This is a genomic window from Shinella sp. GW821-FHT11G07 (assembly GCF_058808115.1).
This window is the reverse complement of record NZ_JBXARJ010000016.1, coordinates 1-115,343: the sequence shown is the minus strand read 5'-3', so window position 1 is coordinate 115,343 and position 115,343 is coordinate 1. Positions and strand designations below refer to the sequence as shown.

Below are 115,343 nucleotides of genomic sequence, written 5' to 3'. Positions count from 1 at the left end.
GATGAAGGAACCGGCTACGGCGCCCTGCTGGTCGTCACGACCGCAGGTACGGAAGGTGTTCCAAAGGCCACGCTCGGTGTAGGTCGGGTTGGTCGAGGCAGGCGAAATCTGCAGGATACCGTTTTCGGCGTAGATTTCAGAAGCCGGGATGGAAACGCCCGAGTTGAAGTGACCGACAACGAACTTCACACCGTCAGCAACGAACTTGTTGGCGACCGAAACGCCCTGCTTCGGGTCGGAAACGTCGTCGCCGAGCACGACCTTGATCTGCTCGCCATTGATGCCGCCGGCTGCGTTGATGTCGGCAGCAGCCTGCTCGGCACCCTTCTGCAGCTGCGCGCCAAAGGCAGCATTCGGACCGGTCAGCGGGCCGCCGACGCCGATCAGGATATCGGCCCAGGCGCTGCCGCTGAATGCGACCATTGCAGCCAAAGCAACGGCCGACATGAGAGACTTCTTCATATTATTACTCCCAAATTTTAGCGGGTTCGTTTCAACCGGTCGCAACACCCGCATTCATTGCGCCGATATCGCTATGCCGCAGCCGAGAACCGGCTGCGGAGTTCCCTCTGATTATTTCGACTTCCAGGAGAAAGGCGATGCCTTTTCATAGAGCCAATAGTAGTTGTTGGTCATTTGCCGCGTGCGGTAGTAGCGGTAACCGAGCGTAGCAAACAACAAAAGCACGGCGGTGTCCACGACATAGTACTGCACTGTCAGCATGCTGCCGTGGAACAGCGCGTGATGGATGAAACGGATCGCGCCGCCCAAAAGCAGGACGTAAATTAGCAACGTCGTGTAGTTCTGCCAGTTCTCAGCGACGCTCTTGCCCGTGCGCCAAGCGGTCCAGCCGCCCATGATGACGGTGATGAACAGGAACTGCCAGATGGATGGTTCTTCGTAGAGAATTCCCTGCATTTTCTTATCTCCCCTACAGCGTTGCACATCATGCCATGACGCACAGGTCGCTGTAACTTCTTACATCTGCACAGGCTCCCCGCGGGGATCCCGTGCGACCGCCTTAGTGGCGTCCGCCTTCGAGATAGGCGGCGCGCACTTCCGGGTTGGCCAGAAGTTCCTTGCCCGAACCGCTCATCGTCACCTGACCGTTGACCATCACATAGGCCCGATTGGAGAGTTTGAGGGCGGCGAACGCGTTCTGCTCGACGAGGAACACGGTCAGTCCCTGCTCCTGGTTCAAGACTTTGATGGCGTCGAAGATCTGCTTGATGATCAGCGGCGCAAGCCCGAGCGACGGTTCGTCGAGCAGAAGCAGTTTTGGACGCGCCATCAGCGCACGGCCGATGGACAGCATCTGCTGCTCGCCGCCCGAAAGCGTGCCGCCGCGCTGGGACTGGCGTTCCTTGAGGCGCGGAAAGAGCGTGAAGATCTTCTCCACGTCCTCGTTGAAGAACTTCAGATTATCAAGGCTTGCGCCCATCTGAAGGTTTTCAAACACGGTCATGCGCGGAAAAATACGGCGACCTTCCGGCGACTGGGCAACGCGGCGTCGTGCGATGAGATGCGTCGGCAGGCGCGTGATATCCTCGCCATCGAAGGTGATGGTACCGGTGCGGGCCTGCGGGCTGCCGCAGATCGTCATCATCAGGGTCGACTTGCCGGCGCCGTTCGCGCCGATCAGGCTGACGATCTCGCCCTTCTTCACATCGACATTGACGCCGGCGAGTGCGCGGATATTGCCGTAATAGGTTTCCACGCCCTGAACGCTGAGAAGCGTATCGCTCATGAGTGCGACCCTCCCTGCGGGCCTTCGCTCTCTGCGATAACCTCGATTTCCTCGATCACCTCTTCGACCTCATCATCTTCAACACCGAGATAGGCCGCGATAACCCTCGGATCGTTCTTCACATGGTCCGGCGTGCCGTCGGAAATCTTCTGCCCGTATTCGAGCACGACCACATGGTCGGAAATTTCCATGACGACCGACATGTCGTGCTCGATGAGCAGGATCGACGTGCCGCTGTCCTTGCGGATGGAGCGCAGGAGTTCGTTGAGCGCCAGCGATTCACGCGGATTGAGGCCGGCTGCCGGTTCGTCGAGGCAGAGGAATTCCGGCCCCGTGCACATGGCGCGGGCAATTTCCAAACGGCGCTGCGCGCCGTAAGGCAGGTCGCCGGCCGGATCGTCGGCACGCTCGGTGAGGTTTGCCTTGTCCAGCCAGTACTTGGCGAGCTCGATCGATTCCGCCGAAGCCTTCTTGTAGGTCGGGAAACCGAGCAGGCCGAGGATGGTGTAGCCCGACGCCTTCATCAGCTTGTTGTGCTGGGCGACGAGCAGGTTTTCGAGAACCGTCAGACCCGAGAAGAGCCGGATGTTCTGGAAGGTGCGCGCCACCTTGGCATCACGGGTGATCTCGAAGTCGGTCATGCGCTCGAGCAGGAAGTCCTTGCCTGCTTTCTGGCGCATGGTGATCATGCCCATGGTCGGCTTGTAGAAGCCGGTGACGCAGTTGAAGACCGTGGTCTTGCCGGCGCCGTTCGGGCCGATCAGCGCCGTGATCTCGCCGCGCTCGGCCTCGAAGGAGAGGTCATTGATGGCCATGAGGCCACCAAAGCGCATCGAGAGGTGCTCGACCGTGAGGATGGGATCTTTCGTCATCGTGTTCGTCGCTACCGTATTCGTCGCCGTCACATTCGTCATGGGGGCCATCAGCCGTGCCCTTCCTTGGTGAAGCTTCCGGAGACGTTCTTGCGTTCCTTCAGGAAGGCCGTCGGTTCACGGCTTCCGACGAAGCCGCGCGGCTTCAGGACCATGACGACGACCATCGCCAGACCGAAGATCAGCATGCGGTAGAGTTCCGGCGTGAAGTCCGGCCCGAAGATGCTCTTCAGGAACGTCATTTCACGCAGAAGCTCGGTGCCGCCGACCATGACCACCGCCGCAACGGCGATGCCGATCAGCGAGCCCATGCCGCCGAGAACCACGATGGCGAGGATGATCGCCGATTCGAGGAAGACGAAGCTTTCCGGCGAAACGAAGCCCTGGCGCACGGCGAAGAAAGAGCCGGCGAAGCCGCCGAACATCGCACCGATGGAAAAGGCCGTCAGCTTGGTCGTCACCGTGTTGATGCCGAGCGAACGGCAGGCGATCTCGTCTTCGCGCAGCGCTTCCCAGGCACGGCCGATCGGCATGCGGCGCAGGCGGATCGTCACGTAGGCGGTCAGGAGAGCCAGCGCCAGGATGAGATAGAACAGGAAGATCTTGTAGTAGGCCGACGACATCGGCAGTTCGAAGACCTTGGCGAAGTTGTTCGGTGCACTTACGTCGAAGGACCAGATGCCAAAGACCGAAGCCTTCGGAATGCCGGAGACGCCGAACGTGCCCTTGGTCACTTCCGTCCAGTTTATCAGGACGAGACGGATGATTTCCCCGAAGGCAAGCGTGACGATGGCGAGGTAGTCGCCCTTGAGACGCAGCACCGGGAAGCCGAGGATCATGCCCCAGAAGGCGGCGAGGATACCGGCGAGCGGCAGCAACACCCAGAAGGACAGGCCGAAATACTGCGACAGCAGCGCGTAGGAATAGGCGCCGACCGCATAGAAGGCGACATAGCCGAGATCGAGCAGACCGGCGAGGCCGACCACGATGTTCAGACCCCAGGCCAGCATCACGTAGATGAGGATCTGGATGCCGAAATTGTCGACCCACTTCAGCGAACCCTGCACGCCGAAGAGCATGACCATGAGCGGCGGATAGAAGATCAGTGCAACGATGGCGATCTTGCTGAAGTTGCGCTTGAAGAAGCTTTCTTCCGTGTCTGTGGAAGCCTTTGCGGACGCGGTGGCCTTGCGGGCCGCCAGCCAGGGGCGCAGATAGGCCACCGACAGGAAGCGGCCGACGGCGGCCACGATCACGAAGATCGCGAGCAGACCCCAGCGCTGGTTCAGCACAAGCTCGTTGCGGATGTTCTGCGTGGTCTCGAGACCGACGAAGAGGACGAAGAGGCCAAGCGAGATGACGCCGGCATAAAAGCCCTCGCGCAGAGCCCGCGCCGTCAGGTTACCGCCGGCGCTCTCATGAGTGTTCGAAATGTTGGCCATGTAATCAAACCTTCTCGACTTCCGGTCGTCCGAGAATACCGGACGGCTTGAAGATCAGGACGATGGCGAGGATGGAGAACGTCGCAACGTCCTTGTAGTCGATGGTGAAGTAGGCGGACCACAGGCTCTCGATGAGACCGATGAGCATACCGCCGAGAACGGCGCCCGGCAGCGAGCCGATACCGCCCAGAACGGCAGCTGTGAAGGCCTTGACGCCCGGTACGAAGCCGTCGGTGAAGACGGTCACGCCGTAATACATCAGGTACATCGTACCGGCGACGGCCGCGAGCGAGGCGCCCATGATGAAGGTCACCGAGATCGTGCGATCGACATCGATACCGAGCAGTGCCGCCATCTTGCGGTCCTGTTCGGTTGCGCGCTGGGCGCGGCCGAGTGCCGTCTTGTTGACGATGTACCAGAAGATCGTCAGCAGGCTGACCGTCAGGATCATGATGATGATCTGCTTCAGCGAGATCGAGATGCCGAAGACGTTGTAGACCGACGAGACCAGCGGCGGGATCGGCTTGTTGCGCGGACCCTGCGTGACCTGAATGAAGTTCGACAGCGCGATCGACATGCCGATTGCGGTGATCAGCGGCGCAAGGCGGAACGAACCGCGCAGCGGCCGGTAGGCCACCTTCTCGATCGTCCAGTTCCACAGGGACGCCGTCAGCATGGCCGCGGCGATCATCACCAGCAGCAGAAGCACGACCGGGAGGCCGGCAAAGATGCTGGTGAGGAGAAGGAAGACGATGAGAGCGGCAAATCCACCCAGCATGAAGATATCGCCATGGGCGAAATTGATCATGCCGATGATGCCGTAAACCATGGTGTAGCCGATGGCTATCAAACCATAAATAGATCCAAGCGTCAGCCCGTTGACGAGCTGCTGGACGAAGTACTCCATATATATAATCCCCCGGATGCGGTTCCTGATAGGCCACATCTCTTGTTCTTGACGCTCATTTTTGAGCTTGTTTAGACAAGGAGATTCCATACCGCTTTCGAGACAAAAGGGAAGCCAAAAAAGTCCCGATCGACAATTTCTTTAGCAAGAAGCGTTAAATGACGTAATTAACGCCAGCGAAACCAAAAAAACGGCAGGAAAATCTGCACTTTTGCGCAAAATAATGCACGAAAGCTGCAAAACGCGGTGTACCGATTTGATCCACTGCGTTGCGTGATGTGGATCAGGTCACCCGCGCATTTTCGCGCCGGACGGATCGAAGAGCGGTTCGGGCTGCAAGCGGGCCGCCAGCACCTCGCCAAGGAGCTCGATCGACCAGCCCGTCTCGACGTCCGCAATCTCCTTCGGCACGTAGCCGACGGCAACCGAAACGCCGGCCGCGTGGGCATAACCGCCCGACGTCACCCAGCCACGCACCGCGCCGTCCAGATAGATCGGCTCGTCGCCGATGACGTCGGCATCCTTCGCCTCGAGGATGAAGGTGCGCAGCCGCAAAACACCACCTGATTCGCGTTCGGCCTTGGCCGCAGCCTTGCCGATGAAGTCCGCGCCCTTGCCAACCGCAACGAAACGCTCCAGCCCCGCCTCGAGCGGGCCATAAAGCGGACGGTACTCCCGCGACCAGCTGCCATAGGATTTTTCGAGGCGCAGCGCATTGAGCGCCCGGAGACCGAAGAGCTTGATGCCGAATTCGGCGCCGGCCTCCAGGATCAGGTCGTAGAGATAGCGCTGGTATTGCGGCTTCATCCAGATCTCGTAGCCGAGATCACCCGTGTAGCTGACGCGCCCGACGATCGCCGGCGCCATTCCGAGATCCATCTTCCGCACGGCCATGAAGGGAAAGACCGCGGTCGAAAGGTCCTGATGCGTCAGCTTTTGCAGCACGTCGCGCGCCTTCGGGCCGGCAATCGCCAGGCCGACGAGCCCGAGGTTCAGCGCTTCGAGCGAAACCGAGCCATCCTTCGGCAGGTGCGTCTCGAACCAGCGCATATGATAGTCTTCGGCGATGCCGGAGCCGATGAGCAGGAAATCCCCCTCGCCGAGCTTCGCCAGCGTGAAATCGCCGATGAGCTTGCCGTCATCCTTCAGCATCGGCGCCAGCGTCATGCGACCCGTCGCCGGGATGCGGCAGGTCAGCAGCCTGTCGAGCCAGGCTTCGGCGCCCTCCCCCTTCAACGCATATTTGGCAAAGCCGGAGGTCTCCATCAGGCCGACCCCGTCGCGAACCGCCCGCGCTTCCGCGCCCACCGTCTCGAAGTCCGTCGAGCGGCGCCACGAGAAATGATCCTCCACACCCTTTGGCGCAAACCACAGCGGCGCCTCCAGACCATAGGACGCCCCGAAGACGGCACCGGCCTCCTTCAGCTTGTCATAGATCGGCGTCGTGAGCAGCGGACGGCCGCCGGGCAGTTCCTCGTTGGGATAGCGGATCGAGAAACGGCGGGAATAGTTTTCGCGCACCTTGGCATTGGTGTAGCCGAGCGTCGCGAAATCGCCATAGCGCGAGACGTCCATGGCGAAGACGTCGAAGCCCGGATCACCGTGGATCATCCAGTTGGCGAGCGCGAGACCCACGCCGCCGCCCTGGCTGAAGCCGGCCATGACCGCGCAGGCCGACCAGTAATTCGTCATGCCGCGCACCGGGCCGACGAGCGGGTTACCGTCCGGCGAGAAGGTAAAGGGGCCGTTGATGACCTTCTTGATGCCGGCCTTGTTGAAGGCCGGAAAATGGCGGAAGCCGACTTCCAGCTCCGGCGTAATGCGTTCGATATCCTCTTCGAGCAGCTCATGGCCGAAATCCCACGGCGTGTTCAGCGGCGACCACGGGCGGCAGGCCTTTTCATAAGTGCCCATCAGCATGCCATTGCGCTCCTGGCGGAGATAGATTTCCCCATCGAAGTCGACGCAGTGCATCAGCTCCTTGCCGCGCGTCTGGTTGAACTCGATGACCTCGGGCATGTCTTCGGTGATGAGGTACATGTGCTCCATGGCCAGCACCGGCAACTCAAGGCCAACCATGCGGCCGACCTCGCGCGCCCACAGGCCGCCGCAGTTGACGACATGCTCGGCGATGATCTCGCCCTTGTTGGTAATGACGCGCCAGCTGTCGTCCTCGCGCTGCACGAGGTCTTCCACCTTGGTGTGCAGGTAGATGTCGGCGCCGTTCTTCTTGGCCGATTTCGCATAGGCATGCGTCGTGCCGTAAGGATCGAGATGGCCCTCGACCGGATCGAACACCGCGCCGACGAACTGGTCGGGATCGAGCAGCGGCATCAGGTCGTGCGCCTCCTTAGGCGTCAGGAGATGCGCGTCGAGACCCATGTAACGGCCCTTGGCGAGGATCGACTTCATCCAGTCGAACCGGTCCTTGGTCGATGCCAGCATCATGCCGGAGGTCATGTGCAGGCCGATATCCTGGCCGGAATAGTCCTCAATCTCCTTGTAGAGCTCCACCGTGTATTTCTGCAGCTTGGCGACGTTGGGATCACCATTGATCGTGTGCATCCCCCCGGCGGCATGCCAGGTCGAGCCGGAGGTCAGCTCCGAGCGCTCGACGAGCACGACATCGGTCCAGCCGAATTTCGTAAGATGATACAGGACGGAACAGCCGACGACGCCGCCCCCGATGACGACGACCCTTGCATGGCTCTTCATGAAAAACTCCGGCTTTCGGCGGGTTGAAGGGAACTGTGTGCTGCGGACGAAATACAGCCTATTTTGTCCCCCGGAGGCCCGACAAGCCCGTGGTGCGAAACCTCATGTCGCTTTGCCGATTTCGGGTGTCGGCATTGAGGCCGCAGCACGATGAAAAGCCGGATCGGGATCCGGCATACCCTGTCAGCGCGTCGCGAAGTCCACCGACAGCTCATGGCTGCGTGCCATGGTCTTGAGGTCACCGACCAGGGCTTCGGCGAAGCTGCGCATCACGACGAGATCGAAGCTGTCCGCAGCGGTGCGGGCAAGATTGACCGACAGATGATTGCACAGCACGTTCGCCGCCCGGCCGACCGGGAACGCGTCCCGATGAAGATCGATGGCAATGCCGTTGGCCAGGATGCGCGCGGCATCGAGGCCAGAGAGCGTCAGGGCGACGCGGCCATGGCTCTGGTCGATGATGAAGGCGAAATCGCCCAGTCGGACGGACAATTCGGCACAAAGCGTTTCCGGTGCATGCACCTCGGACAGGACCAGCCATTCGCCCGGCCCCGAAAATCGGGCCTCGAACTCCCCGTTCGCGACAAGGATGCCCGCCGCTTCCGCGGTGTGGCCAGGTGCTGCCAGCACCATGGCGATGGCCGTTGCGCGGTGGACGGCGAGATGATTGGCCCGCCGTTCGGAAATTGCGCCGATCGTGCCGTCCAGCGCGTGCACCGCTTGATAATCGTAAGCCATCGTTGTCACCTCACGCCATCAGCTTGCGGTTTTCCGGATCGACGAAGGCCGGATCGCAGACCTCCGCCATGGTCTCGACCCCACGCAGCTGATCCCAGACCACGATCTTTTCACCGTAGCGCTCGCGCCCGGACTTCAGGAAGGCGAGTGCGATATGGCCGCCGAGGGTCGGCGAGAAGCAGGTGGAGCTGACCCAGCCCTGGTCGTTCAGCGTCGAAGGTTTGGCGCCATCCTTCAGCAGATGCGCACCGGCGCGAAAATCCTTGTCCGCCTCCAGCGCCTTGAGGCCGACAAGCTGCGCGCGGTCGGCCGCCGTCAGGCCGAAGCGGGTGGAAAGCCGCTTGCCGATGAAATCCGGCTTGCCGTTGCCCATCATGCGCCCGAGGCCGGCATCGTCCGGCGTCACGCGGCCGTCAAGTTCGGCATGGGTGACTTGCCCCTTCTCGATACGCAGCACATTCAGTGCCTCTACGCCATAGGCGCAAAGACCGTGCGGCTGGCCCGCCCGCATCAATGCATCCGCCGCCGCCTCGCCATGGCCGGCCGGCACCGCCAGTTCATAGGCCAGCTCACCGGAGAAGGAGATGCGGAAAAGCCGCGCCTTCAGATTGCCCTTCAAACGCACCTCGCGGGCCGCAAGAAACGGGAAGGCCGCGTTGGAAAGGTCGTCTTCGACAACGGTCTGCAGAATGGTGCGCGCCTTCGGCCCGGCAATCGACATCTGCGCCCACTGATCCGAAACGGAGAGGAAGCGGACGCGCAGATCCGGCCAAAGCACCTGCACGGCAAATTCCATATGCGAAAGCACACCGCCCGCCATGGCTGTCGTCGTGGTCACGAGGAAATGCTCCTCGCCAAGTCGGCTCACCGTGCCGTCGTCATAGACCATGCCGTCCTCGCGCAGCATCAGGCCGTAGCGGGCCTTGCCGACCGGCAGCTTCAGCACGGGATTGCAGTAGAGCCGGTTGAGGAACTCGGCGGCATCCGGTCCGAAGACCTCGATCTTGCCGAGCGTCGAGACATCGCAGAGGCCGGCGTTTTCACGCACGGTGCGCACTTCACGGTCGACGCTTTCGCGCCAGGTCTTTTCCCCCGCTATAGGAAACCAGGAGGAACGGTACCAGAGCCCGGCGTCGATGAAGACTGCGCCATTGCGCGCCGCCCAGCCATGCAGCGGCGAACGGCGCGTCGGCATGGCGTGTTCGTCGACGGACGTGCCGGCGAGAGCGCCGAAGGAGACCGGCGTATAGAACGGCCGAAAGGTCGTGGTGCCGACATCGGCGGGGCTGACGCCGCGCATCGCGGCGAGAATGCCTATGGCATTAATATTGCCGAGCTTGCCCTGGTCCGTCGCCATGCCGCTCGTCGTATAGCGCTTGGCATGTTCGACATGGCCAAAGCCCTCGCGCACGGCAAGACCCAGATCCTTGGTATGCACGTCGTTCTGGAAATCGACGAAGGCCTTCGATTTTGCACCCGGCACATGCCATAGCACCGTGAAAGAGGGATCGATTTCCTCGCCGACAGCCGGACGGTCGAAACCGGCAACCGGGTGTCCAAGCGCCTCGACGGCCGCCGAAGCCTTGCGCGCACCGTCCTCGAAACATTCGGACAGGCGATAATGCCCCGCCGCGGCACCGGCCATCACCAGGCCCGCCCCCGCCTCGGGTGCCATAAAGGCCTGAAGGGCTTCCGACCAGACAGGTTTTCCGCCGCGCTGGCAGGCAAGATGGATAACAGGGCTCCAGCCACCGGACATGGCGACGGCGTCGCAGGCGATCAGCTCTTCAAAGCCGCCCCGATCCGTGACGATCGCGCGAAGACGCTGACGTCCTTTCGTGTCGATGACAGTTCCACCGCGAATGAGCCGGACACCGTCCGGCACCGTATCGGCAGCATTCGTCCGCGTATCGATGACCGCGGCGATCTCGATGCCCTGCGATGTAAGGTCCCGCACCGTGCGATAACCGGAAGAGCCGCTGGTGAAAACGGCAACCGACTTGCCCGCGGCGACGCCGAAGCGATTGGCATAGGTGCTGACGGCGCTGGCCATCATCACGCCCGGCCGGTCGTTACCGCCGAAGACCAGCGGCCGCTCCTCCGCGCCTGTCGCGAGAACAGCGTGTTTCGCCACGATGCGCCATAGCCGTTCGACGGGCTTTGCCGCATCGATGGTCGCGTTGTGCTTCTGCACCCGTTCGACGGCGCCGAAGACATTGTCATCGTACCAGCCGAAGACCGTCGTGCGCGCCAAGAGCGTGACGTTCGGGCTGCCTTGCAATTCATCGATCGCACGGCGGGCAAAAACGAAGGGTGCCTCCCCATCGAGCCGCGTCGTCTCGGACAGCAGCGCACCACCGAGAACAAAATCCTGCTCGGCGAGGATGACGCGCAGGCCCGAACGGGCGGCGACCAGGGCAGCAGCAAGACCGGCCGGACCGGAACCGACGACAAGCAGGTCGCAATGCGCCCAGCTCTTTTCGTAGCTATCGGGATCGCGCGGCAAATCCGTGCGGCCGAGGCCGGCGGCGCGGCGGATCAGTGGCTCATAGACCTTCTCCCAGAAGGCGGCAGGCCACATGAAGGTCTTGTAGTAGAAGCCGGCCGAGAGAAAGCGCGACATTAGGTTGTTCACCGCGCCGATATCCCAGGACAGGCTCGGCCAGCGGTTCTGGCTCGTCGCGACAAGACCGTCGTAAAGTTCGGCGACAGTTGCCTTGGTGTTGGGGTCGCGGCGCGCACCGCTGCCAACGGTGACGAGCGCATTCGGCTCCGACGGGCCGGCGGTCACGATGCCGCGCGGGCGATGATACTTGAAACTGCGGCCGACGAGCAGCCTGTCATTGGCAAGCAGCGCCGAGGCGAGCGTATCGCCGGCATGTCCCGAAAGGCTCGCACCATCAAACGAGAACTGCACCGTATGGCTGCGATCGACGAGGCCGCCGGAGGCGAGACGGGAAGCCGTCATTGGGCGCCTCCCCGCTCGAGGGACGCATCGGTTACCGAAAACACCTCGTGGGTGAAATTGTCCCGTTCCACCACCAGCCAGCGCCGGCATCCGGCGATATGCTGCCAGTGCTCACGGATGCGCCCGCGGGGATTGGCGCGGACATGCATGTAGTCGTTCCAGACCTCATCGGCGGCCATCGGCGCGGGGCGCACGGGCGTCGCATCGCCGCGGATCGAAAACTCTTCCTTGGGGCGCGTGCCACAATGCGGGCAGGAAATCAGGCTTGCCATCGCTCACTCAATGCAGGTTGGGCTGGGTGCCGGCACCCGCCTCGTCGATCGGGAAACCACGCTCGAAACGATCGAGCCTGAGCGCGCGCGCCACATGATGGCTCTCGCCCTTGGCGATCAGATGGGCGAAACAGAAGCCGGAGGCCGGCGTAGCCTTGAAGCCGCCATAACACCAGCCACAGTTCAGAAAGAGGTTATCAATCGATGTGCGGTCGATGATCGGCGAGCCGTCCATCGACATGTCCATGACGCCACCCCAGGCGCGCAGCACCCGCACGCGGGAAAGACCGGGGATCATCGTCACCCCCTCCTCCATGACATGCTCGGCCGTCGCGAGATTGCCGCGCTGCGCATAGGAGGAATAGCCGTCGATCTCCGCACCGAAGACAAGGCCGCCCTTGTCCGACTGCGAGATATAGAAGTGGCCCGCGCCATAGGTGATGACGTGGTCGATGCAGGGTTTCAGCCCTTCCGTCACGAAGGCTTGGAGCACATGGCTCTCGATCGGCAGTTTCAGCCCGGCCATCTCGCCGACGCGCGAGGTATTGCCGGCGGCCGCCAGCGCCAGCTTGTTGCAGCCGATGAAGCCCTTCGTCGTTTCGACGCCGGTGACCACACCGTTGTCACGGCGAATGCCGGTAACCTCGCAATTCTGGATGAGATCGACGCCAAGCCTGTCGGCGCCACGCGCAAACCCCCAGGCGACGGCATCGTGCCGCGCCGTGCCGGCACGCTTTTGCAACAGCCCGCCGATAATGGGGAAACGCGCGTGGTCGAAATTGAGGAAGGGCAACATCTTCTTCAGCGTCTCGCGATCGAGCTGCTCGGCCGCCACCCCTTCCATCATCATCGCATTGCCGCGCCGTGTATAATGATCGCGCTGGCTGTCGTTGTGATAGAGGCTGATGATGCCGCGCTGCGACAGCATGACGTTGTAGTTCAGCTCCTGCTCCAGTCCTTCCCATAGCTTCAGCGAGAACTCGTAGAAGGGTTCATTGCCGGGCAGCATGTAGTTGGAGCGCACGATCGTGGTGTTGCGGCCGACATTGCCGGAGCCGAGATACCCCTTCTCCACCACCGCGATATTGCGGACGCCGAATTCCTTGGCAAGATAGTAGGCTGTCGCGAGGCCATGCCCGCCGCCACCGACAATGATCACGTCGTAGTGCGGCTTCGGCTGCGGCTCCCGCCAGGCGGGCTTCCAGCCGAGGTTTCCGGCAAGGGCTTGTTTGAAGATCGAAAAAGCGGAGTAGCGCATGCGGGTTCCCAGATCAGTCGCCCCACATTCGCATATGCAGCACAAACGGCAAGACGGAAGAGCGTCGCAGCCCGCCGCATGCCGAACTCTTTCCACACCGCTATGGTTCGCCCGCCCTGGCAATTGCTTTCAAGACGCTCCGCGGCTAAGCCATGAGGCCATGCAGATAGACCTCGCAGAGCTGACACAGGTGATGGAAAGCGCCGCGCTCGCCGCTGGCCGCGCCATCATGGCCATCCACAGCGGCCGCCCGGCCGTACAGTACAAGCCCGACAGTTCGCCGGTCACCGAAGCGGACGAAGAGGCCGAGCGGCTGATTCTCTCCGCCTTGAAACAGCATTTCCAGGCCGTACCGATCGTCGCGGAAGAAGCGGTCGCCGCGGGCGACGTCCCCGACATTTCCGGCGGACTGTTCTTCCTCGTCGATCCGCTCGACGGAACGAAGGAGTTCGTCGCCGGCCGCAACGAGTTCACCGTCAATATCGCCCTCATCCGCGACGGAGTACCGGTTGCCGGCATCGTTCTCGCCCCGGCCTTGTCCATCGGCTTCCTGGCCGTAGAAAACCACGCCGAGCGCTTCTTGGTGACGGACGGCTTCACGATCGGCGAGCGCAAAGCGATCGGCTGTCGCGGGCGGGGCACACCGCCGACCGCCGTCGCCAGCCGCTCGCATGACACGCCGGAGACAGCGCGCTTCCTCGAGAACCACGGCATCGACGCCTGCACCGCCATCGGCTCCTCATTGAAGTTCTGCCTCGTCGCCGAGGGCCTTGCCGATGTCTATCCCCGCTTCAGCCGCACGATGGAATGGGACACGGCGGCAGGCGATGCCGTGCTGCGCGCCGCAGGTGGGCAAACGCGCACACTGGATGAAAAACCTCTGCGCTACGGTAAGCGTAACCAGGAGCATGACGCGGATTTCGCAAATCCGAACTTCATCGCCGCAAGCCAGGGCTGGAGCGCGACTTCAGAAATGATCACAAAATAACCAGATTGCTGGCTGATGAGTGCCGGCAACAAAAGGACCGCTTCAACCGGATCGACAACCATGCTACGGCTAGACACGATCGTTCGGCCTTGTTCATGCACGGCATTTTAGTTGTTTGTAAGGGTAAAGTCGAATAATCTGCCGCCACAAATGACTTGGCGACCAATCAGTTTGCTTTTGAGAGAGTAGCCACGTGGAAGACGAAAAAACGCCCGCTGCGGCAGAAACCCCTGACGCCAAGGCAAGCAGCCTGATGGATATCGCCAAGCAGCGCGCCAAGCAGCGCGCCGCACAGCAGAAGGTTGTCGCGATCAAGCAGGCCGCCGCTGCACGGCACCGCTCCGATCCGGAGCTCGATGACGAGGAAAATCTTGGCAAGCGCGCCGACTCGCGGCCGGCCTTGCCGAAGGACATCGTCAAGACCATTATGACGCTGCCTGAAATGCCGAAGCGGAAGCGGAAGCTCCCCTGGCCCAAAATCTCTTTCCTTGCAGCTGCGATTCTCCCGGCCTTCTTGACGGGCCTGTATTACCTCTTCATCGCCAGCCCCCAATATGTTGTCGAGACACAGTTCTCGGTCCGCGGCTCCAACCAGAATTCCTTCAACACCTTGGGTCTTTCTGCTCTGGTCGGAAACTCGGCGCAGTCCGGCGATTCCTATATCGTTGCCGACTATATTCATTCGGCGCAGATCCTGCCCGACATGTTGGAACAGACAAACGTCGACATCCGGGAAATCTATTCGCGCCCGTCGATCGACTTCCTGTATCGCGAAAACAAAGACGGAGCGCTGGACGAATTCCGCAACTATTGGCGGGACATGATCAACGTCAGCTTCAATTCGACGACGGGCAACGTGACCATGCAGGTCTATGCGTTTTCCCCGTCAGACGCCAAGCAGGTCGCAGATTCCATTCTCGCCGTTTCCGAGAATTTGGTGAATACGCTCTCCGAGAAATCGCGCAGGCAGTTCATCGAGGTGGTCAACCAACAGGTTGCCCGCTCGGAGGAACGCCTGCGCAACGTTCGCAAGCAGATTACCGATCTACGCATAACGGAACAGGCCGTCGATCCGACGGCCGTCGCAACGATGGAAGCCGCAATCATCAGCACGCTTGAGCAGGAACTTGCGTCGCTCAGGACACGATATAAGGCGCTTGTTGATTCGATCAGTTCCGATGCACCCTCAGCCCGCGTCATCGAGCGGCAGATCAGCGCGCTCGAAGAACAGCTTATCGAGCAGAAGAGACGGATTACCGGCGAAGCCGCTCCGACCGATTCCAGCAACAAGACCACCCGCAACGGAACGGAAGGCGGGCGTGCATTGCCCGAAATGCTCGATCGTTTCACGGAGCTCGGCGTTGAGCAGGAATTTGCGGTCAAGGCTTACACCGCTTCGCTCGCCTCGCTTGAAACGGCGATGCAGGAAGCGCAGAAGCAGGAGCGCTATTTCGCAGTTTACGTGGCGCCCCGGGAACCGGAAATCGCGCTATATCCGCTGGGCATGCTGAACACCTTCATCGTATTGATCGCATCCGTCGGGCTCTGGCTCATCGGATACTTCACGCTCCGGTCCGTCAAGGACCACTCAATTTGATCGTGGCGCCATGAGCATCTTCGATGAAAAACCACTGAGTTACGCGCTAAAGGAAAATGCCAGGGTCATTTCGGCTCTTGTCGTGAGAAATGCCGTTACCCGGTTCAGCAAGAGCCGTTTCGGCTTCATCTGGATCCTGGCGGAGCCGGCCGCCTATGTAGGGATCTTTTTGGCCATGCATACATTCATGAAGGCGCAGATCCCGTTTGGCGACAATGCGGCACTGTTCATTCTGGCCGGTGTGTTCGGATTCCGGATGACGCGCGGTATCTCCCGCAAAACCGAGCGCGCCATCATCAGCAATCAGCCGATGCTGACCTACCCTCTCATTCGGCCTCTCGATACGATCGTCGCAAGTTTTCTGCTCGAATCGACAATCTGGATCATGATCTGCGGCCTGTTCATGGGCGGCCTCTCCTACACCATGGACCGGCCGATCATCGTGTACCCGGGCGATTTTATGGAATGCCTGCTGGCAATTCTTTTCTTTGCGTTTTCCTTCGCGACGTTCAATGCCGCGGTGGGGGCCTTGATTCCCCGCTACGACACGTTCCTGAACATGATGAGCATGCCTCTAATGCTGCTTTCGGGCGTGTTCTACATGCCAACGCAGCTTTCGCCGGAAGTCCAGGCTATTTTGTGGTGGAATCCGTTCCTGCATTGCGTGGAATGGTTCCGCACCTCCACCTATATCGACTACACACCACTGCTCGACAAAGGTTACCTTCTTGGAATGGCGACCGGGCTACTGGCTCTCGGCCTCACGATGGAGCGCATCTTCAGGCCGCGGATCATGAACGCATGATAATATTCGATAATGTCAGCAAAGCTTTTCCGCGCCCTGGTGGGGGAAAGAAGATCATTCTGGACAAGTTCAGTGCAGCGTTTCGCCCGGGTATCAATGTGGGCATCCTCGGACGGAACGGTGCCGGCAAATCCACGCTCATGAACCTCATATCCGGTGGCGACCTGCCGGATACCGGCCGTATCATCCGCGAGGGGAAAATCTCCTGGCCGCTCGGCTTCAACGGTGGCGTGCACGGCAAACTAACGGGTGCTCAAAACACACGATTCATCGCCGACATTTATGGCAAGAGCCGCCACAAGGTGCTCGACTTCGTCAGCGAATTCTCCGAACTAGGCCCATATCTCGACATGCCGGTGCGAACCTATTCAGCCGGCATGAAAGCGCGTCTCGCCTTCGGTATCTGCATGGCGATCGAGTTTGAATACTATCTTATCGATGAAGTGATCGCCGTCGGCGATTCGACCTTCAAGAAAAAGTGCAAGGAAGTCTTCGATCAGCGCCGCGAAAATGCGACCCTTCTTCTCGTTTCGCACTCTCCCGGCTTGCTGCGCTCATTCTGCGATATCGGTGGCGTCATGAATGAAGGCCAACTGACGTTCTACAACAATATCGAGGAAGCAATTCAGGTTCACGAGGAAATCCTGCGGACCTCCCGGCCCGCGCCGAAGCAGCGCCGGTCAGCCTGACACGGCTCTGCGTCCGCGACAGCACGTTGCGCAAAAGTGTATGCTATTTGCGCGAACAGCATGTGAAAAATCAACAAAGTAAAACGCAAGGAGCAAATCTGAAAGATTGCGATTCGCTTTGGGCAATCAAAAAAGAAATGCGGGCTGGTCAGCCGGCAGATGCTTCGCCGGAACGCTGTACCCAGACCTGTGAATCGATGGAATCGGACAGAGGCAGCAAAACGCCCGTTGTACGGCCGATCGTCTCCATGGAGCGCAGCTTCCCTAGAAGCGAATTGGTAGCAACCTCCATCCCTTCATAGGCATAGAAGTCACCAGGCTCGAGACATTGCTCGGCGACCCAGTTCAGATAGTCTCGCCGCAGCCCCGCCGAGGCCACATGGCCACTCGACCAGAAGCTGTCCAGATCGATGCCCTTGGCGACGCAGAAAGCAAGCGACGGATGACGATAGAATGACTTTCCAAGAACGGCGAGCGGAACGCCATGCACCAGCGCCGACAGGCCGGAAGTGCTGTTGATCGTCACCATGCCTGCGGAATGCCGCGTCAGAAGGCCTAGCGAACCATTGTCGAGAATGTGCACACGGTCGGCCACATTGTTCAGTACGCCCACCTGGCGGATGAACTGCTTGTCCTGGCTATGCCCACGTTCCATGGGGTGAATCTTGAAAACCAACTGATGCGTCGGCGGCGCGTTTCGCGCAAAGGAAACGATCGCCTTCAGAATGAGTTTCTGGTTGTTCCAGCCACCGGCCGCGGCGGCCAACTGGCTATCGTCGTGCACCTGCAGGGGAACGAGAAAATACTTCTTGTCGTGATGTTCGAGCAGTCGCTCCATGCTGCGGTAATTGCGGCCGAGATTTCGGAACTTCAGATAGTAGTTCTTGATCCAGTAGAACATCTCGGTCACGAGCGACCGCTTTGGCTTATGGAAAAGCTTGCGTTCGCTCAAGGTCGAAAAGACGCCGCGCACGGCAAAATAGGTGAAGGCATAGGTCGCCATCGCGCCGAAAGAAGACGGATAGGTGGTGCTTTTCGGGCGTTCCCGCCGCTGCTTGGCCTCATCCTCCGGCGGCAAGAGCCCGGCAATCGGCGAAAGCCAATTGTTGCCGCCAAGCTCCATCGTCACGAATCCAGGGCGAATGTAGCCTTCTTCGAGGCTCAGCACGGGGATGGCATTCAAGGCGCATTGCTCAATCGCTATCTTGTGCACATCACGTTCGCACCCGAACAGGATGACATAGTCGAAGCCATGCTCCGTTACGATCCCGGTGAACCAGTCACGCCAAGCATCTGCCGTTCCGGAAAAATGAAGAATATTACTTCCGCGGGCAAAAAGCCGGTCGCCCGCATTGAAGCTGACACGCCAGGCATCAAAACCACTGTCGTTAAGGAGAGTCTGCACCTTACGAAAGAAAGGACCGACCGGCCCTTGCAGCAACAGCACGCGCGGCGCGCTCTTGGAAGGGAATCGTTTGGAGAGTTTGCGGCGCAACGCCAGATTGACGAGTCGCGCACCCTTTGCCGAGGCATTCACATCGGCGTCCGCGCTCAGATGTTTTTCATGCTGTTCGATCATGATAGGCTGGCTTAACCTAAAGAATAGCGCTGACGCTGAATGCGCTTGGTATTCGCACAAAGCAGCAATTTTAGCAACGGCATCTACAACGCTCCCCCCCAGAAATTGCCAATCTTGCAACCGAAATTCGAAAAGTGCAGCAGCTATGCAACGCAACCACGGCACCTGTTCGCCTGCCAGCTACCGCAACCGCGAGTCGCGAAGCAACACACCGACCCGGTTTATCTGCTGCGCCGCACCCAAAGTCACCTTTTGCAGCAGGCCTGGCTTTTTCAAGGCACCAACGGAAATCTCTTCGACGAGGTCTTCCGGGCGGCAGGGCAGGCCACTGAGAGGATGGACATAGAATGGGTAGAGAATGAGGCTTGCGGCAACAAGCGTGTCGAGATCGATCCGGCGCGTGCGGCGCGGTATCATCAGACGATCATCGGTGAGACCCCACCCCGCATAGAAGGGCGCGCCATGCACGCCGACGATCTTGCCTCTGAGAAGCGCCTCGAAACCGGCAAGCGAGGTCATCGTCTCGATACGGTCGGCCCAGGCAATCCATTGCAGGATGTCCCCGCTTTTGACGATTAAATCCGCCGCAGCCGGCACCGCCCCACCGTCCCGCACGCCGGAAACCACATCAGGGTGCGCCTTGTAGACGATGAAGGCATCTGGAAAGAGCGCCCGCACCGCTGCAACGAGCGTCGCGTTCGAACGCACGGCGGGCGAGCCGTAGCGGATCGACGCGTCCTTTTCGACCTGCCCCGGCACGAGGATTTTCAACTGTCCCGCTGTCCCAGTCGGCAAGCTTGCTTCCGTGCCCAGATTATATTTGGAAACACCGCGCTGAACCAGCAGCCGCGCGAGTGCCCGTGCGCGAGCGCGCAACGGTTCATCGAATGTCCCGCCTGAAAGAATCGTCTCCAGCCGGCTTTCGCCCCGGGCATCGTAATAGACATGCTCGTCATCCATGGCGATAGAGGACGGCATGGTCAGGGCAACACCCAGCCCGCGCGATCGGATGAAGCCGTCTTCGAGCCTGATGGCCGGCACGTCGACGGGAAGTGTCCGGTCACTGCCCCAGATGGCGACGACACCGTCCTCGGCCTGAGCGGCAGCAACCGCCGCATCAAGCGAGCGCTTGTGGACCGGGTCACCGGCAACCCCTTTGAGGAAGGGGGTCATCGCTCTGCGCTTCCACGGGGAGAACCCGGCGGTAAACACCTTCCGATCTACGCGCATGCGTTGATCCCGCACGGCGATCGCCTGATCTACCGCCCGTTCGAGGCTGCACGCCTCCCGGCTGTGCAAATCCAGATAGTGCGAATAGTCGAGGAATGCGGCATGAAAAACCTGCTCCAGCGATGCCGGTGACCGGTTCGTAGGCTGGACGCTATAGTCATTGGTCAGTCCGCGCCCGGAATAATAGGTCGTTCCGAAGCAATGAACCTGTCCGCCCGCCATGAGCGCCTCGAAGCCGAGCTGGCTAGAGACCGTGTAGACGCTGTCGGCCGCCTCCAGAAGCGGCCAGGGGTTCATGCGCGCCGGAACCACGATATCTGCACCGATCGCCGACGCAGCCTGCCGTAGAAGGCTCCGGTCGCCCGCTGCAGGGTGCGTACGCACGACCATTGCCTTGCCCGGATTGTCTGCGATGGCCTGCACCAGCATGGCCCGAAAGCTCGCCGGCCCCGCACCCGCGCCGGCAATGGATGCATCGCCGGCAACTTGATCGACGAGCAGCACAAAAGGACGCCCGGAAGGCACGCCGGCGTGAGCGGGGCTCAGCAGCGGGCTGTTGTTGTATTTGGAAAGGCGCTCATGGCGCAGTCGCACGATCAGTAGACGGGCGCGCTCAAGCGCTGCAGCATCGGTCACAGGCCGCGAGAGCAACCGCTCCAGTCCGTTCGTCGCCTGCGCATCGAAATAGATGCCGTCCCGATCAATGACATAGGAATGGCTGGGCTCCCCCTGCCCCGGCGCGAAGCCACGCAGAAAGCCATCCTCCAGGGTAATTACTTCTTTACCGAAACGCGCCGCAAGCCGCATTGCCCGGATGCCGGACGAACGCCGGCCCCAACCGACAAACCCATCGACCCGACCGGGAAAGACAAGCGGCCACGCCACGACATCGGCGTCGAGCAGCCGGGCAATGTCAACGCGCTGCCGCCAGAGACCGGGAGAAAGAAGCGCGTAGGTTTTCCGTGTCTGTCCGGCCATTCAGCCCTCTACGACAAAATGCAAAAATCCGGAACGCCGCAAGGACATTCCGGATGAATGCAGCGAACCCGCCGAAAGCGCTCGGCGACTAGAACGCCCGTCCTGTGCGCTGGATATTGTAGGCCGCACTTGAGCCACTGGAAACGATGCTCATGAACTTCGCAAAATCCGTTGCGACATGGCGTGCCAGATAGATGACGTCCTTGTTCCGCACAGGGAAGTTCTGGGCGATGATATAGCTCTGCGTCTCCGCCAGGTCGAGGCGGTAGACGATCGGATAGCGACCTTCGGTATCCGGCACCATGCCGCGCGAAATCAGATCGCGGAAGCGATCGTCACCCACAACGCTGCGATAGACGTTTTCCTCTTCGTAACGGAAGACGAAATAGCCCTTCGGATCGGCCGTGGCTGTGTTACCGCCGCCGGCGAGTGCCGCCGCCTCGACGAGGCTGAGCTTGGCGGCGTTGAACGCAACCTTGCCGCTCTTCTCCGTCTGCCCGAGCGCCGAGAAGGTCTGCGGATCGTAGCTGACGTAGATCTGGTCTTCCGGCTTGACGTAGATATCGTCCTTCGGATTGTCGATAATCGCCTGCAACAGCACGGACCGCGTGCGCCCTGCGCGCTTCAGGCTGACATAGGTGTCATAGGGCGGCTTGCTGGCACCGCCGGCCATCGCAAGAACTTCGCTGATGTGCAGGCCGTTCAACCCGAGGGGCACGATGGAGGATTTGTTCACGTCGCCCTGAACGGACACCGTCCGCGAGGCATTGTCGGCCATCGCCACGATGACATCAGGCTCGACAGCCTTTGCCTTCAGCGCATCGACGATCGTCGAACGCGCCGAATCGATGGTCATGCCGGCAAAACGTACCGAGCCAACGTAGGGGATCTGGCCGTGCCCGTCCGGCTGCACGATGACGGGAATCGACGTCGATTTGCGCTCGGCGGTGGAGAACAGGCCGTCCGGCCCCGCTTCGAAAATTGTCACCTCAAGACGGTCACCGACCCCGATAACCGGCGTGCCACCGCCGCCGCCAATACCGAAGGTCTTGGCAAAGCTGGCGCGTGGCGAGGCGTTCACGCTGTTGGCAATGCGCTGGTCGATCGTGACGACATCAAAAATCAGCTTGGTCTGCGGGATCTCGTAGGCCTTGCCGTCCGCACCAGACGAAATAACCTGGTTGGTCAGCGGGCCATCGCTCGGAACGATACAGCCAGCCAGAGCCAGCAGGGTTCCTGCCGCGAGAATACGCACGAATGCGTCCAAACCCTTACGCGGCCTGCTCACGTCTTCAATTCCGATCATCACACTGCAATTCCCTTCGACCGCGCCCGAGAGGGCACGAGGCAAGAGCCGACCGCTTGCCACGATTGGGCGGCATAGACATGCAGTTTCAACGTTTCGTCAAGTCCCATGACCAAACCTTGTTCCGCTCCGGTACATCCGCCCTGTCCCGCCGATACCATGGAGAAAATCCCTTGCACATTCGTTACTGCGTGGAAAGCGGCTTTGCCATTCGGCATTGAAAATCAACTTTTTCCACCAGCTTTTTCAAAAAGAGTGCGGCAAAAAGAACGCATCTTCACCCGCAAAAGCCAAGGCATATAAAGGGCGTAGCCGTGCCTGAGGCTTGCCACGAGAATCATCGCCCCTCCCCACGCCTACCCGCCCATAGCTGCGATTTCTCGCAGCTATGGTGCCGGACATGGGCGAAATTGAGAGGCCCTAGGCCGCCTCCACGGGCTCTGGCGGTGGAGCCAACGGCTCTTCCTTGTCTTGGGGCTTGATCCGGAACCAGGCGATGTAAAGGGCTGGCAGGAAGAGCAGCGTCAGCACCGTGCCGACAATGATGCCGCCCATCATGGCATAGGCCATCGGCCCCCAGAACACTTCGCGCGATATGGGGATGAGCGCGAGGCTCGCCGCCGCCGCCGTCAGCATGATGGGGCGCATACGATGTTCCGTCGCCTCGCGCACGGCGTTCCAGGCATGCATGCCCTCTCGTCGCAGGTCCTCGATCTGCACGACGAGAATCACCGAATTGCGGATCAGGATGCCGATCAGCGCCAGCACGCCGAGGATGGCGACGAAACCGAGTGGCGCACCACTGCCGAGCAGCGCGATGACCACACCGATCAGCGCCAGCGGCGCCACCGCGAAGACGAGGAACAACCGCGAAAAACTCTGCAGCTGCAGCATCAGGATCGTTGCCATGGCAAACAGCATCAGCGGCACGACGGCGATGATCGGCGCCTGGCTGTTGGCGCTTTCTTCAACCGTACCGCCGACCACGACATTGTAGCCGGAGGGCAGGTTTTCCTGGAAGGCCGCGACGTCCTTCGCGACCTGCGAAACGATCGTTGCCGGCTGCACGCCACCTGTAATGCTCGCCTTGACGGTGATTGTGGGCTCGCGCGAACGGCGCCAGACGACCGGCTGCTCCATTTCGTAGCGGAAATTGGCCACCGCGGCGAGCGGCACCGAGGTGCCACTGGCCGTCGGCAGCTGGAGCTGGCGCAACGTCTCGATCGATTCGCGCTCGCTTGCCCGCGCCCGGCCTATGACGTCGATCAGATAAACGTCATCGCGGATCTGGGTGACAGTCGTGCCGCCGACGACACCGTTGAGCGCCGAGGCGATATCCTGCGAGGTGACGCCCAGCTGGCGGGCCTTGTCCTGCAATACATCGACCTTCACGACGCGTGCCGGCTCGTTCCAGTCATAGACGATGTCGCCCAGCAGCGTGTTCTTGCCGAGCAGTTCGCCGAATTCGAGCGCGTGTTTGCGCACCTCCTCGATATCCGGGCCGCTGACGCGGTACTGGATCGGCCGGCCGACCGGCGGGCCGATGTCGAGCAGCTTCACCAGCGCATCCGTGCCGACGAAGGTTTCGCGCAGATAGGCCTGGAGATCGGCGCGCAGGCGATCGCGCGCTTCGAGATCCTTGGTGACGATGACCGTCTGGCCGAAGGCCGGCGACGGCGGCTGCACGTCGAAGGACAGCAGGAAGCGCACAGCGCCCTCACCTACATAGGAGGACCACCGCTCGACATCCGGATTGCCCTTGAGCTTCTCCTCCTCGAACTTGGCGATCTGCGCATTGGTTTCAGCAATCGAGGCATTCTGCGGCAGCGACCAGTCGATGATGAGCTCCGGCCGGTCGGACGACGGGAAGAACTGCTCCTGTACGTACCGCATGCCGAAAACGGAAACGCAGAACACCAGCACGGTGGCGACGATGGTCGTCCACTTCCAGTGCATGCAGGTATCGAGCAGGCGCACGAAGGCGCGGGTGAACCAGCCCTTCTGCTCGTGATGTTTCTTCATCGTCTTGGGCAGGATCGTCACGCCGAGCAGCGGCGCGAAGACCACCGCGACAACCCAGGAGACGAGCAGCGAAATGGCGATGACGACGAAGAGGCTGAAGGTGAACTCGCCGGCCGCACTGTTGTTGAGCCCGATCGGAATGAAACCCGCCACCGTCACCAGCGTGCCGGTAAGCATCGGGAAAGCGGTGGAGGTGTAGACATAGGTCGCGGCTTTCCGCCGCGAATCGCCCATCTCCAGCCGCGCCACCATCATTTCCACCGCGATCATCGCATCGTCGACAAGCAGGCCGAGCGAGATGATGAGTGCGCCCAGCGAAATACGCTGCAGCGATATGTCGTCGTAGTACATGAAGACGAAGGTGATCGCGAGCGTCAGCGGGATCGACAGCGCCACGACAAGCCCGGCACGCACGCCAAGGCTGACGAAGCTGACTGCGAGAACGATGATGACCGCCTCGAACAGCGCCCGCGTGAAGCCGGAAACCGCCTCTTCGACCACCTTCGGCTGGTCGGACACGAGATGTACGTCGACGCCGACGGGTAGCTCATGCGACAGAAGCTCGATCTGCTTCTCCACGGCCGCGCCAAATTCCAGCAGGTTCGAGCCCTGTTTCATGCCGATGGCAAGACCGATGGCCGGCTCGCCGTTGAAGCGAAAGAGCGCCGATGGCGGATCAAGGTAGCCGCGCGTGATCGTGGCGATATCGCTCAGCCGGAAGAAGCGGTTGTTGACCCGGAGATTGACATCGCGAAGGTTCTCTTCCGAAGCGAACTGCCCGCCGACACGCACGCTGACGCGCTCGCCGCCCGCCTGCACGACGCCGGAAGGCGTGACGGCGTTCTGCGCCTGGAGGGTCGACACGACCTGCTGCGTGGAAATGCCGAGCGCGGCGAGCTGGCGTGTCGAGAATTCGAGATAGATCACCTCGTCCTGCGCGCCGACGAGATCGACCTTGCCGATATTGGGAACCGTGAGGATACGCCGACGGGCGTCTTCCACATAATCGCGCAACTGGCGCGGCGAAAGTCCGTCCGCGGTGAAGGCATAGATATTGCCGAAGACGTCGCCGAATCGATCGTTGAAGGCAGGACCTACGACGCCGGACGGGAAATCGCCACGGATGTCGTTGATCATGTTGCGCACGGTCACCCAGGTCGGCGCGACATCGCGGGCACGGGTCGTCGGCTTGAGGTTGACGAAGATCAGCGTCTGACCGGGCGTGGTGATGCTGCGGGTGAAATCGAGCGATTCCAGCTCTTCCAGCTTGCGCTCGATGCGCTCCGTCACCTGCAATGTGGTTTCTTCGACCGAGGCGCCTGGCCAGGCGGCGCTGATCGTCATCGTCTTGATCGTGAAGGACGGATCCTCCTCGCGACCGAGATTCTGGTAAGTGAAGAAGCCGAGCAGCGCGAAGACGATCATGAAGTACCAGACGAGCGATGCGTGATCGAGCGCCCAGTCCGAAAGGTTGAATTTCTTCATAGGCTTGCCTCGTCTTCAACCTTGATTTTCTGGCCTTCTTCGAGGCTGTGCACCCCGGCGGTGACAACGCGGTCACCGGCTTTCAGCCCGCTGGATACCGGGAGGTACCGACCGACCGCAGCACCCGTTTCGATCGGTGCCAGACGCACCTCGCCCTTCTGCGCATCGACCAGCCAGACATTCGGCTTGCCGTCCTTCTGCAGAACCGCCGTTTCCGGGATCATGATGGCGGTGACGTCCGGCCCTTCGAGTTCGGCCGTGATGGTGGTGCCGAGACGCACCGTATCCGGCGGGTTTTCCAGCGCGATCTTGACGCGCCGCGTGCGGGTCACGGCATCGGCGGAGGGCGCCACCTCCCGCACCACGCCCTTGACGGTGATGGCGGGATTGATCTGCAACGACACGGTGAACCGGCTGCCGATAGCGATGGCTTCCGCCGTCTCCGGGATATCGACGACAGCATCCCGCTCGTCCGGGCGGGCAACCGTGACGATCGCCTCGCCGGGCGAAACGGTCTGCCCCACCTCGGCGCCCGTCGCAACGACAACGCCGTCGAACTCCGCCAGGATACTCGTGTAGGAAAGCTGCTCCTCCGCCTTTACGAGCGCCGTGCGCGCCCGCGTCACTCCGGCATCGGCGGCCTCGCGCGATTGCTCCGCACTCTCGACGGCGGCCTTCGCCGCGGCGTTCGATTGCAGCAATGTCTTCTGCCGCTCTTCGATCGAAACCGCGCTGGCAAGCGTTGCCTCCGCGCTTGAAAGTTCTGCACGCGCCGAACGCACGGCCAGTTCATAGGCCGTCGCGTCGAGCACAGCGAGCACGTCACCCTTCTTCACGAGATCACCGACATGCACCGCGCGCGAGACGAGGCGCCCTGCAACTCGCGAGCCGAGCGTGGCCTGCACCTTCGCCTGGACCGTACCGGCAAAGCGCGTGCCCGGAAGCGCCGTGGGCGTGACGACCATGGACAGGACCGGCCGGGGTGGGACGACGGCCTCTTCTTCCTTCTTGCAGCCGGCAAGCGCCAACGGGACGACGATCACCGTGGCGAGCAGAATGGATATCCTCATTGGGTCGCTCCCTCGATCACGGTAACGGTCTGGCCGGGTCGAAGCAGCTTTGTGCCGTCGGCGACATAGGCCTCGCCTTCTTCGATACCGCCCGAGATAAGCGCCACACCGGTCTCGAAGGATGCAACCTCGACCGGGCGCAGGCTCACCGTATTGTCCGCCTTGTCGACGATCCACAGAGCCGGCTTGCCATCAGTGCCGGAAAGGGCTTGCCAGGGCACCACCGCGACCCGACGCGGCGCCAGCGCGCCGACACCGACGACGGAGGCGCCGAGTGTCATTTCCGGTGGTGTCCGGTCCATGGCGATCTTCACGCGCACGGTCCCCTTGTCCGCATCGATCGTCGGTGAAATCTCGCGCACCGTGCCCGTCGTGCGGATCCTGTCATCGCTGAGCAGGGTCACGACGACGCCGTCCCTCGCCGGCTGCGCAAAGAACAGGGATTCGTAGACATCGAAGACGGCATCACGCGGGCCGGTGTCGGCAATGGTGAACATGGTCTGCGCCGCCTGCGCCACCTGGCCGCTCTCGGCGAGGCGCGCCGTGACGATACCATCGGTGGGCGCGCGCAGCTCCGTATAGGAAAGCAGTTCCTTCGCGGTACCGCGCTGGGCGATTGCTGCCTCCCGCGAACTTTCCGCCGTGCGCAACGCCGTTTCGGCGTCGTCGAAATCGCGGCGTGTGCTGATGCCGTCATTGAGAAGTGATTTCTGGCGGTCGAAATTGGTGCGGGCGAGCCGCAACTGCGCATCGGCCGCGCGAACACCCGCTTCCGCGGCCTCCACGTCGGCTCGCTGCTCCTCGGGGTCGAGCCGCGCGAGGACCTGGTCCTTCTTGACGGCGTCGCCGACATCGACGAACCAGCCGGTGATGCGCCCGCTGACGCGGAAGGAGAGATCCGTCTCCACACGCGCAATCACCTCGCCCGTGATGGTGACCGTCTGTTCGCGCTGCTCGAACTGCACCGGCGCGACGCGCACCGGACGTGCCAAACCGTCAGCCCAGACTGGTGAAGCAATGGCGCAGACCGCCACCGCCGCCAGCAACATTCTCCCCCATCGGGTCATTGTCGACTCCACCGTTGCAGAACCCCCATTTAATATGGGTCCTCATTATATCGAGAAGATCAGACTGGCAAGTTTCGACACCAAAGCTGTTTCATTTGCCGGAGATGAAGTGTGGCGGAGTCCGCGGGAAAAGCCAATCGGGGCAAAGCTGTGATAGGAAAATATAATAAATCATATTTTTCAGCCGCCTAACGCCTCCGCGTGTAAGGGCCGGAAACAACAAAGCCGCTGGCAGCTTCGAAACCTTTGCGGTTCCCACAGAGCTGCCAGCGGCTTTCCCGGAGCGCCATTCGTTGGACGCTTCTATCTCGGTCCCCTCTGGACCTATCCCCAAGAAAGCAGGAAGCATGCCAAGCCGAGAGAATTATCAATAGCCATTCGATTTCAAAACGATAAAGCCATTCCTAACATAGAGGGCGCGCAGCGTTAGCCGCCAACCTGGTTAAATGCTGTGCACGGCGCAAAAGTTGTGCGCTTTTCTGACGCACAGCAAAAAGGCGGCCGGATGGGCCGCCTTTTCCTGAAAGCCATCGAAACCGGCTCAGAACTCTTGCCAGTCCTGCGCCGCAGCACTGGCCGCCGCCTGCCCGCCGCCAAAGGCACGGGTAAGCTTGCTGCCGAGCGCCCGCGCACCGGATGCCGCCGGGCGATGTTCGGCGGACGATGCAGCGACCGGGCGGGAATTAGCCCCTCCCATGCCGAGACGGAACTGCGCAATGAGCGCATCGAGTGCCGTCGCCTCGTTTGCCAGCGCATGGCTTGCCGCAGTTTGCTCTTCCACCATGGCGGCGTTCTTCTGCGTGCCCTGATCGATGGAATTCACGGCTGCGCTGATCTCGTTGAGGCCCGTGGACTGTTCGCGCGCAGAACGCACGATCGCCGCGACATTGACGTCGATTTCCTGGACCTGGTTGACGATTTCGCTGAGCGCCGAGCCCGTCTCACCGACGAGCGTAACACCAAGATGGACCTGTTCGCCCGATTTGGTGATGAGGGCCTTGATTTCCTTGGCTGCATTGGCCGAACGCTGTGCGAGCTCGCGAACCTCCTGCGCCACCACGGCAAAACCCTTGCCGGCCTCACCGGCACGCGCCGCCTCGACGCCGGCATTCAGCGCCAGAAGGTTGGTCTGGAAGGCGATCTCGTCGATCACGCCGATGATGTTGGAGATTTCGCGCGAGGAATTTTCGATGCCGCTCATCGCCGAGACGGCGCGGCGCACCACCTCACCCGACTTTTCCGCGCCGGCGCGGGTGCGTTCGACGAGCTGGCCGGCATCCTCGGCACGGCGCGTCGCATCCTTCAGCGACGTGGTGATCTCCTCCAGCGCGGCGGCAGTCTCCTCGACGGAGGCCGCCTGCTGCTCGGTGCGCTTGGCAAGATCGTCGGAGGCAGAGCGGATTTCGGCAGAGCCGGCCTGGATGGCATTGGCATTGCCGCCGACTGAGCGCAGCGCCGACTGCAGCTTCTCGACGGAGGCGTTGAAATCGTGGCGGACCTGGTCGAGCGAGCCGGCAAAGGTATGCTCGATCCGGTGCGTCATGTCGCCGTCGGCCAGTTTCTGCAGGCCATCGGCCAGTGCCTCGACGGCGATGCGCGTCTGGCGTTCACGCTCGGCCGCCTCGTCGGCGCGCTGGCGACGCTCGTCTTCGGAAAGCGCCCGGTTTTCTTCCGCCTCGCTTTCGAGACGCAGCTTGGCGAGTGTCGCATCGCGCAGCACGGCAAGCGATCGGGCCATTTCGCCGATTTCATCCTGACGCGTAGATTCGGAAAGATCGACATCCGTGCGACCACTGGCAATCTCGCTCGTAGCCGTAATCACGGTGGCCAGGCGTTTGCGGAAGCGCGCGGCAAGCAGCCAGCCGATCGAAATCAACAGGCCTGCAGCAATAGCGATGACGATGATGGATGTGATGGCCAGCGTGGAAAGGCTGGCAAAGAGGACGCGCTTCGGCACGGAGACGACGGCGTACCAAGTGGTGCCCGGCTGCAGCGGCACCGGCACGGCGACGGCCATCGAGGCAACGCCCGAGGCATCGGTCATCTCGAAAGCCTTGTGCGGATTGTCGATGAGCTGCTGCCAGGCGGCAACGTCGAGACCGGAATCCTTCAGCGTCTTGCCAAGTGCCGCGGTATCCGGGTGGCTGACGATGCTGCCGCCCTGGCTGAGCAGCGTGACGTAACCCTCGCCGAGTGGTTTCAGCTTGGCCATGTCGGCCGCCAGCGCATCGAGCGCAACATCGACGCCGGACACCGCCTTGAAGGTACCGTCGTACATCAACGGCACCATGAACGACGTCATCAGCGTGTCCTTGCCGCCGACATTGTAGGTATAGGGCTCCGTCAGCAGATCTTTCCCGGTCTTCTTCGGGATCTGGTAGTAGTCGCCGGCACCGTCCTTGTCGTAATCGACCAGCGCCTCGATCACCGCCACGCCGTTCGAACGAATGGCATAGGGAACATAGCGGCCGCTCGCATCGTGGCCGGGCTTGTCCTTGTATTCGGCGTCCTTGCCGTCGAAGGCGTCGGGCTCCCAGCCGGTGCTGAGGCCGACGGCAAACGGGTTGTCGGTCAACAAACGCTTCAACGTCGCATCGACCATCTCGCGGCTTGGCGTAGCACTGTCCTTCATCGCAAAAATCGCAGACCGCAGGTTCCAGCTCAGCGTCTTCACCTGCGCGAACGTGGTTTCCACCTTGCCGGCACTCGCCTCCGCCGCATTCACCATTTCCGAAATCGAGCGCTCCTCGACCGCACGGTAGGAGAGCCACAGCAGAACGCCCGCCGTCGCCACGGTCGTGGCAACACCGGTCGCAACGATGGCGAACATGTTTCGGGCAGTCGCAGTCTTCGGCAGCATCGAACGTCTCCTCGCGCGGGGCGGAAATTCCGGACCGGCAGTTCATCGGAAGGGTGGACATGCCGACGGGCGCGGCGAAGCAGAGACGAAGTCATTTCGCAACCGGCAGCGTACGGAGGGTTGGTTTATGAAACGATAAGTTTCGGAGGCGCTAACATTGGAACAGAATGGGTGAGAACGCCGGGAGGAAGAACGGCGGCTACGTGCCAGAAGATCCAGCATTCTGAGGGCAACAAGGTCGTTCAACAAAAGTGAACAATCCGTTCGCCCGACCCGGTCTTTCGGCAGCGCATGCGAGGGGCGATATTCGCTTCAACGCAAGGCCCCGACAGCGGGGTACGTACCAGAACGCCCCGGATAGATCCGGAGAGGAGTTTATCATGACCCTACAGCTGACAGGCATCCACCATCTGACCGCGATCACCGCGAATGCGGCGGAAAACCTGCGCTTCTACACGCAGGTGCTCGGCCTGCGCCTCGTCAAGAAAACCGTCAACCAGGACGATACGAGCGCCTACCATCTGTTCTACGCCGATGGTCTCGCATCTCCCGGCACGGATCTCACCTTCTTCGACTGGCCGGTCGGCCACGAACGGCGCGGCACCCACAGCGTTTCCCGCACCGGCTTGCGCGTCGCAACCCTTGCCACCCTCGAATGGTGGAAGGCTCGCTTTGCCGAGTTGAAGGTCAAGGCCGGTGAGATCCATGATATCGGCGGCCGCGCTTCACTCGATTTCGAAGATGGCGAAGGCCAGCGCTTCCGCCTTGTCGTCGACAATGCCGGCGCGCCGGCCAACCCGTGGGACAGAAGCCCGGTTCCGGCCGAACACCAGATCAAGGGCCTTGGCCCGATCACGCTCAGCGTGCCCGACATCCGCAACACGCAGACCGTGCTTGTCCAGATCATGAACATGACGGAGACGTCGACCTATCCGAACCCGGACGGGGCAGGTGACGTTCATGTCTTCTCGATGGGTGACGGCGGCCCTGCCGCCGAACTGCATGTCGCCGTCGAGCCGGATCTGCCGGTCGCCCACCAGGGTGCCGGCGCCGTGCACCACGTCGCCTTCCGTGCACCGGATGAAGAGGCGCTGCATGCGTGGACGGAACGTTTGCGCGGCTTCCGCCTGCCCTCCAGCGGCGAGGTCGAGCGTTTCTACTTCCGCTCGCTCTACTTCCGCGAGCCGAACGGTATTCTGTTCGAGATCGCCACGGATGGCCCCGGCTTTGCGGTGGACGAACCGCTTGAAACGCTCGGCGAAAGCCTGTCGCTGCCGCCCTTCCTCGAACCGCGCCGTGCGCAAATCGAGGCCCGGCTGAAGCCGCTCGTCTAAACCAGATAAAACCCCGGCGTGACAAACAGTCCGCCGGGGTTTTTTATGCCGTCTGCAAAGAGGAGAACCCAAATGACGAAACTGGTGGCAATCTCGGGCAGCCTGCGCAAGGGCTCCTTCAACACGGCGCTGCTCCGCGCCGCCCTAGCCATGGCGCCGGAGGGCGTCGAGATCGTCGAGGGCTCGATCCATGGCATTCCGCTCTATGACGGCGACGCGGAGGCCGAAAGCGGCATCCCGGATGCCGTCACCCGTCTCAAGGACCGCGTTGCGGACGCGGACGGTGTCCTTCTCTTCACTCCGGAATACAACAACGGCATTCCCGGCGTCTTCAAGAACGCCATCGACTGGATGAGCCGCCCCTCATCCGACATTGACCGCGTCTTCGCCGGCAAACCCTTCGCGATCACCGGCGCCTCGCCCGGCAATTTCGGCACGCTCCTGTCGCAGGAAGCCTGGCTGCCCGTCATGCGCACGCTCGGCACCGTGCCGTGGTTCGGCGCCAAGCTGATGGTCTCGCGCGCCGGCACGGTTTTCCAGGATGGAAAAATCGTCGACGAGGCGACGGAGAAGAAACTTCGGGCCTTCATTGCGGGCTTTGCGGCTTTCGTTGCCGAGCACAGGCGTTAAGGCTGGCCGCTCAATGGATCGACCGAATCAAAAAGGGGCATGCCAGCCGGCATGCCCCTTTTCTGTCTTACGGCGACGGTCCCGTCAGCCGATCATCCGCTCCCTATAGGCCTTTGCCAGATCCAGATCGGCAGCGGCGAGTTCATGACCAGCGTCGAGCAACCGGTTTTCGACGGATGCACCCGCCGCAGTCAGACGCGTTTCGAGCGCCGTCGCATAGGAGCCGTAAGGATCCGACTTGCCCGTCAGTATCAGCACGTTGGTGCCGGAAAGATCAGCCTGCGGGGCGCTTTCCAGAACGTTCATGCCGCGCAGCAGCACCGCATTGCGGATGAGGCCCGGATGAAGCTGCATGACCGCGCCGATCATGTTGGCACCATTCGAATATCCGACGAAGAGCGTCTTCTGCGGATCCAGTCCATAGGCCGCATTCGCGCCCTCCAGGAAGGCGGCAAAGGCTTCCGCCTCGCCGACAAGATCCTTCTGGTCGAAAGTCGTCGCCGTCAACCGGCGAAAGAAGCGCGGATAGCCTTCGTCCACGCTGCGCCCGCGCGGGCTGAGCAGGACCGATTGCGGCGCCAACCGCACGCCGAAAGGCAGCAGGCTCGTCTCGTTGCCCCCGGTACCGTGCAACAGCACCACGGCCGTACCATCCGGGCTTTCCGGACGGTACACGCGGTGGATGAAGGGCAGGTCGCGCTCCGTGATGTGCTCCTCGCCCGGGAGAGCGAACTGCGGAAGCCGGGCACGGACCTCCTCGGGATCGGCCCGGAAATGCCGCGGCACGAACAGTTTGCTGCCGAGGCTTTCCAGCGGCTCATCCACCGTCATGCCCGGTGCATCCGTCGCGTATTCGATGAGCGACCCACCCGGCTCACGCACATAGAGCGAGTAGAAATAGGTGCGGTCGTGCATGTTCGTATCACCCGCATCCTCATCGGCAAGCCGCTTGGCCATGGCCTCGACAGCAGTCCGGTCCGGCGCGCGCAACGCGATATGATCGATCGTCCCCGTGCCGGGCGCCGATGTCCAGAAGCCGCTGGCATTGCGGATGTCGAGCACATCGCCCGTATCGCCGGCGAGCCTGGTGACGCCGTTCGCCTCGGCGACCGTGCGGTAGCCGAAATGCCCGGTGATGAAGGCCGCAGTCTCCACCGGCTTTTCGGAGAAGATCGTCGCGCCGCGAATACGCTGGATGGCATCCGCCACCGCGATGTCCTTCGTGACATGGGGGGCCGGCCCTTCCACGTCCGCCTCGCCGACGAGCTTGACGATGATGCCGTCCGGATCCTTCAGACGCAGCACTGGTTCACCAAACTCCTGCGCCGGGCCGGTGAGCGCAATGTTGTGCGTCAGCGCCCGCGTCAGCCAGAAGCCGATCGCCTCCGGTTTGATGGCGAGGGCGATCTCCGCCGGCTGGCCGAGCCCGACACGGCCAGGCGATCCGTCCTCCCAGGCAAGGAAGGTGATCAGCGAGCCGGGGTTTGCCGCCGCATCGCCATACAGGAGGTGGAGCTGATCGGCGTCTTCGTAGCCCGCCGTTCGCTTGACGAGGCGCAGGCCGAGAAAGCCGACGTAGAAATCGACATTCGCCTGGATTTTCCGGGTGATCGCCGTGATGTGATGGATGCCGCTGGTCATGGGGCACCTCCTTTCAGGCGGTAAACAATCAGGATTTCACAGTCCGCGCCAGCCGGCGCCCGGTGAATGCACTGTCCACAAAACATGACCGGCCCCGTTGATTGGCGGGGCCGGTCGATATCCGGCCTGGAAATGCCGGATCGTCAGAATTTCGGTTCAGGCGGCCGCGCTTTGGGCCGGGGGCAACGCCCGTGTGGCGGCAGCCGGGTCATTCAGGAGGCGACGGATTGCCATGCGCACTTCGTCTGCCGACGAGAAACGCTGCGAATCCAGGTCCCAAACGGAATATTTAACGGCTACGAACTTCAGCCGATCCTCATCAGGAACGACAACGCCGACGGCTTCACCACCGATTTCGATAACTTGCTTTTGCATAACAACTCCTGCCGCACCGAAGGTGCAGCCAATTCAATCTTGCGCTTAATTCGAAGAGGGAAGTGCGGTTACATTCGGCGGAGTGCCGTATGCGCTTTCCCTGTAATCGTTTCACGACAGGAGTACGCCACACACACGGAGGCGATGCAGTTGATGTCGTACATGGGCACTCCCTCTTGTTGGCGCCGACGCTCTAAAATGGATGCGTCAGGGGGACCGGGGTTAAAACGCATGCGGTCCTCATGCGATGCTCCAACACATAAGCGAGCCTCCTTTCCTTGTCAATGGAATCGGCAGAATTTTGGAAAAAATTGCTGCCGAATTTGTGTGACAATTCGAATCACAAAATTCTGTTCGCTCATGCAGCATTTTTCAGAAAAATATGTCGCAAAGACGGGCAATCCGAGGAAATGCCGTGACGCAACCTTGCGGGGTGTTTTCGAAGGGGGACTTTCGCCGACCGAGCGAAAATGCGACATTCGGGCAAATGCCCCAGTTGCACGACGGACACACCCTCCCAGGTAAGCGGGGAAAAAACGCTGTGGGACCATTCTTTCTTGGGTGGGGGCTCGATCTTCCGCCCAAACATGAATAAAGAGTGAATCGCACATTTGTTCCGTTAAGTATGCCATGATGGCCGGCAGGGTAGACCCATGAATTTTTCCAGGACGCTTTTTCCGCTCACCATGCTTCTCTTGTCCGGCTGCGTCGTCGGACCCGATTACCAGAAGCCCGACACCGCGTTGCCGGCCAAGTTTTCCGAAAGCAAGGCCACGAGCAGCGAAAGCGTCGCGCTCAATCCGTGGTGGGAGTCCTTCCGCGACAAGCGCCTCAACGGGCTCGTGCATCAGGGCATGGCTGAAAACCTGACCGTCCAGCAGGCGCTGGAGCGCATCACAGCAGCCGAAGCGAACGTCATCATCGCTGGCGCAGGCGCCCTGCCGAATGTCGGCTTGTCCGCAGAAGGTAATGTCAGCGGCCAGGACGGCAACTATCTGCGCCGGACGAGCACCACCGGCGCGAGCCATTCCGAATCGAAATCTCTGAACGCCGGTTTGAGCGCCTCGTGGCTGATCGACTTCTTCGGCCAGTACCGCCGGCAGAGAGAAGTGGCGAACGCCTCGCTCGACGCAGCTTACGATGACGTCGGCGTTGCACGCCTCGCCTATCTGTCCGACCTCGTGTCGAGCTATGTCAGCGCGCGCTACTTCCAGGAAGCGCTCGCGCTCAACCGCAAGAACCTGGTCTCGCGCCGTGAGACGCTAAAGCTCACCAACGAAATCAAGGAAGCGGGTGCTGCCTCCAGCCTCGACGTGCTGCAGGCCGAAGGTCTCGTCAATCAGACGCTCGCCAACCTGCCGGCACTCGAAACTGGCTTCCACCAGTCGGCAAACCACATTGCGACCTTGCTCGGCGTGCCGGCAGCGACGATCACCTCCAGCCTGATCAAGGGTTCTTCCCAGCCAATGCCGCGTTATTCCACGCGCACCGGCATTCCGGCCGACCTCATTCGCAACCGTCCGGACATCCGCGCGGCCGAACGTCGCCTGCAGGCCGCAACGGCGCAGATCGGCGTCGCGGAAGCCGATCTCTATCCGAGCATCGAACTCGGTGGCTCGATCGGGGCGGCGCGCAACTTCAACACTAGGGTGGGCAACCTGACGAGCTGGTCGTTTGGCCCGACGCTCTCCCTGCCGATCTTCAACGGCGGCGCGCTCAAGGCGCAGGTCAAGGTCGCCCGTTCGGACGCCGAGCAGCAGTATCTGACCTGGAAATCGACAGTGCTCAACGCCGTCGAGGAAGTGGAAAACGCCCAGACCGCGCTGATCCGCGATTACCAGACGGTCGCCGCCCAGCGTAAGGTCGTCGAAACCTTCGACCAGACCCTGGTCCTCGCCCGCGAAAGCTATCGCGGCGGCGCCAGCACCATCCTCGACGTGCTCGATGCTGAACGCAACGTCGCCGAATCCCGCCTGGCGCTCGCCACCGCGATCCGCCAGCTGGCGCGCGACTATGTCTCGCTCAACGTAGCGATCGGCGGTGGTGCCGAGATCGGCGGAGCGACGGTCGTCGTCAGCAAGTAGGCGTCACGCTTTGAAAAAGCCCTCGAGCGCTGCGGCCGTCCGGCCGTAGTGCTCGCGGAGCGCCTCGGCCGCTCCGTCTGCATCGCGCGCCAGCGCGCGGTCCATCAGCCGACGATGCTCTCCCGTCGCATCCCGCGCCGCACCCTCGAGGCTGACGGACAGGCGCCGATAGCGATCCGCGCGGGAAAACAGCTTTCCACAGATCTCCAGAAGTGTCGGCGAGCCGCAGGCCGAAATGAGGGCGGCATGGAAGGTGGTATGGCGCGCCTCCCAATCCTCCCGCATCGCTGACGGAATGTCCTCGCGCGCCTGCGGTATGCGCGCCATCAGGTGGTGGGCGGCAATCACCCTGCCCTCCCAGTCCGCATCTCCCTTCAGCACCGATAGCCGCAGCGCCTCGCCCTCGCAAAGCTGGCGCGTCGCCGTGACGTCGCGTAGCTCCTCCAGCGACAGGCCCGCGACGCTGTATCCGCGGTGGTCGTCCAGCACGGTAAAACCTTCCGCCGTCAGCCGCGCGAGCGCTTCGCGCACCGGCGTCACGCTCATGCCGCACAGCGCCTGGAGGTCGGCAAAGCGCAGCCGGTCGCCCGGCTTGACCGCGCCCGTGCGGATGGATTGGCGGATTGCCGCATAGGCTTCCGCCGCAAGGGTACGTCCACTTCCCTTCTTCTGTTCCATGCGTCACACCGAATTTATAAAATCAGAAGATTTTCGAAAATCATTGACTTGATGTAAAACCAGATGGAAGGTGCGCGCAACCGAAATCATAACTGGCATTCAATGGAGGTTCACATGAAGCTGGTGCGCTTTGGCGCGGCGGGCGCGGAAAAGCCCGGGATCATCGACGCGGACGGCAAGATTCGCGACCTGTCCGGCGTGGTACCGGATATTGCCGGCGACGTGCTTGGCCGGGAAGGCCTCAAGCGCCTTGCCGCGATCGACCCGAAGAGCCTGCCGCTTGCGCCGGAAGACAGCCGCTTCGGCGCCTGCGTCGGCCGCGTCGGCAATTTCATCGCCGTCGGCCTCAACTATGCCGACCACGCGGCCGAAAGCGGCATGGCCGTGCCGAGCGAGCCGGTGCTCTTCAACAAGGCACCCTCCTGCATCGTCGGCCCGGACGACACGATCCTCATTCCGCGCGGCTCGGAGAAGACCGACTGGGAAGTGGAACTCGCCGTCGTCATCGGCGAGCGCGCCTCCTACGTCTCGGAAGCCGATGCGCTGAACTACGTCGCCGGCTATTGCGTGTGCAACGATGTTTCCGAGCGCGCCTACCAGATCGAGCGCGGCGGCCAGTGGACCAAGGGCAAGGGCTGCCCGACCTTCGGGCCGATCGGCCCCTGGCTTGTGACGACGGACGAGGTGGACACAGGCGATCTCGCCATGAAGCTCAGCGTCAACGGCGAGCAGGTGCAGAACGGCTCAACGAGCACCATGGTCTTCAACGTGCCGTTCCTCGTGCACTATATTTCGCAGTTCATGATTCTCGAACCCGGCGACGTCATCACGACAGGCACGCCGCCCGGCGTCGGCATGGGCATGAAGCCGCCGCGTTACCTGAAGCCGGGCGATCGCATGGAAGTCTCCATCGCCGGTCTCGGCGTGCAGCGCCAGATCGTTGCCGCCGGTTGATTTAAAACATATCACGCAAAAGTGTGCAGCGCTTTGGGTGAGACAAAACCCAAAAAGCAAGAGGGGCCTTAACGGCCCCTCTTTCGTTTCTGCGATCAAAGCGTCTCGCGCAAAATGTGCCGCGGCTTCGCCTGAAAGCGATACGTAGAATTAGTGGAATGTCGCAGGTGACAGTTCGTCTCCGAGAATGCGGAAGGCTTCGTTGAGCGCGGCCACTAGAATGTCCGTCAGTTCGTCCGCGTCATTTTCGAGGAGGAAGAGCGCAACCGTTGCATTGTCCGGGTCGCTGTAGCGCTCGAGATCGTTCGACATGTCATTGTCCCTTTCCAGCCGGCACCATCCCGGTTAACGGAAAGCATAGGAACGCTGGCTTGCGTCGGGCTTGTGCCGGAAAGACACAGGTTGCGCAAGATTTAATGCCTCAACCGCACCAGGATTGATGGCGCCCCGTCCAGGGTTTTGCGAGCCCTTCCTGCACGAGCCGATGGCCCACCGATTGACCGTTTCGCAGCACGAAATGTGGTGTGGCCCCTGCCCGTGCGCCGTCCTTCGCCGCGACCAGAGTCACATCGCCCTCGTTGAGGATTTCGCGCAGCCGCAGCTTGGCATCACCGCCGCGCAGGCGCTCCGCGTCGCAGCGTGCGTTCGCAACCGCCGGCGCATCGATATCGGCAAGCCGCACCTTGCGGCCGGCATAGAGGATCGTGCTGCCATCGAGCACGCAGTAGTCGGACTGCGTCGTGCAGATGAACCATTTGCCGGAAAAAGCCGGCAGTGCCTGCTCGAGCGGGAGCTTTTCCACTTTTCCAGTGAGCTCCTGCCTCGGCCGCGGCAGCGGCACCTCACGCTCGACCTTCTTCTCCTTGCGCTCGATGGAGGCCGTGCGGATCGCCGTCGCCGGCGTTTCCGGCCCCGGAACCCGGTTGTCCATATAGAGAACGCCACCGATCACGGCCGCGCCCAGCACATACCAATGCGCCATGCCGCCTCGCCCCGCCGCAGCAGAACGCTTCGTGCCCGTCGTCTTCTTTCGCCTGGTAGTCTTCTTCGCCATCACCGGTCTCCTGCGCGAGACAGTGCGATGATCTCTTGAAGATATGGTTACCGAGACATGATGCCGGCGTTATCGTTCTCTGCACGGCGATCGGATTCCATCGATGGGTCGATAACAAAAGCGGAAAGGCAGCACTACCGAAAAATCCCTCCACCTGCCGCGTGCCTCCGGGAACCTTGCGGCAGGACCGGCATCCAATATTGTCCCGAAAGGAGCACGCCGATGCCAGCTTTGCAGAACAGTCCCCTTCACCCCCTCGCCACGCAGGAAGCCGACCTGATCCGCCGCGCAGTGGCGGGCGACGTCGAGGCCATCCGACAGATCATCACGATCCACAACCAGCGCCTCTATCGGCTGGTGCGGGCCGTCGTTCGCAGCAATGCGGACGCGGAAGAGGTGTTACAAGACGCATATCTGCGCGCTTTCGCCGGCCTTGGAACCTTCAAGGGCGGCTCGTCCCTGTCGACCTGGCTTTCACGCATTGCTCTCAACGCCGCCTTGATGCGGCTTCGCGCGCAGAAACGATTGAAGCGCTCCGCCGTCACCCTACCGACAGATGCGCAGATCATCCCCTTCCCGCTTGTCTCCCCCACCGCCGATCCGGAGCGCGTCATGGCGCAGCGACAGCTTCTCCACCTCGTCGAGGAGGCAACCGACGCGCTCCCCGATACCTTTCGCCTGGTCTTCGTCGCCCGCATCATCGAGGGATTGAGCGTGGAGGAAACGGCGATGCTTCTCGACCTGCCACCCGCTACCGTGAAGACACGCCTGCATCGCGCCCGCAAGCAGATCCGCACCCGGCTGGAAGAACAGATCGGCCCGGTACTCATCGACGCCTTTCCCTTCGCCGGCGCGCGCTGCAGCCGGCTGACGGACGCCGTCATCGCCAGGCTGGGCCTCGAAAAATAACGGGAACCTCCTCAACGGGCGGGCATCCAATGCTACGTCAACACAAATCGGCGCCGGCCAGTCGCCGCGCCAAGGAGACCCCGATGAAGACCCTGATGTCCACGCTCGGTGCGGCCTGCCTCGCCTTTGCCGCCACCTGCGCCATGGCCGCCGAAAAGCCGACCGATCCCCAGATCGCGCATATCGCCTACAGCGCCGGCGTCATCGATGTGGAGGCCGCCAAGCTCGCCCTCGCAAAGACGACGAACGCCGACGTCAAGGCCTTCGCCGAGTCGATGCAGAAGGACCACACCGCCGTCAACGACATGGCGCTGGCGCTTGTCAAGAAACTGAACGTGACGGCGGAGGACAACGCGACCAGCCAGGCACTCGCCAAGGCTGCGGAGGAGAAACGCGCCGCACTCGGCAAGCTTGATGGCGCGGCCTTCGACAAGGCCTATGTCGACAGCGAGATTGCCTATCACAAGCAGGTGAACGGTGCGCTCGAGACGCTGCTCATCCCTTCCGCCGAGAACGGAGAGCTGAAAAGCCTGCTGGAGACCGGCCTGAAGCTGTTCCAGGGCCACCAGCAGCATGCCGAGCGCGTTGCGGCAGGCCTCAAATGACGCCGGGCCTGCTCAACCGACGGCAGATCCTGATAACCGGCGCGGCCGTTATGACGGGCAGCGCGCTCGCCCGCGCGCATAACGGAACGGTCCATGTCACGATCGAAAAGCTGGCCTTCCTGCCCGCTGAAATCGAAATCAGGGCCGGCGAGACCATCGAATGGGCCAACAAAGACCCTTTCGCCCACACCGCGACCGTGAAGGGCGGTTGGGAGGTCCTGATCCCGCCAGGCAAGGTGGCAACGCATGTGGCAACCGCCGACGATACCGTCGACTACTACTGCCGCTTCCACCCCAACATGAGGGGCAGGATCACGGTCAAGGCCTGAACAACGCCGGTTGTTGGACCTTGCCATCGCCGTCGATGTCAGCCCCACAAATGCATAAGCCCTCCGCGAAGAGGGCTTATGCTTAGTGCTGGAGATCACGACCAACGCATCGTCCAGACGCGGGTGTGGGGCGTTTTAGTGCCGTCGCATTTGCTCACAACGGCAAAGTAGCCTTCAGCGCTTCGGCGGCGGCTCGTCCGCTGTCATGCGAGCGATGAACCGAACTGGTGCTGATGCCGGCCCAGAACAACACGCCCATTGCAGGAGCATACAGGTCCTTTCCTGCTCCCCGACCATATGCACCCAATGAATACGGATCATTGGCCCAATCGTGAAGGACGGCATTCTTGAATGTCAGGCTGTCGTCGCCTGCCGCTGACCGCACCTGGTCGAGCGAAGCTGCAAGGCGGTCGTCTTGGCTCAGGCTCCAAAGCCGTGCCGCCGCGTCGCCGGTGGACCAGTTCACCCATATCTCTCCCTCGAAACCAGGCGTTCCCAATGAAGCGTTCCACATGCTCTTGGGGTCGTGCATGTAGGCCGCCGCCTGATCCGTCGGCTTTCCGTCGAACTCCAGGACTTGCCGATCGAATTCGAGGACCGACTTGTAGACCGGCAGATATCGATAGGATCGCAAGCTAGCGAGGTTCATTTCAGGAAGTGGAGGGTCAAACCTCACGTTGCCGCTTTGAAGAACGCCCGCCGGCAAGGTGATCACGGCGCGCTTTGCCTTGAACGCCCCTTTTGTCGTCTCGATCTCAACACCCTTTGACGTGTATGCGACAATTGTGACCTGGGTGTCGAGCTGGATCGTCAACGGCGCCGCAAGCGGACGCAGGATCTGATCGTAGCCGCCAATGACCCGATAATCCCCGTCATTGGTTTCGGGATTGTTCGGATCGGGACGGGGGATGGTCGTGAAGCTGGCAGGGTCGTCGCTGATCTCTATACATTGGCGGAGGGTGTCCAGCAGTTCCTCGCCCGCTTCCTGATTGTACAGCGGTTCGGTATCGATCGCCAGACGATGTATATTCACCGGCCAATTCTCGGGTGGCAGGCCGATCTGCTCTAGATAGGCCTGGGCCTTCTGGCCGGACGCGGCTTCCGGCAGCGGCAGCTTCAATCCATCCGGCTTGCCTGACGGGAAGAAGAAATGCTCGACCGCGTCGCGCGCCTGCCACGGATCGCCTTTGTTCACTCGGCGATAGTATCGGGTAAACATGTGCGTCTGAAGCTTCTCCTGTTGTACGATCGCCCATGTCGATACGTGCGGCCCGCCATGCACAAGCTCGCAGCCTCTTTCGATTGGAATCGACATCGAGGTGCGGTCCGTCCACATCCTTCCGCCGATTCGACCCCGCGCCTCCAGAACGAGGACCTTGTAGCCGTCTCTGACGAGATCATGAGCAGCGGTAAGACCGCTCACGCCCGCGCCAACAACGATGACATCCCATTCCCGCTGTTGAAACGATGGATCAATCGCCAGGGCTGTCGCAAACGGGTTCGCAATAGCCGCGGCGCCTATCGCAGCCACCGAATTCGTAAGAAAGACACGACGCGTAACCTTGTTCATCACTAGCTGTTCTCCTTTTTATCGTTGAGGGAAAGACAACAGAATTCCCTCGCGTACTCCTGGTGGAGCGCGCGCCCGTTCGATTTCTGTTGTGATGTGTCGGCGCTAGGCGTGTCCGCCTGCGCCGATTTTCAGGCCATGCTCAGGCGCTGAAATGTAAACTATTGGCCGTAGCCAACGATGCTCTTGATCTCGAGGAAATCGTGGATGCCGAAATCGGCGTATTCGCGACCGTTGCCCGACTGCTTGTATCCGCCGAAGGATGCCATCGTGTCCCAGGCCGGATAATTCAGATAGACCGATCCGGCACGCATGCGCGAAGCGACCCGGCGGGCACGCTCGATATCCGTCGACTGAATATAGGCAGCAAGGCCATACACGGTGTCGTTAGCGATCCGGATGGCGTCCTCCTCATCCTCGTAGGGAATGATGGAAAGGACGGGGCCGAAGATTTCTTCACGGGCGACCGTCATGGTCGGGGTGACATTCCCGAATATGGTTGGCCGGATGTAATAGCCGCGGTTCAGCCCATCCGGCCGCCCGGGGCCACCGGCCACGAGCGTTGCGCCCTCGCTGATACCCGCTTCGATCAGCCGCTGGATCTTGTCGAACTGGAGTTGGCTCACCACGGGACCGAGGTTCGTCTCCGCGGAGTTCGGATCACCCGTGCGAAAAGCCGCAGCCGCGGTCTTCGCGATGGCCAGCGCCTCGTCGTGGCGGTCTTTCGGTACGAGCATACGTGTGGGCGCGTCACAGGACTGCCCGGTGTTGCTGAAGCAGCCGCCAACGCCTTTCGTCACCGCCATCTCGAAATCGGCGTCGGGAAGGATGATGTTCGCCGACTTGCCGCCAAGCTCCTGGGCGACGCGTTTGACCGTGTCGGCCGCCGCTTTAGCAACGATGATGCCCGCCCTGGTCGACCCGGTGAAGGAGACCATATCGACATCCGGATGAGACGCCATGACCTGCCCGACGTCCGGCCCAGTACCGTTGACGAGGTTGAACACGCCTTTCGGCACGCCGGCCGCATGCATCACCTCTGCAAAGACGATGCCGGAGATCGGCGCAATTTCCGACGGCTTGAGGACGACCGTGCAGCCGGCGGCAATCGCCGGAGCGACCTTGCAGACGATCTGGTTGAGCGGCCAGTTCCACGGCGTGATCAGGGCGCAGACACCGATGGGTTCCTTGACCACTGTCGTCGTGCCGCGCTTTTCACTGAACGAATAGGCCTCGAACGCCTTTATCGTGGACTCGAGATGACCTCGTCCCGCCCACGCCTGAGCGTCGCGGGCGAATGCGAGCGGCGCCCCCATTTCGGCAGACACTGCCTGTGCAATGTCCTCAAATCGCTCAAGATACACCTCATGGATGCGCTTCAGGAGGGCAAGCCGCTCGGCTGGCGTCGTACGCGAGAACGTTTCGAAAGCGGCCTTCGCCGCCGCGACTGCCTTGTCGACATCGGCCCCGGTACCGACGGAGATCCGGGTGAATGCCTCTTCTGTCGCCGGATTGATGACATCGAGCGTCTGCGGCTTCACGGGCGAAACCCAAGCGCCATCGATGTAGAAATTCTGGTGATTGCTCATCGGAGCTGTCCTTTGTGTTTGTATGACAATCTTGTATCTGACGATCATGCGAGCACGATCCCGCCCTCGACGATCGGTCCTGTCTTTTCGAAGCGGTCGAGCGCGAAGGGCTTCATCCTGTGATCGATCCGGCCTTTTACGATCGCTTCCGCCAAAAGCTTTCCAGCAGCCGGCGCACCCGCGAAACCGTAGGACCACCCCGCCGAAAACCAGAAGTCCTTCAGGTCCGGATGTTCACCCAGGAGGGGGGCATAGTCGGAGGATGCGTGAAGCTGCCCGGCCCAATGGCGCAGGATGCGGACCTCGCCGAGCTGCGGGAACATTTCGAGGTAGACTTTCGCCATGTTCGCCATGACGGGAAGATCGACCTTCAACGACATGCGAGGCCGCTCCGGCACCTCAGTCCCGCCGACCACTTCACCGCGCGAAGTCTGGTGGAAATAGGCAAGGCTATCGATCAGCGCGATGGCGGGTTTGATAAGAGGGCGGGTGGGTTCGAGGGCCATGGCCTCGATGCGCATCCCGAAGCCATTCAGCGGCACGCGGGCCATCGCAGCAATTTCCGGGTTGTTGGGCCCTGCGCATGAAACAACGCAATCTGCCTCGATGCGATCGTCGCCGACCAGAACGGCGGTCACACGCGAAGCTGTCCGCTCCAGCCCCGTGATGGCCGTCCGGTAGCGCACATCGACATCGTTTCGCAGGCAGAACGCCAAAAGCCCCTTCATCACCGCATGATGCGGCGCCACGCCGCCATCCGGCTGATGCTGTACCGCCCTGACGCGAGACTTGTTGATTGCCGGAAGGAGCGTGTCAATTTCCCGGCGCGACAGCATCCAGCTATTGACCCCAAGGCGCTTCTGAACCTTTAGGCCTTCGAGAAGCATTGCCTCGCTCTTTTCCGCCTCGGACACCACGGAATATCCGCGCTGCGTGAACATGACGTTCTCGCCGAGACGCTTTGACCAGCTCTCCCACTCCCTCACCGTGAGCACGAACAGTTCCGTCCAGGCCTCAGAGGCAAAACCCGGCCGAATCAATGTTCCGTTGCGGCCGGAAGCGCCGCCCTGCCAGTAGCCGGCATCGAGAACGACAATGTCGCGCTGCCCCTGCTCGACCAGATTGAACGCAACGGACAGACCCTGGATCCCGCCACCGATGATCACCACGGATGCCCGCTTGGGAAGAGGCTTGCTCATCGGTCAGGCTCCACGAGTCCGGCAAGCCCCGCGGCCTGTGCCACCGTTATCGAACGACGCGGGGGCCTATGGGTTGGGCGAGCGAATATCTCCGGTTCGGTTCCCATGCGCGCCGCAAGCATCGCCAGCATGTGCTCCCAGCATGGAAACCCCTGGCAAGTCCCCATGCCACAGGATGTCAGCCGTTTCAGAACTTCCGGGTCCGTCTCGCCATCGTCGATGTGGCAGTAGAGTTCGCCAGCGGTCACATCCATGCAGGGGCAAATCAAGGTGTCGGGGTGAAGATGCCTGCGCGCAGAAATGCGTTCGTCCCCCAACGCTGCTGCGCCGACGACGGACATCGAGCCCGGCAACGGATGCGCCTGCATCTGGAAAATCCCCTCGCCCGATGCCTGGAAGCCAAGGCTTGGATCGATCCTCCACGGACCGGCGTGAACGACGGCATCGCACCGGATTTGCGCGGCGGCACGAATTACCGTGACACGGTTCCGCCCTTCGATCTCGACGAGTTCTTCGACCCGTCCTTGGTGAACCACCTTCGCGCCGAGAGCAGCAAGTCTTTCCGCGACTGCGTTCTCGGCTCCCGTCCCCACCACCGCAACGCGGCTTCCCGGTATGACGTTATGAATGGCGGCGAGCTGAAGCGCGGAATGCGCATCCAGTACGCCGGGCAACTGATTGCCCTTGACCAAGGGGGGTATGGATCGCCGACCGGTCGCCAACACGGCCGTGCGGGGCTCGAACACGACAGCACCCCGCGTATTGTCGTGCGGGGATCCGACCATGATCGCGCCTTCGCGATACACACCAAAAAGCTCCATGCCCGCAAACAACCGGACCTGCGGATGAAGCGGCTCGACGGCCATTCCCAGAGAACCCGCAAAACGGGCGAGGCTTTCCCCTCTCGTGACAAGCGCTACCGTTTCACCCAACGCAGTCCGTTGGTTTGCCTCCGAAATCCCGGCGGGGCCTCCGCCGACAACAAGGCAATCCACTGCAACACATTCACCGGGCACCGCCAGGGCTTGAATGGTGACGTCGGCAGGTCGGGCCACGCCCGCAAGGTTTGCCATTGCCCGTTCAGCCAAACGATAGGCCAGCCCGGACCTCGGCATCCAGGCGCCATGTTCAAAGCCGCCATAGACAGCCTTCGATGGCAGGAACTGAGCCAAACTGAGAAGATCGAAACGCGGGGACGGCCAGGTATTCTGCATTTCGACGACGAGGCCGTCTTGCGCACGAATCTGGTCGAGCCGGACGTTCGGGCGCCCGTTCACCCGGGCCAGCACGCCCGTCGGATACGACCCGCTGTAACCGAGCGGACGGTGAAGTTTGCGCGAGCGCGCAAGGGTGGTGATCCCGGCTCGCCAAAGGGCAGCGGCAACGCTGTCGCCCTGCTCTGCCCGGATCCTGGAGCCGTTCCAAAAGAACACCACTCCAGCCTGCTGCTCGTCATGGCTCACAGTCCGCCTCCCCCGTATCGCCTGATCACCCGCACCCGCCGATGACCACGATGTCATCGACGGCCCAGGCCAGGCCGATCCGCTCACCGGGGTTCATCGCCGCGATCGAAGCGACATCCCGGCTGCAAAGATTGATCTTGCCGCCATCGGCCATCCGGACGACGAGCCTGTATTCCACGCCAAGGTAGATCTTGTCCTCGATCACCCCCTCGCCGGCATTTTCGAATGCGGAACCCACCGGAACCGCATGGATGCGCTCGGGACGAAGCACCACGCAGGCCTTCTGCGCACCCGCTAGAGACTGCGCCCGGGGATCATCTTTGGGGAGGTTCGCCTTCCAGGTCTCACCTTCGATGACAACGCCATCACCTGTCGATCGGACAGCGCCGCGCAACAGGTTGGCTTCTCCGATGAAGTCGGCGACGAATTCGGATCGCGGCTGGAGATAAAGCTCATGCGGCGTGCCGATTTGCTCGAGGCGACCATCCTTGAAGACGGCGATGCGATCGCTCATGACAAGCGCCTCCTCCTGATCGTGCGTGACCGAGACCACGGTCGCGCCGACCTGCCGGGTGATGTGCATGATCTCGATCTGCATCTGACCGCGCAGCTTCTTGTCGAGTGCGGCCATCGGTTCGTCCAGAAGGACGATGTCGGGCTTGAACACGAGCGCACGGGCGAGCGCCACTCGCTGCTGCTGGCCGCCGGACATTTCCTTCGGATAGCGGTTCGCACAATGGGCAAGGCCGACGATTTCAAGCATCTCCATGCTTCGCTTTTCCCGCTCGACCCGCTTGATGCCGCGCGTCTCGAGCGGATAGCCGACGTTCTCCAGAACGGACATGTGCGGGAAAAGCGCATAGTCCTGGAACATCATTCCGATGTTTCGCTTCTGCGGCGGGACCACCGTCATATCCCGGCCGTCGATGAACAGCCTTCCCGATGTTGGCTGGATGAAGCCGGCGATGGCGCGAAGCGAGGTCGTCTTTCCAGATCCCGAAGGGCCGAGCATGGTCAGGAATTCGCCTTTTCTAAGCTCGAACGACACGTTGTCGAGAGCCTTGACGGCTCCATAGAGTTTCGAAACCCCGTCGAGCTTCATTGCCGGTCCCGCAGTGTTCTCAAGGGCGGCGTTCATCATCTGGATTCCCTGAATTTGTAGGAAAGAAGGACGCCAAGCGCCGACAGCACGATGAGTATCGCAGCAACGGCGGCCGTGGCAGGGTCGAGATTGGTTCGCACCTGGTTCCAGATCATGATCGGAACCGTGCGGGTCTGGGCGTCGGCGAGAAACAGCGCGATGACGACTTCGTCCCAAGATGTGATGAAAGCAAAGATCGCTCCCGACAAAACGCCGGGCATGATCAGCGGCAGCGTAACCCTGCGGAAGGTGAACCAATGGCCCGCTCCCAGACCCAGGCTGGCAGGCGCCAGGGAGGGATTCACCATTTTCGAACTTGCCAGCACGGACACCACAACAAAGGGTATCGCAAGGACCGTGTGGGCGAAGATCAATCCAAGCCGGGTCGCGACCAGCCCCCATCCGGAGAAGACCATATACATCCCCACCGCAAGAACGATGACGGGCGTGACCATCGGGCTAAGGAGCAGCCCCATGACGAGGGTCTTTCCGGGGAACCGATGCGCGTGCAATGCGAGTGCGGCCGCGGTTCCAATGACGGTCGCGAGGACCGATGCGGCCACGGCGACGACCAGACTGTTCACGAGCGCCCCTTGCCAGTCGGATGCTCCGATAACCTTGCCGTACCATTCGAGGGTGAAGCCCACGGGGGGGAATTCGAGCGATGGCGTTGTCGTGAACGACATCGGCACGATGATCAGCGTTGGCAACAGCAGGAACAACGCCGTCAGGGCGACCACGAGCCAGAAGAGAATGCGTCTCAGCTTGTCCATGTCACGCCTCCCCCCTGCGCCGGCCACGCAGTTGCAGGGCGGCCCACACACTGCCGAACACTCCAAAGGCGACGGCCGTCAAGACCATGAGGACGACCGCGAGCGCGGCGCCCAGACCAAAATTCAGCTGTTCATTGAATTGCCCCGCGATCATCTGGGCGATCATCATGTCACGCGGGCTGCCGAGCAAAGCCGGGGTAATGTAGAAGCCGAGCGCCAGCGTGAACGCCAGGATTGCCGACGCCACGACACCGGGCAAGGACAATGGAAAGTAGATCCGCGCGAACCCGCGCAGCCAACTCGCACCGCAGATGGACGAAGCCTCCATCAGACGAAGATCTATCTTCTTCATGACAGTGTAGAGCGGGAGCACCGCGTAGGGCAGAAGGATATGCACCATGCCGATCGTCACGCCCAGCGGAGTTCGGATGAGGCGAAGCGGTTTGTCGATCAGACCCATTGCGATCAGGAAGTCGTTGATCAGACCGCTGTTCTGAAGCAGCACGATCCACGAGAAACTGCGCAGCAGAAGGCTCACCCAGAAAGGGATGAGCAGTGCAATGGTGAGAAGCAGAAGGACAGAACGCCCACCATGCGCCATGGCATAGGCATACGGATAGGCGACGACGACCGTGACAACGGTCACGATGAGCGAAACCCGGAAAGTCTCGCCAATGACCCGCAGGAAGATCGGGGTCGTGAAAATCTGCTGGTAGTACTCGACACTGCCACCGGGCAGCGAGATCGCCACGAGCTTTAGCAGGGGAAACACAAAGAACAGTGCAAGGAAGAGGATCGAGGGGACGATCAGCCAAAGCACCGGCGGCAGCCGGACGCTCCGCTGCGGCCCCGCCTTCATCGGCAAGCTGCGATCGTTGATTGATGCGGTCATTGTGTTTCCGAACAGAACGTTGGGAGAAGACCCGCCCGAGATCGGCGGGTCTCCGGCCGAAAGCCTTACTGAAGCAGCCATTCCTGGAAGCGGAGATCGATCTTCGCACCGTTCTCTGCCCACCAGTCGGCGTTCATGAGGACGCGCGTGTCGAGATGATCCGTCGGCAGGCTACCCTTGAACGTGCTGTCGACAGAGCCGACGGCGTTCTTGTTGGAGGGACCATAGGGCATGTACTTGGTGAATTCGATCTGCTGGGCGGGCTCGGTAAAGAAGCTGATTGCCTTCATGGCAGCTTCCTTGTTCTTCGTACCCTTCGGAACCACCCAGTAGCCCGTCTGCGACGTCCAGTTGGTCCAGTCGATCTTGATGCCCTTGTTGGCGACGCTGACGGCTCGCCCGACCCAGACGAGAGCCATGCTCGCCTCGCCGCTCGACAGCAGCTGCTCGGACTGCGAGCCGCTTTCCCACCACACGATATCGGACTTGATCGTATCAAGCTTCTTCAGGGCCCGTTCCACGTCGATTGGGTAGAGGTCCTCTGCCTTGACGCCATCGGCAATGAGGGCAGCTTCGAAAATACCTGAAGCCGCATATTTCCAGACAGCGCGCGAGCCGGGAAATTTCGTGGAGTCGAAGAAATCAGAGAAACCCTTCGGCGCCTCTCCCGAAAACTCCTCGGAATTGTAAGCCAGCACCGTGCCTTCGATGTCGGCGGCGACGCGATACGTGCCAGCGGCGCCTTCGATGAACTTCGACTTGTCGACGATCGCGTAGTCGATCGGCTCGAGCCACTTGCCATCCGCTTCGAGCCCGAAGCTGTCGTCGGTCACCAGGATGTCAAGCGTGACATTGCCTGTCTCGACCATGGCCTTGAGCTTTGCGTTGCTCGAAGAGCTGTCTTCCACGATCTTGACAGTCGGGTTCTGCGCCATGAAGGGCTGGAAATACGACTTTGACTGAGCCTCCTGGTAACCACCACCGTAACTGGAAATCGTCAACGTCGTGTCGGCGGCACTGACAGCCGTGCCGGCAAGCAGTGTCGCCACGGCCGTGATTGCTAAGGTCCTACGCATTTTGTTCCCCATCCTTTTGCTTGGAGTTGGTCTGCTTTTTGGTTTCGGTGTTTTCAGGATTCGACAGCGGCCTGGACCGCGATCTCGACCAGGATGTTCTCGGCTGCGAGGTTTGCTTCTACCGTCGCTCTCGCGGGGAGCGCATCTTCGGGAATCCAGTCTTCCCAAGCCTTGTTCATGGCTGCGAAATCCGAGACGACATGCTTTAGCCAGACCTGTGCGAAAAGGATTTTGGACTTGTCCGTACCCGCCTTTGCGAGGAGTTCGTCGATCCGCGCAAGAACCTGGACCGTCTGCCCGGAAACATCCTGGTTACGGTCGGATGGAACCTGGCCTGTGACGTAGGCGATCCCATTGTGGACCAGCACGTGGCTGAGACGTTTTCCGTTTGGTTCAAAACGTTGGATTGGCATGTTCTGTCCTCGAAGTAGGCTGTTACTGGGATTTGCTTCTGGCAGCGCCTGGGGGTTTCAGCCCTTTGGCCGCGCTCGATATCGCTCGGGCAGCATTGACCACCTGCGGAGCAAGCTCCGAAGCTACGTCCTCCGGTCGCCAGCGACTGAAGGGCACGGATATGTTGATCGAACCGAGAGGATGCCCTTCGGCGTTGACGATGCAGGCGCCGACGGCGATGTCGCCGACGTAGATTTCCTCGGCAACGAGCGCAAAACCCTCTCTGCGCGTGCGGCCCAGCGTGTCAAGGATTTGAGCCGGATCGACGATGGTCCTGGGCGTAAAAGCGATCAGCCGGGACTGCGCGACAGTCTCCGCGGCCTCTTCTGCGGGCAATGCCGCGAGATAGGCGCGCCCAGCCGCCGTGCAGTACATCGGCAGCCTGTGTCCGATGGGAACGTGAATCGTAATCTGCTTGTGGCTGGTGAACCGCGAGACGTAGACCATCTCCGTTCCGGACGGCTCAAGCAGATTGCAGCTTTCCTGGCATTGGCGGTTCAACTCATGAAGATAAGGAGACGCCCGCTCAATCAGTTCGCTTGTCTGAAGGTAACCCGTCCCGAACTCCAGGGATTTCACCGTCAGGCGGTATCGTTTGGAATTACCCTCGCGCGCGAGGTAGCCCATCGCCTCAAGCGTGAACACCGAACGTTGAATCGTGCTCTTGTTCAAGCCCGTGGCTTCGGCGAGTTCGAGCAGGTTCATGGCGGGTTGAGAAGGGCCGAATGCCGTCAACACGGAAAGGCCCTTGGCAAGTGCGGTAACGTAGAGAGGTGAATCTTCAGCGTCTGTCATTGTACTCGATCGCAGCAGGTTGAAGGGGACCACTGTCATAGCATCCGCTTTCTTGCTGTCACTCTGGCAAGTTTGCCCGCCCGCCCCGATGGAAGTTCACCAAAAGCCAGCAGGGAAGATCGTGAGAAAAGTTGCAGGGCTTGCCGCATATGCGTCACCCCGCCCTGCGCGCTTCGCGAGCATCCTTGGCATGAAGCCAGCGGTATGCCATCCACTGCCCGAGCCGGATGAAAGAGGCGAACGGGTAGCGCTCCGGTTGGCGTGTGAGGAATGATGCGCCCGTCTCGAACCGCCGGCCCGTCGCCATCATCGCAAGCTTCGTGCCGAGGTGGATCGAGAAGGAAACACCGCTGCCTGCATAGCCGCCGGCCGTGAACACATCACCCATTCCGGGCACCTGATAGCAGAAAGGAAGGGAATTTCGCGTGACGGCCACCCAACCGCCCCACCAGTGCTCGATGCCGATTCCAGCGAGCGCTGGAAATTTGCGTGTCATCGCATCGTGGAGATATTGACGATGGCGAGGCGCCTCCGCGTCCTTGCCGGTGATGGCACTTCGCCCGCCGAACAGCATTCGATTGTCCGGTAGACGGCGATAGTAGAACAGCAATTCGCGGGTATCGAACATGCACTTTCCCGATGGAAGGCTTGCCGCCACCTGAGAATCGCTCATCGGGGCCGTCACGATGATTTGCGAGTGGACTGGCAGCACACGCGCTGCCAAACGCGCGTGCAGTTGCGACGACGTGTATCCGTTGGTCGCGACAATGACGCGCTTTGCCCGGATCGTCCCGGTCGGCGTCACGAGGCGATGCGCACCGCCTTCGGTAATCCAATCCGTCACAGGCGAATTCGTGTGGATACAAGCGCCATGTTCACGCGCCATGCGATGGAGGCCGCGCGCCAACAATAAGGGGTTCAGCGAGAACCCGTCGGGCAGGTAAAGGGCGCCGTGGCTTTCGGGACCTTCGTGCACGCCGCGCAGCCCGCTCGCCTCTTCATACCGGGCCGGATAGCCGAGAACGTTGTTGTAGAGTTCCTCTTCTCGACGGAGCGAGTGGGCATGGCTGGCGAAGGTGGCGACTTTGTAGACCCCATCAGGCTGCTTGTCGCACGCGATGTTGCCGACGGAGATCAAGTCGCGAACCGTATCCAGGCCTTGCTTGAGCTCCTTGAAATATGCCCGGGCAACATCTGGCCCGTGAGTCTTGACAAGTTCCGCCCACGAAACTCGTCCGCCCGAGATCCGGGCGAAGCTTCCGTTCCGTCCGCTGCAGCCCCATGCGGAAGAGCGGGCCTCCAGAACGGTCGCCTTGACCCCATAATCGCGGGCTAGAGCGAGTGCCGCGGAAAGGCCGGTATACCCCCCACCGATGATCGCGACATCAACGTCGGCATCCCCCGCCACGGGGCCATCGTCGCGAGCTTCTCCTTCACTGACCTTCAGCCAGTAAGACTCTGGATTCGGGTGGCTACGGGCGGGGAACGGATGGACAAGAGGGTCGTACATGCAATGCCTGCTATCGCTATGCGATATTTATATATCGATATAGCAATAAGACATTCTGAATCACGATTTGTCAATATCGCATAAAGCCATAAAGACGCTGACGCCCGAATCCTCTCGGATGGGAGCCGCCGATGATTGGAAACAGGAAAATTCGGCCATGAGCGATTTCATTGGCCGAATGGTGTTTGGTACACCTCTCCCAAGTGGGACCCTTCTAAAGGAGAACGCAAACCAGCTAGCGGATCTCATCGAGAGGCGAGAAGGGTGGCATAACCGATCGGGATGCGTTCAATCCCACAGAAGCGAAGCTTCACGCTCTCGTGTGGTCACCGAGAACCGCGAAGGGCCCACTTCTCGGAAGAACCGCCGAAAGATTTCGATGAAGAGTCGTACGAACAGCGGTTTCGAGCCACCGTAGGGATCGAGGATGATGACCGAGGGCGGCGGCAGTTCGTCGAGGATCGGCAGGCGGACGATGGCGTGGCCATCGGCCGTCGCCCGGCCGATCGGGCGCATGTTGAGGATGGACATGCCGAAGCCGGAGGCGACGGCGGAGCGCACGGTCTCGTAGGACCGGGTGTGGAAGCGTACCTCGGGGCGTTTTGCGAGAATGTCGAAAAGGGTGAGCAGGTAGGCCGCCGTCTGCGGCATGTCGAGCAGCACGAAGGGCCGCGTTGCGATGTCGGAAAGCCAGACGGCGTCCCGCGTCGCGAGCGGGTCGTCGACATGCAGCACCGCATGGGCCGGCACCTTGCAGATCTTCGTCATCGTGCCGGTGGTAATCGCGCCGATGTCGTAGAGGATCGCGAGATCGATGATGCCCTCCGCCAGCCAGGCTTGCAGCCGCACCTGGTCGCCCTCGAGAAGGTCGATCTCGACGTCGCCGACATTGTCGACATACATGCGCAGCATTTCCGGCATGAAGAGCGCGCCGAACGGCTCGAAACAGCCGATACGCAGCACCTTCGGCACGCGGTCCGCAAGGTCGCCGATCGCTCGGTCGAATTCGGTCGCCGCCGACAGCATGATGCGCGCCGCGCTGATGAAGCGCTCGCCGGCAGGCGTGATCTGAACGCCGCGCGCCGGCCGCCGCTCGAAGATCCGCGCACCCATCTCCCCTTCGGCAAGCGTGATCGCGGCAAGGATCGACGACTGCGAAATGTGCAGCGCCTTCGAGGCTGCCTGCACGCTGCCGAGGCTCGCCACTTCGCAAACATAACGCAACTGCCGGGTTGTCAGGTTCATCGCGTCTTGTTCCATAAAATGTAGAAACTTACGCGAAAGAATACATTTTGTGAAAGCAAAGGAAAGGTTCATTCTGCCCCCAACAGAAAGCCTGCCGCAGATGCAGGTAAGACCAGGGGAACGACCGCATGCCTTTTCAAAACCCTCTCGAAGGAGCGGGCGAGTTGTGCCGTATGGATGCTGCCGGACTGGCAGGGGCCTATCGCACGCGCTCCCTTTCGCCGGTCGAGGTCGCCAAGGCCACGATGGACCGCGCGGAAGAGGTCAATGCCGATCTCAACGCCTTTACCCATATAGACCGTGAGGGCGCGTTTGCGGCAGCGAGCGCCTCCGAGCAGCGCTGGAAGGATGGTGCGCCGCTTTCCGAGATCGATGGTGTGCCGACCACGCTGAAGGATATCGTCTGGGTGGAAGGCTGGAGCGTGCGCTACGGCAGCACCACCACGCCGGCACACCCGCAAGCGGAAGATGCGCCATCCGTCGCTCGCCTGCGCCAGGCGGGTGCCGTCTTCATCGCGCAGACCACCACGCCGGAATTCGGCTGGAAGGCGATCACCGACAGCGCGCTCTTCGGCGTCACCCGCAACCCCTGGAACAGGGCGAAGACCCCCGGCGGTTCGTCGGGTGGAGCGGCCGTTGCGGCAGCCGTCGGCGCCGGTGTCTTCCATCTCGGCACCGATGGCGGCGGCTCGATCCGCATTCCGGCGTCGTTTACCGGCATTGTCGGGCACAAGCCGACCTTCGGCCGGGTGCCGGCCCATCCGCCGAGCGCCTTCGGCACCGTCGCCCATATCGGACCGATGGCGCGAAGCGCTGCCGACACCGCCGCCATGCTGAAGGCGATGTCCGGCCGGGACTTGCGCGACTGGACGCAGGGCGCCGGAAAACTCGTTGCCCTCGCCGATGACGCTCCGGTCGACCTCTCGGGCAAGCGTATCGGCTACTGGTCGAAACCGGCCTCGGGAACGCTCGACCCGGAAGTTGCCGGGTTGGTCGATGCCACGGTTGCGAAACTCTCGGCTGCCGGCGCCATCGTGGAGCCGGTCGACCTGCCGGCGAACAATCTTCTCGACCTCTTTCACCATCACTGGTTCACGGGCGCCGCGGCACGCCTCTCCTCGATCCCCGAGGCCGACCGCCAGGCCATCGACCCCGGCTTTCTGGAGATCGCCCGCGCCGGTGCTGCCTACAGCTCGACGGAGCTTGTCCTCGCGCAGGTGCGCCGCGGTGAATACGGAGCGGCGATGGATCTGCTGCTGGCCGACTACGACTTCCTCGTCTCGCCCGCAACGGCGCTGCCGGCCTTCGACGCCGGGCTCGAGGTTCCGGCGGCAAGCGCTTACGGCCGCTGGACGGAATGGGCGGGTTTCGCCTTTCCGATCAACCTCAGTCAACAGCCGGCCTGCGTGGTGCCCTGCGGCTTTACCGCGGCAGGCCTGCCGGTCGGGTTCCAGATCATCGGCGCGCGGGGCGATGACGCCCGCGTTCTTTCCGCCGCCGCCCACCTGGAGGTGATCTTCTCCACGTAAGCACCCATTGACGCATGACGAACACAACCAACCATAAAAGGGGTAACCGTTATGATGAATAGACGTGCAATGCTTCAGGGAGCTCTGGGAGCCGGCGCAGCCGGCGGGATGCTTCTTGCCGACATGAACAAGTCCGCAAGCGCCCAGGAAACGTCGCCGATCGCGATCGGCTCGGCGCTGCCGATGTCCGGCATCGCGGCCGCAGACGGTATCGAGTTCAAGAACGGGCTCGACCTTGCGGCCGAAGAGATCAACGCCGCCGGCGGCATTCTCGGCCGTCCGGTCGAGATCCACATCGAAGACACCAAGGAAATGGGTGCCGACCTCGTTTCGCAGGCCATGCAGCGCCTGGTCGACCGCTACAACGCGCCGGTGATCATCAACGGCTACAATCTCGGCACCAACATGATCGAGATGGACATCGCCGCCGACAACGATGTCATCATGATGCATTACAACACGCTCATCTCGCACAATGAGAAGTTCAAGACCGATCCGGAACGCTACTACGGCTCCTTCCAGGGTGATCCGCCGGAGTTCTGGTACGGCCCGGGCTGCCTCAACTTCCTGAAGACGCTTTCGGAAGGCGGCAAGTGGACGGCGCCGAACAAGAAGATCGCCATCATCCCCTCGGCCAACGAATATTCGATCGTTATCGCCAACGCGATCCGCGATCAGGCCAAGGATTTCGGCTTCGAGGTCAGCCTGTTCGAGACCGTGCCCTTCCCGACGAACCAGTGGGGCCCGACACTCGCGAAGCTGCGCCAGGATCCGCCGGCCGCGATTATCGTCACCCACTTCCTGCCGCAGGATCTTGCCCAGTTCATGGTGCAGTTCCTCGCGCAACCGATCAACAGCCTCATCTACATGCAGTATGGCCCGTCGCTTCCGGCCTTCCGCGAGATCGGCGGAGAGAGCATCAACGGCGTCATCTATTCGACGGTCGTCGGCTGCCTGCCGGATGACTTCTCAAAACCCTTCCGCGAATCCTATCGCGCGAAATTCGGCCCGAACTCGGCCTATATCACGGGCTCCCAGACCTATGACGGCCTGTGGATGTGGGCGATCGCCGCGGCGATTGCGGGGGGACCAGGCGAGCCTTTCAACAAGGAACAGGTGAGCAAGGTCGCCGCCGTGATGCGTCGCAATGTCTATCGCGGCGTCAACGGCACCTACCGCGCCGACCCGGCGGGCCAATCGGCCTATTGCTACCCGACGCAGGTTGCCGACCCCTCGCTCGGCATGCCGCACCAGTTCCTGCAGCATCAGGACTACAAGACCGATCCCAAGCTCATCGCGCCGGTGCTCTACGCGACCGATGAATTCCTGCTGCCGCCCTGGATCAAATAGACGGCTCGTCAGGACGGCGCTGGATCTGCGCATCGGCCGGGCAACCGGCCGGTGCCGATGAGGCCAAGGAGCGGAACATGGAAAACGGCAGGACACCCTTGCTGGAATGCGAAAACGTCGTGAAGCGCTTCGGCTCGCTTTCGGCGGTCGACGGCATGTCGCTGACGGTGCACCCGGGCGAGATCGTCGGCATAGGCGGCCCGAACGGCGCCGGCAAGACGACCTTCTTCGATGTGGTGACGGGCGTGACGCCAGCGACGGACGGCCGGATCGTCTTCGACGGTCACGATATTTCCGGGCTCGGGGCGGACCGGATATGCCAGTACGGCATCGCCCGCACCTTCCAGCTCAACGCGGCCTTCGAAAGCCTGACGGTGCGCGAGAACATCGACATCGCCGCCTATTTCGGCCGCGCCCGCCGCGCGATTCCCGGCCTGAAACTCGGCAAGGACGTGCGCGAGCAGACGGACGCCGCACTCGCATTCGTTGGCCTTGCCGACAAGGCGGATGCACCGGTGGCGCAACTGCCGGTGCTCGACCGCAAGCTGCTGATGATCGCCGGCGCGATCGCCACCAAGCCGAAGCTGCTTTTCCTCGACGAGCCCGTCGGCGGCCTCAACACCACCGAGATCGACCATATCATCCGCCTTGTGGAGCGGCTGAAGGCGGACGGTCTCACCGTCGTGCTCATCGAGCACGTCATGCGCTTCCTGCTGGCGCTGTCCAGCCGCGTCCTCATCATGCACCACGGCAAGAAGATTTTTGAAGGCCTGCCGAAAGAGGTTGCGGAGGACCCGGTCGTCGTCGAGACCTATCTCGGCGAGGGCACCCGCAAGCGCCTCAAGACGTTCTTCGCGGAAGGTGAGGTGCAGGCATGAGCAATGTTGCTAAAGCTCCCCTTCTGAGGCTCTCCAACGTGGTCTCCGGCTACCGCGAGCTGGAAGTCATCAAGGGCATCTCCTTCGATATCGCGGCCGGTGACTTCGTCACCGTGGTCGGCCCCAACGGCCATGGCAAGTCGACGCTGCTCAAGACGATTTCCGGTCTCGTGCCGCTGACCTCGGGCGCAATCAGCATCAACGGCGGGCCGACGCTTTCCAAGCCGCACGCGATCGCAGCACTTGGCATTGCCCATGTGCCGCAGGGCGACATGCTGTTTCCCGAGATGAGCGTGCTAGAAAACCTGCTGATGGGCGCCTATCTCGCGCCCTCCAAGGCGGAGATCGACCGCCGGCTCGACGAAGTCTTCACGCTGCTTCCCAAACTCTCCGACCGGCGCAACCAGGTCGCCTCGTCGCTGTCCGGCGGCGAGCGCCGCATGGTCGGCATCGGGCGCGGCCTCATGATGGGCGGACAGATCCTGCTCATCGACGAACCCTCGCTTGGTCTTGCGCCGCTCATCATCGAGCAGATCTACGGCGTTATTGCGGAACTCTCGAAAAGCGGGCGCACCATCCTGCTCGTCGAGGAAAACCCGGCCCGCGTCGCCGATCTCGCAAACCACCTCCACCTGCTCGACGACGGCGTCATCGTCTGGTCCGGCCCGCCCGCCGAGCTTCTCGCCCGCGACGAGCTCCTCGCAACCTATCTCGGAGGCTGACGCTGATGTTCGACATCCTGACCGCCATCCTCATCGCGGGCCTTACGACGGGCGCCCTCTATGCGCTCGCCACCGTCGGCCTCTCCCTCGTCTGGGGCTCAATGGGCATGCTGAACATGGCACATGCCGCCATGCTGACGCTCGGGGGCTATTCGGCCTACACGTTCTCGACGGCGCTCGGCTTGCCGGCCTTCGTCGGCTTCATCGGCGCCATCGTCGTCGGCGCCGTCGCTGGAGGGCTGCTCTACATCCTGATCGTGCGCAACCTCTTGAAGAACGACAAGGCGACGTTCGAATCCAACGTCATGATCGCCACCGTCGGCATCGGCATCGCGCTCGAAAACACCATCCTGCTCACCTATGGCGGCCAACCGCTGAAGCAGCCGATCTCGGCCACCGGATCGCTCATCCTCGGGCCAGTCAGCCTGCCCTACCAGAACATGCTGATCGTCTTCGTCGTGATCGCGCTGATGGCCGTCATCGCGCTGCTGCTCGGCAAGACCCGCATGGGCCGTGCCATCCGCGCGACGGCGCAGAACCGCGATGCCGCGCAGCTGATGGGGGTCGCCGTCAACCGCGTCTATTTCCAGGTGCTGGTGCTGTCCGGCGCCATTGCCGGGGTCTGCGGTGTGATGGTGAGCTCCATGACGCAGCTGTCGCCGCCGCTCGGCAACGACCCGATGCTGAAGGCCTTCATCATGTGCGTCGTCGCCGGCCTCGGCAATCTGCCGGGTGCTGTCGCCGCGGCCTTCGGCCTCGCCCTGCTCGAAGCCTTCGTCCAGTATGTCGCGGGTGCGCGCTGGGGTTTCCCGACGCTGCTCTTCGTCGTCATCGCCGTCCTGATCTGGCGGCCCGCCGGCCTCTTCGGCCGGGTCCAGATCCGTCGCATGTGAGGCCGCCATGATCCAGATTTCAAGATCCAAAGGCATTTCCGGTTCCGCCCGCCTCGACCTCCTCGTCAGCCTGCTGCTGATCGCGGCCGCGGTGGCGCTGCCCTTCATGGTCGATAGCCGCTACGTGCTCGGCCAGATCGTGCTGGCATTGTTTTATGCCACCATCGCCTCGCAGTGGAACCTGCTGTTCGGCTTTGCCGGCGTGTTCTCGCTGGCCCAGATGGCGATGTTCGCCTTCGGCGGTTACGTCACCGCGATGATCTGCTTCTATTTCGGCTGGAACGTCTGGGCAGCACTGCTGCCCGGCGCGCTTGCCGCCGCCGTCTTCTCGCTCATTGTCGGTCTCGCCTGCCTTCGCCTCACCGGCGTCTATGTCGCGCTGCTGACGCTGGCGATCGCGCAGACCATGTATCTGCTGATCGTCACGGATACCGAGTGCTTCGTCATGGTCGGCTCGATCTGCCGGCAGTTCACCGGCGGTGCTGTCGGCTTCGCGCGCTTCGGCGATCTCGGCACGCGGGCGCTGCTGAAAGGCCAATGGCTGGTCGGCAACTACGCGATCATCGCCACCCTCTTCGCCATCACGATGATCGTTACCTACATCATCGTCAAAAGCCCGATCGGCCTTGCCTTCAGGGCGCTGAAGGACAATCCGGGTTACGCGGTGGCGCGCGGCGTCAACCGTTTCCAGGCACAGCTGCTGGTGTTCGGCATCTCCGCCTTCTTCACCGGCCTTGCCGGCGGCTTTTACGCCGCGCATTTCCAGGCGATCGGCCCGGGCATCCTGTCGATGTCGCAGCTGATGTTCATCATTGCGATCACGGTGGTCGGCGGCGTGGGCACCTTCTGGGGACCGCTCGTCGGCACCATCGTTCTGGTCGCGGCGGATGAGCTGATGCGCGAGGCGGGCGAGTTCCGCACGCTCGGCCTCGGTCTCATCATCACGCTGTCGATCCTGCTCATGCCGAAGGGCCTTGTCGGCCGGATCAGCGATCTCGTGCACTGGCTGCGGCATCGAAATGGTGCCGCCCCCAGGACCAAGCTTCAGGAAAAGCCGGCCGCGGCCGGGGAATGAGGAGTATCATGTACGACACGATCATCATCGGCGCCGGTTCGGCCGGCTGCGTGCTCGCAAACCGTCTGAGCGCCGACCCCAACCGCAAGGTCCTCGTGCTCGAGGCCGGTCGCGCTGCCCCCATCGCCTCCGACATCCCGTCCGACTGGGTGACCATGTTCAACACCGGCTCGGACTGGGGCTATTACACCGAGCCGCAAGCCGGCTGCCGCGGACGCCGCATCTTCTGGCCGCGCGGCAAGATGATCGGCGGCTCGGGCGCGCTCAACGCCATGATCTATATCCGCGGCCTTCCATCCGACTATGACGCCTGGGAAACCATGGGCTGCGCCGGCTGGGGCTGGAAGGACGTTTTCCCGGTCTTCCTCCAGTCGGAAGCCAATGCCGATATCAAGGACAGCCCCTATCACGGCAATGACGGCCTGCTGCATATCGGCAACGTGCCCTATGTCGATCAATACGAGCGCATGTGGATCGAGGCCGCGGAAGCCGCAGGCTATGCCTACAATGCCGACTATAACGGCGAAACGCAGGAAGGCGTCGGCCTCTTCCAGTTCACCATCAAGGACGGCGAACGCTGGGGCACCGGCAAGGCCTATCTGCGCCCGGCGCTGGAACGGCCCAACCTGACGGTCAAGTCCGGCGTGCTCGTCACCGGGCTCATCATCGAGAACGGCCGCGTCAAGGGCGTCAAATATCTGGTCGATGGCGTGCCGGAGACGGCCCATGCCGACAGCGAGGTCGTGCTCTCCTCCGGCGCCGTCGGCTCGTGCCAGCTCCTCATGCTATCCGGTATCGGCCCGGCCGACGAGCTGAAGGCCGTTGGCGTCAATCCGGTTCACGACCTGCCCGGCGTCGGCAAGGATTTGCAGGACCACCTCAACATCCCGATCACCTTCTATACGAAGGAGGCGCTCGGCATCGGCGCCTGGACGGATGAGATCATCGCCGACAGTTTTACGGAATGGCGCGACCGGCGCACCGGCATCCGCACCTCGCCCTGGGTCGCCTCAGGCGGTCATGTGTGCAGCCGCCCCGGCGTCGAGCCCGACCTCCAGCTCTACGGCGCAATCAGCCCGCACCGCGACTATGCCCGCTTCCTCGGCGGCCAATCAGGCATCACCACGCATTCCACCCTCCAGCGGCCGAACAGCCGTGGCGAGATCAAATTGCGCTCGTCAAACCCGATCGAGTATCCGTCGATCGACCCGAAATACTTCGTCAGCGACCCGGAAGGCCTCGACCTCGCCACCATGGTGGAAGGCATCAAGATCAACCGCCGCATCATGGAGCAGTCGCCGATCAGGGACCTGGTCGACTACGAGGTGAGCCCGAGCGCGGAGTGCAAGACGGACGCCGAGATCGCCAACTATATCCGCGGCCACATGACCACACTCTACCACCCATCCTCCTCCTGCCGCATGGGCACGGATGCGATGGCCGTCACCGATCCCGCGACGCTCAAGGTCCACGGTCTCGAAGGCCTTCGCATCGCCGACGCCTCCGTCATCCCGAAGATGGTGTCCGGCAACCTCAACGCACCGACGATCATGGTCGCCGAACGCGCCGCTCAGATGATCCTCGCCGGCTAAGGAGAGACACTTATGAACATCGCCGCATCCACCGGCCGGTGGCACGACAAGGCCGCAAAGCTCTCGTTCGAGGGCCGGCTCTTCATTGACGGGGATTTCCGCGAGGCAATCTCCGGCGCCAAGTTCGAGACGATCAATCCGGCAAACGACAGCGTCATCGCCGCCATTTCGCGCGGCGATGCGGCCGATATCGATCTTGCGGTGGCTTCGGCGCGCAAGGCCTTCAAGTCCGGCGCCTGGTCACGCCTGGCGCCGCGAACCCGCATGGCCGTGATGCTGCGCTTTGCCGATCTCATCGAGAAACACGCCGAGGAATTCGCGCTGCTCGACACGATCGACATGGGCAAGCCGATCCAGGAAATGCTCACCGTCGATATCCCGCTGGCGCTGACCTGCATCCGCTTCACCGCCGAATGCATCGACAAGATCGAGGGCAGTGTCGGCTCCACGGCAAACGATGTGCTCTCCTATGTCATCCGCCAGCCGCTCGGTGTCGTCGGTTGCATCGTGCCGTGGAATTATCCGCTGCTCATGACGGCCTGGAAGATCGCGCCCGCCCTCGCAGCGGGTAATTCGGTGGTGCTGAAGCCCGCCGAACAGTCGCCGCTGTCCGCCCTCCTGCTCGCACGCCTCTTCGTGGAAGCAGGCGGCCCTGCCGGGGTGCTCAATGTGGTCAACGGCTTCGGCGCGGAGGCCGGCAAGGCGCTGGCGCTGCACGGCGGCGTCGACAAGATCGCCTTCACCGGCTCGGCCGAGGTCGGCAAACTGATGCTGATCTACGCCGGCCAGTCGAACATGAAGAAGGTCGCCACCGAATGCGGCGGCAAGTCACCACATATCGTGCTCGCAGATGCGCAAAACCTCGAAACGGCCGCCTGGTGGGCCGCCATGGGCATCTTCGGAAACCAGGGCGAAGTGTGCTGCGCCGGCTCCCGCATCATCGTGGAACAGTCGATCGTGCCGGATTTCACCGATGCGCTCATCACGCAGGCGAAAAGCGGCTACGTGCCCGGCGACCCGCTGGACGACAAGACGACGATGGGTCCGCTCGTCACCCGTGAACAGCAGCAGCGCGTGCTGAACTACATTGCTATCGGCCGGCAGGCGGGCGCGGACTGCATTCTCGGCGGCGGTGTGCCGGAGGGGCTGGAGCACGGCGCCTATGTCGCGCCGACAATCTTCACCGGCGTCGACAACGGCATGACGATCGCACGGGAGGAAATCTTCGGCCCGGTCGCCAGCATCATTCCGGTGTCGGGCTACGACGAGGCGGTCACGATCGCCAATGACAGTCCCTTCGGCCTTGCGGCCGGCATCTGGACCAGCGACCTCGGCAAGGCGCACCGCTTCGCCCGCGATGTCGAAGCCGGCATGGTCTACGTCAACAGCTATATGAATGGCGACATGCAGCTGCCCTTCGGCGGCTGGAAGGAAAGCGGCAACGGCCGCGACAAGTGCATGGATGCGATCCTCTCCTACACGCAGAGCAAGGGCGTGTGGGTAACCATCGGCAATTGAACGGGAGCGAGCAATGAAGACGGGCTGGAACTTTCACGAACTCTATCTCTGGCACGATACAGGCGCTGCCGCGCAATTCTTTCCGGCGGGACTTACCGTCGAGCCGGGAGAGCATGCGGAAAACGCCGAGACGAAGCGGCGCTTCCGCAACCTCATGGAGGTTTCCGGCCTCACCGAGCAGCTCGTCAGCGTCAAGTCGACGCCGGTGGACGAGGATGACCTCGCACTCTTCCACACGCGCGACTACATCCGCCGCATCAAGGCGCTGAGCGACGATCGTGGCGGTGATGCGAGCTACCTTACGCCCTTCGGCCGTGGCAGCTACGAGATCGCCTGCCTTGCCGCCGGCGGGACCTATGCGCTGATGGACAAGGTTCTCTCGGGCGAACTCGACAACGGTTATGCGCTCGTGCGCCCGCCGGGCCACCATGCCGAAAGCGACAAGGGCATGGGTTTCTGCCTCTTCGGCAACGTCCCGGTGGCAATCCTGAAGAACCGCAAGAAACACGGCTTCGAGCGCGTCGCGACCGTCGACTGGGACGTGCACCACGGCAACGGCACGCAGGCCGCCTTCTGGACGGATCCCGGCGTCCTGACGATCTCGCTGCACCAGGAGCGGCTCTATCCGCACGACAGCGGCGACCGCGAGGAACGCGGTGCGGATGCCGGCTACGGCTACAATCTCAACATCCCACTACCGGCCGGAAGCGGCCACGGCGCCTATATCGCAGCCTTCCAGCAGGTGGTTCTGCCGGCGCTCAAGGCCTACAAGCCTGACCTTATCGTCGTGCCCTCCGGCTTCGACGGATCTGGCGCCGATCCGCTCGGCCGCATGATGCTGCACAGCGATACCTATCGCGAGATGACGCGCATGCTGATGGAAACCGCCGACGACCTGTGCGGCGGGCGGCTGGTGATGTCGCATGAAGGTGGCTATTCCGCAGCCTACGTACCCTATTGCGGCCTCGCCGTCATGGAACAGCTCTCCGGCATCAGAACCCACATCGACGATCCCTTCCTGCCGGTTTTCCAGAGCTACTACGGGCAGGAGCTGCGGCCGTGGCAGCAGGATGCAATCTCGGCGGCTGCGGCTCTCGTCGCCTCCATCCACGCGTAGAAGGCCGGCAAGCGCCTGTTGTGTTGGTAGCGAAGATCCGGTCCGGCCAGAACAGCCGACTTTCAACCGTTTCGCGCCACACAGCACAGACAAGCGTGACATGGAACGCAACATGTGCCCCGGCTTAGGGGACTGGCTAAGCCACCGAATTCTCCGCACGCTCGGCGATCCGCTCATAGAGCCGTCGAGCGTGATTGCATGTCGGGGAAAATCGTGGTGCCGCCAGACGGACCAAGGCCTTCAGATGTTCGCGTCCGCCATAGTTGACGGTTGGCGCAAACGGCACCATCGCGGGCTGCGGGTCGTCCGGATAGAGGCGGGCATAGTCCGCGAAATTCGCAAATATCTCATGATTGCCATCCGTGAGCAGCAGCGACTCGGCTGCGGCCCCTTCGGCGAATATGCCTTCGTGCGCCGTGAAGGCGATATGAAAGTAGGCGAGCGTCTCGACACCTTCCGGCACCGCTTGCGTGATCGAGGTTCCGTTGACGAGATCGGCCGCCTGGATCAGGACGCCGTCGATGTACAGCGCATGGCCCGGCGAGACATAAAGATCCCGCTGCGGCGATTTCTCGTCAAGGGCATGGCGAGCGATGCGAACAGGCATCACGCTCTTGCTCCAGTGACGGCCGCTACGCCGGAAGGCGTGATATCCGATCCACTTGATGGGCTTGGCCTCGCCATCCACCGTTTCGACCAGATCACCGATGCGAAGGTCTTCGACACATACCTCGCCGGCCGCCGCCCTGATCGAGGTTCCGGCCAGGAAGCACATGCCGCCCTGACCACCCCCGCCTTTTTGCCACCATTTGGTTCCCAATGCCTGGGCGACGGAAGGAAGCAACGTTGCCGCCAGGGAGCCCACCGCTACAAGACGGGCACCCGTGGCTGCCGACACGCCAAGAAAATGACGCCTCGCTCGGTTAATCCGCATATCAGGCTTCCGATCTACCGACATGGCTACCTCCCTGCTGGCGTTGGCCGCTGTATGTGAACATTAAATAGAGCGCAGTTTGCACAAATTGGCGATTGAGACGAATTGTGAGTTGCGTTGTTGTCCCATGCGAAATCCGACGCAGATGGTCGTCTGAAAGGGGTAGACGCATGTGAGTTCGGAGGAGAGCTTAGAACAGACGGCGTAAAATGACGCCGCAACTAATACCTTGGACGTAGGCCGTCATCGCATCCGGCAAGGCTCCGACGAAAACGCAGGAAACGCGCCAGGCTGCACTGGAAGGGAACAAGAGCCCGCGCGACGTAGACGGCTTTTTGAAGGCGATGGACAGATCAATTTTTCGCTGTGAGCGACTGCTGATGTCTCATGCGGGCGGCTACTCGGCGGCCTATGTGCCCGTGATGCCAGCTTCATCCCCAGCTAACCTGACATCACCTAGTCACATCGCCCGCGCGATGATCTCGACAGGAAACGCGATCTATCCCTGCAATCGGCGCAGGAGTACGCCCAATCGTTCCTCGTCGGTGCAATCCGTTCGACGCTTGTCTTGCAGGCGTAACCCAGCGCTACACCCTCCCCGCCTCACTTCGCTTGGGCTATAACCGAACTCGCGCTTGAAGGCCCGGCTGAATTCGGCGCCATCAGAAAACCCATACTCTTCGGCGATCCTGAGAATGAGACGTTGGTCGTCAGAATCAGCGAGGGCCGAATGCGCATCGAGCAAACGGCGATGCCGAATATAGTGCATCACACCGCCAAACGGCTCAAAAAGGTTGTAAAGCCTTGTGCGTGAAACGCCGAGTTCCCGCCGCACCGATTCTACGCCCAATCGCGGATCGAGCAACTTCATCTGCACGACTTTCCGAGCCCTTTCGAGAAGCGCTCCGGTGATCGGCTCCTCCGCGCCCTCGATATTTTCGGGCGTCGGAGATACACAGGCAAGAATCATGGCGCGCGTGGCAGCCACCAACCCGGGCAGATCCTTCTGAGTAAGCGTGGGCAGTCGCTTGGCGACGCCTATCAAGTAGTCCGAAAATAGTCGCCCCATCCCAGTCTCGAGTTTCGAGAGTTCCGCAGAGCCGAGGGCAAGCGCCGTTTCGTGGCCGAAATCACGCGGCACAAACAACATAAGCATCTCGCTATTCGAGACCTCACCGACAAACGGACGACCAAGCGTATGAATCTGGACCTCGCCAGGACCACATGCAAACGCCTTTCTCTCAGAGTCTGTCCTGATTTTTCCAGACCGCAACAGCGTTATCGTCCAGTGGTCAAGCGGGTCCCGCCTGACATGCCCCGGCAAGCTGGTGAAAGCGAGTTCGTCTGTGCTGATTTGCGCGAAGACGAGGCTCCCCAGATCCCAGAGCTTCTGCCTGCCGCGGAACTCCGTGGTTGTGTGATTGACCTGGGTGAGTTCGAGCATAGGCGCAAAAGTGTCATGCCAAGCAGCGAACTGGTCCGATTGCGCGAGCCCTTCAACCGAAAATTCGAAGGATGGCAGATGCGATGCCACCTCGGCCCTATGCCCCGCCGGAAGTTCTTCGAGGTGCATAGCGCCAGACACCCCGAGCGCCGGCATGGCGCTGGCGACAACGGCATATACGTTTTGTTCTTCAGTCCGCATGGATTCTCCCCAAAATCCCGAAACCAGGTGTGCCGATTTTCAGTGAAGTGCGGTCGTACCCTCCCTTGATGCGGCATCCATTTCGTCAAGCGTGATCAAATCGCCGACGGGAGGCGTTTTCGAAAAACCAAAAACCGCATTTGCAAGCACCGACACACCTCCGCCGAAATACACAGAACCATCGGCCGCAACTCGCAAAAAGGGCACGTGTTGTGGTTTGCCGCTCTTGTTCGTGGCCATAGTCACGCGAGGCGGAGCTGCACCCCACGTCGCCGGACAGGCCGAAACGGAGCGGGTGGTCATTTCGAGTGGTGAACTCCGCTCGCAGCAGAGGCCGCGCTGTTCTATGGAAATGTCTCTAGCACGAACGAAGGAAGGCGAAGAACCTGCCGCCAGGTCGATTATCACAACAGAAAAGCAACACGCCGCCATTCCATTTCTCCCAGCGAATCAATGCTCCAAATCAGAGGGCTAACTGCGAGGCATAGCCGTACTTCTCGTTTGCATTTATCAACAATAACATGCCTTATTCATTGTAAAATCAAATTCTACATCAGAGAAGTCCCGTCAGTTAATGGTTGGCAATCACATCGAAAATTCAGTTTTTTGTATAGAAAAATATCGAGCCAATCCCTCTGCACACCACTAGCACAATTGTACTGCATATCTTTCGCAAAGATGTCCGAAAATCTATTTGCGGCAGACAGTCCAAGAAGCGAGATGTAGTTTAGTGCAAATGCGATCGCGCGCCGGTCCAGCTACGAGCGCACATCCCCACACGACGAGACGGTAAATACTCTGGCGAACGTACGCACCATCAGGCGCCTGACGCCGCACGCCAGAGTTTTGCTGTATTGCCTGCGCTGACATCACGGTCAGCGAGCATGACCCCGCCGGCATTTTGAAAGCGCTTCCTTACTCTCCTGCAACTGGCTTTAGCGGCGCGCTCCTAGTCAAACGTCGGCCCCATCGGGATACCGGTATTGAGTGCTAAAAATTACTCGGCTGACGCGGTCTTTTGCAATGCGTCGCGCAGAACCTGTTCCTTTGTTTCGTCGAGGGACGTCTTGAGGACCACGCCTCCGTAGCCCGCTATTTCCTTGAGGACCTTGTCGGCGGTCATCTCCCGGACCAGGACGAACAACGCTGCATTGCCCGGCTGAAGGTTGCCGGCAAGATCCTTCATGAAGGTGTCGTTGATGCCGACGTCTGTCAGCGCACCGCCGATGGCGCCGGACGCAGCGCCCACGGCCACACCGACGAGCGGATTGAGGAACAGAACGCCGATGAGCAATCCCCAGAAGCTACCCGACGTCGCGCCCGCCGCCGTGGTGTTGACCATTTGATTCAACTTCACTTTTCCATTGTCGGTCTTGACCGCAATGACGGCGTCCCCGAGTTGAATCAGGTATTCTTTTTGCAGCCCGAACAAGCGCTGGCGTACTTCCTCGGCTTTTGCTTCGGTGGGATAAACGATCGCGATCAAATCAGACATGGCCACTCCAATGACAAAAACTCTGAACACGCGAAATGCGCATGCCTCAAATCATATCGACGAATGACCGGAAGGAATTAGCGCAGAATCCTGCGATTGCGCATTGCGTCCCTCATTTGATGATGTTCTTTAAGTCGAACCAACCCTTGCATCCCCGGCCCGGTCACGCGAGAATCCGGCGCTTGATCCATTGTTTTTGCCATAGGAAATCCTCCTCAATTTGCAGAGGTTTTCAGATTGCGTCGCGTAACTCTGCCCTTAGCCCCCCGCTACCACTGGGTGCGGCAGGGCCGCCTCTTCCCGGGCCGGTTCGGCTTCGGCCGGAATGCGGAACCAGAGAACATAGAGCGCCGGCAGGAAAATCAGCGTTAGGGCTGCAGCCACCACCAGACCGCCGATAACTGTGAAGGCGAGCGGTGACCAGAAGGGATCGCGGATAATCGGCAGCATGCCAAGGATCGTCGATCCGGCAGTCAGGAAGACGGGCCGCAGCCGTTGAGCTGTGACATCTATGACCCCCTCCCATGAGCGCCCCGCCGCCTCCATGCGCATGTCGATCTGGTCGATCAATACGACGGAGTTTCGGGTAATCATGCCGATAAGCGCGATCATGCCGAGCACTGCGATGAAGCCCACCGGCGTATTGGTGATCAACATGATCAGCACGACGCCGATCAATCCCAAGGGCACGACGCTGAGGACGATCAGCAGGCGCTGTACGCTCTGGAGCTGGAACATCAGCACGATCAGGATGATGACCCCCATCACGGGCAGCATTTCGACGACCGAGCTCAAACCATCTTCGGCGCTTTCGACAGCCCCGCCGACAGCTATCGTGTAGTTCGGGTTCGCCCGGCGCAGGTCGTCAATCTTCTCCTGTGCTTCCTCGACAACACCGGCCGCCATGACACCGTCCGACACATCGGCCTGCACGGTGATGGCTGTGGAGCCGTCGCGGCGCCAGATGATGGGTTGGGTCGTCTGGTAGTCGATCGTGGCGATGCTGGAGAGCGGCACCGTATGGTTCGGCCCTACCGGAATCTGAAGGGAGCGCAGCGTGTTGACGTCGATACGCTCCTCCGCCGTCGCCCGCGCGACGACATTGACGAGATAGATAGAGTCCCGGACCTGCGTGATCGGCAGCCCGGAGGCGGTCGCAAAGAGTGTCTGGGCAATCACCGACGAATTCAGCCCGACCAGTCTCGCGCGGTCCTGATCGACATTGATGACGATCTTGCGAACCGGCTCGTTCCAATCGAGATTCGGCTGAACCACGCCTGGTATCGTCGCGATGGCGTCTGCAACCTGCCAGGCCACATTGCGCACGCCTGCAATGTCGCCACCACTGATCCGGTATTGAACCGGCCAGCCAACCGGCGGCCCCATCTCCAGCGGGGATACGCGCACAATGATATCCGGCAGCTTCTCGTCAAGTTCTTCCTGCAGACGCGCTTGCAGCGCTTCGCGCGCCTGAACGCTTTTGGCGATCACGACTGCCTGGGCGCGCCAAGGCGCAGGGGCCTGAAGATCCATCGAAAGATAGAACCGAACGGGGTCCGAGCCGATATAGAAGCTCCAATCGGCCACGTCCTCGTCGGCAGCGAGGATCTCTTCCGCCTTCGCGACGGTATCAGCGGTTGCGTCCTGCGATGCGCTTTGCGGCAGCGTCAGCTGCAATATCAACTCGGGACGATCGGATGACGGAAAGAACTGCCGGTTCATTGCCGAGGATGCAAGAAGGGCGACGACGAACAGCGCGACGGTGCCGAGAATGACGGCGACGCGCAGACGCATGCACGTGCGGAGAATGTTCTTGAAACCGCGAAGCAGGGCACCGTCCTCTTTCTTTCCCGATGCCGGAACGGATTTCAGCACCACAAGGCCAACCACAGGGGTCAGCAATACAGCGACCAGCCAGGAAACAATCAGTGCAAAACCGATCACAAGAAACAGCGAGCGTGCATATTCGCCGGAAGAGCTGCTGGCGAAACCGACGGGAATGAAGCCCGCGATCGTCACGAGCGTGCCGGCAAGCATCGGGAATGCCGTCGAGGTATAGGCATGGGAAGCCGCCTTGACACGGTCATAGCCCTGTTCGAGCTTGGCCATCATGGTCTCGACGGTAACCATCGTGTCGTCGATCATCAGCGTCAGCGCTATGATGAGCGCACCGAGGGAGACGCGCTGCAGCGCGATGCCGGTGATGTCCATGAACAGGAATGTCAGCGCAAGGACGAGCGGAATGGAGACGGCAACGGCGAGACCGGCGCGCACGCCAAGTGCCAGAAAGCTGACGCCGAGCACGATCACGACAGCCTGAAGCAGCGATGTCGTGAAGCTGCGGATTGCCGTTGTGACGACGGCCGGCTGGCTCGCCACCTGCGTCAGGTTGATCCCGATCGGCAGTTCGTTCTCAAACGTCCGCATGGTCGCGGCGATGTGCTCGCCGAGCTGCAGGATATCGCCGCCCGATGCCATGGAGATGGCGATGCCGATGGCAGGCTTGCCCTTGACGCGGAACCGTGGCTGGGCCGGATCGACCGTGCCGCGCACGACGCTCGCGATATCTCCGAGCCGCACAAAGCCCGAGGACGTGGGAATATTCAGTTTACGAATATCGTTCTCGTCCACGAGGCTGCCGGACACCTGCAGAATCGTTCGATCTTGGGCGGAGGTCATCAGACCGGATGGCAGAACGGCATTCTGCGCCTGGATCGTGCCGATCACGCTCGAGGCGCTGAGCCCGAGGCTCGCCAACCGTTCCGTCGAGAACTCGATATAGATCGTCTCGTCCTGGGTGCCGATCAGTTGAACCTTACCGATATTGTCGATCGTCAGCAGGCGGGTACGTGCCTCGTATGCCCAGTCACGGACCTCACGGTCACTGAAGCCCTCCGACGTAAAGCCGTAGATAATGCCGAACGTGTCGCCGAAATCATCGTTGAAGAATGGTCCCCGCACGCCCGCTGGCAGCGTCGCCTGAATGTCGCCGACCTTCTTGCGTGCCTGGTACCAGGATTCCCCGACCTGATCGGGCGGCGTCGAATCGTCGAGCGTCACGTAGATGACGGACTGGCCGGCAGTCGTCAGGCTGCGCAGATTGTCGAGGTGGGGAACTTCCTCCAGCGTCCGCTCAAGCCGGTCGGTTATCTGGTCGGTGGTTTGCTCGATCGTGGCGCCCGGCCAGGCGGCAGAAACGATCATCGTCTTGAAGGTGAATTCAGGATCCTCGTCGCGGCCGAGATTGACATAGGAGATCACGCCGGCGATCGCGCTGAGAAGGACGAGGAAGATGATGAGGCTTTGCCGCCGGATCGCCCATTCCGAGAGATTGAAGCCCTCGTTCATTGCACATTTCCTTCCAGAAGCCGAACCTTCATGTCCGGGCGCAACTGCTGAACGCCGGCGACCACGACCCTATCTCCGCTCGCCAACCCCTTGGTGACGAGGAAATGCCCCGTGTCGAAGCGCTGAACCTCGACAGGCACGAGCTTCGTCGTGCTGGTGGCAGCATCGACGACCCAAACAGCGGTCTGGTTGTTCTGGCTGAACAACGCTGCAATCGGCAGCCGCGCCACCGGTGCGCCGGCCAGCCGGATCGTGCCGCGAACGGCGCTGCCGAACCGGAAATCATCCGAAGCCGAATCGAGACTGACGCGAACCGTGAAGTTGCGGGTGATGGGGTTCGCGGTCGGCGCGATCTCCCGAACCGTTCCCGTCGCCTTGCTATTGGCGTTGCTGAGGAGTTGCACTTCGACGCGCACGTCGCTGCCGGTCGACTGGATCGTCGATTCCGGCACCGCGAAGACAGCGTCGCGCTCCTGGAGCTGGGCGACGCGCACGACCATCTGGCCACCGCCGACGACTTGCCCGACTTCGCCGCCGATCGCCGTGACGACGCCATTGGCGTTCGCCGTGAGCACGCGGTTGTCGAGGTTCGTCTGGGCGATCCGCAGGCCGGCCTGAGCGGCATCAACGCCAGCCTGCGCCATGTTGGCTTGCGCAATAGCATTGTCGAGCGCCTGGCGTGTGGAGGTGCGTGGATAGAGCTGCTGGTGACGTGCGCGCTCGGTTTCCGCATTTTGTAACTGTGACTGGGCCGAAAACACGTTGGCCTCGGCCTTGCGCAACGCGTCCTGGGCATCCTCGGCATCAAGGCGGGCCAGAACGGTTCCAGTTTCCACAAGATCGCCAACATCGACATCGCGCTCTCGGACCTCGCCGCCTTGCCGGAAACTGAAGCTCGTTTCCGTACGCGGGAGAATTTCGCCCACAAGCGAACCGAACGTATCCTCCGGATTGAATGACACGGTGACGGTCCTGACCGGCCTGGGCGGCAGGTCTTGCGCCTCGTCCTCGCCCTGGCACCCGACCAGGAGCAAGGCCGCCAAAACCGTTGCCGCCAGGCCAAAGAAAGCGTTGTATCTAGAAGTTGCGAGACGTGTTTTCATGCCGAATTCTCCAGATACAATACGGCGCGACAGCCCTGCCGCCGCACATCGGTCGTTAACGCAAATCATCGAAATCGAGAGTCAATCGAGCCACCGATAGCCACACGCCCTGGCAAGACATTTGCGGATCCGGCAGCCGCGGGCGAGGGTTCTGAGCGGCTGAATACGTCGAATGCTCCCATCGATCCCCGCAGCATCCTGATCAGCGTGGGCGATTTAGGTTCTGCGCAGAAACCGAAGCCATTGGCCTTCCTCAATTTTTTCGCAGGCTTCCCCGTTGCGCAGCGATCCGAAACGCAGTGCCCATACTGGCACTATAGTGCGGTTCAAGGCGCGAAGTGATCAGCATAGAATCCCGTGCGCAGGCCTTGCGTCCAGATTTCGCAACCCATAAGGGCGGGTATCACGGGTTGACGAACTGAAACCCCGTGCATCACCTTGACGGCGAGAACAAAATTCTTTCGCTGCAGTTGGGAAATGTACGAAATAAGGCTTCGGGGCGGTTGCTAGCCCAGCGTATTACAGTTCATAGGATTGCAAGCCTGTCTGCCAACTTGAGTCGAATCATGTTCGCCGTACGACTGTATGTTCTTCTGATAGTACTGGTATCGCTGACGGGCTGTGGCGGCCGCGCCATTCTTGGCCCCCCGTTGGCATCCGGCGCGGAGCCGAAGTCTACGGAAAGCATCTACCTCGCGACCACGCGCAATCCTTCGGACAATCCTTCCCTGCCCTATTCCTCGGGACGGTCGATGACGCTGAATTTTGCGAAACTCGACATTGGGATTCCCAGAAACCATGTATCGGGCAGGGTCGAGACAAGTAGCCGCTTGCCAGATCCGGCCAGGCATTTTGCCGCGCAGGCATACCGGCCGATCGACGGGAGGCTGCAATTCATCGCACAACTCGATGCGGCGCTAGCCCAGCGCGCACCGGAAGATCGCGAAATCGTCATCTTCATCCACGGCTACAACAACAACATCGCCGACAGCGTTTTTCGAAACGCACAGATTGCGCATGACTACAACATCAGGGCGGTTTCGCTCCACTATGCATGGCCGTCGGGCGGCTCGCTCCCGCTCTACGTCTTCGATCGCGACAGCGCTATCTTCGGCCGGGCGGGACTTGCCGAGGCGATCGAAATTGCCGGACAGACGAAGGCGCGCAGAGTTCTGTTGGTCGGGCACTCGATGGGGAGTTATGTTGTGATGGAGGCCTTGCGCGACCTGGCAATGACCGGCCGTCGCAAGACCCTGGGACGAATAGGCGGCGTGGTGCTTGCCGCTCCGGATATCGACGTCGATGTGTTCCAGAGCCAGATGCGCGACATCGGCACGCTCCCCAAGCCGTTCACCATCGTTGTTTCGCGGCGTGATCGGGCACTCGGAATTTCCAGGCGTCTGGCGGGCGGCCATCCGCGCGTCGGCAGTGGTTCCGACATTCCCATGCTGCAGAAAAATGATATCGCCGTTGTCGACGCCTCCGACATCGATGGCGGCACGCACAACGTTTTTGCAAGTTCGCCGGCGCTGATGGATCTCGTGAACAACAACGAGCTGATGCGCAGCTTGCTCAGGGACGATCAGGGGCCTGCAAACCAGGCCAGCCTCGCCGATGGCGCATCCGTCTTCGAGGGGGCCGCATCGCTGGTCGTCTTTCTTCCAACACGCATTCTGGGCGGGATGGCACTAGCTGCCACCCGCTAACGCGTGTCGCGATCCTTCAGATTCACGCACACGCGCGTCTTTGCCTTGCGCGTCTCGTTCTCGCAAACCGTTTCACACTTTAGCGCGGCATGCCTTAAGCTCACGGCCCGGTCAATCGATCGAGAAACTGTAAGTGCCAAGCACATACAGGGCGACAATATAGCAGAGCACATGAAGTGCATATGTCTGGCCGTTTCCGGTGTAATTTCTACGGACCACGCCACCCGCAGCGATCGTCAGATCGGATATCCCGCCCCAGAATGCGTTGGCAACCGGTGTCACTAGAGGTGTGAAGGCAATACGATAGAACGTGAAGAAACGCGCAATGCCGGCCGGGGCCGCCCGGCGGCGCTGCGTTCTGTAGAGAAGCAAAAACGCCGCCAGAAGCACCGCCACAGCCGCCACGGTGACGACTATGACGGGAACCGGATTCCAGTAGCCGTAGATGGTTTCGAGTGACATGCCCTGCCACACTAGCGTGGAGGCAAAATAGGGATCGATCGCTTCGGAAACGGGATCCATGAGGAGCTTGGGAAAGAAAGACAACACCAGGATGCCTGCGAGCAGAACGAACTGCGGCAATAGCAGTGGCAGCGGCGCTTCATGGATATCACGACGCGCGCCCCGCGGCCGAGCCAGGAAGACGGCATGCGCCAAGCGGAACATATAGAGGAAGCCGAGGAATGTCGCCACGACGGCGCAGATCACCAGCCCGTACCAGCCCTTCTCCATCATCGCGCTGATGAGCAGCCATTTTCCGCCAAAACCGGCCAGAGGCGGAAGCCCCGACATCGAGACCAGAGCAACGGTAGCAGTCACGAATGTCAGCGGCATTTTCCTGGCGAGACCGCCGGTCTGCTCCAGAGACCTGGTCCCGGTTCGAAGGATGACGCCGGCAACAGCCAGAAACAGGATGCCCTTGACCATCAGATGATTGGCGACAAGGTAGAAGGCCGTTACCCAGCCGAGATGGCTCATCAGCGCGATTGCGGTGATGATGTAGCCGATCTGGCTCATGCTGGAATAGCCGAGCATACGCTTCATGTCGCTCTGCTGAAGCGCCATCATCGCACCGGCGATCGTCGTCAGGACACCGATCCAGCCCATCACATGCGCCATTTCGAGCCCGACTTCAGAGCGGATAGCGAGGTAGGTGGTTATGAACAGGCCGAAGACAGCGACCTTGCTGATGACGGCCGACAGCATAGCCGACAGATCGTCATCCGCTTCGGCATAGGCTCCGGGCAACCAGACGTGCACGCCGACGGCACCTGCCTTGATCAGAAAACCGACCGCCAGCAACATGAAGGCAAGTGCAGCGGCAGGGCTTGCAGTGGCGAAGGCCGCAAGCGCCGTGGTTCCGTTCGCGCTCGTCGCCATGCCGAAGCCCGCGAGCAGGCAAAACGCCGACACCAGGGAAAACAGGAGGAACGGTAGCGCGTAGGGATGGGCGCCACGCCCGAGTGTGATCAGGAAGTAGGAGGAAAGGGTTATGATTTCCCAATGGAAGAAAAATTCGAGACTGGTCGAGGCGCGTAGCAGGCTGACAATCGATAGCAACAACACCGCCATCATGGGATAGAAGCCGGGTCGCGCATCCGTGCGATAGAAACCGGCGGAGCCGATAACCAGCCCGCCGACCGTGAGCAGCACGGCAAACAACCGACCCGTACCCTCGATGTCGCGCGCGATCCAGAGGCCGACAAGGGACACCGCCAGCAGCAGCAACGCACATTTGATGCGGCCGGGAAGCCAATCGAGAGCATAGAGACCGGCGCCGGTGCAAAGCGGCGCAACAAGCAACAAGGACGCGGTGTCCGCAAGACCCGCCGCCGCATAGCCGCTTGCCGCCAGCAACACGGCGCAACCGATCACCGGCACCAGCCTTGCAAGACCGGCCGTCACCGGCGTTCCCTCATTTGTGGGCCGCATGGCCTGCTTGAACCACTGGAACATGTAGGCTGCTTCGAGCAGTGACCCAGCAAGGATAACGGCGATCCAGATATACCGCTCGCCCGCAGCGACCTGCATAACGAGTTCCCACTTCGCCCAGAATCCGGGAAACGGCGGCAGGCCGGCAATCGCGACGAGAAGAAGAGCGAAGAGAGACAAAAGCAGCGGACGGCCGGCAATGTCGGACCAGCCGCCGATCTCCTTGCGGTTGACCACGCCGGCCAGCCAGAACAACCCGGCCTTCGCGAAGAGATGGTTGATAAACAGGCCGCCGGCCACCAGCGGCAGCATCTCTTGCGCACCCAGCTGGTGCATCAGCGAAAGCGCAAGGCATAGCAGCCCCATCTGCGCAATCGAGGAGTAGCCCAGCATTCTTTGAACGTTGCTCTGACGCAACCCGGCAAGATTGGAGAAAAAGAAGGTTATCCCGCCTGAGATAGCGAGAATGCCGAGGTAGTCTTCAAAGAGCGGCAGCAGCTTGTAGAGCGCGAAGAACACGCCCGCCGATACGCCAACCGAAACAAGCGCGGCAACGCCGCTATTGGCCGTTTCGTAGACATCCAACCCCCAACCGTTCGCCGGGAACGGCTTCAATTCGATCACCAGGCAGGCAAGTACGAACAGGCACGCGGTCGTTCCCATCGGGCCGGTGATCAGCGCACGGTTGGCGATCATCTCGTCGATGTTGAGCGTCCCGGTGACGTGGTAGAGCAGAGCCGACCCCAGCAGGAAGAAGGACGAGGCGATCACCGTCGCCATGATGTACTTGAAACTTGCGGCAAGTGCCGCCGGCGTGCGTTCAAATCCCAAAAGACCATACGTCCCGATCGACACGATCTCGAGAAAGACGAACAGGTTGAACAGGTCGCGGGTCATCACCATGCCGTTGATGCCCATGATCAGGATCAGGTAGAGCAGCAAGGCCGGATAGCTCGCGCGCAAACGGTCCCACAGATGCCATGCGCCGAGCAGCGCAATGATGTTGACGCAAAGGGAAAAGAAGCCTTCCGCGGGACCGAAGCGCAGGTTGATCGAGAACGGCGGCACGCTGCCGGCCGTCAGTACCTCGATCACCGGAGCGCCGTTGTGCAGTCGCCAGAGGCAGACAGCGGAAATCACCGTCATTCCCATGAGTGAGACGACGAACGCCGCCGCCGGGAGCGGTTTGGCGATGCGGTACAGCAACGGAATGAGAAAGCCGCCGCCAAGCCCGAGAAGAAAGATGTTGAGCGGCTGCAGGAGGCTGTCTACCATTTCGACTCCGTCAGAGCGTCGATCGAAAGCGTTTTGCTGGTCTGGTAGAGCCGGATTGCGAAAGCGAGCATGATAGCCGTTACCGAAAAGCCGATGACGATGGCTGTTACGACCAGCGCCGAAGGGATTGGATCGACCGACAATGGGGTCGCCTCCCCGGGACCGAGAAGCTTCTCGACGATCGGCGCGCTACCGCCGGTGATGTAGCCGGTTGCCACCATGACAATGTGCAGGCCGGTGTCCACCAGTGAAAAGCCGACGATGATGCGCAGGATGTTGCGGTGCCGGAGAATGCCCCAGAAACCGGTCAGCACCAGGAGAAAGCCTGTGGCGAGAAGTATCTGTGATACCGGCAATCCCATGGTGATCCCTCTTCCCTGATGCCTAGCTGCGAAACCGGTCGATGATGACACTCAGCTCCGCACCGACCTTGATACCGAGCAAGCCTGATATGACCGGGATCGCACCCGCACTGAGAAACGCCCCGAAATCGCCTCGCGGCAAAATCGTGCTGTCGAGGAAGCCCCCCGCAAAAATCATGCCCAGGATGCCGATGGAGACATAGAGAACACCCGCGAGCGATTCCGTGATGCTGAGAAAACGGTGGTCGATCGACCCGCGGGGATAGGCAAGCATGAACAACATGACGCCCGACGCGACAACGGCTCCGCCCTGGAACCCGCCGCCCGCCGAAAGGTGGCCGTTAATGATGACATAGGCGCCGAAGAGAAAAATCAGCGGCAGCACCACTTCCGCACCGTTTCGCACGAGTTCGCTCGGGCCTACGGCCTGTTCGCCCGGCGCGGTTTGGGAAGGCTCCTGCTCGCTCTTCCTGCCGCCAAGAAGCGTACCGACACTTGCCGCCACCATGAAAAGCACGGCGACTTCGCCAAGCGTATCGAAGCCGCGAAACGAGATCAGAATGCCTGTCACGATATTTGGCGCACCAAGGTCGCGGGGCACTTCGGTCAGATAGTATTGAGCCAGAGCGGACAACGTCTGGCGTTCGCTGTAGTCGCCGACAAGACCGGAAAAGACGAAGCCGAACGCCACAAGCACCAGGAGAGTGAAGACACGCTTCATGGCGCGACATCCTCCTTCTCCGTCTTGCTGTTTTCATCACGCAATGCATCGAACATCGTGGTCGACGTCATCGGTGTCCGGATCGCATAGGCTGCCCGCGACAGGGCGTGCGACGACAGCGGATTGGTCATCAGGATGAAGTAAGCGACGATCAGCAGCTTAAACGCCCAGTCGGGATGATAGATGCCGAGGCCCGCAAGAACCAGAATGTTGCCGAGGGTGGAGGCCTTCGTGCCGGCCTGGATCCGGGTATAGGTATCGGGCATGCGCAAGAGGCCGAGACCGGCGGAAAAGAGGAAAAACGCACCGAGCAGGATCACGAAGCTACCGATCAGCTCAGCCATGTCTCACTCCTTTCCGCCGTTGGTTTTGCGGATGGTGTAGAGAAAAATCAGGGTCGCAAGACCCGAGCCGATCGCCGCTTCGGCCATGGCGACGTCGGGTGCTGCAAGCAGCACATAGGAGACGGCGGCAAACAGGCTTGCGAGGCCGGCGCTGATCACCGCGGCCATGAGATTATCCAGCAGAACAGCCAAAAAACCGCTCACCAGAATACCGCCGCAGACCAACAGGATCAAAAGTTCCAGCACGATGACTACGGCCCCTTTTCCAGAAAGCGGGCGATCGCGAGAACGGCCAGGAAACTCAGCAGCCCATAGACAAGGGCTACGTCGAGATAGAGAAAGCGTCCCGACACGTGAGCGTAGAGCGCGATCATTGAAATCGAAACCACTGTCAGCATGTCGATGGCGACGACGCGATCGACAGCGGTCTTCCCGATGATCAGGCGCAACACGCCGAAGACGATGCTGAAGAAGATCAAAACGGCCGCGATCTGAAGAAGGGTGTCAGCCAAAGACAGCCCCTAAATGCTTTTCGAACGGCCCGGCGATCATCCCGGTCGCCTTTTCCGGATCCGTGGTCTTGACGTCGAGCCAATGAATGAACATCGCGTCGTCCGTGATGTCCATGACAAGCGAGCCAGGCGTGAGCGCAATCGAATTGGCCAGCGCCACCCTGCCGATCGGCGACCTCAGCCGAACGTTGATTTTCACGATGCCGGGGCGGATGTCGATGCGCGGAGCATAGACATAGCGTATCATCTCGATGTTGGCCTTCACCATTTCGACAAAGAACACGCCCGTATATGCAAGGAAATGAAGGGCCTTGCGGGGTATCATCTCAATGCGCCAGACATCACTTCTTCGAACGAAGATCCACGACAGGACCAGGGATACAAGCGCGCCGCTTGCAACGACCGGAAGCTCCACGGACGCATTGATCACCAGCCAGACGGCAAACAAAAAGACCCAGAGGAAAACCAGACCCTGCGGCAGGTCCGGCACACGCTTTCGCATTTTTCCTTGGTCTGCAGACATCGCCCAGGCTTTCAAAATGCGGTCTTGGATGTTTTGGTCCTACTGACGTTGGCTTAGTCCGGCGCGTCCCCGGCTGCGGCTAAAAACAGATCCCAGTCTCAAGCTTAGCACCACGCGCAGCGAGCTGTGATCAGCATAGAATCCAGAAACTATACCTCGGGTCCGGTATGTCGTTTCACTGCGCGCTTTTTGCTGCCGACTGAATGTGACGGGGGTCGGTGCCCCTTGACCCGCGCTGAAAACGGATAAATCAATCGAGCTCAAGGCAAAACAGACCACGAAAATCGGTCTGCCGCAGCGTTGGCGAAGAAGCGCCCTTCCTGTCGCCTCGACGGAAGCTCGGAGACGGCAGCCATTCCGGGGCTGTCGTGGCGAGAGGAAAGATCGCATGATGAAACGGGCCGGCATCGAACGGATATCCAACTCATGAACGAGAAGGCGGGCGCCGGAGCCGCAGTTGCCCCCGTGTATGGCCTTGCCAGTTTTGAGCCGCTTAGCGCCGCAGAAACCAAGATCGTTGCCTATCTGAGTTCTGGTGATTTCGACCGGTTGGGCGACGGCTTGCTGCCGGAGAGCGATGATCCCGAGCGCACCCTGCGTGCGGAACTTTTGCGCTTTCTTATCCTGGGCAACAACAACTACCATTCCCACGAGAAGGGCGTGAGGGTCAGCGGTGCCTGGGTGACAGGCATACTCGATCTGGAAGGTTGCCGGATCCCGCGCGACATCGGGTTAAAGGACTGCCGGTTCGAAGCCTCCCCGATTCTGCGGTCCGCGATAATCGACAATCTGTTCCTCGACGGCTCGGTCTTGCCAGGTCTGCAGGCCGACCGGCTCGAAGCGCGTGGTTGCATCTCGATTCGCGGCGCGACCGTGACCGGAGAGATGAAGTTTTCTGGGGCTCGCATCGGCGCCAGCTTCGAGGCAGATGGAGTCTCGATTACCTCGCCTAACACAATAGCCCTCGATGCCGGTGGCCTGGAAGTGAGGGGTGGCATTCTCCTGCGCGGCGCCAACGTGCAAGGTGGCATCAATCTGTCGGCGGTGCGTCTCGGCGGAGACGTCAATGCGGTTGGCGGCCGAATCGAGCGGTCCGGTGAAGTCGCGCTGAACGGCGACGCGATCGTGGCCGGCGGCGACTGCGCTCTCAGAGGGGCGACAATTGTCGGCGAAACCAGGCTGCTTGGCGCCCGCTTTCGCGGCGACATCGATTGTTCATCGGCCAGTCTATCCCAGCCAGGCGGGTATGCGCTGAGGCTCAATCATGCCACGATCGAAGGCGCATTCTTCCTGCGGCAGGGCGCTTCAATCGAGGGCATGCTCGATCTGACGGCAACGACCATCGGTGCAATCGACGACGACCAGGAAAGCTGGCCGCAGACCGGCGATCTGCTTCTGAACCGGTGTCAGTATGGCGCAATCATCGGCGGGCCGGTGGATGCGACAAGCAGGCTTGACTGGTTGGCGCGCCAGACGCCGGAGCGATGGAAAGCGGATTTCTGGCCGCAACCCTACGAACAGCTTTCGACGGTGCTGGGGGAGATGGGTCATGAGGAGGACGCCCGCACCATCCTGATCGCGAAGGAGCGGCTGCAACGGCGCGCAAGACGAGCGCGGGCAAAAAATCCAGCCTTGCGTGCTGGCCTGGCATTCAGGGATGGAATCCTTGCCATAACCGTCCGCTATGGACGTCAGCCTCTGCTGGCCCTGCTTTGGCTGATCCTGTTCTGGGCGATTGGTACTGGGGTGTTCGCCTTCGCCCAGCACAATGGCGCCATTAAGCCCAACAGCCCGGTTATCCTGCGCTCCCTCGAATGGACGATGTGCGGTCTCGAACAAACTGAAAGCCGCTATATGCCATCGAGCAGCCAGACGTTCCCCGGACGGGCATTGGCCGGGCAGAACCAGCTCTCCTGCTTCCGCGACCAACCGGAGGCGTCGAGTTACCCGGAGTTCAACTCCGTGATGTATTCGCTGGATGTTCTGTTGCCGGTGTTATCGATCGGGCAGAAAGAATACTGGAGGCCGGACCCGACGAAGCCGTATGGATCGATGACACTGAACTACTATTTTTTCCAGTCGGTGGTTGGCTGGGCCTTGAGCCTGCTGGCGGTTGCCGGATTCTCCGGGCTTGTCAGATCGCGGTAGGATCTGCCCCTGGCAGGCTGTGCCACTTTAAGCCGACCCGAGAGGTCCGCTCAGGAAATCGCTCGTGAAAAGCCCGTCGATCCCCGCTGAATTGTAGCTTGTGCCTCAGAAACTCCAGATCAGCGGAACGAGAAAGACGGCGACGACGAAGAACCAGATCAGGAGCGGCAATCCGAGTTTCCAATAGTCGCTGAAGGCATAACCACCCGGCCCCATCACCATGAGGTTCGTGGGCGTTGCAATCGGCGTCAGGAACGCGGCGGCGGCAGCGACCGCCGTGCTCATCAGCACCGGGCGCGGCGAGATGCCCATTGTTGTCGCCGCAGCCACGCCGATCGGGATGACGATGAGTGCGGTCGCTGTATTGCTGATCAGCTGCCCCATGATTGCCGTCAGGACGAACAGTCCCGCGAGCAGCGCAACGGGGCCGGCGTCGCCGACAAAATTCACAAGGTGCTCGGCCATCAGCTTGGCAGCCCCCGTCTCCACCATGGCCGTGGAAAGCGGCATCATGGCGCCGACAAGGATGACGGTTGTCCAGCCGATGGCGCGATAGGATTGTTCGACGTTCATGATCCCGGAGAGAATGATGGCTCCGGCGGCGAGAAGGCCAGCCACAGCGGGCGGCACGATGCCTGTTGCCAGAAGCAGAACCATGACGACCAGGATGGCGATTGCCTGATACGCGCCCGGTCCCATGGGGACGGCCTGGCGGCGTACCAGTTCAGGCGAGTTCACCACCAGCACATCGGGGTCATCGAGATGAATGTCGAGGGCTTTCCATGTTCCCTGCAGCAGCATCGTATCGCCTGCCTGCAGCACGATCCCGCCAGAATCCCTGGTCGCGCTACGCGCGGTCATTTCCTCACCCGCCCGCTGCACAGCGAGGACGATGAGATCCCCGCTTTCCGTGACCATGCCCGGAAACACACTCTCGCCAATAAGGCCTGAGCGCGGCGGGATAACGACCTCGGCGAGACCCGAGCTGCGATTGAACAATGTCTCCTCGCCCTGACCGACGGCCTTCTCGTCGCGAAACGCGAGATGTTTTTCTGCCGCAAAAGCGGCGGCCGTCTCGGCATCGCCACGCACCAGCAAATGATCACCCTCGGCGATCAAAGGCCTGCGGAGCGGCCCAGCAGTTTCTCCCTCCTGAATGGCGACAAGCTGCAGCCCCGGAATGGTCGAGAGGTCAAACCCGGACGATGGCGTGCCGACATAGGGCGAACTCGCACGCACGCGCATCTGGTAGATGCCGCTGGCGAGGCCATATTGCTCAACCAGCGTCGTAGCGTGACGGCTGAAATCGGCGGGCATGGTGGCGCCATCGCGCTTGGGAAGAAGTTTCTCTCCGAACAGAATGATGATCGCCATGGTGCCGGCCAGAAGGGGAACGCCCACCAGCGCGAACTCAAAAAACCCAAAACTGCCAACACCGACGTCTGTCGCAGCATCGGAAACGAGGACGTTCACGGGTGTTCCCGTCAGTGCCAGCATCGAACCGGCATGGGCTGCGAAGACCAAGGGCATCAGCAGTTGCGAGGAGTTGCGCTTGAGGCGGACGGCAATGACCACCACCACTGGCAGCAATGCGGCAACAGCACCGTTGACGCTGATCAGCGCGGTCAGCAGCGCGACCAAGCCCATCGTGAGAAGCAAAAGGCGCGTGCGGCTTTCTTCCCCTGCGCCACGGATCAGAAGCTGGCCGGCCCAGGCGGTGACACCGGTGACTTCGAGCCCGGAGCTGACGACAAAGAGTGACGCGATGAAGATGACCGCTGGATCGCCAAAGCCGCCGAGCGCTTGGCCAATCGTAAGCACGCCGGTCCCCCAGAGCGCCAGAGCAGTGGCCATGGCGACGAGGACGACCGGCAGCTTGTTCCAGACGAACAGGACGACGACGACAGCGATGATGGTGGCTGTATATGCAATCGGGCTCAAACGCTCCGCTCCTTGTTCTGACCTGCCTGGCCCACCAAAACCGTGAGTGGCATAAGGACTGCACAGTGCCGGCCACCATACATCCCATATACGCAGCAAAATCGCCGCTCGAGCCTCACCCAAAAGCCGGGTGAGGCGTGTCTTAACGAAAGCGCCGAAGGCACCCGATGTCGCGGTTCACGGCCAGAAAAGCCGTGATCCCGCGATGCTACTGGTCGTCAAGCGTGGCCAGTAGAATTCCGAGGCGGCAACCCTTTTCGAACTCCGAGAGATTTACATACTCCTTGATAGTATGGATCTCCGCCTGCCCGGCTCCAATGGTAATGGTGGGAACGCCGTGCTTGTCGAGCCAGTTCGCATCCAGCCCGCCATTGGAGAATACATAGACGGGCTCGATTCCGAGTATCTCCATCGCCTTAGCGGCGCGTTTGACAATCGCAGTATCCTTGCCCAGTTCAAACGGTGGGTAAGCCGCGGCTTGGGTGAACGTCAGCTCGGCCGTCTCCCCTTCGTGATCCCGCACCTCGGCCTGCGCCTTGGTGAAAGCCTCCCTGTAGCCATCGGCGATTTTCGTCGCGAAGCTTGCTTCCGGGCTGCGGGCTTCGCCCTTGATGTAGGCATAGTCGGTAACAACGTTGGTCGCGTCACCGGCTGGCTTGTTGTCCTTGCCGCCGAAGATGCCGACATTGCTGGTGCCGCGGCCATCCGGCTTGACCACCTTGCCGAACCAACCGGCATTCCGTGCCTCGGCAAGAGCGATCGCACCAACCATCGTAGCCGAGATGCCCTTTTCCGGCGCCACGCCGGCATGGGACGCGCGGCCAACGATCACCGCTTCCCAGTTTTCCTGCCCAACGGCGCCAATGATCAGGTCCGAGGCACTCTGGCCATCAACATTGACGCACATCGTCGCGCCGCCCAGATCGGCCGGGTTCAGTTCGCGTGCCCCGTGAAGTCCGCTTTCCTCGCGTACGGTGAAAAGCAGGGTGATTGGCGGATGCGGGAGCTTGTGCTTGAGAAGCGTCTCGGCGACCACCACAAGCACCGCGACGCCGGTGCGGGCGTCTCCACCAAGGGCGGTGGTGCCGTCGGAGACGATGCGGTCACCCTCGCGCCTCGGCTTTGCGCCCGCGCAGAGCGGCACGGTGTCGAGGTGCGTAGAAAACAGAAGCCGCGGCCCCGGGCGCGTTCCGGGAAGATCCACGATAAGATTGCCCGTTTCCGTGGGTAGGGGAATACGCGCGTTGGCATCATCAAAACGGATCGCCGACTTCGGCACGCCTATCGCCTGCAAAGCATCGGAGACGGCCGCGCCGATATTCGCTTCCTGCCCTGTAATGCCTTCGACGGAGAGAAACCGCATGAGATGTTCTTCTGCCGCGGCGACGTCCAGGGGAATCGAGGTGCTGCTCATGGTGTTCTCCAACTATAGGAATTTGATTGGTGACCTGCCGCCGTCACAGCCCCCACGGCAATCCGAGTGCCTTCCAGATCGCAAACAGGCCTGTCCAGAGGACGAACATCCACACGACATAGGGGAGCATCAGGGAGACGATCGTGCCCACGCCTGCCGACTTGTCGTATTTCTGGGCGAAGCCGACGACGAGAGCAAAGTAGGCGTTGAGCGGGGTAATCGCGTTCATCGGTGAATCGCCGACACGATAAGCCGCCAGCACAGCCTCCGGTTCGACCCCGAGCTTCATCAAAAGCGGTACGAAGACCGGGGCAAAGATTGCCCATTTCGCGATGGCGCCCGTCAGCAGCAGATCGATGATGGCAACCACGACGATGAAACCGAGCAGCAAGGGAAGCGCGCCGATATTGGCGGCCTGAAGAACGCCCGAGAGGCTGAGCGCCATGACCGTCCCGATATTGGTGTAGGTAAAGTAGGAGACAAACTGGCTGAGGACGAAGAACAGGAAGATGGTGCCACCCATGTTCTTGATCGACTTTTCGATCGCCGCGATCACCTCCGCCAGGGTGCGCAAGGTGCCCGCGCCAATGCCGTAGGTCCAGCCTGTCACCAGAAAGACCAGCATGATGAGGGCGATGAGGCCGTTCATGAACGGCGAATTGCCGATCAGTTCGCCGGTATCGGGATTGCGCAATGGCGCTCCGGCGGGAAGCGTCAAAAGCAGGAAAACCACGACGAGGCCGATAAGCCCGAACAGTGCGAACCGCAGCCCGCGTGATTCCTCAGCGGACAGCGTTGCACCCTGGTCCTGAACGGCGCCGTTCGATGTGTCCGGTTTATACTCGCCCAGCCGCGGCGCGATCATACGATCCGTGATGAAAGCAATGACCACTGTGAGAAACAGCACCGAGGCGATGGAAAACCAGACGTTCGACGCAAGGCCGATCGAAACTGTCGGATCGACCAGGCGCGCTGCATCGTTGGTGAACTCCACAAGGACCGCATCGAGCGGTTTGATCAGCATGTTGACCGTGAACGCGCCAGCCACGGCGGCAAAGCCGAGGGCGAGGCCGGCAAGCGGATGCCGTCCAACCGCGAGGTAGGCGACGCCGGCAAGCGGAATGAGGACCAGGTAACCCGCATCCGCTGCGATGCTGGCAATGATGCCGACAAAAGCAAGAATGTAGGTCAAGGCCCAGCGCGGCGAGACGATGACGAGCTTGCGGATCAGCGCTGTGACCAGGCCGGACTCCTCGGCAACCCCGGCACCAATCATGGCGCCGATCATCAGCCCCACCGCAGTGAAGCTCATGAAGTTGGGAATGAGCGAGGAATACATGAAGCGTATCCCCTCGACATTCAACAAACTGCGTATGCCGGTAGACGCTGTCTCGATCGCATGTGTCTCGGGATTAATCTGCTCGTAGGTGACCGACGCCCCGAACGCACCCAGAATGGCCGACAAGACGATGACGATGCCGATCAGAATCAGGAAGATGACGACGGGGTGGGGAACCATATTGCCCACCTTCTCGACACCATCGAGGAACCTTTGCATCGTTGTCTTTGATGCGGCACTGGCGGTAGCCATTTTTGCCTCCATTAAGCCTGAGGATCGCGCCCGAGGCGGTCGTTCGAGTTGAAATCAGGTTCGGCCAGTGGTCAAAAACGAATCGAATAGGCAATCCGCGATTGGGGCGCATGCCAAGCGCCGGATCGTTCAAGGGGTGGACGCACTCGCATAACTGGATTTGAAACCGGGATGACCGGTCGCTACCCCAGCTATCCGTATCGTTACGCAGAACGAGACCGCCATTCCGCCTCGTTCACAGGATCAGTGCCGGCGGGCTGCGAGATAGCATCGACCGAAGCGATCGCAGGAATAGCGCCCGGCCACATTGCCGATTACGGTGCCGGAAACACCTCCAATGGCCGCTCCAACAGCAGCGCCTCGTACATCGGTGGTAATGGCTCCGCCAATGATGGCGCCCGATGCTGCACCGACACCCGCTCGTCTTTCCGTCGCCGGGCAGCTTGCAAGCGATAGGCCGGCGAAGGAGACCGGAAGCACTTTTTCATCGCCCTCTCCCCTGTGATGCTCGCCAAACCTCAAGATTTCTCCAGAAGCCACTGACGCCATCGTTGCGAATATAGTGGCGCTAGTTCTTCTGTGATCAGCGCAGAATCCAGAAACTAGGCTCTGGGTTCAAATTTGACGCCGACGCGCAACCCGCAATGCCACACGATGTTGGCTGACGCCCCTCGATTCACGATGACCTGCAACCGCCAGAGCACCGAACTGCCCGTCCATACAAAACAAGATGATGCCAGGTTAAATCCACCAAGCGTATTTTGGGACAGATGTGCCTGGATCAGGCGGCCACGCCTACAATGGCCTTCCGTGTGCGATGGCCTTCAAGGCGACGCAGCTGGACGATGAGGGCTGAGTGTTTCGAGTGAGGCAGAACGAAGAGATTTCGGACCGCCTAAAACACGGGCAGGGAAAGTTGTAACCCGATAGATAGAGAAGGCTTTTGTTTTCGTGCGCCAAAGCTAGCGCGAATTTGTGCCAAAGGCAGCGCCGCGCAACAGTTCGCGCCATTCATAAAGGGGTGCTTTTTGACAGCCCAGCGCGACTTTTCAAAATTCGCATTTCTCGTGTCAAAAGTCGCGGCGAGCGACATCAGTGAATATCGCGACCCGTGAGCTAACTAGAAGGTTGATTTTATTGATAAATTCGTTGGTAGCGGAAGCAGTCTCGAGCGAAATCGTCTCCAAAACAGATTTTCCCTGATAGCAGTCTACTTACAGGAACTTTTTTCAGATCTATCCAATTCGACTAGCGCAGAATGAAGTTTATAAAATAAAAACAGATATTAGAAATATCCGCCACAGCGCGAACAGGGAACTGCGTGAACGGTATCTGGGAACTTTTAGCCAAAACTGGCAAATGAATTCGTATTCGTCGGGCGAAGAACTCACGCACTTCAACAACTGGGCAAGAAGCGTCGTCGTTCCCGCGAAGGGTGGATGAGATATTCGATTCCTACGGGTTTGCGCTTCGGCATTTGGCCCTGATGGGGAACATTTGTCGGCGCGAAAAATAACCCGGAAGTCTATTCGGGAAGAAAACCATTAGCCGCGAAAATGGCTTGCGCACGTTCAGATAGCAAGAGGTGGAACGCCTTTGTAATATCCTCTGTGGCACTGCTAAGCGCCACCCCATAAGTAATCTCCGGCGACAGATGTGCTGGCAACTCCACAACACTGAACCGGGTGTCGCCCTCATGGAGACGGGTATTGGATGCGTAGCTCAAGAAGAGGTCGACCGTGCCATCCGCAATGAGGCCGGTCGCGCTTCTTCCCGGCGACGAATGGCGCCCGCCGACCAGTTGCAGGGCGCGGAACTTGAGGGCTTTGCCGAGGCCTGGCTGTTCTGCCTCCAGAAGATCGAACATCTGGAACGCATAGTCTCCGGATGGATCATCTCCTGGCGTCGAGATGCCTATACGGGTCGCTGGGTTCGCCAAGACATCAGCAAGATTCTCTGTGCACAGCCGCAAGTCGGCCCGCGCGATGATCGCGAGGCGATTGCGCGTAAAACACACAGCGCTCGTCGCAAATCCAAGTGAAACGAGGCGCTCGGGGTGAGCCATATTGGCTGAGGCGAAGAGATCGAACGGCTCGCCCGCCTCTACTCGCTCCCGCAACAATCCGGCCGGGCCGAGCTCAAGCGAAACCGCGATGCCCGTTTCCTGTTCGAATGCGGCCGAGATTTCCGGCATAGCATGCCGCAGACTACCGGCGGCGAGGACATGCACCGTATCAACCATGGGATCTACCTCCGCGCGCCCTCTGCCGGAAAAGCGGCACGAAAGTCGTCTCCTGCCGCTCGCCACGTAGTCGGGCCGCGCGAACCGGGACACCGTAAAGCGTTTCCAGGTTCGCCTCTGTCATCACCTCATCAGCCGCGCCGAACAGCGTTTGGGTGTCGGGCAGCATCAGAAGGACATTGTCCGCCACGGCGGTCGCATGGTTCGGCTGGTGTGTCGTGAAGGCAATGGCCAGTTTGTGTGTGTCGGCCAATTCGCCGAGCAGCGAAAGGACGGTGTCCTGATTTTTGAGGTCGAGCGCGGAGGCCGGTTCGTCGAGCAGCAAGACGTCGTTCTCGCCGGCCAGCGCCCGAGCGATCAGCACCAGTTGACGCTCCCCGCCGGAAAGCGAGCCTATGCTGCGCGCCGTGTAGTCCGCCATGCCCGTCGCCTCCAGCGCCGCCATCGCCTTCTCGATGTCCATCGCCCCCGGCGTGCCGAACAGCGCGATGTGCCGGGCCCGGCCCATCAGCACGATATCCAGCACGGAATAGGGAAAGGCGCCGGAAAACTCCTGCGGCACGACACCGGTTCTCGGATTGCTTTCGACGGTGCCCGAGGTCGGCTTCAGCAACCCGGCGAGCACGCGCAGCAGGGTGGACTTGCCACGGCCGTTCGGGCCGAGGATCGCCGTGATCTCGCCGGCGCGCAAATCGATGTCGAGGTTGCGGAACTGCCAGCGCTCGCCGTCATAGGAATGGCCAGCCTTGTCGAGATGCAGCATGACTAGGTCAGAGACCATGGGCGCCTCGCTGTGTTTGCCGCAGCACCAGCGCAAAGACCGGCGTGCCGATCAGTGCTGTGAGGATGCCAAGCGGGATTTCCGTGCTGGTCGCGGTTCGCGCGATAGTGTCGATCATGAGCAGGTAAAGGGCGCCGAGGATCAAGGAAGCCGGCATCATCACACGGTGATCCGGCCCGACCAGCAAGCGCGCCATATGCGGCACGACGAGGCCGACCCAGCCGATGATGCCGCTGACCGCGACCTGTGCAGCGACGATGCACGAGACAAGGACAAGGACAAGCCAACGGAGCGGCTCGACGTTGACGCCGAGCGTCTTGGCGTCCTCGTCACCCATCGACAGGAGGTTGATGCGCCAGCGCAGGCCGATCAGCAGCACACTGCCAACCATGATCGGCGCGGCGACCAGAAGGAACTTGTCCCAGTTCGCAGTGGCAAAACTACCGAGCAGCCAGAACACCATGGCCGGCAGCTTGTCTTCGGTATCGGCGAGATACTGCAGGAGGCTCACCAGGGCGCCGAAGAAACCGGTGACGACGACACCGGCGAGGACCAGTGCGAGAATGTTGCGGCGGGCGACGATGCCGTTGAGCGCATAGACGAGAACGAGGGCCGACAATCCAAAGGCGAAGGCGGAGGCAAGAAGCCCATAGCGCGGGAAGCTGAGGAGGATGGCGAGCGTACCGCCAAAGGCGGCGCCCGAGGACACGCCGACCACCTGCGGCCCCACCAACGGATTGCGAAACACGCCCTGCAGCGCCGCGCCGGACAAAGCAAGCCCCGCCCCCGCCTGCACGGCCAGCAGAATACGCGGCAGGCGCACCGTGAACACGACATTCGCCTCCATGGGCGTCAGCGCGATATCCGGCGAACTGACCGGCGCGAGCAGAATGGCGATCACGCGCGCGAACGAAATATCGTAGCGGCCGATGCCGAGCGAGGCGATCGCAGCAACCACCAGCGCGAGCAGCAGGAGGGCGATGGTTGCCCGGGCCGGCCGCCGTGCGGCACCCTCACCGCTCATTGCGCGGCGCGATAATCGGTGCGGTAGAATTCCTTATAGTAGGCGTCCGCCTCCTTCTGCATGTCGATGTCCGCGAAGCGCTCCGGATAGAGTTCCTTGGCCATCCAGAGTTCGCCGAGCGCCATCGCTTCCGGCATCGGATAGCCCCAGGCCTTGGCGTATTGCGGCATCAGGTAAATGCGGCCGTTCTTGACGGCGTCGATCGTCTGCCAGGATGCCGTCGTCTTGATCTCGTCGACCACGGCCGGATAGCGCTCCTGCACGAAAATGACGGAGGGGTTCCATTTGAGGACGTCCTCCATCGTGACCTGCTTGAAGCCGGCGATCTCATTGGCAACGTTGCGGGCGCCGGCGCGCTGCATCATCAGGCCGGTATATTTCCCGCGACCATAGGTCGAAAGGTCCGGGTTGGCCATGTAGACAGCAACGCGCTTGTCTTCAGGAATGTCGGCAAGGCGCTCGGCAACGAGCGCGCGGGTCTTCTTGGTGACCGCGATCATCGCCTCGCCCTTCTCCTTGCGATCCAGGATGTCGGCGACCAGCCGCACGCCGGCCGCAAAGCCGGCATCGATCGCCGCCGGCTCGTCCGTAACGCTCGGATTCATCTTGACGGCCTCTTCCGACGGCACGTCAAGCAGCGAGATGGCGACGACGGCAAGCCCGGCGTCCTCGATCTGCTTGACCATGTCGGCTGGCGCATAGTTCGTGACGAACACCACGTCCGGCTTCAGCGTCAGAAGTTCCTCGATGTTTACCTTGGTCAGGCCGCCCGGCATGGCGAGCTCCGGAAGCTTCGGCGCAAGCCGCACATATTTTCCGCCAAGCTGCTTCTTCCACTCGTCGAGCACGCCGACGACCTTGTCTATGGCGTCGAGCTGCACCGCGATGTTGAGGGTCTGGTGCTGCAGGATGACGACTCGGTTCACCTCGTCGGGAACGTGCACCTCACGGCCGATCTGGTCGGTGACGACCCGGTCCGCCCAAGCGGGCGTGGCCAGCATGAGGCCGGCGATTGCGAGAGCGATTGTCGAGGCAGAGGCAAGGCGTGCGAGCATGAAGGGGTCCTCCCGTTTGAGCGAAGGGATAGCAGGTATCCCCGGCCGGCAACAACGTTATATTTTCATAAATATTACGATGGGCAGGCTGCGGAAAAATCCCGGCAAATCTGGAAGTGTTCTCCCGGTTTGGATGGTAGTCGCCGGGCGGTCGGGCGTACTATGGCGTCCGACCCAACAACCCAGCATAGGAGAATCCCATGAAGATCAGCGCACGCAACCGCCTGAAGGGCAAGATCATCGAAGTGACCAAGGGTGCGACGACCGCGCATGTCCGCATCGAAGTTGCCGGCGGTGCCGTCGTCACCGCGTCGATCACCAACGAATCCGTCGACGAACTGGGCCTTGCCGTTGGCGGTGAAGCCTATGCGGTCGTCAAGGCATCCGACGTGATGGTCGCGGTCGACTGAGACTGTTTCAGAAATCGCTTGCCGTGACGTACAGCGCGGCGAGCGCTTCGAAACCTGCGAGGTCCTCTTCCGTGAAACGGCCGGGCAGCGGGCTATCGAGATCGAGCACGCCGAGGATCGCGCCCTCCCGCATCAGCGGCACGACGACTTCCGAGCGCGACGCGGCATCGCAGGCAATGTGACCGGGAAAGGCGTGCACGTCGGGCACGAGCTGGCTGCGCCCTTCCGCGACCGCGCTGCCGCAGACGCCCTTGCCGAAGGGAATGCGCACGCAAGCGACCTTGCCCTGGAACGGGCCGAGCACCAGTTCGCCGGCGGATTTCAGGAAATAGAACCCGGCCCAGTTGAGATCGGGCACCGTATCGTAGATGAGCGCGGAGAGATTCGCGGCATTGGCTACGGCGTCCCGCTCACCCTGCAGCAGGCCTTCGGCCTGCGCGAACAGTTCACGGTAGAAGCCCGGCTTGTCGGCTGTCTCGATCTTGCGAATGTCGTGCATGGCATGTCCTCACGAGGGATCGGGGCATCGATAGGCCGAGGCGAGGCATCTGGCAAGCGACAGCGGGTGGTTCACGACCAGCCGCGCTTTCCGGCGATCAGCAGCCACAGGAAGAAGGGCGCGCCGACCGTAGCCGTGAGAATGCCAAGCGGCACCTCAATGTCGGCGATGGAGCGCGCCAGCATGTCGACGACGAGCAGATAGGCCGCGCCGAACAGCATGGCGGCCGGCAGCAGACGGCGGAAATCCGGCCCGACGAGCATGCGGGCAATGTGCGGAATGACGAGGCCGATCCAGCCGATGATGCCCGTCACGGAGACCGTCGCGGCCGTCACCAGCGTCGCGCCGGCGATCAGCACGATGCGCGTCTTCACCGTATCGATGCCCAGCGTGCGCGCCTCCTCATCGCCGAGCGACAGGATGTTCATGCGCCAGCGCAGCAGCACCAGCGGCACCAGGCCGAGGACGACGGCAGGCAGGATGGAGAGCACGTCGAAGCGGGTGACCGCCGTCATGCTACCGAGCAACCAGTAGGTGATCGCCGGCAGTTGGTCGTAGGGATCGGCCAGCACCTTGATCAGCGAGATGCCAGCGCCGATCAGCGCCTGTATGGCGATGCCGGCGAGCACCAGCGTCAGTACCGGATCGCGCTCGCGCACCAGTGCGCCGATGCCGGTGACGACGAAGACGGCCATGAGCCCGCCGGCAAAGGCAGCAAGCTGGATGGCGAGCACCGGCAGCGAGAGGAAGATGCCGAGCACTGCCCCGAGGCTGGCGCCGACCGAGACGCCGAGCAGGTCCGGTGAGACGAGCGGATTGCGGAAGAGCCCCTGATAGGTCGCGCCCGCCGCCGCCAGCCCCGCGCCGACGACCACCGCCGCCAGGACGCGCGGCAGGCGCACGTTCCAGAGCACGGTGGAGAGCAGCGGGTCCGTCGTCTCCCCCGTCACGAGCTGCCGCAGGGCGGAAAACAGCGGCTGCGGCCCGTCGCCATATTTGCCGACCATCATCGAGAGGAGGACCAGCACGGCCAGACCGGCAAGGCCGAGCGCCACCGCAAACCGGCCCTGCAGCGCGGCGCGTGCCCGCATCTACTTCGCCGCGCTTTTCCCGAGCAGCGTTCCAAGCTGTTCGCCGCTCAGCTCCACCTGGTAGAACAGCTTGAAGAAGGTGCGCACCTCCTCATCCAGCGCGGCGGGAAACGTTTCCGGATAGAGCGTATGCTCCAGCCAGGCGATGCCGATCAGGCGGTTGATGCCGGGCGGCGCGTCGATCCAGCCGAAGGGCAGGGTCGGCGTCGCATGGATGCGGCCGGCCTTCACCGCCTCCAACCCCGCCCAGAGCGGATCGCCCTTGACGGTGTTTGCGAATTTCGGTGAAGCGGCGAGAATGACATCCGGCTTCCAGGAGAGGATTTGTTCCAGCGAGACCTGGGTGAGGCCGCCATTGCCCGCCGCGGCCGCAACGTTGCGCGCGCCGACCGCTTCGAGGATCTCCATGTTGATCGAGCCGGCAAGGCCGGTCTCCAGCCCTTCTGCGCCGCGGCCGTAGTAGACCGAGGGGCGTTTGTCTTCCGGGATGCCCACAAGGCCCTTTTCCAGGGCGGCAAGCTTTTCGTCCGCATAGACCGCCAGCGTTTCGGCCCGCGCCTCGACGCCGAGCAGCGCGCCGGTTTCGCGTAGCGTCGCGCCGCTGCGGGCAAAGGCGCCGTCGACCAGCACATAGGGGATGCCCGTCTGCGCCTGCACCTTGTCGGCAAGCGAGGCATAGGTCGGATTCACCGTACCGACATCGATGATGATGTCGGGCTTTGCCGCCAACACCGCCTCAATATTGGCAGTGCCGCCCTTACCTGTGAGCTGGCCGAAGGTGGGAAGATCGCGCACGGACGGCAACAGGAAGACCTTTTCCTCCGCCTTCGGCCCGCGCACCCAGCCGGCAAGTTTTTCCGGTGCCAGCACATAGACCAGCACCGAGGCCGGCGGCCCGGCGGCAAGCACCCGCTCCACCTTGTCCGGAATTTCCACCACGCGCCCGGCGGCATCCGTGATCGATCGCGCCGCGGCAGGCAGCAACGATATAAGCAGAGCGATGAGAACGACAAAAGCGCGCAAGGCCGGCATGAATCTCTCCTGCGATATATTTTAAATAACATATCGTAGGTTTGCGACCTCATGACAACAGCCGTCTCTCCAGGCTGGGCGGTATTAGGCTGGCGGCTCCTACCAGAATGGCAGAACCTCGACGACTTCTCCTTCTTGTATTTCGGTTTGTTCGGGGTGGAGGATGATCATGGACGTCCGCGAAGGCGAGATAGCGGAGGCTGGCCGAGCCCCGATCCGGCAAGGGCTCGACAGCAGTGGTCCGCTCAAGCGAACCTTGGCGTAAGCGCCCCAAAAGAACCTGCGTCGTTTCTCCCGGCTTGGACAGCATGCTGGTGACGGGCAGATGCCAAGAATGCAGCTCGCTTGCCCCCTTTCCTCCAAGTCGGGCTATGATGGCACGGCCGAGAAGGGCGAAGCCAGCCGCAGCAGCCAGAGGATTTCCGGGGAGTAGCAGAATGGGGCAATCGTCGATATCGCCGAAACCGACAGGCTTTCACGGCCGCATGTCGAGCTTCCAGAACTCGAGGTAGCCACGCCGGGCGATCACCTTCATCAGGTGATCGGCAAAACCGGCCGACGCGCGTCCGGTGGAAATCAGGAGATTATGGTCGGGCGCCGCGGCGACAATCCGTTCCAGGATGAGTTTAGGGTCGTCGCGGGCAATGACGAGATCGGTGACGGTCGCGCCAGCGGCATGAAGCATCCGAATGAGCATGGGCCAGTTCGTATCGAATATCTGCCCAGGTGCCAGGGAACCCGGGCTTTCGACCAGTTCGTCACCGGTTGATAGAAGTGCCACCTTCGGCCGCGCCATCACCAAAACGAATCGGAGACCAAGCGCAGTGAGAAGCGCGATTTGGCCGGGACCGACACGAGTGCCAGCCTCCATTGCGACTGTGCCCTGAGTGACGTCTTGCCCCTTTTTGCGAGTATGCAGCTTACCGCTGGCCGGAGTGCTGAGATGGACCTGATCGCCATCAAGCCGCGCGGCCTCCCGCACGATGAGACAGTCAAGGCTGGGAGGCAGCGGTGCGCCCGTCGCTATGGGCTGATTTTGAGGCGGGCGGTTCCGTCCGGCTGCACATCTACCGTCCGGATGGCAAAGCCGTCCATCGCCGCATTGTCGAAACGCGGCGGCGAGGCAGAGGCAACTATATCTTCCACCAAAGTATGATCGTATGCCGCAGACACGGAAACCCGCGTAGGCGGTATTGGCGCCTCGAGGCCAGCGCCTCTTCAACGGTCCCCACGTCACAATCGTTCATTGATCTTTCCAGGCCCAATTAGCTCGATTGTTCGAAGGAGCGCCGTAGGAAAGCTAGCACAGAGACCGAAGACATTCGCTATGTCGATATTGCGCCTCCTTAATGCGTTGTATTTTTTCGAAGTATAATGGTGAATGAAGCTGTCGGTCCGGCCTCAGCTGGGCTCGCCAGTCGTCGGACGACCCTGAGCCGCAACATGCCCGTCAATCCACCCTTCATCTTGCCCTTAAGATCATCTTGCAGGCTGTCATAGTCAGACAGAATCTGGCGGCTCCAGCGCAGGAGCCTCTCGCCTTCGCTGGTCAACGAGAGGAACCGATGTCCCCGGGCAATCAGAGGTAGATTGAGATCTTTCTCCAGCATGTGGATCGCCTGGAAAAGCGTTGGCTGCGTCGCGTTGCACATTTCGGCGACCAGCCCGAAATGCTCCTCCTCGGCCAGTGTCACGAAAAAGCTGCGATGCCTGAGAAGTATTCAATCGTCCCACTCGGCGGTGTGTCCGCGCGCTGTGGCAGCGACCAACAAGTCAACTTGCACTCTTTCAAAAGCGCTATATATTATAGAATATAACGCAGGCGAGCCCCGGGGGCGTGAGATCGCGTTTCAAGCGCCCGTGCACAGTCCGTTATTTTAAAAAGGTGTATTGGACATCATGCAGGGAGAAATCCGGATCGCCGTCGCGCTGATCGTTCGGGAGAACGGCGACACGCTTCTCGTGCGCAAGCGTGGCATGCCGATGTACATGCAGGCCGGCGGCAAGATCGATGGAAGGGAAGCGCCGAAGGTAGCCCTTGCCCGCCATTTGTACCGCGAGCTGGGTCTGCGAGTTCCGACCGCGCGTATGACGCCCTTCGGTTGTTTCGAGGCTGAAGCAGCAGAAGCGCCTCGCCATCTCCTGATCGCCTATGTTTTCCTGATCAAGCTTCACAACGAAGAGATCACTCCGACTGACGGAATAGATGAAGCCATCTGGACGCCGGTCGATAAAGCGCCAATCCTGCCACTCGCCCCGCTCACGCGCAACCACATTCTCACCCTGTTCTGGCAGATGCAGTTCGGCGCCGACCTCTCATACCAGCACGAAAAAGCCGCCGTTCAACAGCGAAGCGCCCGGAATTAGCACCCGCCATGCCGACGTTACCCCGCCTCACACTGCCCGGGTTGATAAATCCCACCTTGCCGACCAACGCTCAGGCGCTGGGCCGTGCCGGTTCACAGCAGCTGCGGACCTGGGACATTGCCTCCACCTTCCATTGCTCGATCATCGGTACCTGCCTGACCACGGGCGAACTGCGCCGAATACTCGTGAAGTCCGGCCAGGATGACGCACGCAGCGCGAGTGACCATGCCCTGCATGGCCGCGGTGTGCGTCTGGCAGGCCAGCGCGACCAGGGCGCAAAGATGCTGAACAAGTCTCTCGACAAGCGCCATGAGACGACCATCAAGCGCATTTCGAAGAACGCGAATGAGCAGGAGTTGAGAGAAATTTGGCGAGAATCGTTCGACCGGGGCGACATTGCCGGGCCCTACTGGGCGCTGATGAGCCATCCGGGCAGTTCGGCCGGTTTGATCCACGATATTTTCGGCGAGGTCCATATGCTGTCGCACCTCGTCGGCAGCGCAAGCCGCCTTGATATTACCCGCCTGACGCAACTCGAAAAGAACCTCGAACAGGCTCACGAAAAGGCGGCGCGGCAGGAACTACGCCTGAAAGCTGCCGCCGACGAACGCATAGACCAGCAGCAATATATCCGGCGGATCGAAGGGCGGCTCATCCGAGCCGAAGCGATCGCAGCGTCCGCAGCACGACAGGCATCGATGAAGGGGCCTGCGATAGAGCGCTCGGAAGCAGAAGACATGCACGCGCCGCACCTGACGAAACGGCTGGCCGAAATGGAGGAGAAACATTCCGCCCTTCAGCATGCGTTCGACCAGTTGCAGGATCTAAATCACGCCGTGCTCAGAGAAAACGAGGCGCTTGAAACGGCCATCGCCACGCATCTACAGACAGACGCCGAAAGCGTGAAGGTGCCAGCGGGCGGACCCGTGCTTTACGTCGGTGGGCGCCGCAACCTCTTCGACCACCTGCGCGCCTATGCGGAAAGCCGCAATGTCGACCTTCTTCTCCATGACGGTGGGATGGAGGACAGCACAACCTTGCTTCCCGCCCTTATCGGGCAGGCAGCAACGGTCTTCTTCCCGGTCGATCACATCAGCCATTCGGCCGTCGGCATCCTGAAGCGCCATTGCCGCGAGCAGGGAAAATCCTACCTGCCGCTGCGCTCGGCGGGGCTTGCAAGTTTCCTCGCCGCCCTTACAGGCGCCGGCGGCGCATACGGCAAGCCGTCGTAAAGCGCGTCAACCAAGGGCCGCGGCGTTGCCGGAAAGGCAGTCGACCGCCAGCTGTTGGCTGGTAGTTTCCAAATCCGCAGCGGAGACGCCTCGTTCCCATCGGACACAAGACCGACGCCTGCGCCCACATTCGCCTGCATGATCTCCGCAAGGATGGAGAGCGCGATCGAAGACGCACTCTTACCACTCTCGAACAACCCCGCCGGCCTGTGGATCCGGCCGAGTTTTTCCTTTTCCACACAAAAGCGCGCAAGGATATCGAGCCTTCGTTCTTTCGGCTACCCATAGCGCCGACATAGAAAGCGCCGGTCGCCAGGATCAGCGGCAGCAAGTTCGTTTTCATTCATGATCGTGGAACATGATCACACCTCCCACATAGCTCGCTCTGATGTCGATACTTCTAGGTGGACGATCGGTTCAATGTATCCGTTGTCCGCGAACTTCTGCCTGAGACTTCGCGATACGACGGGGCAAACATGCAATTCATCAACAACGGGTCAGATGTTCCCGAACCTTTGCTGTAGGCTCATGAAGACCAGGCGCGTCGTGTTTTTTCTGCGGCGCCAGCATTTCCTATCCTGCCCACTCCCGGATTCCGGGGCCTTGTAAAAAAAATCTACGCCTAACTGGGCGAAATTCCCAATGCCATTGCCCGTGCCGCCAACGAGATGGGAGGGGCTGCGTATCTGCATGGACGCTTAGCCGACTCCCCAAATGAGACGGATCTCGACCGCTTGTTAATATCGAGCGGCGATTTTGGCCTCGCCCATCTGACCGCCCGTTGGGCGGCCCGTTTTGTCAGCGAACTCTTTCGCAACCACATCGGCAACATCATCGGATGCAGCATCAATGATCCGGTGATGTGTTACGTGATGGATACGGCCGCGACCGCTGGCCGGCTGCGCATTAGCGCCAACATAAGGCGTGCATGACTTCCTGATCGTGTCAAAAATGGACGCAGACACTCTGGTGTCATTTCGATAACGCTCCTGAAGAATGAAAGTTTCGCCCACGCGGGCGCTACGAATTACCGGCCTCCCGCTCTCTGCGTTTCCGCGCGGCATAATTGTCTGAAGCGGAGACGTCGTCGTTCTGTGCTGTGGCAGTTTGCCCCCTTGGCGGCGAAATCATGCCGAATGTCGGGAATGGCGGGCTGCGGCTTGTTTTGTCCATTCCGGGAATGCGCTGCGGCGAATTCCTGTCTTTTAAACGCTCGTTATCCGAGGGAATACGATGAGCACGACCTTTACCAGACAGGATTACAGCCTGGGTGTCAGTCCCGTCGATCTTGCCATCGCCGACATCAATGGGGACGGCAACCTTGACCTGGTGGTGACCAATGTCGGGTCAGCGGCCAAGCTTCTGGTGTTGCAGGGGAACGGTACGGGAAGCTTCTCGACGTCGACGAACATCGACGTCACGACCGGCGACCCCAGCATGGGCTTCGCCAAAGTTGCCGACATGAACGGCGACGGCCATCTCGATATCGTCTTCGACAGTTACTATGACTACAGCGTCCGGGTGCTGCTCAGCGATGGCGCGGGAGGATATCAGGCCGGACCCCCTGTGAGCTTCGGATCCCGCCCCATGTCGATGGCGATCGGCGACGTCAATGGCGACGGCCGGACAGACGCGGTGACCACGAGCCAGAACGGTGTGATTACCGTGCTGTTGGGCGATGGGCAGGGCGGGTTCTTGAGCCCGATCAGCAACGCGTCCATCAGCTCGCGCTTTCCGGGCTCCGTCACCCTGGCGGACATGAACGGCGATGGCAAGCTCGACATCGTCGCCTCCGGCAACTCTCCTCCGTTCGGCAGCGTCTCGGTGATGCTGGGCGATGGTGCCGGCGGCTTTACGGCCGTTACACATTACAGCATGGGAACGCGCCTGCCGGGCACCGTGACCGTTGCGGATATCAACGGCGACGGCAAGCTCGATGCCCTGACGACCAACATCGGAACACCCGGCACGGTTTCGGTCCTGTTGGGTAATGGCAATGGCGGCTTCACATCCGCGACGGACATCAGTGTCGGCGCCAATCCCGGCTCCCTCGCAGTGGCGGACCTGAACGGCGACGGCAAGCTCGACCTCATCACCGCAAACTCCAACGCCAACAGCGTTTCGGTGCGGTGGGGGGACGGCAGCGGCAACTTCTCGGGCGGCACCGACATCGCCGTCGGCAGCATGCCGAAAACCGTCAAGGTGGCCGATGTCAACAAAGACGGCAGGATGGACATCGTTGTTACCGGCGTCATGGGCGGCGGCGTCACGGTGCTGCTGGGCGGCAAGAAGGCAGATGTCACGGCGATCTCGTCGAGTGCCACCGGCACGCTGAAAACCGGCGATACGGTTACCTTCACGCTGACGACCGACGTGCCCGTCACCGTGAACGGCACGCCGGAACTGATGCTCAGCAATGGCGGGCGAGCGGTTTTTGCGGGGCTCGACGGTAACGGCAGGCCGACATTCACCTACACGGTCGTCGAGGGCGATACCGGCACGAACACTCTTTCCATTACCGGCATCGACAGCACCGCTGGCTCGATCGATGGATCGGCCGAGTTGAGCTTTGCGACGCCGATCGGCGCCGTCGGCGGCAACGGAATCCATTCCCAGATAACCGCCGTGGATGTGAACGGCGATGGCAAGCTCGACCTGCTGACCGCCAACCAATTTATGAGCACGGTTTCGATCCTTTTGGGTGATGGAACAGGCAATTTTTCCAGCCCGACGCAGGTCACGGCCGGCTCTGGCAGCTACGCCCTCTATAGCCTTGCCACCGGCGACATAAATGGCGACGGCAAGATCGACCTGCTGACCGCCAATGGGACTGATGGCACCGTCTCCGTGCGGTTGGGCGACGGCGCGGGCAATTTTTCCAGCTCGACTGAGATCAGCGTCGGCGGCACCCCCCAAGCCATCATCCTTGGTGATGTGAACGGCGACGGCAAGCTCGACATGATCACGGCAGGCGGCGGTGTTGCCGTGCGGCTGGGCGATGGCGCCGGCAATTTCTCCAGTGCGATAAGCGTTGCAGGCTCGGGATTGGCCGTGGCCCTTGCCGACGTGAACCGTGACGGCAAGCTCGACATGCTGATATCGGGCGGGCTCAACATCGCGGTGCGGCTGGGCGATGGTGCGGGTCATTTTTCCACTTCGGGCACGGCCAGTGTCGCCAGTTTACCGACGTACCTCACCGTTGTGGACTTGAATGGCGATGGCAAGCTCGACCTGCTGTCGGAGCATAATTCGTCCAACCAGGTTTCCGTGCGCCTGGGCAATGGCACCGGCGGCTTCTCCGGCTCGACGCAGCTGACCTTCGCAAGCAACGTCCGCGACATCGCGGTCGGCGACGTGAACGGCGACGGCAAGGCTGACGTGGTCGCGGCGAACGGCGGAAACGTGTCGGTGCGGCTGGGTGATGGGACCGGCAATTTCTCCGCCTCGACGGATATCAGCGTGGCTGCCTCGTTGGACGTCATCAGCCTTGCGGACGTAAATGGCGATGGCAAACTTGATATTCTGGCGTCCTATAATGGCACCACGTGGGTGCTGCTAAACACCTCGTATACGGCGGCGTCTTTCGACGGCACGACCATTTCCACTGCGGACGGATCGCTAACCGGGCTCGAGGTGGACGCGACCCGGCCGGATGCGCCGACCCTCGCGCTTGCCAACGATACCGGTAGGTCCTCGACCGACCGCCTTACCAACGACGGCTCCCTGACGATAGGCAAGGAGGTTGGAGCAACGCTGAGCTATGTCGTCGATGGCGGCCAAGCTTCGGCGAGCTACGATCCGACAGCGCTTGCGGAAGGCGAACACACGATCGAGGTGACGCAGACGGATCTTGCGGGCAACGTGTCCCTGGCCGGCAGCATCACATTTACGATCGATCGGACCGCACCGGACGCAGCCGTCCTGGCGCTGGCAACCGACAGTGGAAGGGCCCCCACGGACGGGATCACGAACGACGGTGCGATCACCATTGTGGGCGTGGAGGACGGCACGACACTAACCTTCTTCGTGGATGGTGTGGCGACCTCAAACTATGATGCTAATGCGCTTACCGACGGCGAGCATACGCTGGAGGCAATGGTGACGGATGCCGCGGGCAACGTTTCCACCACAAGCAGCCTCACGTTTACGCTCGACAGGGCCGCCCTGGCCCCCGTTCTTGCCTTGACGTTGGACACGGGTGCGTCCTCGACCGACAAGATCACGAAGAGCAATGGCGCCCTGACCATCACGGGAGTGGAGGATGGTGCGACGCTGAGCTACGTCGTGGATGGCGGCGCCGCAACGTGGTACTACGATCCGGACGCGCTTGCCGATGGTGAGCACACGATAGAGGTGATACAGAAGGATCTCGCCGGCAACGTCTCCAGCGCAGGCAGCATCACCTTCACGCTCGACCGGAGCGCGCCGGACGCGGTGGTCCTGGCGCTGGCATCCGACACGGGAACGTCCGCTACGGACAAGCTCACGAACAACGGCGCGCTGGCAATCTCCGGTCTGGAGGACGGCACGACGCTGAGCTATGCGGTGGATGGCGGAGCGGCATCGTCGAGCTTCGATCCGGATGCGCTTGCCGACGGCACGCATACCGTCGAGGTCATTCAGACGGATGCTGCGGGCAACGTTTCCGACGCAGAGAGCATAACATTCACGATCGACAAGACCGTCGCTGCCCCTGTCCTTGCCCTGACATCGGATACCGGCTCATCCTCGACCGACAAGATCACCAGCAGCGGCGTACTGACAATCACCAAGGAAAACAACGCCACGCTGAGCTACATCGTCGATGGTGGGACGCCGTCGAGCAGCTACGATCCGTCCGCCCTAGCCGATGGCACACACACCGTCGAGGTCATTCAGACGGATGCCGCGGGCAACATTTCCGACGCAGGCAGCATAACATTCACGATCGACAAGACCGTCGCAGCCCCTGTCCTTGCCTTGACATCGGACACGGGCTCATCCTCGACCGACAAGATCACCAACAACGGTGCGCTGACAGTCACCAGGGAAAGCGGCGCCACGCTGAGCTATGTCGTGGATGGCGGAGCAGCGTCAAGCAGCTACGACCCGTCCGGGCTTGCCGATGGTACACACACCGTCGAGGTCATTCAAACGGATGCTGCGGGCAACATTTCCATTGCCCGCAGCATCACCTTCGCGATCGACAAGACCGTTGCGGCGCCTGTCCTTGCCCTGACATCGGATACCGGCTCATCCTCGACCGACAAGATCACCAGCAGCGGTGCGCTGACCATCACCAAGGAAAATAATGCCACGTTGAGCTATGTCGTGGATGGTGGCACGGCATCAAGCAGTTACGATCCGTCCGCCCTGGCCGATGGAACACACACGGTCAAGGTCGTGCAGACGGATGTCGCCGGCAATGTCTCCGATGCCCGCAGCTTCACCTTCACGCTCGATCGGACAAAGCCTGTCATGCCGGTTCTTTCCCTGAGTTCGGATACGGGTGCGTCCTCGACCGACAGGATCACCAGCAACGGCGCCCTGACGATTGCGGGGAAGGAAAGTGGGACCACGCTGAGCTATATCGTCGATGGCGGCCAGGCATCGAGCACCTACAATCCGTCTGCTCTCACCAATGGTGCCCATACCGTGAAGGTGATCCAGACCGACAAGGCCGGCAACGTGTCGTCGGCCGGCATCCTGACCTTCACGCTGGACAAGGCTGCGCCGACCGTGACCGGTGTCACCGCTTCCGGTCCGGGCGTCAGCGGCGGTTCGGGCACGCTCACCACCGGTCAGACGGCCGAGTTCAAGCTGACGCTCAGCGAGGCGGTGGTTCTGACGGGCGCCACCAAACTGACATTGACGCTCAGCAACGGCAAGCAAGCCATCTACGATGCCGCGGCATCGGGCAGCAAAACGCTTGTTTTCGACTACAAGGTCGGGCTTGAGGACACGGCAAGCGATCTCTCCGTCACGAAGCTCAACCTCAACGGCGCCACCATCAAGGATGCCGCCGGCAATCTCCTCAACATAACAGGTGCCAGCATCAATCCGGCCGGCAAACTGGTCATCGATGGGTATACCGGCACATCGGCTGCAGACGTCTTCAACGGCACTGTCGGTGCAGAGACGTTCCGCGGTCTGGGCGGCAACGACACCTATATCGTCAACAATGCCGGCGATGTGGTGGTGGAAGGTGCCAGCGCCGGCACCGATCTCGTCAAGGCGTCGATCAACTACACGCTGACCAGCAATGTCGAGAACCTGACGCTGACGGGTTCGTCAAAGCTCAGCGGCACAGGCAACACGCTCGCGAACACCCTGACGGGCAACGACGCCGACAACCTGCTCGACGGCAAGGTCGGTGCAGACCGAATGATTGGCGGCAAGGGCAACGACACCTATGTCGTCGACAATGCCGGAGATGTGGTGGTGGAAAGTGCCAGCGCCGGCACCGATCTCGTCAAGGCGTCGATCAACTACACGCTGTCCAACAATGTCGAGAACCTGACGCTGACGGGTTCGGGTAAGATCAACGCCATCGGCAACGGCCTTGCCAACATCCTGACGGGCAACGATGCGGACAACGCGCTCGACGGCAAGGCCGGCACGGATCGTTTGATCGGCGGCAAGGGCAACGACACCTATGTCGTCGACAATGTCGGCGATGTGGTGGTGGAAGGTGCCAGCGCCGGCATCGATCTCGTCAAGGCGTCGGTCAACTACACGCTGTCCAACAATATCGAGAACCTGACACTGATCGGCTCCACAAAGATCAATGGCACGGGCAACACGCTCGCCAATATCCTCACAGGCAATGACGCCGACAACCTGCTCGACGGCAAGGTCGGGAACGATACGCTTGTCGGCGCTGGTGGTGCCGATACGCTCTATGGCGGTGCGGGGGCAGATAAGCTGACCGGCGGCTCCGGCGCGGATGTGTTCCTGTTCAAGGCGGTCACGGATACGACAGTCGTCGCCGCCGGCCGCGACACGATCATCGACTTCAACCGCAGCCAGGGAGACAGGATCAGCCTCAAGGCGATCGACGCCAATCTGGACCTGAAGAACGACCAGGCCTTCACGTTCATCGACACGCAAAAATTCCACAAGAAGGCGGGTGAACTGCGCTACGAGATCAAGAACGGAGACACATTCATCTCCGGCGATGTCGACGGCGACGGCACGGCGGACCTCTCCATCAGGCTCGACCTCAGCCTGGCCATGAAGGTGACCGACTTCATCCTGTGATCCTGCAGGAGAAGAATGTTCATACAGAAGGTGCTCATACCGAGTACCAAGCATCGTTCTTCAAGCTGGAGCGGGGCGGCGCCTAACTGCAGGACAGCAATGGTAGCGGCATGACCTGAAGCCCGAACATCGTGCCTATCTCCAGATCAGGCCGCGGCTTACGATGGCAAAGCACCGGTGCTTGGCCGCACCGAAAGGGCGCACGAGACCTGGGCAACGAATGCCGGCGCGTCCCGCGCCCCTCGCCCTTTTCTTCAGGGTTTCCCGTCTCTTGGCAGGCCCAATTTGGCAAGTGTGTCACTTATCTCGCGGGCAGCCTGGAGATAGGTTTCGCTGGCGTTGCGGGTGGGCAGGGCGATGTTCAGCGTGGTGGAGCCGGGGCGCAAAACCATGCCTTTGCGCAGAGCTTCCTCGGCTTCTTCCTGTCGGCCGAGGCGTTGATAGGCGACGGCAAGCAGCATGTAGGTACGACCCGAGGCGGGCGTGACGGCAAGGGAGCGCAGCAACCATTGCGCTGCTTCCTCATTGCGTTCCAGGATGAGGGAAGCGAGGCCGGCGCCGAGCAGCCATGTCCAGCGGGAGACTTCCGGCGTGTCGAAGCTGTCAGCCTTGACGAAGCTGGCGAGCGCATCCTCGAAGCGGCCAAGCTGAAGCTGTGTTAGGCCAAGCTGAAAGAGGGCCGCACCGTCCCAAGGGTTGATGGCGAGGGTGCGCGCGCAGGTGACCAGGCTGTCTGCGAACTGATTGGTCGCGGTCAGGAAGCGGCAATAGGTGCCGAGCACCAAGGCGGAATCCGGCATGGCCTGCTCAGCCGCCTCCAGAAGCGCGCGTGCGTCGTCTTCCGCCTTGCTTTCCTCGGCCGGTGGATACCAGTCCATCTGGATCGCGCGCAGGTGCAGCGCAGCGAGGGCAACCTGGACATCCACATTATCAGGCTCATCTGTGCGGTATTTTTCCAGAATCGCGCGCGCCGTCGCAAAGCGCTCGCGCGTCGTCTGGTTGATCGAAGCGCCAGCCTGCTGAATGGCGATGCGCGCTGGATCGCTCTGCGCGGTGATGTCGCCGGTCTCCAAAGTGTTGAGCCGCAAAGCAAGCGCGTAGCCCACGCCGGCTGCCAGCCGCGATCGCAGGTGTTGCGTGTCCGGCGCGCGCGCATCTATCGCGATATCCGCGACCGATTGGATCTCACGCGTCGCGGCGTCGGTCAGGCGAAGCTGCAGCGTCCAGGATCGCGGGTCCTTTCGCAGGGCTCCTTCGACCAGCAGAGTTGCGGCCTCTGTGTCCTGCACCGTCAGTCGCTTGCCTTCTTCGGGTGGCGTGACAAGGCGGATACCGTCGATTCGGGAAAGGCCGCCGATCAGCTCGGCAGCCACCCCATGGGCAAGCGCAACACTTTCGGGGTCATCTTTGTTGAAGGTGAACGGCGCAACCGCGATGACAGGCTCTGCCCGGCCGGAAATGCCGCTGGACGGCAAAAGAAAGGCCGTGAAAGCCGCCCCGGCCGCCAGGATGGCAAGCCCCGCAGAGAAAAGCCTCCCCCAGTGTCCAGCAAGACGAAAGCGGGAGACGGCGCCGGACTGATTCACCGCGGCGATTGTGGGTGCGTCCTCGTAAGCGACTGCATCGTCGGTAGAAACATCGGCGGCAAAAAGGTACCCCCGACCCGAGACGAGCTTGACTGTCTGGCGTTGGTGATCGCCGAGCGCTGCACGGATTTCGCGGATGCACTGGAAGAGGCTGTCTTCTCCGACATGAACCCCCGGCCAGATCGTGTCGAGCAGTTCCTGCTTGGTGAGAAGCCGGTGGCTGTTGGTGACCAGCAGGCGCAGCAGTTCGAACGTCTTCGGGCGTAGATGAATCACGACTCCATCGGGACCACGCAGTTCGGCGCGGCCCGGATCCAGAGCGAATCCCGAAAAAAAGAACACCAGGCCCCCATCATCCCACTGGAGTTGACGCGCAAAATAGAGAACGGCCGGGCGGGACGTCAACCTGTGCCGTGCAGGCTGAACCTCATCATGGTGCGACACGTGCCGTTGCTGCGCCCTTGCCGTTGATTTCAGAAAAATTTCAGAAAATCCCTAGCTCTTGCCGGTGTCCTATCAGGACGTCGATGTGGGAGTGGATTATCAATTTAGGAACCGCGAAAGCGGAAATGAAACCAGCCACTTTAGGGGGTAGGGTGATGCGAGGCGACGGGGCGAGCGGAGCGTCAGTGCCCGGGACCGGAGGACAGGCGAAGCGCAGGCAACATCATGCTTGACCAACACGTGACGTCTTCCACTCCCCGGCTTTCGGAGCTGCCGGAAGATCAACTTGACCGTTTGATGCAGGCCCCGGCTTTTCCGGATGTCTTGCAGCTTCTGGCCCGAGGATTTGGCGTGCTCTATGAGAATGCCCCGCGGATTTCCTCCCTCTTCGCCTCGCAGCAGAGATGGCTGCTGTGCCATGCGGGTCTCGCCCTTCATTTTCGTGCGTCCCTTGAAGGTACACCCGGCTTGACCCGACGAACGCTCGGCGTGCTTGCCGTCGACCTCCGTCTCGCCAGCCGTAACACGGCCTATGCTTTTTTCGACGAGGCGCTGAAATACGGCGTCATCCGCCCGTCAACGGTGGGTGTTGGTGCATACGGGAGCGAGGTCGAGCTGTCGCCGGCGCCGATGTCCATGCTGATCCACTGGTACGATCTGCATTTCCAGGCACTCGACCGTCTCGACGGTGGCGACAGGAGCAGTCGATTCCTGGCGCAGCCGGAACGCATACTGGCCACTCTGGCACCCATCTTCGCGCCGGCTTTGCTGTCGAGTACTCAGGTGCGCATGCCGGGCCCATTCTACACGATCTTCACCTGGGCGGATGCGGGCGGCAACCTGATGGACCGGCTGATCGCCGGCATCGACGAGCACACGCCCGCACAGCAGGGCCGCTTCCTCACGGATGTCGTCTCGATTTCTCATCTCGCCCAGGCTTTCAGCTTGTCCCGGGCCCATGCCAGCCGGAAGTTGGCGGCGGCAGAGGCAATCGGCGGCATCGGCTGGTACGGTCGGCGCGGCCGTTCTTCCATGTGGATATCGGCGGATTTTTACAACGAATATGCGCGAGCGCAGGCGCAAAAACTGTTCATTCTCGACAAGACCTTCGCTGAAGCCAAGGCGGCGCAGGAGCAATATGACGAGGCTTATTCTAGGTCGGGCTGACGCGTGCCAAACAGGTGCGAATTGTCGCCTCTGATGCCTTGCACCGCAATCGTTCCGACGCTGTTCATCGCAGATGCGGGTCTCTGATCGCCCGTCCATTTCAAGACGATCTGGCATCAGGTAGCTCTAAAGACGGTTGAACAAACGTCAGGGATTGAGATTGGCGATCTTCTCATCGAATGATTGAGATGAGAGTACAAACCTGCCGTTAAGCTCCTTAATTTGCAGCTTTACACACTGGGCACGCTTACTGACCACCGCTGTCGATGAAGGATGTATCCTGTATTGCTTGATCCGGTGCGCAATCGACGGCATTCGCGAGAAACGCAGGCTTTCCTCATTGGTTGGGCAATACCCTGATCCAAAATGCGTTAAGTAAGTGCTTTTTTACAACGTCAACTCCTATTCGCTAAACAAGAAGTGCCTCGCGGTAGGCTAGAGTCTAGTCACGCGTCGAATTTAGTTCGAGCAGTGATGGCATATGCTACGCCGTCATGCTACCGGATCTTTGCACCTGACGTGATCGGGATAGCGGGATAATAGAACACTTCCTGACGCGCGTGCCCTCCCCGGTTTTCAATTTACACGCTGCCCTAGTTGGTTCGACTAGAGGAGAGTGGGCTTGACTGCCATCGGGCTTAAGATGCGTCCGGCTGGATGCATAAAACGAACCCGTGACCCGCGCGAGCGCATTCAAAAAAGCAGATCCCTCAGCGTAAAATAATTCGGAAAAGTCAATCCAATTCTAATCGACGATCAACATGCATTGATCGCCAGCCGCGGATGGCTCGAATCAGAAAGAGCCTCCGACATGACCATGTGCCGTCTATCATAGTGTAGGGATTTTCGGACGCAAAGAAGAGCATTGATGCTGGCCGACTGCAAGATTGCAGCCAATGCTGGATGGAATCACGGGATCTTAAAAGCAGTGCGTGAAAAGCTCATCGGGCTGGAGGATTTCGCAGTCGAATTGACCGGGTTCGAGGCATCGGAAATAGATATAGGGGCAACTTCGCCGATCCTGCGGATAGTTATCCAGAAGTGCCTGAACCGCCAATTTCTCGCCAAGGCGATTTGTGGCTGCTCAGCGACCATCTCCGCCTCGTCGAGGACGGATTTGCAGCCCTCGATCTGAGCCTTCGGAAGAGACGTACCGAAAACGCCGGACGCGGGCTGGCGCGCCGACGCAAAAAATGCGGGGCGGTTCATGGAGAAACGACATTGAAAATGGACCGCGCCGAAGTTACGTTCCGCGCATGAACGACAACACCACCAGCCCTCACCACCACTTAATCGATCGCGGAACAGCCGATCTATTGGTTATTTTCTCGGGTGCATCCCGCAAGCCGGGCCAGTTTGATTTTCGCGGATATGCCGAAAGAACTGCCCACAGCGTATTGCTCATAAATAATGGGCAAAACCAATGGTATCAGCAAGGCGTTCCCAGCCTTGGCGCATCGATCGATGCCTTGATTGCCGAAATCCGATCAATAGCTCGCCGGATTGGCAGCACGCGACTCCACTTCACCGGCGCGAGCATGGGCGGTTATGCCGCGATGTTGTTCGGCTCCCTGTTTCGGGCACCCGCACTTGCATTCGCCGCCGATACCCGCCTTCGCCTGCCGCACACCCACAGTATGCGATTGATGGTCGGCGACGCAGTGTTTCCGGATTTGCGGCCACTGCTCGCCGCATCCTCGGAGCTGTCCCATAGTCATATGATCGTTGGCGGTATGGATGTGATGGATATGGTAGGTGCCGACCACGTGCGAAAATTCTGCAACGTCATCTGCGAACCCCAAGCGGGCCACGGAATCACTGGGTTTTTGCGAGAACGCAATCAACTAGACACATATATAGAAACATTTCTCGCTGGAAGGATAAATCCCGCCGAGAAAACTATACCATCGGCAGAGGCCATACAACTACTCTATCAAATCAGATTCTCACCACGCGAAAAAGACTGCAAAGACATGCTACTCATGGCCGAGAGGGCCAGAAAGATTGAAACGGAAAGCCTTCTGGTGAAATATTATCTTGGATATGCGAAAATTAAGACGAAACAGTACGGAGAGGCTGTAGAAATATTTCGATGCCTTGCTTCCGAAGCACCAACGAATGAAGATATTCACTTTTACTACGGTTTTTCATTGCGCTTGGCTGGCGAGAAAAGCTCGGCTGAATCCACTTTGCTTGAGCATTTAGCCAGATGGCCATCCTCGGCAAGGGTAAAGACACAACTCCAAGCGCTGACGTGATCCCCACCGCTTTCAACTCGCCAGCGCCGCACCAAGTGCATCCACACGGTTCAGCAACGCAAAATCCGTTGAAGCGGAGACAGTAGTGCGTCCGCTGACGACTTCATTGAAGCGAACACCGAAGACTAACCATTGTCTATCGGTTCCGGCATCAACTGTGGGTATGCCGGCAGTATATTCGGTATAGGCGCTGTATTTTCCGACGCTTCCGCCCCAGTGCCCGACCACCGCCCCGACGTCCACCAGGATATTCCGCGTGAGCGCGGCCGGAGTGAGGATGCGGTTTCTGTCGTTGCCGGAAAAAATGAGCTGATCCATGTCGATATCGGCGCGGAAGCGTCCTGCTGAAGATCATCCAATCATCCTTGCACTTGGCAAAGACGATGAAGAGGCGCTGTGTGGGTTCCCATCCGGTGGAGAAATCTCGGCTCCACATATGCGCCAACGCAAGATAATTCGCGTGGAAGTCTTGAGTTTGCAGGCCGAACGCAGGGGCCGGCGCGAGGTCGCCCGATTGTTAGGGGCACCTCAACGCCACGTTCGGCGGATGACCAACAAGCCACCAGACAAGCACGAGCCATCAAGAAGGAGTTTCTATCTGCCTAGATGCTCTCAAGAGCGGGACCGAGTGATCGAACGCGACCGGCGAGGCCCTGCCGGCAGGGTGGGCATCGGTTCTATATCGGGGCGCCGAATTTGTTGAGACATTAGAAAAGCATGTTACGCGCCCACTCGATATCATATTCAAAGTCTCAGCGGCGTTGGATCGATACCTAAGCGAACAAGGCAATGCTCTAGGCACGAGACTCAATTAGCCCACCAGATGAGGATAGCTGCGATGAGGATTGCGGCGTTGAAGTTTGTGGCGAGTTTGTCGTATCGGGTTGCGATACGTCTCCAGTCTTTCAGTCTGCAAAAGGTGCGCTCGATCATATTGCGTCGACGATATGGCCTTTCATCGAAGGGGTGTCTTCGCTTGCGGGCCGGATTGTTCGGTATGACGGGGACAGTTTTCCGCTTCAGCAGGTACCTTCGACATTGACACGTCCGTCAACACCGGCGGAACGACTGTTGCTCTCTTCGGCGCCATCTCCACCCGTTTTGCACCGGGCATCGAGTTTCATAAACTTGGCAACGGCTCCCTCGATGGCAGCAATGTCGCTAACTACGCCAACCAGATGGCCCCGTTCTTCGCCGAACTCCGCCTGGACCTCCTGATCGTCATTCTCGGTACGAACGACACCCGCCGGAATGCGTCGTTTGAGACTTTTACAGCGGCCCTTAAGATTTTCGCCGCAGGAGCGCGTAGCGCCAATGCCAACCTGGGGATCATCTTCTGGGCACTCGCCGATACCAAGTCGGCCAAGGTACGGCCTTTCACAGACTACGTCGCCGAGATGCATCGCCTGAGCGGCCCCGGCTAGATTGGCTGCGAGTTTTTCAACCATCACAAGCTTTTCGGCCCATAGGCGGCGGCAAACGCGCTCGGGCAGTTCGCCGACAATCTGCACGTGAGACCCTGCGGATTCAATACCGCCAGGGAATGCACCAAGCGCTTCTTCTGGCTCTGAAAGAGCCATCTTAAAATGGCTGGCTACCCCTACACACTTCACCGGTAGGACAACAACCGCCTGCTCACGACCAAGATACGGTCCCCGATCCGAAGCGTTCCGTGACTAGCCTGGATCAATGGCGGTGACAACGATATCGAACTGGTACGGCGCAATCTCGCCGACAGGACGCGGATGGGCGTCATGGGTACGCCTGAAGTCCACGAGGGCTATTGAACTCAAATGCCGCCGATGCGGTACTATGAACCATCTGAGGCCACCCGAGCCCGCACCCGACCGCCCCGAGCGGCATGAACAAGGATGCGGCTGCTATGCCCTCAAAGACTGCCCCTCTCCCACCGCTACCGGCTGACGCTCCCAAGGCGCCCGCCGCCAACCGCTACAAAGAACAGTACGGCATCATTCTGGTCTGCGCGGATGAAGCCGCCGAGGTCGCGCTCTTCGAAGCGCTACCATCCGTCGCTTCTTCCCCTTCATCGCGGCCGCAACGCCGTCGAGGCGGCAGTAGAGGCCGGCGACAAGATAACGGGTGGCACAGCGTTTCACCTGGACGAAGGTTTCGATACTGGCCCGGTCGTGTTCCAGGACTGGTGTTTTGTCGGGCGGGGTGAAAATGCCGGCACTTTCTGGCGGCGGGCACTTGCCCCGCTCGGGCTTGACCTATTGGTTAGAGCGGCGTCGCACCTTCAAGATTACGGGTTCGTCCTGACCTTGCCCCCAAGTTTTATCCAGTTTTGAGTTCGCTCCAGCGGTTTTTGGTTTCGGTGTTTGCGGCGGTAGCGG

The 115,343-nt window shown here is 61.1% G+C and carries 96 protein-coding genes and 2 pseudogenes (1 of these 98 running past the window's edge); 32 read left to right on the top strand and 66 right to left on the bottom strand.

Features of this window, described 5'->3' with window-relative positions:
• The 11 genes from AC1RT2_RS26105 to AC1RT2_RS26055 all read right to left on the bottom strand — a co-directional run.
• On the bottom strand, positions 1-462 hold the 5' portion of the coding sequence (locus AC1RT2_RS26105; protein WP_069057858.1) for a branched-chain amino acid ABC transporter substrate-binding protein. The gene continues 657 nt to the left of window position 1, outside the view; the window shows 462 of its 1,119 coding nt (coding positions 1-462); the start codon lies at positions 460-462; its stop codon lies beyond the left edge, outside the window.
• A 111-nt stretch (positions 463-573) separates the two neighbouring features.
• Entirely contained in the window at positions 574-918 is a 345-nt protein-coding gene (locus AC1RT2_RS26100; RefSeq protein WP_069057857.1) for a DUF6867 family protein, read from the bottom strand.
• 103 nt (positions 919-1,021) lie between these two features.
• Positions 1,022-1,747, bottom strand: a complete 726-nt coding sequence (locus tag AC1RT2_RS26095) for an ABC transporter ATP-binding protein (protein ID WP_493106661.1) — start codon at positions 1,745-1,747, stop codon at positions 1,022-1,024.
• Positions 1,744-2,661 carry an ABC transporter ATP-binding protein gene (locus tag AC1RT2_RS26090; RefSeq protein ID WP_069061285.1) on the bottom strand — a complete coding sequence of 306 codons (918 nt, stop codon included), beginning with the start codon at positions 2,659-2,661 and terminating at the stop codon, positions 1,744-1,746. Before AC1RT2_RS26090 ends, AC1RT2_RS26095 begins: the two co-directional genes overlap by 4 nt.
• Before the next feature lie 8 nt (positions 2,662-2,669).
• Positions 2,670-4,061, bottom strand: coding sequence for a high-affinity branched-chain amino acid ABC transporter permease LivM (gene livM / locus AC1RT2_RS26085; protein ID WP_069057855.1), 1,392 nt, complete (start codon positions 4,059-4,061; stop codon positions 2,670-2,672).
• Positions 4,062-4,065: 4 nt separating this feature from the next.
• Positions 4,066-4,968, bottom strand: coding sequence for a branched-chain amino acid ABC transporter permease (locus AC1RT2_RS26080; protein WP_069057854.1), 903 nt, complete (start codon positions 4,966-4,968; stop codon positions 4,066-4,068).
• A 288-nt stretch (positions 4,969-5,256) separates the two neighbouring features.
• A complete protein-coding gene (locus AC1RT2_RS26075) occupies positions 5,257-7,683 on the bottom strand; it encodes a GcvT family protein (protein WP_493106658.1) in 2,427 nt (808 codons plus the stop codon).
• 183 nt (positions 7,684-7,866) lie between these two features.
• Entirely contained in the window at positions 7,867-8,421 is a 555-nt protein-coding gene (locus tag AC1RT2_RS26070) for a sarcosine oxidase subunit gamma (protein WP_493106656.1), read from the bottom strand.
• A gap of 10 nt (positions 8,422-8,431) precedes the next feature.
• Positions 8,432-11,389: a sarcosine oxidase subunit alpha family protein gene (locus AC1RT2_RS26065; RefSeq protein ID WP_493106654.1), complete on the bottom strand. Its 2,958-nt coding sequence runs from the start codon at positions 11,387-11,389 to the stop codon at positions 8,432-8,434.
• Complete coding sequence (locus AC1RT2_RS26060; protein ID WP_493106652.1) at positions 11,386-11,661, bottom strand: sarcosine oxidase subunit delta; 276 nt, start codon at positions 11,659-11,661, stop codon at positions 11,386-11,388. The genes AC1RT2_RS26065 and AC1RT2_RS26060 overlap by 4 nt, the downstream gene beginning before the upstream one ends.
• Before the next feature lie 7 nt (positions 11,662-11,668).
• Complete coding sequence (locus tag AC1RT2_RS26055; protein ID WP_493106650.1) at positions 11,669-12,919, bottom strand: sarcosine oxidase subunit beta family protein; 1,251 nt, start codon at positions 12,917-12,919, stop codon at positions 11,669-11,671.
• A 181-nt stretch (positions 12,920-13,100) separates the two neighbouring features.
• Between AC1RT2_RS26055 and cysQ the strand changes: the two genes are divergently transcribed.
• From cysQ to AC1RT2_RS26035, 4 genes are all read left to right on the top strand, one after another.
• Positions 13,101-13,907 carry a 3'(2'),5'-bisphosphate nucleotidase CysQ gene (gene cysQ, locus AC1RT2_RS26050; RefSeq protein ID WP_493106728.1) on the top strand — a complete coding sequence of 269 codons (807 nt, stop codon included), beginning with the start codon at positions 13,101-13,103 and terminating at the stop codon, positions 13,905-13,907.
• Positions 13,908-14,100: 193 nt separating this feature from the next.
• A complete protein-coding gene (locus AC1RT2_RS26045) occupies positions 14,101-15,504 on the top strand; it encodes a KpsE/RkpR family capsule polysaccharide export protein (RefSeq protein ID WP_493106648.1) in 1,404 nt (467 codons plus the stop codon).
• A 10-nt stretch (positions 15,505-15,514) separates the two neighbouring features.
• Complete coding sequence (locus AC1RT2_RS26040) at positions 15,515-16,309, top strand: ABC transporter permease (RefSeq protein WP_493106646.1); 795 nt, start codon at positions 15,515-15,517, stop codon at positions 16,307-16,309.
• Complete coding sequence (locus tag AC1RT2_RS26035; RefSeq protein ID WP_493106644.1) at positions 16,306-16,998, top strand: ABC transporter ATP-binding protein; 693 nt, start codon at positions 16,306-16,308, stop codon at positions 16,996-16,998. The genes AC1RT2_RS26040 and AC1RT2_RS26035 overlap by 4 nt, the downstream gene beginning before the upstream one ends.
• A 148-nt stretch (positions 16,999-17,146) precedes the next feature.
• On the opposite strand, the gene AC1RT2_RS26030 is transcribed toward AC1RT2_RS26035, so the two are convergent.
• From AC1RT2_RS26030 to AC1RT2_RS26000, 7 genes are all read right to left on the bottom strand, one after another.
• A complete protein-coding gene (locus AC1RT2_RS26030; protein ID WP_493106642.1) occupies positions 17,147-18,577 on the bottom strand; it encodes a capsular polysaccharide export protein, LipB/KpsS family in 1,431 nt (476 codons plus the stop codon).
• A 180-nt stretch (positions 18,578-18,757) separates the two neighbouring features.
• Positions 18,758-20,785, bottom strand: a complete 2,028-nt coding sequence (locus AC1RT2_RS26025; RefSeq protein WP_493106640.1) for a capsule polysaccharide biogenesis protein — start codon at positions 20,783-20,785, stop codon at positions 18,758-18,760.
• An 88-nt stretch (positions 20,786-20,873) separates the two neighbouring features.
• Positions 20,874-22,040 carry a polysaccharide biosynthesis/export family protein gene (locus AC1RT2_RS26020; protein ID WP_069061283.1) on the bottom strand — a complete coding sequence of 389 codons (1,167 nt, stop codon included), beginning with the start codon at positions 22,038-22,040 and terminating at the stop codon, positions 20,874-20,876.
• A gap of 471 nt (positions 22,041-22,511) precedes the next feature.
• The gene (locus tag AC1RT2_RS26015) at positions 22,512-25,598 is read right to left on the bottom strand and encodes an efflux RND transporter permease subunit (RefSeq protein ID WP_493106637.1); all 3,087 of its coding nucleotides are present in this window, start codon (positions 25,596-25,598) and stop codon (positions 22,512-22,514) included.
• On the bottom strand, positions 25,595-26,668 hold the full coding sequence (locus AC1RT2_RS26010) for an efflux RND transporter periplasmic adaptor subunit (RefSeq protein ID WP_493106635.1): 1,074 nt from the start codon (positions 26,666-26,668) through the stop codon (positions 25,595-25,597). Before AC1RT2_RS26010 ends, AC1RT2_RS26015 begins: the two co-directional genes overlap by 4 nt.
• Positions 26,665-27,735 carry an efflux RND transporter periplasmic adaptor subunit gene (locus AC1RT2_RS26005; RefSeq protein WP_493106633.1) on the bottom strand — a complete coding sequence of 357 codons (1,071 nt, stop codon included), beginning with the start codon at positions 27,733-27,735 and terminating at the stop codon, positions 26,665-26,667. The genes AC1RT2_RS26010 and AC1RT2_RS26005 overlap by 4 nt, the downstream gene beginning before the upstream one ends.
• 541 nt (positions 27,736-28,276) lie before the next feature.
• Positions 28,277-30,595, bottom strand: a complete 2,319-nt coding sequence (locus tag AC1RT2_RS26000; protein WP_493106631.1) for a methyl-accepting chemotaxis protein — start codon at positions 30,593-30,595, stop codon at positions 28,277-28,279.
• Between the two features lie 380 nt (positions 30,596-30,975).
• On the opposite strand from AC1RT2_RS26000, the gene AC1RT2_RS25995 reads away from it, so the two are divergent.
• Both AC1RT2_RS25995 and AC1RT2_RS25990 read left to right on the top strand, forming a co-directional pair.
• Positions 30,976-31,929, top strand: coding sequence for a ring-cleaving dioxygenase (locus tag AC1RT2_RS25995; protein WP_493106629.1), 954 nt, complete (start codon positions 30,976-30,978; stop codon positions 31,927-31,929).
• 72 nt (positions 31,930-32,001) lie between these two features.
• A complete protein-coding gene (locus AC1RT2_RS25990; RefSeq protein WP_493106627.1) occupies positions 32,002-32,559 on the top strand; it encodes an NADPH-dependent FMN reductase in 558 nt (185 codons plus the stop codon).
• 84 nt (positions 32,560-32,643) lie between these two features.
• Here AC1RT2_RS25990 and AC1RT2_RS25985 read toward each other — a convergent pair whose 3' ends face one another.
• The gene (locus AC1RT2_RS25985) at positions 32,644-34,200 is read right to left on the bottom strand and encodes a VOC family protein (protein WP_493106625.1); all 1,557 of its coding nucleotides are present in this window, start codon (positions 34,198-34,200) and stop codon (positions 32,644-32,646) included.
• A gap of 156 nt (positions 34,201-34,356) precedes the next feature.
• Positions 34,357-34,575, bottom strand: a complete 219-nt coding sequence (locus AC1RT2_RS25980) for a hypothetical protein (RefSeq protein WP_493106623.1) — start codon at positions 34,573-34,575, stop codon at positions 34,357-34,359.
• A 653-nt stretch (positions 34,576-35,228) separates the two neighbouring features.
• On the opposite strand from AC1RT2_RS25980, the gene AC1RT2_RS25975 reads away from it, so the two are divergent.
• Entirely contained in the window at positions 35,229-36,659 is a 1,431-nt protein-coding gene (locus tag AC1RT2_RS25975) for an efflux transporter outer membrane subunit (protein WP_493106621.1), read from the top strand.
• A 3-nt stretch (positions 36,660-36,662) separates the two neighbouring features.
• Here the strand turns inward: AC1RT2_RS25975 and AC1RT2_RS25970 are convergent, their stop codons facing one another.
• Positions 36,663-37,337: a GntR family transcriptional regulator gene (locus AC1RT2_RS25970; protein ID WP_493106619.1), complete on the bottom strand. Its 675-nt coding sequence runs from the start codon at positions 37,335-37,337 to the stop codon at positions 36,663-36,665.
• Between the two features lie 114 nt (positions 37,338-37,451).
• Between AC1RT2_RS25970 and AC1RT2_RS25965 the strand changes: the two genes are divergently transcribed.
• Positions 37,452-38,291 carry a fumarylacetoacetate hydrolase family protein gene (locus AC1RT2_RS25965; protein ID WP_069057832.1) on the top strand — a complete coding sequence of 280 codons (840 nt, stop codon included), beginning with the start codon at positions 37,452-37,454 and terminating at the stop codon, positions 38,289-38,291.
• 150 nt (positions 38,292-38,441) lie between these two features.
• On the opposite strand, the gene AC1RT2_RS25960 is transcribed toward AC1RT2_RS25965, so the two are convergent.
• Both AC1RT2_RS25960 and AC1RT2_RS25955 read right to left on the bottom strand, forming a co-directional pair.
• Positions 38,442-38,603, bottom strand: coding sequence for a hypothetical protein (locus AC1RT2_RS25960; protein ID WP_493106617.1), 162 nt, complete (start codon positions 38,601-38,603; stop codon positions 38,442-38,444).
• Between the two features lie 109 nt (positions 38,604-38,712).
• The gene (locus AC1RT2_RS25955) at positions 38,713-39,345 is read right to left on the bottom strand and encodes a thermonuclease family protein (RefSeq protein ID WP_493106615.1); all 633 of its coding nucleotides are present in this window, start codon (positions 39,343-39,345) and stop codon (positions 38,713-38,715) included.
• 222 nt (positions 39,346-39,567) lie between these two features.
• On the opposite strand from AC1RT2_RS25955, the gene AC1RT2_RS25950 reads away from it, so the two are divergent.
• The 3 genes from AC1RT2_RS25950 to AC1RT2_RS25940 all read left to right on the top strand — a co-directional run bounded on the left by AC1RT2_RS25950 (position 39,568) and on the right by AC1RT2_RS25940 (position 41,188).
• The gene (locus AC1RT2_RS25950) at positions 39,568-40,254 is read left to right on the top strand and encodes an RNA polymerase sigma factor (protein WP_493106613.1); all 687 of its coding nucleotides are present in this window, start codon (positions 39,568-39,570) and stop codon (positions 40,252-40,254) included.
• A 95-nt stretch (positions 40,255-40,349) separates the two neighbouring features.
• Entirely contained in the window at positions 40,350-40,859 is a 510-nt protein-coding gene (locus tag AC1RT2_RS25945) for a DUF4142 domain-containing protein (RefSeq protein WP_493106726.1), read from the top strand.
• Positions 40,856-41,188 carry a cupredoxin domain-containing protein gene (locus AC1RT2_RS25940; protein WP_493106611.1) on the top strand — a complete coding sequence of 111 codons (333 nt, stop codon included), beginning with the start codon at positions 40,856-40,858 and terminating at the stop codon, positions 41,186-41,188. Before AC1RT2_RS25945 ends, AC1RT2_RS25940 begins: the two co-directional genes overlap by 4 nt.
• Positions 41,189-41,342: 154 nt before the next feature.
• Here AC1RT2_RS25940 and AC1RT2_RS25935 read toward each other — a convergent pair whose 3' ends face one another.
• From AC1RT2_RS25935 to AC1RT2_RS25880, 12 genes are all read right to left on the bottom strand, one after another.
• Entirely contained in the window at positions 41,343-42,758 is a 1,416-nt protein-coding gene (locus AC1RT2_RS25935) for a flavin monoamine oxidase family protein (RefSeq protein ID WP_493106609.1), read from the bottom strand.
• Between the two features lie 161 nt (positions 42,759-42,919).
• Positions 42,920-44,347: an aldehyde dehydrogenase family protein gene (locus AC1RT2_RS25930; protein ID WP_493106607.1), complete on the bottom strand. Its 1,428-nt coding sequence runs from the start codon at positions 44,345-44,347 to the stop codon at positions 42,920-42,922.
• Between the two features lie 44 nt (positions 44,348-44,391).
• The gene (locus tag AC1RT2_RS25925) at positions 44,392-45,546 is read right to left on the bottom strand and encodes an NAD(P)/FAD-dependent oxidoreductase (RefSeq protein ID WP_493106605.1); all 1,155 of its coding nucleotides are present in this window, start codon (positions 45,544-45,546) and stop codon (positions 44,392-44,394) included.
• The gene (locus AC1RT2_RS25920; protein WP_493106603.1) at positions 45,543-47,009 is read right to left on the bottom strand and encodes a 2Fe-2S iron-sulfur cluster-binding protein; all 1,467 of its coding nucleotides are present in this window, start codon (positions 47,007-47,009) and stop codon (positions 45,543-45,545) included. Before AC1RT2_RS25920 ends, AC1RT2_RS25925 begins: the two co-directional genes overlap by 4 nt.
• Positions 47,010-47,034: 25 nt before the next feature.
• Positions 47,035-48,150, bottom strand: coding sequence for an ABC transporter ATP-binding protein (locus tag AC1RT2_RS25915; RefSeq protein WP_493106601.1), 1,116 nt, complete (start codon positions 48,148-48,150; stop codon positions 47,035-47,037).
• The gene (locus AC1RT2_RS25910; protein WP_493106599.1) at positions 48,147-48,923 is read right to left on the bottom strand and encodes an ABC transporter permease; all 777 of its coding nucleotides are present in this window, start codon (positions 48,921-48,923) and stop codon (positions 48,147-48,149) included. The genes AC1RT2_RS25915 and AC1RT2_RS25910 overlap by 4 nt, the downstream gene beginning before the upstream one ends.
• A gap of 1 nt (position 48,924) precedes the next feature.
• On the bottom strand, positions 48,925-49,815 hold the full coding sequence (locus tag AC1RT2_RS25905) for an ABC transporter permease (protein ID WP_493106597.1): 891 nt from the start codon (positions 49,813-49,815) through the stop codon (positions 48,925-48,927).
• 65 nt (positions 49,816-49,880) lie between these two features.
• The gene (locus AC1RT2_RS25900; RefSeq protein WP_493106595.1) at positions 49,881-50,891 is read right to left on the bottom strand and encodes an ABC transporter substrate-binding protein; all 1,011 of its coding nucleotides are present in this window, start codon (positions 50,889-50,891) and stop codon (positions 49,881-49,883) included.
• Between the two features lie 53 nt (positions 50,892-50,944).
• Positions 50,945-51,304, bottom strand: a complete 360-nt coding sequence (locus AC1RT2_RS25895; protein ID WP_493106593.1) for a RidA family protein — start codon at positions 51,302-51,304, stop codon at positions 50,945-50,947.
• A 22-nt stretch (positions 51,305-51,326) separates the two neighbouring features.
• Positions 51,327-52,139: an IclR family transcriptional regulator gene (locus AC1RT2_RS25890; RefSeq protein ID WP_069061279.1), complete on the bottom strand. Its 813-nt coding sequence runs from the start codon at positions 52,137-52,139 to the stop codon at positions 51,327-51,329.
• A 154-nt stretch (positions 52,140-52,293) separates the two neighbouring features.
• Entirely contained in the window at positions 52,294-53,649 is a 1,356-nt protein-coding gene (locus AC1RT2_RS25885) for an NAD(P)/FAD-dependent oxidoreductase (RefSeq protein WP_493106591.1), read from the bottom strand.
• A 288-nt stretch (positions 53,650-53,937) separates the two neighbouring features.
• On the bottom strand, positions 53,938-54,894 hold the full coding sequence (locus tag AC1RT2_RS25880) for a LysR family transcriptional regulator (protein ID WP_493106589.1): 957 nt from the start codon (positions 54,892-54,894) through the stop codon (positions 53,938-53,940).
• Between the two features lie 173 nt (positions 54,895-55,067).
• On the opposite strand from AC1RT2_RS25880, the gene AC1RT2_RS25875 reads away from it, so the two are divergent.
• From AC1RT2_RS25875 to AC1RT2_RS25835, 9 genes are all read left to right on the top strand, one after another.
• On the top strand, positions 55,068-56,423 hold the full coding sequence (locus tag AC1RT2_RS25875; RefSeq protein WP_493106587.1) for an amidase: 1,356 nt from the start codon (positions 55,068-55,070) through the stop codon (positions 56,421-56,423).
• Between the two features lie 123 nt (positions 56,424-56,546).
• Positions 56,547-57,773 carry an ABC transporter substrate-binding protein gene (locus tag AC1RT2_RS25870; RefSeq protein WP_493106585.1) on the top strand — a complete coding sequence of 409 codons (1,227 nt, stop codon included), beginning with the start codon at positions 56,547-56,549 and terminating at the stop codon, positions 57,771-57,773.
• 77 nt (positions 57,774-57,850) lie between these two features.
• Complete coding sequence (locus AC1RT2_RS25865) at positions 57,851-58,651, top strand: ABC transporter ATP-binding protein (RefSeq protein WP_069057817.1); 801 nt, start codon at positions 57,851-57,853, stop codon at positions 58,649-58,651.
• The gene (locus AC1RT2_RS25860) at positions 58,648-59,373 is read left to right on the top strand and encodes an ABC transporter ATP-binding protein (RefSeq protein WP_069057816.1); all 726 of its coding nucleotides are present in this window, start codon (positions 58,648-58,650) and stop codon (positions 59,371-59,373) included. Before AC1RT2_RS25865 ends, AC1RT2_RS25860 begins: the two co-directional genes overlap by 4 nt.
• A gap of 5 nt (positions 59,374-59,378) precedes the next feature.
• Positions 59,379-60,266, top strand: a complete 888-nt coding sequence (locus AC1RT2_RS25855) for a branched-chain amino acid ABC transporter permease (RefSeq protein WP_069057815.1) — start codon at positions 59,379-59,381, stop codon at positions 60,264-60,266.
• A 7-nt stretch (positions 60,267-60,273) separates the two neighbouring features.
• A complete protein-coding gene (locus AC1RT2_RS25850) occupies positions 60,274-61,341 on the top strand; it encodes a branched-chain amino acid ABC transporter permease (protein WP_493106582.1) in 1,068 nt (355 codons plus the stop codon).
• An 8-nt stretch (positions 61,342-61,349) separates the two neighbouring features.
• Positions 61,350-62,933 (top strand): GMC family oxidoreductase, encoded by a 1,584-nt coding sequence (locus AC1RT2_RS25845; protein ID WP_493106580.1) that lies wholly within the window; start codon positions 61,350-61,352, stop codon positions 62,931-62,933.
• A 12-nt stretch (positions 62,934-62,945) separates the two neighbouring features.
• Positions 62,946-64,451, top strand: coding sequence for an aldehyde dehydrogenase (locus AC1RT2_RS25840; protein WP_493106578.1), 1,506 nt, complete (start codon positions 62,946-62,948; stop codon positions 64,449-64,451).
• A 13-nt stretch (positions 64,452-64,464) separates the two neighbouring features.
• The gene (locus AC1RT2_RS25835) at positions 64,465-65,568 is read left to right on the top strand and encodes a class II histone deacetylase (protein WP_493106576.1); all 1,104 of its coding nucleotides are present in this window, start codon (positions 64,465-64,467) and stop codon (positions 65,566-65,568) included.
• 136 nt (positions 65,569-65,704) lie between these two features.
• Here the strand turns inward: AC1RT2_RS25835 and AC1RT2_RS25830 are convergent, their stop codons facing one another.
• From AC1RT2_RS25830 to AC1RT2_RS25810, 5 genes are all read right to left on the bottom strand, one after another.
• The gene (locus AC1RT2_RS25830) at positions 65,705-66,526 is read right to left on the bottom strand and encodes a Hint domain-containing protein (protein ID WP_493106574.1); all 822 of its coding nucleotides are present in this window, start codon (positions 66,524-66,526) and stop codon (positions 65,705-65,707) included.
• A 475-nt stretch (positions 66,527-67,001) separates the two neighbouring features.
• The gene (locus AC1RT2_RS25825) at positions 67,002-68,075 is read right to left on the bottom strand and encodes a helix-turn-helix transcriptional regulator (protein WP_493106724.1); all 1,074 of its coding nucleotides are present in this window, start codon (positions 68,073-68,075) and stop codon (positions 67,002-67,004) included.
• A 1,069-nt stretch (positions 68,076-69,144) separates the two neighbouring features.
• Positions 69,145-69,642, bottom strand: coding sequence for a DUF1269 domain-containing protein (locus AC1RT2_RS25820; protein ID WP_069057809.1), 498 nt, complete (start codon positions 69,640-69,642; stop codon positions 69,145-69,147).
• A 258-nt stretch (positions 69,643-69,900) separates the two neighbouring features.
• Positions 69,901-72,990 carry an efflux RND transporter permease subunit gene (locus AC1RT2_RS25815; protein ID WP_493106572.1) on the bottom strand — a complete coding sequence of 1,030 codons (3,090 nt, stop codon included), beginning with the start codon at positions 72,988-72,990 and terminating at the stop codon, positions 69,901-69,903.
• Entirely contained in the window at positions 72,987-74,093 is a 1,107-nt protein-coding gene (locus AC1RT2_RS25810) for an efflux RND transporter periplasmic adaptor subunit (protein WP_493106571.1), read from the bottom strand. The genes AC1RT2_RS25815 and AC1RT2_RS25810 overlap by 4 nt, the downstream gene beginning before the upstream one ends.
• Positions 74,094-74,659: 566 nt before the next feature.
• Here AC1RT2_RS25810 and AC1RT2_RS25805 point away from each other — a divergent pair.
• The gene (locus AC1RT2_RS25805) at positions 74,660-75,799 is read left to right on the top strand and encodes an alpha/beta hydrolase (protein WP_493106570.1); all 1,140 of its coding nucleotides are present in this window, start codon (positions 74,660-74,662) and stop codon (positions 75,797-75,799) included.
• A 111-nt stretch (positions 75,800-75,910) separates the two neighbouring features.
• Here AC1RT2_RS25805 and AC1RT2_RS25800 read toward each other — a convergent pair whose 3' ends face one another.
• The 7 genes from AC1RT2_RS25800 to AC1RT2_RS25770 are packed head-to-tail and all read right to left on the bottom strand — an operon-like array spanning position 75,911 to position 81,483.
• A complete protein-coding gene (locus tag AC1RT2_RS25800) occupies positions 75,911-79,006 on the bottom strand; it encodes a complex I subunit 5 family protein (protein ID WP_493106569.1) in 3,096 nt (1,031 codons plus the stop codon).
• Positions 79,000-79,368 (bottom strand): sodium:proton antiporter, encoded by a 369-nt coding sequence (locus tag AC1RT2_RS25795; RefSeq protein ID WP_493106567.1) that lies wholly within the window; start codon positions 79,366-79,368, stop codon positions 79,000-79,002. Before AC1RT2_RS25795 ends, AC1RT2_RS25800 begins: the two co-directional genes overlap by 7 nt.
• A gap of 22 nt (positions 79,369-79,390) precedes the next feature.
• Positions 79,391-80,089: a hydrogen gas-evolving membrane-bound hydrogenase subunit E gene (mbhE, locus tag AC1RT2_RS25790; protein WP_493106565.1), complete on the bottom strand. Its 699-nt coding sequence runs from the start codon at positions 80,087-80,089 to the stop codon at positions 79,391-79,393.
• Positions 80,086-80,433, bottom strand: coding sequence for a monovalent cation/H(+) antiporter subunit G (mnhG, locus tag AC1RT2_RS25785; protein ID WP_493106563.1), 348 nt, complete (start codon positions 80,431-80,433; stop codon positions 80,086-80,088). Before mnhG ends, mbhE begins: the two co-directional genes overlap by 4 nt.
• A 3-nt stretch (positions 80,434-80,436) precedes the next feature.
• Positions 80,437-80,679, bottom strand: a complete 243-nt coding sequence (locus AC1RT2_RS25780) for a hydrogenase subunit MbhD domain-containing protein (protein ID WP_493106561.1) — start codon at positions 80,677-80,679, stop codon at positions 80,437-80,439.
• Between the two features lie 5 nt (positions 80,680-80,684).
• Positions 80,685-80,945 carry an MrpF/PhaF family protein gene (locus AC1RT2_RS25775; protein ID WP_069057802.1) on the bottom strand — a complete coding sequence of 87 codons (261 nt, stop codon included), beginning with the start codon at positions 80,943-80,945 and terminating at the stop codon, positions 80,685-80,687.
• Complete coding sequence (locus tag AC1RT2_RS25770) at positions 80,938-81,483, bottom strand: Na+/H+ antiporter subunit E (protein WP_493106559.1); 546 nt, start codon at positions 81,481-81,483, stop codon at positions 80,938-80,940. The genes AC1RT2_RS25775 and AC1RT2_RS25770 overlap by 8 nt, the downstream gene beginning before the upstream one ends.
• A gap of 411 nt (positions 81,484-81,894) precedes the next feature.
• Here AC1RT2_RS25770 and AC1RT2_RS25765 point away from each other — a divergent pair, with 411 nt between their 5' ends.
• A complete protein-coding gene (locus AC1RT2_RS25765) occupies positions 81,895-83,616 on the top strand; it encodes a hypothetical protein (RefSeq protein ID WP_493106557.1) in 1,722 nt (573 codons plus the stop codon).
• A gap of 105 nt (positions 83,617-83,721) precedes the next feature.
• On the opposite strand, the gene AC1RT2_RS25760 is transcribed toward AC1RT2_RS25765, so the two are convergent.
• The 8 genes from AC1RT2_RS25760 to AC1RT2_RS25725 all read right to left on the bottom strand — a co-directional run bounded on the left by AC1RT2_RS25760 (position 83,722) and on the right by AC1RT2_RS25725 (position 93,664).
• Positions 83,722-85,557, bottom strand: a complete 1,836-nt coding sequence (locus AC1RT2_RS25760; RefSeq protein WP_493106555.1) for an SLC13 family permease — start codon at positions 85,555-85,557, stop codon at positions 83,722-83,724.
• 208 nt (positions 85,558-85,765) lie between these two features.
• Positions 85,766-86,971 carry a M20/M25/M40 family metallo-hydrolase gene (locus AC1RT2_RS25755; RefSeq protein ID WP_493106553.1) on the bottom strand — a complete coding sequence of 402 codons (1,206 nt, stop codon included), beginning with the start codon at positions 86,969-86,971 and terminating at the stop codon, positions 85,766-85,768.
• Positions 86,972-87,014: 43 nt separating this feature from the next.
• Complete coding sequence (locus AC1RT2_RS25750; RefSeq protein WP_493106551.1) at positions 87,015-88,562, bottom strand: AbgT family transporter; 1,548 nt, start codon at positions 88,560-88,562, stop codon at positions 87,015-87,017.
• 243 nt (positions 88,563-88,805) lie between these two features.
• The gene (locus AC1RT2_RS25745) at positions 88,806-89,042 is read right to left on the bottom strand and encodes a YMGG-like glycine zipper-containing protein (protein ID WP_493106723.1); all 237 of its coding nucleotides are present in this window, start codon (positions 89,040-89,042) and stop codon (positions 88,806-88,808) included.
• A gap of 1,045 nt (positions 89,043-90,087) precedes the next feature.
• Positions 90,088-90,804: a molybdate ABC transporter substrate-binding protein gene (modA, locus tag AC1RT2_RS25740; RefSeq protein ID WP_493106549.1), complete on the bottom strand. Its 717-nt coding sequence runs from the start codon at positions 90,802-90,804 to the stop codon at positions 90,088-90,090.
• On the bottom strand, positions 90,797-91,585 hold the full coding sequence (locus AC1RT2_RS25735) for an ABC transporter ATP-binding protein (protein WP_493106547.1): 789 nt from the start codon (positions 91,583-91,585) through the stop codon (positions 90,797-90,799). The genes modA and AC1RT2_RS25735 overlap by 8 nt, the downstream gene beginning before the upstream one ends.
• Positions 91,575-92,609 (bottom strand): FecCD family ABC transporter permease, encoded by a 1,035-nt coding sequence (locus AC1RT2_RS25730; RefSeq protein ID WP_493106545.1) that lies wholly within the window; start codon positions 92,607-92,609, stop codon positions 91,575-91,577. The genes AC1RT2_RS25735 and AC1RT2_RS25730 overlap by 11 nt, the downstream gene beginning before the upstream one ends.
• Complete coding sequence (locus AC1RT2_RS25725) at positions 92,606-93,664, bottom strand: ABC transporter substrate-binding protein (RefSeq protein ID WP_493106544.1); 1,059 nt, start codon at positions 93,662-93,664, stop codon at positions 92,606-92,608. The genes AC1RT2_RS25730 and AC1RT2_RS25725 overlap by 4 nt, the downstream gene beginning before the upstream one ends.
• Before the next feature lie 200 nt (positions 93,665-93,864).
• On the opposite strand from AC1RT2_RS25725, the gene AC1RT2_RS25720 reads away from it, so the two are divergent.
• Positions 93,865-94,074, top strand: coding sequence for a TOBE domain-containing protein (locus AC1RT2_RS25720; RefSeq protein ID WP_023511854.1), 210 nt, complete (start codon positions 93,865-93,867; stop codon positions 94,072-94,074).
• A 7-nt stretch (positions 94,075-94,081) separates the two neighbouring features.
• Here AC1RT2_RS25720 and AC1RT2_RS25715 read toward each other — a convergent pair whose 3' ends face one another.
• From AC1RT2_RS25715 to AC1RT2_RS25690, 6 genes and pseudogenes are all read right to left on the bottom strand, one after another.
• A complete protein-coding gene (locus tag AC1RT2_RS25715; protein ID WP_493106542.1) occupies positions 94,082-94,573 on the bottom strand; it encodes a GAF domain-containing protein in 492 nt (163 codons plus the stop codon).
• A 71-nt stretch (positions 94,574-94,644) separates the two neighbouring features.
• Positions 94,645-95,664 (bottom strand): FecCD family ABC transporter permease, encoded by a 1,020-nt coding sequence (locus AC1RT2_RS25710; protein ID WP_493106541.1) that lies wholly within the window; start codon positions 95,662-95,664, stop codon positions 94,645-94,647.
• The gene (locus AC1RT2_RS25705; RefSeq protein WP_493106540.1) at positions 95,665-96,696 is read right to left on the bottom strand and encodes an iron ABC transporter substrate-binding protein; all 1,032 of its coding nucleotides are present in this window, start codon (positions 96,694-96,696) and stop codon (positions 95,665-95,667) included. It lies immediately after the preceding gene.
• A 475-nt stretch (positions 96,697-97,171) separates the two neighbouring features.
• Positions 97,172-97,492, bottom strand: a complete 321-nt coding sequence (locus tag AC1RT2_RS25700; RefSeq protein WP_493106722.1) for a molybdopterin-binding protein — start codon at positions 97,490-97,492, stop codon at positions 97,172-97,174.
• 30 nt (positions 97,493-97,522) lie between these two features.
• A pseudogene (locus AC1RT2_RS25695) lies at positions 97,523-97,890 on the bottom strand (hypothetical protein); the annotation flags it as partial.
• A 152-nt stretch (positions 97,891-98,042) separates the two neighbouring features.
• Complete coding sequence (locus AC1RT2_RS25690) at positions 98,043-98,417, bottom strand: LysR family transcriptional regulator (protein WP_493106721.1); 375 nt, start codon at positions 98,415-98,417, stop codon at positions 98,043-98,045.
• Positions 98,418-98,595: 178 nt separating this feature from the next.
• Between AC1RT2_RS25690 and AC1RT2_RS25685 the strand changes: the two genes are divergently transcribed.
• Together AC1RT2_RS25685 and AC1RT2_RS25680 are read left to right on the top strand one after the other, a co-directional pair.
• Positions 98,596-99,063: an NUDIX hydrolase gene (locus AC1RT2_RS25685; RefSeq protein ID WP_493106720.1), complete on the top strand. Its 468-nt coding sequence runs from the start codon at positions 98,596-98,598 to the stop codon at positions 99,061-99,063.
• Between the two features lie 56 nt (positions 99,064-99,119).
• Entirely contained in the window at positions 99,120-100,295 is a 1,176-nt protein-coding gene (locus AC1RT2_RS25680; RefSeq protein WP_493106538.1) for a DUF2325 domain-containing protein, read from the top strand.
• Here the strand turns inward: AC1RT2_RS25680 and AC1RT2_RS25675 are convergent.
• Positions 100,211-100,555, bottom strand: a pseudogene (locus AC1RT2_RS25675) (hypothetical protein); the annotation flags it as partial. The gene AC1RT2_RS25680 and the pseudogene AC1RT2_RS25675 overlap by 85 nt on opposite strands.
• Positions 100,556-100,963: 408 nt before the next feature.
• Here AC1RT2_RS25675 and AC1RT2_RS25670 point away from each other — a divergent pair.
• A complete protein-coding gene (locus tag AC1RT2_RS25670; RefSeq protein WP_493106536.1) occupies positions 100,964-101,227 on the top strand; it encodes an SIR2 family protein in 264 nt (87 codons plus the stop codon).
• Positions 101,228-101,528: 301 nt separating this feature from the next.
• The gene (locus tag AC1RT2_RS25665; RefSeq protein ID WP_493106534.1) at positions 101,529-107,534 is read left to right on the top strand and encodes an FG-GAP-like repeat-containing protein; all 6,006 of its coding nucleotides are present in this window, start codon (positions 101,529-101,531) and stop codon (positions 107,532-107,534) included.
• 254 nt (positions 107,535-107,788) lie between these two features.
• On the opposite strand, the gene AC1RT2_RS25660 is transcribed toward AC1RT2_RS25665, so the two are convergent.
• Positions 107,789-109,396, bottom strand: coding sequence for a winged helix-turn-helix domain-containing protein (locus AC1RT2_RS25660; protein ID WP_493106532.1), 1,608 nt, complete (start codon positions 109,394-109,396; stop codon positions 107,789-107,791).
• 393 nt (positions 109,397-109,789) lie between these two features.
• Here AC1RT2_RS25660 and AC1RT2_RS25655 point away from each other — a divergent pair, with 393 nt between their 5' ends.
• The 3 genes from AC1RT2_RS25655 (at position 109,790) to AC1RT2_RS25645 (ending at position 112,989) form a co-directional block, all read left to right on the top strand.
• Entirely contained in the window at positions 109,790-110,731 is a 942-nt protein-coding gene (locus AC1RT2_RS25655; RefSeq protein WP_493106530.1) for a hypothetical protein, read from the top strand.
• Positions 110,732-111,599: 868 nt separating this feature from the next.
• Positions 111,600-111,866, top strand: a complete 267-nt coding sequence (locus tag AC1RT2_RS25650) for a hypothetical protein (protein WP_493106528.1) — start codon at positions 111,600-111,602, stop codon at positions 111,864-111,866.
• Positions 111,867-111,987: 121 nt separating this feature from the next.
• Positions 111,988-112,989: a hypothetical protein gene (locus tag AC1RT2_RS25645; protein ID WP_493106526.1), complete on the top strand. Its 1,002-nt coding sequence runs from the start codon at positions 111,988-111,990 to the stop codon at positions 112,987-112,989.
• A gap of 12 nt (positions 112,990-113,001) precedes the next feature.
• Here AC1RT2_RS25645 and AC1RT2_RS25640 read toward each other — a convergent pair whose 3' ends face one another.
• From AC1RT2_RS25640 to AC1RT2_RS25630, 3 genes are all read right to left on the bottom strand, one after another.
• A complete protein-coding gene (locus AC1RT2_RS25640; RefSeq protein ID WP_493106524.1) occupies positions 113,002-113,307 on the bottom strand; it encodes a hypothetical protein in 306 nt (101 codons plus the stop codon).
• Positions 113,308-113,796: 489 nt separating this feature from the next.
• Positions 113,797-113,988, bottom strand: a complete 192-nt coding sequence (locus AC1RT2_RS25635; RefSeq protein ID WP_493106719.1) for a transposase — start codon at positions 113,986-113,988, stop codon at positions 113,797-113,799.
• Between the two features lie 20 nt (positions 113,989-114,008).
• Positions 114,009-114,569, bottom strand: coding sequence for a hypothetical protein (locus AC1RT2_RS25630; protein ID WP_493106522.1), 561 nt, complete (start codon positions 114,567-114,569; stop codon positions 114,009-114,011).
• Positions 114,570-114,678: 109 nt separating this feature from the next.
• Between AC1RT2_RS25630 and AC1RT2_RS25625 the strand changes: the two genes are divergently transcribed.
• Positions 114,679-114,912: a Com family DNA-binding transcriptional regulator gene (locus AC1RT2_RS25625; protein ID WP_493106520.1), complete on the top strand. Its 234-nt coding sequence runs from the start codon at positions 114,679-114,681 to the stop codon at positions 114,910-114,912.
• Entirely contained in the window at positions 114,861-115,298 is a 438-nt protein-coding gene (locus tag AC1RT2_RS25620; protein WP_493106518.1) for a formyltransferase family protein, read from the top strand. The genes AC1RT2_RS25625 and AC1RT2_RS25620 overlap by 52 nt, the downstream gene beginning before the upstream one ends.
• The last annotated feature ends 45 nt before the right edge of the window (positions 115,299-115,343 follow it).

What these genes read in the sequence shown, in the direction of transcription:
- AC1RT2_RS26100 (WP_069057857.1), bottom strand. Translation starts at nt 918, where the DNA reads ATGCAGGGAATTCTCTACGAAGAACCATCCATCTGGCAGTTCCTGTTC.
- AC1RT2_RS26095 (WP_493106661.1), bottom strand. Translation starts at nt 1,747, where the DNA reads ATGAGCGATACGCTTCTCAGCGTTCAGGGCGTGGAAACCTATTACGGC.
- AC1RT2_RS26090 (WP_069061285.1), bottom strand. Translation starts at nt 2,661, where the DNA reads ATGACGAATGTGACGGCGACGAATACGGTAGCGACGAACACGATGACG.
- livM (WP_069057855.1), bottom strand. Translation starts at nt 4,061, where the DNA reads ATGGCCAACATTTCGAACACTCATGAGAGCGCCGGCGGTAACCTGACG.
- AC1RT2_RS26080 (WP_069057854.1), bottom strand. Translation starts at nt 4,968, where the DNA reads ATGGAGTACTTCGTCCAGCAGCTCGTCAACGGGCTGACGCTTGGATCT.
- AC1RT2_RS26075 (WP_493106658.1), bottom strand. Translation starts at nt 7,683, where the DNA reads ATGAAGAGCCATGCAAGGGTCGTCGTCATCGGGGGCGGCGTCGTCGGC.
- AC1RT2_RS26070 (WP_493106656.1), bottom strand. Translation starts at nt 8,421, where the DNA reads ATGGCTTACGATTATCAAGCGGTGCACGCGCTGGACGGCACGATCGGC.
- AC1RT2_RS26065 (WP_493106654.1), bottom strand. Translation starts at nt 11,389, where the DNA reads ATGACGGCTTCCCGTCTCGCCTCCGGCGGCCTCGTCGATCGCAGCCAT.
- AC1RT2_RS26060 (WP_493106652.1), bottom strand. Translation starts at nt 11,661, where the DNA reads ATGGCAAGCCTGATTTCCTGCCCGCATTGTGGCACGCGCCCCAAGGAA.
- AC1RT2_RS26055 (WP_493106650.1), bottom strand. Translation starts at nt 12,919, where the DNA reads ATGCGCTACTCCGCTTTTTCGATCTTCAAACAAGCCCTTGCCGGAAAC.
- AC1RT2_RS26040 (WP_493106646.1), top strand. Translation starts at nt 15,515, where the DNA reads ATGAGCATCTTCGATGAAAAACCACTGAGTTACGCGCTAAAGGAAAAT.
- AC1RT2_RS26035 (WP_493106644.1), top strand. Translation starts at nt 16,306, where the DNA reads ATGATAATATTCGATAATGTCAGCAAAGCTTTTCCGCGCCCTGGTGGG.
- AC1RT2_RS26030 (WP_493106642.1), bottom strand. Translation starts at nt 18,577, where the DNA reads ATGATCGAACAGCATGAAAAACATCTGAGCGCGGACGCCGATGTGAAT.
- AC1RT2_RS26025 (WP_493106640.1), bottom strand. Translation starts at nt 20,785, where the DNA reads ATGGCCGGACAGACACGGAAAACCTACGCGCTTCTTTCTCCCGGTCTC.
- AC1RT2_RS26015 (WP_493106637.1), bottom strand. Translation starts at nt 25,598, where the DNA reads ATGAAGAAATTCAACCTTTCGGACTGGGCGCTCGATCACGCATCGCTC.
- AC1RT2_RS26010 (WP_493106635.1), bottom strand. Translation starts at nt 26,668, where the DNA reads ATGAGGATATCCATTCTGCTCGCCACGGTGATCGTCGTCCCGTTGGCG.
- AC1RT2_RS26005 (WP_493106633.1), bottom strand. Translation starts at nt 27,735, where the DNA reads ATGACCCGATGGGGGAGAATGTTGCTGGCGGCGGTGGCGGTCTGCGCC.
- AC1RT2_RS26000 (WP_493106631.1), bottom strand. Translation starts at nt 30,595, where the DNA reads ATGCTGCCGAAGACTGCGACTGCCCGAAACATGTTCGCCATCGTTGCG.
- AC1RT2_RS25995 (WP_493106629.1), top strand. Translation starts at nt 30,976, where the DNA reads ATGACCCTACAGCTGACAGGCATCCACCATCTGACCGCGATCACCGCG.
- AC1RT2_RS25990 (WP_493106627.1), top strand. Translation starts at nt 32,002, where the DNA reads ATGACGAAACTGGTGGCAATCTCGGGCAGCCTGCGCAAGGGCTCCTTC.
- AC1RT2_RS25985 (WP_493106625.1), bottom strand. Translation starts at nt 34,200, where the DNA reads ATGACCAGCGGCATCCATCACATCACGGCGATCACCCGGAAAATCCAG.
- AC1RT2_RS25980 (WP_493106623.1), bottom strand. Translation starts at nt 34,575, where the DNA reads ATGCAAAAGCAAGTTATCGAAATCGGTGGTGAAGCCGTCGGCGTTGTC.
- AC1RT2_RS25975 (WP_493106621.1), top strand. Translation starts at nt 35,229, where the DNA reads ATGAATTTTTCCAGGACGCTTTTTCCGCTCACCATGCTTCTCTTGTCC.
- AC1RT2_RS25970 (WP_493106619.1), bottom strand. Translation starts at nt 37,337, where the DNA reads ATGGAACAGAAGAAGGGAAGTGGACGTACCCTTGCGGCGGAAGCCTAT.
- AC1RT2_RS25965 (WP_069057832.1), top strand. Translation starts at nt 37,452, where the DNA reads ATGAAGCTGGTGCGCTTTGGCGCGGCGGGCGCGGAAAAGCCCGGGATC.
- AC1RT2_RS25960 (WP_493106617.1), bottom strand. Translation starts at nt 38,603, where the DNA reads ATGTCGAACGATCTCGAGCGCTACAGCGACCCGGACAATGCAACGGTT.
- AC1RT2_RS25955 (WP_493106615.1), bottom strand. Translation starts at nt 39,345, where the DNA reads ATGGCGAAGAAGACTACCAGGCGAAAGAAGACGACGGGCACGAAGCGT.
- AC1RT2_RS25950 (WP_493106613.1), top strand. Translation starts at nt 39,568, where the DNA reads ATGCCAGCTTTGCAGAACAGTCCCCTTCACCCCCTCGCCACGCAGGAA.
- AC1RT2_RS25945 (WP_493106726.1), top strand. Translation starts at nt 40,350, where the DNA reads ATGTCCACGCTCGGTGCGGCCTGCCTCGCCTTTGCCGCCACCTGCGCC.
- AC1RT2_RS25940 (WP_493106611.1), top strand. Translation starts at nt 40,856, where the DNA reads ATGACGCCGGGCCTGCTCAACCGACGGCAGATCCTGATAACCGGCGCG.
- AC1RT2_RS25935 (WP_493106609.1), bottom strand. Translation starts at nt 42,758, where the DNA reads ATGAACAAGGTTACGCGTCGTGTCTTTCTTACGAATTCGGTGGCTGCG.
- AC1RT2_RS25930 (WP_493106607.1), bottom strand. Translation starts at nt 44,347, where the DNA reads ATGAGCAATCACCAGAATTTCTACATCGATGGCGCTTGGGTTTCGCCC.
- AC1RT2_RS25925 (WP_493106605.1), bottom strand. Translation starts at nt 45,546, where the DNA reads ATGAGCAAGCCTCTTCCCAAGCGGGCATCCGTGGTGATCATCGGTGGC.
- AC1RT2_RS25915 (WP_493106601.1), bottom strand. Translation starts at nt 48,150, where the DNA reads ATGATGAACGCCGCCCTTGAGAACACTGCGGGACCGGCAATGAAGCTC.
- AC1RT2_RS25910 (WP_493106599.1), bottom strand. Translation starts at nt 48,923, where the DNA reads ATGGACAAGCTGAGACGCATTCTCTTCTGGCTCGTGGTCGCCCTGACG.
- AC1RT2_RS25905 (WP_493106597.1), bottom strand. Translation starts at nt 49,815, where the DNA reads ATGACCGCATCAATCAACGATCGCAGCTTGCCGATGAAGGCGGGGCCG.
- AC1RT2_RS25900 (WP_493106595.1), bottom strand. Translation starts at nt 50,891, where the DNA reads ATGCGTAGGACCTTAGCAATCACGGCCGTGGCGACACTGCTTGCCGGC.
- AC1RT2_RS25895 (WP_493106593.1), bottom strand. Translation starts at nt 51,304, where the DNA reads ATGCCAATCCAACGTTTTGAACCAAACGGAAAACGTCTCAGCCACGTG.
- AC1RT2_RS25890 (WP_069061279.1), bottom strand. Translation starts at nt 52,139, where the DNA reads ATGACAGACGCTGAAGATTCACCTCTCTACGTTACCGCACTTGCCAAG.
- AC1RT2_RS25885 (WP_493106591.1), bottom strand. Translation starts at nt 53,649, where the DNA reads ATGTACGACCCTCTTGTCCATCCGTTCCCCGCCCGTAGCCACCCGAAT.
- AC1RT2_RS25880 (WP_493106589.1), bottom strand. Translation starts at nt 54,894, where the DNA reads ATGAACCTGACAACCCGGCAGTTGCGTTATGTTTGCGAAGTGGCGAGC.
- AC1RT2_RS25875 (WP_493106587.1), top strand. Translation starts at nt 55,068, where the DNA reads ATGGATGCTGCCGGACTGGCAGGGGCCTATCGCACGCGCTCCCTTTCG.
- AC1RT2_RS25870 (WP_493106585.1), top strand. Translation starts at nt 56,547, where the DNA reads ATGAACAAGTCCGCAAGCGCCCAGGAAACGTCGCCGATCGCGATCGGC.
- AC1RT2_RS25865 (WP_069057817.1), top strand. Translation starts at nt 57,851, where the DNA reads ATGGAAAACGGCAGGACACCCTTGCTGGAATGCGAAAACGTCGTGAAG.
- AC1RT2_RS25860 (WP_069057816.1), top strand. Translation starts at nt 58,648, where the DNA reads ATGAGCAATGTTGCTAAAGCTCCCCTTCTGAGGCTCTCCAACGTGGTC.
- AC1RT2_RS25855 (WP_069057815.1), top strand. Translation starts at nt 59,379, where the DNA reads ATGTTCGACATCCTGACCGCCATCCTCATCGCGGGCCTTACGACGGGC.
- AC1RT2_RS25850 (WP_493106582.1), top strand. Translation starts at nt 60,274, where the DNA reads ATGATCCAGATTTCAAGATCCAAAGGCATTTCCGGTTCCGCCCGCCTC.
- AC1RT2_RS25845 (WP_493106580.1), top strand. Translation starts at nt 61,350, where the DNA reads ATGTACGACACGATCATCATCGGCGCCGGTTCGGCCGGCTGCGTGCTC.
- AC1RT2_RS25840 (WP_493106578.1), top strand. Translation starts at nt 62,946, where the DNA reads ATGAACATCGCCGCATCCACCGGCCGGTGGCACGACAAGGCCGCAAAG.
- AC1RT2_RS25835 (WP_493106576.1), top strand. Translation starts at nt 64,465, where the DNA reads ATGAAGACGGGCTGGAACTTTCACGAACTCTATCTCTGGCACGATACA.
- AC1RT2_RS25830 (WP_493106574.1), bottom strand. Translation starts at nt 66,526, where the DNA reads ATGTCGGTAGATCGGAAGCCTGATATGCGGATTAACCGAGCGAGGCGT.
- AC1RT2_RS25825 (WP_493106724.1), bottom strand. Translation starts at nt 68,075, where the DNA reads ATGCACCTCGAAGAACTTCCGGCGGGGCATAGGGCCGAGGTGGCATCG.
- AC1RT2_RS25820 (WP_069057809.1), bottom strand. Translation starts at nt 69,642, where the DNA reads ATGTCTGATTTGATCGCGATCGTTTATCCCACCGAAGCAAAAGCCGAG.
- AC1RT2_RS25815 (WP_493106572.1), bottom strand. Translation starts at nt 72,990, where the DNA reads ATGAACGAGGGCTTCAATCTCTCGGAATGGGCGATCCGGCGGCAAAGC.
- AC1RT2_RS25810 (WP_493106571.1), bottom strand. Translation starts at nt 74,093, where the DNA reads ATGAAAACACGTCTCGCAACTTCTAGATACAACGCTTTCTTTGGCCTG.
- AC1RT2_RS25805 (WP_493106570.1), top strand. Translation starts at nt 74,660, where the DNA reads ATGTTCGCCGTACGACTGTATGTTCTTCTGATAGTACTGGTATCGCTG.
- AC1RT2_RS25800 (WP_493106569.1), bottom strand. Translation starts at nt 79,006, where the DNA reads ATGGTAGACAGCCTCCTGCAGCCGCTCAACATCTTTCTTCTCGGGCTT.
- AC1RT2_RS25795 (WP_493106567.1), bottom strand. Translation starts at nt 79,368, where the DNA reads ATGGGATTGCCGGTATCACAGATACTTCTCGCCACAGGCTTTCTCCTG.
- mbhE (WP_493106565.1), bottom strand. Translation starts at nt 80,089, where the DNA reads ATGAAGCGTGTCTTCACTCTCCTGGTGCTTGTGGCGTTCGGCTTCGTC.
- mnhG (WP_493106563.1), bottom strand. Translation starts at nt 80,433, where the DNA reads ATGGCTGAGCTGATCGGTAGCTTCGTGATCCTGCTCGGTGCGTTTTTC.
- AC1RT2_RS25765 (WP_493106557.1), top strand. Translation starts at nt 81,895, where the DNA reads ATGAACGAGAAGGCGGGCGCCGGAGCCGCAGTTGCCCCCGTGTATGGC.
- AC1RT2_RS25755 (WP_493106553.1), bottom strand. Translation starts at nt 86,971, where the DNA reads ATGAGCAGCACCTCGATTCCCCTGGACGTCGCCGCGGCAGAAGAACAT.
- AC1RT2_RS25750 (WP_493106551.1), bottom strand. Translation starts at nt 88,562, where the DNA reads ATGGCTACCGCCAGTGCCGCATCAAAGACAACGATGCAAAGGTTCCTC.
- modA (WP_493106549.1), bottom strand. Translation starts at nt 90,804, where the DNA reads ATGGTTGATACGGTGCATGTCCTCGCCGCCGGTAGTCTGCGGCATGCT.
- AC1RT2_RS25735 (WP_493106547.1), bottom strand. Translation starts at nt 91,585, where the DNA reads ATGGTCTCTGACCTAGTCATGCTGCATCTCGACAAGGCTGGCCATTCC.
- AC1RT2_RS25730 (WP_493106545.1), bottom strand. Translation starts at nt 92,609, where the DNA reads ATGAGCGGTGAGGGTGCCGCACGGCGGCCGGCCCGGGCAACCATCGCC.
- AC1RT2_RS25725 (WP_493106544.1), bottom strand. Translation starts at nt 93,664, where the DNA reads ATGCTCGCACGCCTTGCCTCTGCCTCGACAATCGCTCTCGCAATCGCC.
- AC1RT2_RS25720 (WP_023511854.1), top strand. Translation starts at nt 93,865, where the DNA reads ATGAAGATCAGCGCACGCAACCGCCTGAAGGGCAAGATCATCGAAGTG.
- AC1RT2_RS25715 (WP_493106542.1), bottom strand. Translation starts at nt 94,573, where the DNA reads ATGCACGACATTCGCAAGATCGAGACAGCCGACAAGCCGGGCTTCTAC.
- AC1RT2_RS25710 (WP_493106541.1), bottom strand. Translation starts at nt 95,664, where the DNA reads ATGCGGGCACGCGCCGCGCTGCAGGGCCGGTTTGCGGTGGCGCTCGGC.
- AC1RT2_RS25705 (WP_493106540.1), bottom strand. Translation starts at nt 96,696, where the DNA reads ATGCCGGCCTTGCGCGCTTTTGTCGTTCTCATCGCTCTGCTTATATCG.
- AC1RT2_RS25700 (WP_493106722.1), bottom strand. Translation starts at nt 97,492, where the DNA reads ATGGCGCGGCCGAAGGTGGCACTTCTATCAACCGGTGACGAACTGGTC.
- AC1RT2_RS25685 (WP_493106720.1), top strand. Translation starts at nt 98,596, where the DNA reads ATGCAGGGAGAAATCCGGATCGCCGTCGCGCTGATCGTTCGGGAGAAC.
- AC1RT2_RS25670 (WP_493106536.1), top strand. Translation starts at nt 100,964, where the DNA reads ATGGGAGGGGCTGCGTATCTGCATGGACGCTTAGCCGACTCCCCAAAT.
- AC1RT2_RS25665 (WP_493106534.1), top strand. Translation starts at nt 101,529, where the DNA reads ATGAGCACGACCTTTACCAGACAGGATTACAGCCTGGGTGTCAGTCCC.
- AC1RT2_RS25655 (WP_493106530.1), top strand. Translation starts at nt 109,790, where the DNA reads ATGCTTGACCAACACGTGACGTCTTCCACTCCCCGGCTTTCGGAGCTG.
- AC1RT2_RS25650 (WP_493106528.1), top strand. Translation starts at nt 111,600, where the DNA reads ATGCTGGCCGACTGCAAGATTGCAGCCAATGCTGGATGGAATCACGGG.
- AC1RT2_RS25645 (WP_493106526.1), top strand. Translation starts at nt 111,988, where the DNA reads ATGAACGACAACACCACCAGCCCTCACCACCACTTAATCGATCGCGGA.
- AC1RT2_RS25640 (WP_493106524.1), bottom strand. Translation starts at nt 113,307, where the DNA reads ATGGATCAGCTCATTTTTTCCGGCAACGACAGAAACCGCATCCTCACT.
- AC1RT2_RS25630 (WP_493106522.1), bottom strand. Translation starts at nt 114,569, where the DNA reads ATGGCTCTTTCAGAGCCAGAAGAAGCGCTTGGTGCATTCCCTGGCGGT.
- AC1RT2_RS25625 (WP_493106520.1), top strand. Translation starts at nt 114,679, where the DNA reads ATGGCGGTGACAACGATATCGAACTGGTACGGCGCAATCTCGCCGACA.
- AC1RT2_RS25620 (WP_493106518.1), top strand. Translation starts at nt 114,861, where the DNA reads ATGCGGCTGCTATGCCCTCAAAGACTGCCCCTCTCCCACCGCTACCGG.